The 115,343-nt window shown below is 70.4% G+C and carries 99 protein-coding genes (1 of these 99 running past the window's edge); 68 read left to right on the top strand and 31 right to left on the bottom strand.

The annotated features are described in order from the left end of the window. Positions 1–415, bottom strand: partial view of a M23 family metallopeptidase gene (locus tag EOT10_RS21605; RefSeq protein WP_127829930.1) — the 5' portion only. 173 nt of this gene lie to the left of the window's left edge; only the first 415 of its 588 coding nucleotides appear in the window; its start codon is at positions 413–415; its stop codon lies beyond the left edge, outside the window. A gap of 275 nt (positions 416–690) precedes the next feature. On the opposite strand from EOT10_RS21605, the gene rpsB reads away from it, so the two are divergent. The 9 genes from rpsB to EOT10_RS21560 all read left to right on the top strand — a co-directional run bounded on the left by rpsB (position 691) and on the right by EOT10_RS21560 (position 10,540). Further along, positions 691–1,602, top strand: coding sequence for a 30S ribosomal protein S2 (gene rpsB / locus EOT10_RS21600; RefSeq protein ID WP_127829929.1), 912 nt, complete (start codon positions 691–693; stop codon positions 1,600–1,602). A gap of 93 nt (positions 1,603–1,695) precedes the next feature. Continuing rightward, positions 1,696–2,532 carry a translation elongation factor Ts gene (gene tsf / locus EOT10_RS21595; protein WP_127829928.1) on the top strand — a complete coding sequence of 279 codons (837 nt, stop codon included), beginning with the start codon at positions 1,696–1,698 and terminating at the stop codon, positions 2,530–2,532. Positions 2,533–2,741: 209 nt separating this feature from the next. Continuing rightward, positions 2,742–3,515: a UMP kinase gene (pyrH, locus tag EOT10_RS21590; RefSeq protein WP_127829927.1), complete on the top strand. Its 774-nt coding sequence runs from the start codon at positions 2,742–2,744 to the stop codon at positions 3,513–3,515. Between the two features lie 124 nt (positions 3,516–3,639). After that, entirely contained in the window at positions 3,640–4,197 is a 558-nt protein-coding gene (frr, locus tag EOT10_RS21585; RefSeq protein WP_127829926.1) for a ribosome recycling factor, read from the top strand. A gap of 7 nt (positions 4,198–4,204) precedes the next feature. Then, positions 4,205–5,338 carry a phosphatidate cytidylyltransferase gene (locus tag EOT10_RS21580; protein WP_127829925.1) on the top strand — a complete coding sequence of 378 codons (1,134 nt, stop codon included), beginning with the start codon at positions 4,205–4,207 and terminating at the stop codon, positions 5,336–5,338. Between the two features lie 80 nt (positions 5,339–5,418). Further along, positions 5,419–6,525 carry a dual-specificity RNA methyltransferase RlmN gene (gene rlmN / locus EOT10_RS21575; protein WP_127829924.1) on the top strand — a complete coding sequence of 369 codons (1,107 nt, stop codon included), beginning with the start codon at positions 5,419–5,421 and terminating at the stop codon, positions 6,523–6,525. 219 nt (positions 6,526–6,744) lie between these two features. Next, entirely contained in the window at positions 6,745–7,821 is a 1,077-nt protein-coding gene (locus EOT10_RS21570) for a thiamine ABC transporter substrate-binding protein (protein ID WP_127830070.1), read from the top strand. A 53-nt stretch (positions 7,822–7,874) separates the two neighbouring features. Further along, positions 7,875–9,485 (top strand): ABC transporter permease, encoded by a 1,611-nt coding sequence (locus EOT10_RS21565; RefSeq protein ID WP_127829923.1) that lies wholly within the window; start codon positions 7,875–7,877, stop codon positions 9,483–9,485. Continuing rightward, a complete protein-coding gene (locus EOT10_RS21560; protein ID WP_127829922.1) occupies positions 9,485–10,540 on the top strand; it encodes an ABC transporter ATP-binding protein in 1,056 nt (351 codons plus the stop codon). The genes EOT10_RS21565 and EOT10_RS21560 overlap by 1 nt, the downstream gene beginning before the upstream one ends. Positions 10,541–10,556: 16 nt before the next feature. On the opposite strand, the gene EOT10_RS21555 is transcribed toward EOT10_RS21560, so the two are convergent. The 5 genes from EOT10_RS21555 to EOT10_RS21535 form a co-directional block, all read right to left on the bottom strand. Beyond that, positions 10,557–10,964, bottom strand: coding sequence for a VOC family protein (locus EOT10_RS21555; protein WP_127829921.1), 408 nt, complete (start codon positions 10,962–10,964; stop codon positions 10,557–10,559). Positions 10,965–11,104: 140 nt separating this feature from the next. After that, positions 11,105–12,268 carry a hypothetical protein gene (locus tag EOT10_RS21550; protein WP_127829920.1) on the bottom strand — a complete coding sequence of 388 codons (1,164 nt, stop codon included), beginning with the start codon at positions 12,266–12,268 and terminating at the stop codon, positions 11,105–11,107. Further along, the gene (locus EOT10_RS21545) at positions 12,250–12,999 is read right to left on the bottom strand and encodes an ABC transporter ATP-binding protein (RefSeq protein WP_127829919.1); all 750 of its coding nucleotides are present in this window, start codon (positions 12,997–12,999) and stop codon (positions 12,250–12,252) included. The genes EOT10_RS21550 and EOT10_RS21545 overlap by 19 nt, the downstream gene beginning before the upstream one ends. A gap of 198 nt (positions 13,000–13,197) precedes the next feature. Then, positions 13,198–14,577 carry an aspartate aminotransferase family protein gene (locus EOT10_RS21540; protein ID WP_127829918.1) on the bottom strand — a complete coding sequence of 460 codons (1,380 nt, stop codon included), beginning with the start codon at positions 14,575–14,577 and terminating at the stop codon, positions 13,198–13,200. Next, a complete protein-coding gene (locus tag EOT10_RS21535) occupies positions 14,562–15,059 on the bottom strand; it encodes an Lrp/AsnC family transcriptional regulator (RefSeq protein WP_127829917.1) in 498 nt (165 codons plus the stop codon). The genes EOT10_RS21540 and EOT10_RS21535 overlap by 16 nt, the downstream gene beginning before the upstream one ends. 197 nt (positions 15,060–15,256) lie before the next feature. Here EOT10_RS21535 and EOT10_RS21530 point away from each other — a divergent pair, with 197 nt between their 5' ends. Further along, positions 15,257–16,696: a gamma-aminobutyraldehyde dehydrogenase gene (locus EOT10_RS21530; RefSeq protein ID WP_127829916.1), complete on the top strand. Its 1,440-nt coding sequence runs from the start codon at positions 15,257–15,259 to the stop codon at positions 16,694–16,696. A gap of 292 nt (positions 16,697–16,988) precedes the next feature. Further along, positions 16,989–18,122, top strand: a complete 1,134-nt coding sequence (locus EOT10_RS21525) for a polyamine ABC transporter substrate-binding protein (protein ID WP_189491921.1) — start codon at positions 16,989–16,991, stop codon at positions 18,120–18,122. On the opposite strand, the gene EOT10_RS21520 is transcribed toward EOT10_RS21525, so the two are convergent. The 3 genes from EOT10_RS21520 to EOT10_RS21510 form a co-directional block, all read right to left on the bottom strand. Further along, complete coding sequence (locus EOT10_RS21520) at positions 18,123–18,581, bottom strand: hypothetical protein (RefSeq protein ID WP_127829914.1); 459 nt, start codon at positions 18,579–18,581, stop codon at positions 18,123–18,125. A 178-nt stretch (positions 18,582–18,759) separates the two neighbouring features. Then, entirely contained in the window at positions 18,760–19,440 is a 681-nt protein-coding gene (locus EOT10_RS21515) for a glycerophosphodiester phosphodiesterase (protein ID WP_127829913.1), read from the bottom strand. A 39-nt stretch (positions 19,441–19,479) separates the two neighbouring features. Next, entirely contained in the window at positions 19,480–20,514 is a 1,035-nt protein-coding gene (locus EOT10_RS21510; protein WP_127829912.1) for an adenosine deaminase, read from the bottom strand. A gap of 413 nt (positions 20,515–20,927) precedes the next feature. On the opposite strand from EOT10_RS21510, the gene EOT10_RS42065 reads away from it, so the two are divergent. Beyond that, positions 20,928–21,680, top strand: a complete 753-nt coding sequence (locus EOT10_RS42065; protein ID WP_223281128.1) for a DUF4190 domain-containing protein — start codon at positions 20,928–20,930, stop codon at positions 21,678–21,680. Positions 21,681–21,726: 46 nt separating this feature from the next. Here the strand turns inward: EOT10_RS42065 and ybiA are convergent, their stop codons facing one another. Then, on the bottom strand, positions 21,727–22,320 hold the full coding sequence (ybiA, locus tag EOT10_RS21500) for a riboflavin biosynthesis intermediates N-glycosidase (RefSeq protein WP_189491899.1): 594 nt from the start codon (positions 22,318–22,320) through the stop codon (positions 21,727–21,729). A gap of 208 nt (positions 22,321–22,528) precedes the next feature. Here ybiA and EOT10_RS21495 point away from each other — a divergent pair, with 208 nt between their 5' ends. From EOT10_RS21495 to EOT10_RS21465, 7 genes are all read left to right on the top strand, one after another. Further along, positions 22,529–24,055 carry a gamma-aminobutyraldehyde dehydrogenase gene (locus EOT10_RS21495; protein ID WP_127829910.1) on the top strand — a complete coding sequence of 509 codons (1,527 nt, stop codon included), beginning with the start codon at positions 22,529–22,531 and terminating at the stop codon, positions 24,053–24,055. A 65-nt stretch (positions 24,056–24,120) separates the two neighbouring features. Next, positions 24,121–25,368: a polyamine ABC transporter substrate-binding protein gene (locus tag EOT10_RS21490; protein WP_127829909.1), complete on the top strand. Its 1,248-nt coding sequence runs from the start codon at positions 24,121–24,123 to the stop codon at positions 25,366–25,368. 100 nt (positions 25,369–25,468) lie between these two features. Continuing rightward, positions 25,469–26,623, top strand: coding sequence for an ABC transporter ATP-binding protein (locus EOT10_RS21485; RefSeq protein WP_127829908.1), 1,155 nt, complete (start codon positions 25,469–25,471; stop codon positions 26,621–26,623). After that, the gene (locus tag EOT10_RS21480) at positions 26,620–27,549 is read left to right on the top strand and encodes an ABC transporter permease (protein WP_127829907.1); all 930 of its coding nucleotides are present in this window, start codon (positions 26,620–26,622) and stop codon (positions 27,547–27,549) included. The genes EOT10_RS21485 and EOT10_RS21480 overlap by 4 nt, the downstream gene beginning before the upstream one ends. Beyond that, the gene (locus EOT10_RS21475) at positions 27,549–28,346 is read left to right on the top strand and encodes an ABC transporter permease (protein ID WP_127829906.1); all 798 of its coding nucleotides are present in this window, start codon (positions 27,549–27,551) and stop codon (positions 28,344–28,346) included. The genes EOT10_RS21480 and EOT10_RS21475 overlap by 1 nt, the downstream gene beginning before the upstream one ends. A 32-nt stretch (positions 28,347–28,378) precedes the next feature. Beyond that, entirely contained in the window at positions 28,379–29,806 is a 1,428-nt protein-coding gene (locus tag EOT10_RS21470; protein WP_127829905.1) for an NAD(P)/FAD-dependent oxidoreductase, read from the top strand. A gap of 125 nt (positions 29,807–29,931) precedes the next feature. Next, complete coding sequence (locus EOT10_RS21465) at positions 29,932–30,393, top strand: hypothetical protein (protein ID WP_127829904.1); 462 nt, start codon at positions 29,932–29,934, stop codon at positions 30,391–30,393. Between the two features lie 15 nt (positions 30,394–30,408). Here EOT10_RS21465 and EOT10_RS21460 read toward each other — a convergent pair whose 3' ends face one another. Both EOT10_RS21460 and gabT read right to left on the bottom strand, forming a co-directional pair. Next, a complete protein-coding gene (locus EOT10_RS21460) occupies positions 30,409–31,014 on the bottom strand; it encodes a phosphatase PAP2 family protein (RefSeq protein WP_223281127.1) in 606 nt (201 codons plus the stop codon). Positions 31,015–31,371: 357 nt separating this feature from the next. Then, positions 31,372–32,706 (bottom strand): 4-aminobutyrate--2-oxoglutarate transaminase, encoded by a 1,335-nt coding sequence (gabT, locus tag EOT10_RS21455; protein WP_127829902.1) that lies wholly within the window; start codon positions 32,704–32,706, stop codon positions 31,372–31,374. A gap of 229 nt (positions 32,707–32,935) precedes the next feature. Between gabT and EOT10_RS21450 the strand changes: the two genes are divergently transcribed. From EOT10_RS21450 to EOT10_RS21370, 17 genes are all read left to right on the top strand, one after another. Then, positions 32,936–35,476 (top strand): ATP/GTP-binding protein, encoded by a 2,541-nt coding sequence (locus EOT10_RS21450; protein ID WP_127829901.1) that lies wholly within the window; start codon positions 32,936–32,938, stop codon positions 35,474–35,476. A 96-nt stretch (positions 35,477–35,572) separates the two neighbouring features. After that, the gene (locus EOT10_RS21445) at positions 35,573–37,279 is read left to right on the top strand and encodes a PucR family transcriptional regulator (RefSeq protein ID WP_127829900.1); all 1,707 of its coding nucleotides are present in this window, start codon (positions 35,573–35,575) and stop codon (positions 37,277–37,279) included. Positions 37,280–37,429: 150 nt separating this feature from the next. Continuing rightward, positions 37,430–38,875: an aldehyde dehydrogenase family protein gene (locus EOT10_RS21440; RefSeq protein ID WP_127829899.1), complete on the top strand. Its 1,446-nt coding sequence runs from the start codon at positions 37,430–37,432 to the stop codon at positions 38,873–38,875. 238 nt (positions 38,876–39,113) lie between these two features. After that, the gene (locus EOT10_RS21435; RefSeq protein ID WP_127829898.1) at positions 39,114–41,054 is read left to right on the top strand and encodes an acyl-CoA dehydrogenase family protein; all 1,941 of its coding nucleotides are present in this window, start codon (positions 39,114–39,116) and stop codon (positions 41,052–41,054) included. 69 nt (positions 41,055–41,123) lie between these two features. Beyond that, positions 41,124–41,510, top strand: coding sequence for a hypothetical protein (locus EOT10_RS21430; RefSeq protein ID WP_127829897.1), 387 nt, complete (start codon positions 41,124–41,126; stop codon positions 41,508–41,510). 60 nt (positions 41,511–41,570) lie between these two features. Further along, entirely contained in the window at positions 41,571–42,836 is a 1,266-nt protein-coding gene (gene dxr, locus EOT10_RS21425; protein WP_127829896.1) for a 1-deoxy-D-xylulose-5-phosphate reductoisomerase, read from the top strand. Between the two features lie 8 nt (positions 42,837–42,844). After that, positions 42,845–44,137, top strand: coding sequence for a M50 family metallopeptidase (locus tag EOT10_RS21420; RefSeq protein ID WP_127830068.1), 1,293 nt, complete (start codon positions 42,845–42,847; stop codon positions 44,135–44,137). A gap of 189 nt (positions 44,138–44,326) precedes the next feature. Then, the gene (gene ispG, locus EOT10_RS21415) at positions 44,327–45,484 is read left to right on the top strand and encodes a flavodoxin-dependent (E)-4-hydroxy-3-methylbut-2-enyl-diphosphate synthase (RefSeq protein WP_127829895.1); all 1,158 of its coding nucleotides are present in this window, start codon (positions 44,327–44,329) and stop codon (positions 45,482–45,484) included. A 328-nt stretch (positions 45,485–45,812) separates the two neighbouring features. Further along, positions 45,813–46,661, top strand: a complete 849-nt coding sequence (locus EOT10_RS21410) for a GNAT family N-acetyltransferase (protein ID WP_127829894.1) — start codon at positions 45,813–45,815, stop codon at positions 46,659–46,661. A 152-nt stretch (positions 46,662–46,813) separates the two neighbouring features. Continuing rightward, entirely contained in the window at positions 46,814–47,527 is a 714-nt protein-coding gene (locus EOT10_RS21405; RefSeq protein ID WP_127829893.1) for a DUF1684 domain-containing protein, read from the top strand. A 46-nt stretch (positions 47,528–47,573) separates the two neighbouring features. After that, positions 47,574–49,094: an ABC transporter substrate-binding protein gene (locus EOT10_RS21400; protein WP_127829892.1), complete on the top strand. Its 1,521-nt coding sequence runs from the start codon at positions 47,574–47,576 to the stop codon at positions 49,092–49,094. Then, positions 49,094–50,059 carry an ABC transporter permease gene (locus EOT10_RS21395; protein ID WP_127829891.1) on the top strand — a complete coding sequence of 322 codons (966 nt, stop codon included), beginning with the start codon at positions 49,094–49,096 and terminating at the stop codon, positions 50,057–50,059. The genes EOT10_RS21400 and EOT10_RS21395 overlap by 1 nt, the downstream gene beginning before the upstream one ends. Further along, entirely contained in the window at positions 50,056–50,874 is an 819-nt protein-coding gene (locus tag EOT10_RS21390) for an ABC transporter permease (protein WP_127829890.1), read from the top strand. The genes EOT10_RS21395 and EOT10_RS21390 overlap by 4 nt, the downstream gene beginning before the upstream one ends. Next, positions 50,871–51,671 (top strand): ABC transporter ATP-binding protein, encoded by an 801-nt coding sequence (locus tag EOT10_RS21385; protein ID WP_127829889.1) that lies wholly within the window; start codon positions 50,871–50,873, stop codon positions 51,669–51,671. Before EOT10_RS21390 ends, EOT10_RS21385 begins: the two co-directional genes overlap by 4 nt. Then, positions 51,668–52,432 (top strand): ABC transporter ATP-binding protein, encoded by a 765-nt coding sequence (locus EOT10_RS21380; protein ID WP_127829888.1) that lies wholly within the window; start codon positions 51,668–51,670, stop codon positions 52,430–52,432. The genes EOT10_RS21385 and EOT10_RS21380 overlap by 4 nt, the downstream gene beginning before the upstream one ends. 40 nt (positions 52,433–52,472) lie before the next feature. Next, on the top strand, positions 52,473–53,015 hold the full coding sequence (locus tag EOT10_RS21375) for a GNAT family N-acetyltransferase (RefSeq protein WP_127829887.1): 543 nt from the start codon (positions 52,473–52,475) through the stop codon (positions 53,013–53,015). Positions 53,016–53,094: 79 nt separating this feature from the next. Continuing rightward, positions 53,095–54,789, top strand: a complete 1,695-nt coding sequence (locus EOT10_RS21370) for a proline--tRNA ligase (protein ID WP_127829886.1) — start codon at positions 53,095–53,097, stop codon at positions 54,787–54,789. A gap of 182 nt (positions 54,790–54,971) precedes the next feature. Here the strand turns inward: EOT10_RS21370 and EOT10_RS21365 are convergent, their stop codons facing one another. From EOT10_RS21365 to EOT10_RS21355, 3 genes are all read right to left on the bottom strand, one after another. Then, positions 54,972–55,865, bottom strand: coding sequence for an aminoglycoside phosphotransferase family protein (locus EOT10_RS21365; protein ID WP_127829885.1), 894 nt, complete (start codon positions 55,863–55,865; stop codon positions 54,972–54,974). Between the two features lie 67 nt (positions 55,866–55,932). Further along, on the bottom strand, positions 55,933–56,415 hold the full coding sequence (locus EOT10_RS21360; protein ID WP_127829884.1) for a ferritin-like domain-containing protein: 483 nt from the start codon (positions 56,413–56,415) through the stop codon (positions 55,933–55,935). Position 56,416: 1 nt separating this feature from the next. Beyond that, positions 56,417–56,926 (bottom strand): hypothetical protein, encoded by a 510-nt coding sequence (locus EOT10_RS21355; protein ID WP_127829883.1) that lies wholly within the window; start codon positions 56,924–56,926, stop codon positions 56,417–56,419. Positions 56,927–57,119: 193 nt separating this feature from the next. On the opposite strand from EOT10_RS21355, the gene rimP reads away from it, so the two are divergent. The 10 genes from rimP to EOT10_RS21305 all read left to right on the top strand — a co-directional run bounded on the left by rimP (position 57,120) and on the right by EOT10_RS21305 (position 69,467). Further along, on the top strand, positions 57,120–57,629 hold the full coding sequence (gene rimP, locus EOT10_RS21350) for a ribosome maturation factor RimP (protein ID WP_127829882.1): 510 nt from the start codon (positions 57,120–57,122) through the stop codon (positions 57,627–57,629). A gap of 2 nt (positions 57,630–57,631) precedes the next feature. Next, positions 57,632–58,621 carry a transcription termination factor NusA gene (gene nusA, locus EOT10_RS21345; RefSeq protein ID WP_127829881.1) on the top strand — a complete coding sequence of 330 codons (990 nt, stop codon included), beginning with the start codon at positions 57,632–57,634 and terminating at the stop codon, positions 58,619–58,621. Between the two features lie 99 nt (positions 58,622–58,720). Further along, complete coding sequence (locus EOT10_RS21340; protein WP_127829880.1) at positions 58,721–58,999, top strand: YlxR family protein; 279 nt, start codon at positions 58,721–58,723, stop codon at positions 58,997–58,999. 146 nt (positions 59,000–59,145) lie between these two features. Further along, the gene (gene infB, locus EOT10_RS21335) at positions 59,146–62,250 is read left to right on the top strand and encodes a translation initiation factor IF-2 (RefSeq protein ID WP_127829879.1); all 3,105 of its coding nucleotides are present in this window, start codon (positions 59,146–59,148) and stop codon (positions 62,248–62,250) included. A gap of 142 nt (positions 62,251–62,392) precedes the next feature. Further along, the gene (locus EOT10_RS21330; RefSeq protein WP_127829878.1) at positions 62,393–62,686 is read left to right on the top strand and encodes a DUF503 domain-containing protein; all 294 of its coding nucleotides are present in this window, start codon (positions 62,393–62,395) and stop codon (positions 62,684–62,686) included. Positions 62,687–62,719: 33 nt separating this feature from the next. Further along, the gene (gene rbfA, locus EOT10_RS21325; protein ID WP_127829877.1) at positions 62,720–63,169 is read left to right on the top strand and encodes a 30S ribosome-binding factor RbfA; all 450 of its coding nucleotides are present in this window, start codon (positions 62,720–62,722) and stop codon (positions 63,167–63,169) included. Then, entirely contained in the window at positions 63,166–64,074 is a 909-nt protein-coding gene (gene truB / locus EOT10_RS21320) for a tRNA pseudouridine(55) synthase TruB (RefSeq protein ID WP_127829876.1), read from the top strand. Before rbfA ends, truB begins: the two co-directional genes overlap by 4 nt. Before the next feature lie 225 nt (positions 64,075–64,299). Next, positions 64,300–67,806, top strand: coding sequence for a trypsin-like peptidase domain-containing protein (locus EOT10_RS21315; RefSeq protein ID WP_127829875.1), 3,507 nt, complete (start codon positions 64,300–64,302; stop codon positions 67,804–67,806). Positions 67,807–67,929: 123 nt separating this feature from the next. Beyond that, positions 67,930–68,880 carry a bifunctional riboflavin kinase/FAD synthetase gene (locus tag EOT10_RS21310; protein ID WP_127829874.1) on the top strand — a complete coding sequence of 317 codons (951 nt, stop codon included), beginning with the start codon at positions 67,930–67,932 and terminating at the stop codon, positions 68,878–68,880. 107 nt (positions 68,881–68,987) lie between these two features. Beyond that, a complete protein-coding gene (locus tag EOT10_RS21305; RefSeq protein ID WP_127829873.1) occupies positions 68,988–69,467 on the top strand; it encodes a carboxymuconolactone decarboxylase family protein in 480 nt (159 codons plus the stop codon). Between the two features lie 146 nt (positions 69,468–69,613). On the opposite strand, the gene EOT10_RS21300 is transcribed toward EOT10_RS21305, so the two are convergent. The 8 genes from EOT10_RS21300 to eccE form a co-directional block, all read right to left on the bottom strand. Next, positions 69,614–70,606, bottom strand: a complete 993-nt coding sequence (locus tag EOT10_RS21300; protein ID WP_127829872.1) for an ABC transporter ATP-binding protein — start codon at positions 70,604–70,606, stop codon at positions 69,614–69,616. Next, a complete protein-coding gene (locus EOT10_RS21295; RefSeq protein ID WP_127829871.1) occupies positions 70,603–71,583 on the bottom strand; it encodes an ABC transporter ATP-binding protein in 981 nt (326 codons plus the stop codon). Before EOT10_RS21295 ends, EOT10_RS21300 begins: the two co-directional genes overlap by 4 nt. Further along, complete coding sequence (locus EOT10_RS21290; protein WP_127829870.1) at positions 71,580–72,539, bottom strand: ABC transporter permease; 960 nt, start codon at positions 72,537–72,539, stop codon at positions 71,580–71,582. The genes EOT10_RS21295 and EOT10_RS21290 overlap by 4 nt, the downstream gene beginning before the upstream one ends. Further along, complete coding sequence (locus EOT10_RS21285; protein WP_127829869.1) at positions 72,536–73,612, bottom strand: ABC transporter permease; 1,077 nt, start codon at positions 73,610–73,612, stop codon at positions 72,536–72,538. Before EOT10_RS21285 ends, EOT10_RS21290 begins: the two co-directional genes overlap by 4 nt. A 36-nt stretch (positions 73,613–73,648) precedes the next feature. Then, a complete protein-coding gene (locus EOT10_RS21280; protein ID WP_127829868.1) occupies positions 73,649–75,559 on the bottom strand; it encodes an ABC transporter substrate-binding protein in 1,911 nt (636 codons plus the stop codon). A gap of 358 nt (positions 75,560–75,917) precedes the next feature. After that, positions 75,918–78,746: an SCO5717 family growth-regulating ATPase gene (locus tag EOT10_RS21275; protein ID WP_127829867.1), complete on the bottom strand. Its 2,829-nt coding sequence runs from the start codon at positions 78,744–78,746 to the stop codon at positions 75,918–75,920. 336 nt (positions 78,747–79,082) lie between these two features. Continuing rightward, entirely contained in the window at positions 79,083–79,913 is an 831-nt protein-coding gene (locus tag EOT10_RS21270) for a hypothetical protein (protein WP_223281126.1), read from the bottom strand. Next, on the bottom strand, positions 79,913–81,274 hold the full coding sequence (gene eccE, locus EOT10_RS21265; protein WP_127829866.1) for a type VII secretion protein EccE: 1,362 nt from the start codon (positions 81,272–81,274) through the stop codon (positions 79,913–79,915). The genes EOT10_RS21270 and eccE overlap by 1 nt, the downstream gene beginning before the upstream one ends. A gap of 179 nt (positions 81,275–81,453) precedes the next feature. Here eccE and eccB point away from each other — a divergent pair, with 179 nt between their 5' ends. From eccB to EOT10_RS21240, 5 genes are all read left to right on the top strand, one after another. After that, complete coding sequence (eccB, locus tag EOT10_RS21260) at positions 81,454–82,983, top strand: type VII secretion protein EccB (protein ID WP_127829865.1); 1,530 nt, start codon at positions 81,454–81,456, stop codon at positions 82,981–82,983. A 13-nt stretch (positions 82,984–82,996) separates the two neighbouring features. Continuing rightward, positions 82,997–84,277 (top strand): type VII secretion-associated serine protease mycosin, encoded by a 1,281-nt coding sequence (gene mycP / locus EOT10_RS21255; RefSeq protein WP_127829864.1) that lies wholly within the window; start codon positions 82,997–82,999, stop codon positions 84,275–84,277. 345 nt (positions 84,278–84,622) lie between these two features. Beyond that, positions 84,623–84,928 (top strand): hypothetical protein, encoded by a 306-nt coding sequence (locus EOT10_RS21250; protein WP_127829863.1) that lies wholly within the window; start codon positions 84,623–84,625, stop codon positions 84,926–84,928. 75 nt (positions 84,929–85,003) lie between these two features. After that, positions 85,004–86,302: a putative T7SS-secreted protein gene (locus EOT10_RS21245; RefSeq protein ID WP_127829862.1), complete on the top strand. Its 1,299-nt coding sequence runs from the start codon at positions 85,004–85,006 to the stop codon at positions 86,300–86,302. A 49-nt stretch (positions 86,303–86,351) separates the two neighbouring features. Next, complete coding sequence (locus tag EOT10_RS21240) at positions 86,352–86,876, top strand: hypothetical protein (protein WP_189491895.1); 525 nt, start codon at positions 86,352–86,354, stop codon at positions 86,874–86,876. Between the two features lie 73 nt (positions 86,877–86,949). On the opposite strand, the gene EOT10_RS21235 is transcribed toward EOT10_RS21240, so the two are convergent. After that, entirely contained in the window at positions 86,950–87,666 is a 717-nt protein-coding gene (locus EOT10_RS21235) for a hypothetical protein (RefSeq protein ID WP_127829861.1), read from the bottom strand. 258 nt (positions 87,667–87,924) lie between these two features. Here EOT10_RS21235 and EOT10_RS21230 point away from each other — a divergent pair, with 258 nt between their 5' ends. From EOT10_RS21230 to EOT10_RS21195, 8 genes are all read left to right on the top strand, one after another. Next, entirely contained in the window at positions 87,925–88,278 is a 354-nt protein-coding gene (locus tag EOT10_RS21230) for a DUF4333 domain-containing protein (RefSeq protein ID WP_127829860.1), read from the top strand. 375 nt (positions 88,279–88,653) lie between these two features. Then, positions 88,654–89,130, top strand: a complete 477-nt coding sequence (locus tag EOT10_RS21225; RefSeq protein ID WP_223281125.1) for a DUF2563 family protein — start codon at positions 88,654–88,656, stop codon at positions 89,128–89,130. Continuing rightward, positions 89,127–90,881, top strand: coding sequence for a WXG100 family type VII secretion target (locus EOT10_RS21220; RefSeq protein WP_127829859.1), 1,755 nt, complete (start codon positions 89,127–89,129; stop codon positions 90,879–90,881). Before EOT10_RS21225 ends, EOT10_RS21220 begins: the two co-directional genes overlap by 4 nt. A gap of 140 nt (positions 90,882–91,021) precedes the next feature. Continuing rightward, on the top strand, positions 91,022–92,185 hold the full coding sequence (locus EOT10_RS21215) for a S8 family serine peptidase (RefSeq protein ID WP_223281124.1): 1,164 nt from the start codon (positions 91,022–91,024) through the stop codon (positions 92,183–92,185). Positions 92,186–92,325: 140 nt separating this feature from the next. Further along, positions 92,326–92,631 carry a WXG100 family type VII secretion target gene (locus tag EOT10_RS21210; RefSeq protein WP_317617357.1) on the top strand — a complete coding sequence of 102 codons (306 nt, stop codon included), beginning with the start codon at positions 92,326–92,328 and terminating at the stop codon, positions 92,629–92,631. A gap of 59 nt (positions 92,632–92,690) precedes the next feature. Continuing rightward, the gene (locus tag EOT10_RS21205) at positions 92,691–92,990 is read left to right on the top strand and encodes a WXG100 family type VII secretion target (protein WP_127829856.1); all 300 of its coding nucleotides are present in this window, start codon (positions 92,691–92,693) and stop codon (positions 92,988–92,990) included. 143 nt (positions 92,991–93,133) lie between these two features. Next, a complete protein-coding gene (locus tag EOT10_RS21200; RefSeq protein ID WP_189491893.1) occupies positions 93,134–94,558 on the top strand; it encodes an outer membrane protein assembly factor BamB family protein in 1,425 nt (474 codons plus the stop codon). Between the two features lie 44 nt (positions 94,559–94,602). Next, positions 94,603–94,842 carry a hypothetical protein gene (locus EOT10_RS21195; RefSeq protein WP_127829854.1) on the top strand — a complete coding sequence of 80 codons (240 nt, stop codon included), beginning with the start codon at positions 94,603–94,605 and terminating at the stop codon, positions 94,840–94,842. A 30-nt stretch (positions 94,843–94,872) separates the two neighbouring features. On the opposite strand, the gene EOT10_RS21190 is transcribed toward EOT10_RS21195, so the two are convergent. The 5 genes from EOT10_RS21190 to eccCa all read right to left on the bottom strand — a co-directional run bounded on the left by EOT10_RS21190 (position 94,873) and on the right by eccCa (position 102,634). Further along, on the bottom strand, positions 94,873–95,196 hold the full coding sequence (locus EOT10_RS21190; RefSeq protein WP_127829853.1) for a DUF397 domain-containing protein: 324 nt from the start codon (positions 95,194–95,196) through the stop codon (positions 94,873–94,875). Positions 95,197–95,334: 138 nt separating this feature from the next. After that, on the bottom strand, positions 95,335–95,868 hold the full coding sequence (locus tag EOT10_RS21185) for a hypothetical protein (RefSeq protein ID WP_223281123.1): 534 nt from the start codon (positions 95,866–95,868) through the stop codon (positions 95,335–95,337). Positions 95,869–95,885: 17 nt separating this feature from the next. Beyond that, entirely contained in the window at positions 95,886–97,955 is a 2,070-nt protein-coding gene (locus EOT10_RS21180) for a hypothetical protein (RefSeq protein WP_127829852.1), read from the bottom strand. A 3-nt stretch (positions 97,956–97,958) separates the two neighbouring features. Beyond that, positions 97,959–98,411, bottom strand: a complete 453-nt coding sequence (locus EOT10_RS21175; protein WP_127829851.1) for a hypothetical protein — start codon at positions 98,409–98,411, stop codon at positions 97,959–97,961. 245 nt (positions 98,412–98,656) lie between these two features. After that, positions 98,657–102,634, bottom strand: coding sequence for a type VII secretion protein EccCa (gene eccCa, locus EOT10_RS21170; RefSeq protein ID WP_127829850.1), 3,978 nt, complete (start codon positions 102,632–102,634; stop codon positions 98,657–98,659). Between the two features lie 331 nt (positions 102,635–102,965). Between eccCa and eccD the strand changes: the two genes are divergently transcribed. The 6 genes from eccD to EOT10_RS21140 all read left to right on the top strand — a co-directional run bounded on the left by eccD (position 102,966) and on the right by EOT10_RS21140 (position 110,121). After that, positions 102,966–104,480, top strand: coding sequence for a type VII secretion integral membrane protein EccD (gene eccD / locus EOT10_RS21165; RefSeq protein WP_127829849.1), 1,515 nt, complete (start codon positions 102,966–102,968; stop codon positions 104,478–104,480). Between the two features lie 190 nt (positions 104,481–104,670). After that, on the top strand, positions 104,671–104,958 hold the full coding sequence (gene rpsO, locus EOT10_RS21160; protein ID WP_127829848.1) for a 30S ribosomal protein S15: 288 nt from the start codon (positions 104,671–104,673) through the stop codon (positions 104,956–104,958). 308 nt (positions 104,959–105,266) lie between these two features. Beyond that, a complete protein-coding gene (locus EOT10_RS21155) occupies positions 105,267–107,480 on the top strand; it encodes a polyribonucleotide nucleotidyltransferase (protein ID WP_127829847.1) in 2,214 nt (737 codons plus the stop codon). Continuing rightward, positions 107,477–108,856 carry a M16 family metallopeptidase gene (locus EOT10_RS21150; protein WP_127829846.1) on the top strand — a complete coding sequence of 460 codons (1,380 nt, stop codon included), beginning with the start codon at positions 107,477–107,479 and terminating at the stop codon, positions 108,854–108,856. The genes EOT10_RS21155 and EOT10_RS21150 overlap by 4 nt, the downstream gene beginning before the upstream one ends. Positions 108,857–108,904: 48 nt before the next feature. Then, the gene (dapB, locus tag EOT10_RS21145; RefSeq protein ID WP_127829845.1) at positions 108,905–109,660 is read left to right on the top strand and encodes a 4-hydroxy-tetrahydrodipicolinate reductase; all 756 of its coding nucleotides are present in this window, start codon (positions 108,905–108,907) and stop codon (positions 109,658–109,660) included. Positions 109,661–109,668: 8 nt separating this feature from the next. Then, positions 109,669–110,121, top strand: a complete 453-nt coding sequence (locus EOT10_RS21140; RefSeq protein WP_127829844.1) for a hypothetical protein — start codon at positions 109,669–109,671, stop codon at positions 110,119–110,121. Positions 110,122–110,182: 61 nt separating this feature from the next. Here the strand turns inward: EOT10_RS21140 and EOT10_RS21135 are convergent, their stop codons facing one another. Together EOT10_RS21135 and EOT10_RS21130 are read right to left on the bottom strand one after the other, a co-directional pair. Continuing rightward, a complete protein-coding gene (locus tag EOT10_RS21135; protein ID WP_127829843.1) occupies positions 110,183–110,743 on the bottom strand; it encodes a hypothetical protein in 561 nt (186 codons plus the stop codon). 107 nt (positions 110,744–110,850) lie between these two features. Next, on the bottom strand, positions 110,851–111,114 hold the full coding sequence (locus EOT10_RS21130) for a hypothetical protein (RefSeq protein WP_127829842.1): 264 nt from the start codon (positions 111,112–111,114) through the stop codon (positions 110,851–110,853). Positions 111,115–111,334: 220 nt separating this feature from the next. On the opposite strand from EOT10_RS21130, the gene thyX reads away from it, so the two are divergent. From thyX to EOT10_RS21115, 3 genes are all read left to right on the top strand, one after another. Then, positions 111,335–112,075, top strand: coding sequence for an FAD-dependent thymidylate synthase (thyX, locus tag EOT10_RS21125; protein WP_127829841.1), 741 nt, complete (start codon positions 111,335–111,337; stop codon positions 112,073–112,075). A gap of 208 nt (positions 112,076–112,283) precedes the next feature. Then, entirely contained in the window at positions 112,284–113,183 is a 900-nt protein-coding gene (gene dapA / locus EOT10_RS21120; protein WP_127829840.1) for a 4-hydroxy-tetrahydrodipicolinate synthase, read from the top strand. Positions 113,184–113,319: 136 nt separating this feature from the next. Then, positions 113,320–115,005, top strand: a complete 1,686-nt coding sequence (locus EOT10_RS21115) for a ribonuclease J (RefSeq protein WP_127829839.1) — start codon at positions 113,320–113,322, stop codon at positions 115,003–115,005. The last annotated feature ends 338 nt before the right edge of the window (positions 115,006–115,343 follow it).

Genomic DNA, 115,343 nt, shown 5'->3' with positions numbered 1-115,343 from the left:
CGGGCCCGCAGTGGCCCGTCGTGGGCTCAAGGGTCCCCACCGCCTCGCCCGACGTCACCGTCTCGCCCTCCTTCACGGAAGCCGTCACCGGTTCGTACGTCGTCCGCAGGGGTGGTTCGCCGGTGTCCGACAGTTCCACGGCCACGACTCCTCTGCCCGCCACCCGGCCGGCGAAGGACACCCGGCCGGGGGCCACCGCTCTGACGGGGGAACCGACGGGCGCGGCCAGATCCACCCCGCGGTGGCCCGCCCCGTACTCCGTCGCCGGCGGGACCCAGCCGCGTACGATCGGGGGCCTTGTCCTCACCGGCCAGGCTCCGCCCACGGCGGGCACCGGGAGTACGGCGGGCACCGGGAGTGGCGCCCCAAGGCCCGTGAGTGCCGCGGTCATCGTCAGCATCAGCATCAGTCGCATGCACCGAACGGTCCTCTTCCGGCGCGCTGCGCGGGGATCATGGACCGGAACTGTGGACTACCGACCGGTTGTGGACAGCGGCGTCACCCGGCACCCCGTGGGTCCCGTACACTTCTGATGGCGATCCGGGTCACCGGATCGACTTCGCACGCCCCAACACCAGTTCATTCGTGACGGTGTCCGCGCTCCTCGGTCCCTCGTGGCACAGCGCGCGGGGCGTCAGGCGCGACAGCAATCCTGCGGTCGCGGCAACCGAGAACCCAAGGAGTACGGCCATGGCCGTCGTCACGATGCGGGAGCTGCTGGAGAGCGGCGTCCACTTCGGTCACCAGACCCGTCGCTGGAACCCGAAGATGAAGCGCTTCATCTTCACCGAGCGCAACGGCATCTACATCATCGACCTGCTCCAGTCGCTGTCGTACATCGACCGCGCCTACGAGTTCGTCAAGGAGACCGTCGCCCACGGCGGCACGGTCATGTTCGTCGGCACGAAGAAGCAGGCGCAGGAGGCGATCGCCGAGCAGGCGACCCGCGTCGGCATGCCCTACGTCAACCAGCGCTGGCTGGGCGGCATGCTCACCAACTTCTCGACCGTCTACAAGCGTCTGCAGCGCCTCAAGGAGCTCGAGCAGATCGACTTCGAGGATGTGGCCGCGTCCGGCCTCACCAAGAAGGAGCTGCTCGTCCTCTCCCGCGAGAAGGCCAAGCTGGAGAAGACCCTCGGCGGTATCCGCGAGATGTCCAAGGTGCCCAGCGCCGTCTGGATCGTGGACACCAAGAAGGAGCACATCGCGGTCGGTGAGGCCCGGAAGCTCAACATCCCGGTCGTCGCCATCCTCGACACCAACTGCGACCCCGACGAGGTCGACTACAAGATCCCGGGCAACGACGACGCGATCCGCTCCGTCACCCTGCTCACCCGCGTGATCGCCGACGCCGTCGCCGAGGGCCTCATCGCCCGCTCCGGTGCCGCCACGGGCGACCAGAAGCCGGGCGAGAAGGCCGCGGGCGAGCCGCTCGCCGAGTGGGAGCGCGACCTGCTCGAGGGTGACAAGAAGGACGAGAAGGCCGCCGAGGCCGAGGTCCAGACCTCTGCCGAGACGGAGAAGGTCGCCGACGCCGAGGCCGAGGTTGCCGCCGAGGCTCCGGCCACCGAGGCTCCGGCCGCGGACGCCGAGCAGGCCTGACCCTCACAGGTTCGGTAGTTGACGGCGGGGGCCGGGTCGGCCCCCGCCGTTCACCCGTAGATCTTCCAGACTTCGAGAGAGAATTTCAGGATCATGGCGAACTACACCGCCGCTGACGTCAAGAAGCTCCGCGAGCTCACGGGCGCCGGCATGATGGACTGCAAGAAGGCGCTCGACGAGGCCGACGGCAGCGTCGACAAGGCCGTCGAGGCCCTGCGCATCAAGGGCCAGAAGGGCGTCGCCAAGCGCGAGGGCCGCTCCGCCGAGAACGGCGCCGTGGTCTCCCTCATCGCCGACGACAACACCTCCGGTGTCATCCTCGAGCTGAAGTGCGAGACGGACTTCGTCGCCAAGGGTGAGAAGTTCCAGGCCGTCGCGAACTCCCTCGCCGCCCACGCCGCCAAGACGAACCCGGCCGACATCGCGGCGCTCCTCGCGTCCGAGATCGAGCCCGGCAAGACCGTCCAGGCTTACGTCGACGAGGCCAACGCCAACCTCGGCGAGAAGATCGTCCTCGACCGCTTCGCGCAGTTCTCCGGCGCGTTCGTCACCGCGTACATGCACCGCACCATGCCCGACCTGCCCCCGCAGATCGGTGTTCTGGTCGAGCTGGACAAGGCCGACGCCGACCTCGCCAAGGGCATCGCGCAGCACATCGCCGCCTTCGCGCCGAAGTACCTCTCCAAGGAGGACGTCCCGGCCGAGGTCGTCGAGTCCGAGCGCCGCGTCGCCGAGGAGACCACCCGCGCCGAGGGCAAGCCGGAGGCCGCGCTCCCGAAGATCGTCGAGGGTCGCGTCAACGGCTTCTTCAAGGAGGCCACCCTCCTCGGCCAGCCGTACGCGCTGGACAACAAGAAGTCCGTGCAGAAGGTCCTGGACGAGGCCGGTGTCACCCTGAAGCGCTTCTCGCGCATCAAGGTCGGCATCTGAGTCCGTACCGCGACAGCCGGAAGACACCGCTAGGGTCGACGAGATCCCAGTAGGGTCGAAGCAGTCGCCCGCGTACGCCGCCACCGCGCGCGTGCGCGACCGGCGACCGCAGATGTGACGAGGAGGCCATTGCCGAGCATGGGATGCGAACACACCCCACCGGCAATGGCCTTCTTTGTATGTGTGCCAAGTAAAGAGGCGAGAACACCATGACCACCACCACCAAGGCCGACAAGGGCGAGAAGAGCGACGACGGCAAAGGCGCGGGGCGCTTTCTGCTGAAGCTGTCCGGCGAGGCGTTCGCCGGTGGCGGGGGGCTGGGTGTCGACCCCGACGTGGTGCACAAGATCGCCCGTGAGATCGCCGCCGTCGTACGGGACGGCGCGCAGATCGCCGTCGTCATCGGCGGCGGCAACTTCTTCCGTGGCGCCGAGCTCCAGCAGCGCGGCATGGACCGGGCCCGCTCCGACTACATGGGCATGCTCGGCACCGTCATGAACTGCCTCGCCCTCCAGGACTTCCTGGAGAAGGAGGGCATCGACTCCCGCGTGCAGACCGCCATCACCATGGGCCAGGTCGCCGAGCCGTACATCCCGCTGCGCGCCGTGCGCCACCTGGAGAAGGGCCGCGTCGTCATCTTCGGCGCCGGCATGGGCATGCCGTACTTCTCCACTGACACGACCGCCGCCCAGCGCGCCCTCGAGATCGACGCCGAGGCGCTGCTCATGGGTAAGAACGGGGTGGACGGGGTCTACGACTCCGACCCGAAGACCAACCCCGAGGCGGTGAAGTTCGACGCGCTCAGCTACGGCGAGGTCATCACCCGCGACCTCAAGGTCGCCGACATGACCGCGATCACCCTGTGCCGCGACAACAAGCTGCCCATCCTCGTCTTCGAACTGCTCGCCGAGGGCAATATCGCGCGAGCCGTCAAGGGTGAGAAGATCGGCACGCTCGTGGGCGACCACGGAACGCGGGCCTGACCCCTCCCCCCGCCAGGGGATGGACAATGTCCTGCCGGTCGGACACCGTGCAGGAAAGACACACGACGCAGCCGGCCGCCCAGGGCGCATGCCGGGCCTCACTCAAGACACGCAGGAGCAAGTGGTGATCGAAGAGACCCTCCTCGAGGCCGAGGAGAAGATGGAGAAGGCCGTCGTGGTCGCCAAGGAGGACTTCGCCGCGATCCGCACCGGCCGTGCGCACCCGGCGATGTTCAACAAGATCGTGGCGGACTACTACGGCGCGCTGACCCCGATCAACCAGCTGGCCTCGTTCTCGGTGCCCGAGCCGCGGATGGCCGTGGTGACCCCGTTCGACAAGAGCGCGCTGCGCAACATCGAGCAGGCGATCCGCGACTCCGACCTCGGCGTCAACCCGAGCAACGACGGCAACATCATCCGAGTGACGTTCCCGGAGCTGACCCAGGACCGCCGCAAGGAGTACATCAAGGTCGCCAAGACCAAGGCCGAGGACTCCAAGATCTCGATCCGCTCCATCCGCCGCAAGGCCAAGGAAGCGATCGACAAGGCGATCAAGGACGGCGACATCGGCGAGGACGAGGGCCGTCGCGCCGAGAAGGAGCTCGACGACACCACCGCGAAGTACGTCGCGCAGGTGGACGAGCTGCTCAAGCACAAGGAAGCCGAGCTTCTCGAGGTCTGAGGAATCCGTGAACGACTCTTCCTGGGGAGCGCCGACCGGAGCCGGGTACTGGGGGCCGCCCGACCAGGGGCCTTCCCAGGGGGCTTCCCCGGCGGGTCCCGCGTACGAACAGCATGCGGTTGAGGAGACTCGGCCCATGCCCATCGTGCCCGAAATGCCCGACGTACCCGCCGGTGGCGGTGGCCAGGACGACGATCGGGGGGCTGCTCGGCCGAGCGGTCCCCTCTTCAGCGAGACGCACGAGACGCCGCACGAGGCGCAGCAGCACGAGAGTCGGCAGGAGCCCATGCCAAGCGCCGCACAGCCCGCCCCCGCACAGCCGAAGAAGAGTGCGGGCCGTGACCTCGGGGCAGCCATAGGAGTCGGCGTCGGACTCGGGGCGGTGATCGTCGCCTCGCTGTTCATCGTCAAGGCCGTGTTCATCGGCGTGATAGCGGTGGCCGTCGTCGTCGGCCTGTGGGAGCTCACCTCGCGGCTCGAGGAGCGCAAGGGCATCAAGGCGCCGCTCGTGCCGCTCGCGGTCGGCGGCGCGGCGATGGTCGTCGCCGGTTACGTCCGCGGCACCGAGGGCGCCTGGGTGGCGATGGCGCTCACCGCGCTCGCGGTCATGGTCTGGCGCATGACGGAGCCCCCGGAGGGCTACCTCAGGGACGTCACGGCCGGTGTCTTCGCCGCGTTCTACGTGCCGTTCCTCGCGACGTTCGTGGCGCTGATGCTCACCGCGGACGACGGGCCGCAGCGCGTCCTGACGTTCCTGCTCCTGACGGTCGTCAGCGACACCGGCGCGTACGCGATCGGCTGGCGCTTCGGCAAGCACAAGCTCGCCCCGCGCATCAGCCCCGGCAAGACCCGCGAGGGCCTGGTCGGCGCGGTGACGTTCGCGATGGCGGCGGGCGCGCTGTGCATGCAGTTCCTCATCGACGGCGGCGCCTGGTGGCAGGGCCTGGTGCTCGGCCTCGTGGTCGCGGCCAGTGCCACGCTCGGCGACCTCGGCGAGTCGATGATCAAGCGCGACCTCGGCATCAAGGACATGGGCACGCTGCTCCCGGGCCACGGGGGCATCATGGACCGCCTGGACTCGCTGCTGCCGACGGCGCCGGTGGTGTGGCTGCTGCTGGTGATCTTCGTCGGGGCCGGCTGACCTGCGCGGATGTATGTGACGGGCTCGTTGTCCACAGGGCGGCGGGCCCGTCGTCGTATGTCTGCGACACTTGAGGAGTTATGCCTAAGCCCGGAGAACTCACTTTCGTCGCCCCGCGCGGAGCCAAGAAGCCGCCGCGGCACCTCGCCGACCTCTCGCCCGCCGAGCGTAAGGAGGCCGTCGCCGCGATCGGTGAGAAGCCGTTCCGCGCCAAGCAGCTGTCGCAGCACTACTTCTCGCGGTTCGCGCACGACCCCGCGGAGTGGACCGACATCCCCGCCGCCTCGCGCGGCAAGCTGCAGGAGGCGCTGCTTCCCGAGCTGATGACGGTCGTCCGGCATCTGTCGACGGACCAGGACACCACCCGCAAGACGCTGTGGCGGCTCTTCGACGGCACGCTCGTCGAGTCCGTCCTGATGCGCTACCCGGACCGGGTCACCATGTGCATCAGCTCGCAGGCGGGCTGCGGGATGAACTGCCCGTTCTGCGCCACGGGACAGGCCGGCCTCGACCGGAACCTGTCGACGGGCGAGATCGTGCACCAGATCGTCGACGGCATGCGCGCGCTGCGCGACGGCGAGATCCCGGGCGGGCCCGCCCGCCTGAGCAACATCGTGTTCATGGGCATGGGCGAGCCCCTGGCCAACTACAAGCGGGTCGTCGGCGCCATCCGCGCGCTCACCGACCCCGAGCCCGACGGCGTCGGCCTCTCGCAGCGCGGGATCACCGTCTCGACCGTCGGACTCGTGCCGGCCATGCACCGCCTCGCCGACGAGGGCCTCAAGTGCCGTCTCGCCGTCTCGCTGCACGCGCCCGACGACGAGCTGCGCGACACCCTCGTCCCGGTCAACACGCGCTGGAAGGTCCGCGAGGTCCTCGACGCGGCGTGGGAGTACTCCGAGAAGTCGGGCCGCCGCATCTCCATCGAGTACGCGCTCATCCGGGACATCAACGACCAGGCGTGGCGCGGTGACCGGCTGGGCCGCCTCCTCAAGGGCAAGCGCGTCCACGTCAACCTGATCCCGCTGAACCCGACACCGGGCTCGAAGTGGACGGCCTCGCGCCCCGAGGACGAGAAGGCCTTCGTCGAGGCCATCGCGGCCCACGGCGTGCCGGTCACCGTCCGCGACACCCGTGGCCAGGAGATCGACGGGGCGTGCGGTCAGCTCGCCGCCACCGAGCGGTAACCTGGCTGCCGTACGTACATCTTCATATTCCGACAGGGGAGCGCCACAGCGCTGAGAGTGCGGCATCGGCCGCAGACCCTCTGAACCTCGCCCAGGTCATTCTGGGTAGGAAGTTCGGTCGCCGCTCAAGCTGTTGTGCCCTGCCCGGGAGGCCTCGAAGGTCCCCGGGCAGGGCCGCGTCTCTTCCTGGTCACCCAGGAGGGAACCTAAGTGAGCACCATCAGCAGGGCCACGGCCGTCGCCGTGGCGGCCGGCCTCGGCCTCGTCACGCTCTCGGCGTGCGGCGGATCCGGTTCCGGTTCCGCGAAGGCGGACTCCAAGACGGTCACGCTCGTCAGCCACGACTCGTGGGCCGTCTCCAAGAGCGTGCTCAAGGACTTCGAGAAGAGCTCCGGCTACAAGGTCACGGTCCTCAAGGACGGTGACGCGGGCGAGGCCGTCAACAAGGCGATCCTGTCCAAGGACAACCCGCAGGGCGACGTCTTCTTCGGCGTCGACAACACGCTGCTCTCGCGCGCCCTCGACAACGGCCTCTTCCAGCCGTACGAGGCCAAGGGTCTCGGCCAGGTCCGGGCGGAGTACCAGCTCGACAAGGACAAGCACCGGGTCACCCCGATCGACACCGGCAACATCTGCGTCAACTACGACAAGAAGTACTTCGCCGACCACAAGCTGACGCCGCCCGCCTCCTTCGCGGACCTGGCCAAGCCGGCGTACAAGAACCTCCTCGTCACGGAGAACGTGGCGACGTCGTCGCCCGGCCTCGGCTTCCTGCTCGGCAGCGCCGCGCAGTACGGCGACAACGGCTGGCAGGGTTACTGGAAGAAGCTCAAGGCCAACGGCGTGAAGGTCGTCGACGGCTGGGAGCAGGCGTACAACGAGGAGTTCTCCGGCAGCGCCGGCGGCAAGAAGGCGGGCGGCGACCGGCCGCTCGTCGTGTCGTACGCGTCCTCCCCGCCGGCCGAGGCGATCTACTCGGACCCGCAGCCGAAGACCGCGCCGACCGGGGTGGCCGCCGGAACCTGCTTCCGCCAGACCGAGTTCGCGGGCCTGCTGAGCAACGCGAAGAACACGAAGGGCGGCAAGGCGTTCCTCGACTTCCTGCTCACCAGGGAGTTCCAGCAGGACATGCCGCTGAACATGTTCGTGGACCCGGTGACCAAGGACGCGGCGCTGCCCGCCTCCTACGCCAAGTACGCGGTGAAGGTGGACAAGCCGGAGACCATGGCGCCGAAGAAGATCGCCGGCAACCGTGACGCGTGGGTCAAGACGTGGACCTCACTCGTACTGAAGTAGCGCCCCGGAAGCGGGACTTCCGAGGCGGCGGGAGCGCGGCGCGGCTCGGTCTGATGACCCTGCCCGCCGTGTTCTTCGCGCTCTTCTTCGCCTACCCGGTCGTGGCGATCGTCGCCCGCGGCCTGAAGACGGGCGGCCACTGGCAGTTCGGGCGGATCACCGACGTGCTCGGGCAGTCCGACATCCGGCACGTCCTGTGGTTCACGACCTGGCAGGCGTTCGCCTCGACGGCGCTCACGCTGCTGATCGCGCTCCCCGGCGCGTACGTCTTCGCGCGCTTCGATTTCAGGGGCAAGCAGGTGCTGCGGGCGGTCGTCACCGTGCCGTTCGTGCTGCCGACCGTCGTCGTCGGCACGGCGTTCCTGGCGCTCGTCGGCCGCGGGGGACTGCTCGACCAGCTGTGGGGCGTGCGCCTCGACACCACCGTGTGGGCGATCCTGCTCGCCCATGTCTTCTTCAACTACGCCGTCGTCGTGCGCACCGTCGGCGGCCTCTGGTCCCAGCTCGATCCGCGGCAGGAGGAGGCCGCGCGCATGCTCGGCGCCTCCCGCTGGACCGCCTGGCGCACGGTGACGCTGCCCGCGCTCGGGCCCGCCGTCGCGGCCGCCGCGCTGATGGTCTTCCTCTTCACCTTCACGTCGTTCGGCGTGGTCCAGATCCTCGGCGGTCCGACGTTCTCCACTCTCGAAGTGGAGATCTACCGGCAGACCGCGCAGATCTTCGACCTCTCCACGGCCGCCGTCCTCACGATCGTGCAGTTCGCCGCGGTCGGGGTCATCCTCGCCGTGCACGCGTGGAGCGTGCGGCGCCGGGAGAGCGCGCTGCGCCTCGTCGACGCCGCGCACACCGCCCGGCGCCCGCGCGGCGCGGGCCAGTGGGCGCTCCTCGGCGGGGTCGTCGCCACGGTCGCGGTGCTGATCCTGCTGCCGCTCGGCGTGCTGATCCAGCGGTCCTTCCAGGGGCCCGACGGCTTCGGGTTCGCCTACTACAAGGCGCTGACCTCGTCCGACAGCGGCGCGTTCCTGGTGCCCCCGATCCAGGCGATCGGGAACTCCCTCCAGTACGCGCTCGCCGCGACCGCCATCGCCGTCGTGATCGGCGGCCTCGCAGCCGCTGCCCTCACCCGGAGATCTGGCCGTCTCGTACGCGGCTTCGACGCGCTCCTCATGCTCCCGCTCGGCGTCTCGGCCGTCACCGTCGGCTTCGGATTCCTGATCACCCTGGACAAGCCGCCCCTCGACCTGCGCGGCACCTGGATCCTGGTCCCGCTCGCCCAGGCCCTGGTCGGCGTGCCCTTCGTCGTACGGACCATGCTGCCGGTCCTGCGCGCGGTCGACGGACGCCTGCGCGAGGCCGCCGCCGTCCTGGGCGCCTCGCCGCTGCGGGCCTGGCGCGAGGTGGATCTGCCGATGGTGCGCAGGGCGCTGCTGATCGCGGCCGGGTTCGCCTTCGCCGTGTCGCTCGGCGAGTTCGGCGCGACCGTCTTCATCGCCCGCCCGGACAACCCGACCCTGCCGGTCGCCGTGGCGCGGCTCCTCGGTCGCGCCGGCGACCTCAACTACGGCCAGGCGATGGCCCTTTCGACGATTCTCATGGTGGTGTGCGCGGTGTCGCTGCTGCTGCTCGAACGCATCCGCACGGACCGCACGACGGGGGAGTTCTGATGGCCCTGCTGACCCTGGACGACGCGACCGTACGCTTCGGCGGCCCGTCAAGGAACGCGCACGCGGCGCTCGACCGGGTCGGTCTGGAGGTCGCCGAACACGAGATCGTGTGCGTGCTCGGCCCCAGCGGCAGCGGCAAGTCGACCCTGCTGAGGGTCGTGGCCGGGCTCCAGGGGCTCGACGGGGGCCGCGTGTTCCTCGACGGCCGCGATCAGGCGGGCGTGCCCGCGCACCGGCGAGGCGTCGGCCTCATGTTCCAGGACCACCAGCTGTTCCCGCAGCGCGACGTGGGCGCCAACGTCGCCTTCGGGCTGCGCATGCACGGCGCCGCCCGCTCCGAACAGCAGGGCAGCGTACGGGAGTTGCTGGAGCTCGTCGGGCTGCCGGGGGCCGAGCGGCGCGCCGTCGCCTCGCTGTCCGGAGGTGAGCAGCAGCGCGTCGCCCTCGCCAGAGCCCTCGCGCCGCGCCCCCGCCTCCTCATGCTCGACGAGCCGCTCGGCCAGCTGGACCGCTCGCTGCGGGAGCGGCTCGTCGTCGAACTGAGGGAACTCTTCGGCGAGTTGGGTACGACCGTGCTCGCCGTGACGCACGACCAGGGCGAGGCCTTCGCGCTCGCCGACCGGGTCGTGGTGATGCGGGACGGCCGGATCGCCCAGTCCGGCACGCCACTTGACGTGTGGCGGTACCCGGCCGACGAGTTCGTGGCCCGCTTCCTCGGCTTCGACAACGTGGTCGACGCCACGGTCGCCGGCGAGGCCGCCGACACGCCCTGGGGCAAGGTTCCCGTCCCCGCGGGGTCCCCGCAGGGCCGCGCCAAGATCCTCGTCAGGCCGGCGGGCGTACGCCTCGTGCCGCCCGCCGACGCGCAGCTGACCTGCACGGTCACCACGCGCACCTTCCGCGGCACCCATGTCGCCGTGCACCTCCAGGCGACGGAGGCTCCCCGGCTCGAGGCGGCGTGCGCGCTGCGGGACGCGCCGGAGCCCGGGGAGGAGGTCGGCGTGGCGTTCGACGCGGCGGAGATCGTGGTGCTGGACGGCGCGTCGCCCGCGTAGACGGCCTCCGTGCGGATCAGCCCTGGACCGCCGCCGGGTCCATCCACATGATCTCGAAGGTGTGGCCGTCCGGGTCGTCGAAGGCGCGGCCGTACATGAAGCCGTAGTCCTGCGTCTCGCCGGTCTCGGTGCCGCCCGCCGCGATCGCCTTGCCGACGAGCTCGTCGACCTTCTCGCGGCTCTCGGCGCTCAGACACAGCAGGACCTCGCTGCCCTTCGTCGAGTCGATGATCGGCTTCTTCGTGAAGCCGGCGTACTTCTCCTTGGTGAGCAGCATGACCACGATGTGCTCGCTGATCACCACGGAGGCGGCGGTCTCGTCGGAGAACTGCGGGTTGATCGTGTAGCCGAGCTCGGTGAAGAACTTCTTCGACGCGTCGAGGTCGTTCACGGCGAGGTTCGCGAAGATCATCTGCTGGTACATGACGGGTTCGTCTCTTTCGCTCGCTGGTGTCGGGTGCGGTGTCGCTGTTCCGTACGCAGGGTTAGACGGACGGCATGCCCGTAACTCATCGCCCGTCGCGAACTTTCTTTCGATCTTCTCTACGGGGCTTTCGATCTTCTCTACGGGGCCAGCGGGAGCGCGGCCAGTTCCGCGACGGCCCAGGTCAGCGACCCGAACACGGCGAGCAGGGCCGCCGCCCGCAGTCCCGCCGCGCTGCGCAGGAGCCCCGCGGGGGCGCCGAGCCGGAGCAGGGCGGCCGTGGTGTCGGACCGGGCCTGCTTGGCCTCGATCGCGGCGGTCAGAAGCGTGGCGACGGTGCAGCCGACGACGAGGACGGCGCCGAGCGTGGACAGCGGACCCAGGCCGGGATGGCGCCCCGACCAGAGAGTGATCCCCGCGTACGCGCCGGAGGCCACGGCGCAGACCACGCCCAGCGGGCGGCCGATACGGCGGGCCTCCTCCTGGAGCACCCGGCCCGCAAGCAGCCGCGCCGCGCCGGGCCGCACCGCCTGGAGTGCCCTGCCGCACTGGTACGTGAGCCCGGGCCCCGCGAGCGCGAGGCCGAGGGCCGTCACCGTCCACCCGGCGAGCACACCGCTCGGGCTGCCGCCGAGGCCGCCCGGCATCGGGAAGCCCGCAGTGCCGTGCGCGCGGGAGGCGTAGGTCTCCACGGCGAGGCCCACGGCCAGCAGCGCGACACCCCAGGGCAGGCCGGTCGGGGCGGGTACGGGGGCCGCCGGTGCGGCCGGTTCCTGGCTCTCGCCCGGCTTGGCGGCGCGCGGGCGCAGTACGGCGGCGGAGGCGGCCGACGCGGCGAGCGGGACCACGGCGAGCAGGGTCAGGACGGCGGCCAGCGGCAGGGGCCGGTCGGCGGCGAGGAGACCGCGGGCCGCGCCGTCGAACGGCAGCCCGGTCAGGTCGCCGCGCAGATGAAGGAAGAACAGCAGCGCAAGCAGCGAGCCGAGCGTGCAGGCCACCGCCGTGGAGACGGCCGCGATGAGCGTGAGCCGCGCCGGACCGAGGCCCACCGCGGACAGGCCGGGGCGCGGCTTGGTCGCCGGGTCGGTACGGGCGACCGCGATGGCGAGATGGACGGTCGCGGCGAGCGGCACCACGCACCAGGCGAGACGCAGCAGCGATCCGGTGGAGGCGTCCGGGTGGCCCATCGCGTAGCCGAGCGTGCACAGCAGCAGGAATCCGCTGCCGGCCGAGGCGGCGGCGACCAGGAGCCTGCGGAGCTGGACGACGGGCTGTCCGCCGCGGGCTAGACGGAGAGCGAGCACGCGGCGCGGCCTTCCGTGTCGCTGCCGCCGTCGGACGCACCCGGCAGGTGGACCGTGTTCACCCGGCGCCCGTCGAGGAGCGCCACCGTGCGGTCGGCGAGGGCGGCGACCTCGGTGTCGTGCGTGGCGAGGACGACCGTGATGCCGTGCGAGCGGGCCGCGGCCATCAGGGTGCGCAGGACGTGGGCGCGGTCGGCGCGGTGCAGGGGCGCGGTCGGTTCGTCGGCGAAGAGCACCGAGGGGGCGGTGACCAGGGCGCGGGCGATGGCGACGCGCTGGCGCTCCGACTGGAGCAGGGCGTGCGGGCGCTTGCGGGCGCACATGCCGATGTCGAGGCGCTCCAGCCACTCCAGGGCGGCGGCCTTGGCGGCGCGGCGGCCGCCGCCGCGCATCATGACGGCGAGCGCGGTGTTCTCCCACGCGTTCAGCTCGGGCACGAGGTGCGGCTCGGGGTCGATCCAGGCGAAGCGGTCGCGGCGCAGCCGTTCCCGTACGAGGGGGCCCATGGTGTGCACGGGGGTGCTGTTGAACCAGACCTCGCCCTGCGCGGGCAGGAGTTGTCCGGAGAGGCACTGCAGGAGCGTCGTCTTGCCGCTGCCGCGCGGCCCGGTGACGGCGAGGATCTCGCTCTCGCGGACACCGAGCGAGACGCCGGTGAGGGCGGGCGAGCCGTTGTGGGAGAAGTGCAGGGCGCGTGCCCAGAGCACGTCGTTGTCCGGCGGGGCCACCATGGCTAACACCTCGTTCAGAGACTGCAGATCAGAATTGCCGTAAGACGAGTCGTCCCCCGTACGGGGGAACGAAGGCAGGGCCGATCGGTCACTGGCACGCTAGGTATTCAGGCGGCGCGGGTCGGGAAAGGACGCGGCCCGGCCGCTCCCATCTCACTCGGATGGGCGCAGCCGGGCCGGTTCTCGCAGCCGGGTGGCTCAGATCTTCGTCCAGGCCTCGGTGAGGACCTGGCGGATGATCCCCTCGATCTCGTCGAAGGTGGACTGGTCCGAGATCAGCGGCGGCGACAGCTGGATGACCGGGTCACCACGGTCGTCGGCGCGGCAGTACAGGCCGTACTCGTAGAGCTTCTTGGAGACGAAGCCGTAGAGCACGCGCTCCGACTCCTCGTCCGTGAAGGACTCCTTGGTGGCCTTGTCCTTGACGAGCTCGATGCCGTAGAAGAAGCCGTTGCCGCGGACGTCGCCGACGATCGGCAGGTCGTGCAGCTTCTGCAGCGTCTTGAGGAAGTTGGCCTCGTTGTCGAGGACGTGCTGGTTGAGGCCCTCGCGCTCGAACAGGTCGAGGTTCGCCAGCGCCACGGCCGAGGAGACCGGGTGGCCACCGAAGGTGTAGCCGTGCAGGAACGTGTTGTCACCCTTGTAGAAGGGCGCCGCGACGCGGTCCGACACGATGGTCGCGCCGATCGGGGAGTAGCCCGAGGTCATGCCCTTGGCGCAGGTGATGATGTCCGGGATGTAGCCGAACTTGTCACAGGCGAACATCGTGCCGAGACGGCCGAAGGCGCAGATGACCTCGTCGGAGACGAGCAGCACGTCGTACTGGTCGCAGATCTCGCGCACGCGCTGGAAGTACCCGGGCGGCGGCGGGAAGCAGCCACCGGCGTTCTGTACCGGCTCGAGGAAGACGGCGGCGACGGTCTCGGGGCCCTCGAACAGGATCTCCTGCTCGATCTGGTCGGCGGCCCAGCGGCCGAAGGCCTCCGGGTCGTCGCCGTGGATCGGCGCGCGGTAGATGTTGGTGTTCGGGACCTTGTGCGCGCCCGGCACCAGCGGCTCGAACGGGGCCTTCAGGCCCGGCAGGCCGGTGATGGACAGCGCGCCCTGCGGGGTGCCGTGGTAGGCCACCGCGCGGGAGATCACCTTGTACTTGGTGTGGTTGCCGTTGAGCTTGTGGTACTGCTTCGCAAGCTTCCAGGCGGTCTCGACGGCCTCGCCACCACCGGTGGAGAAGAAGACCTTGTTGAGGTCACCCGGGGCGTAGTGGGCCAGGCGCTCGGCCAGCTCCACCGCCTTCGGGTGGGCGTACGACCACACAGGGAAGAAGGCCAGCTCGGACGCCTGCTTGGCGGCGACCTCGGCAAGCTCCCTGCGACCGTGGCCGGCCTGCACCACGAACAGGCCGGCGAGCCCGTCGAGGTACTTCTTGCCCTTGTCGTCGTAGATGTAGGTGCCCTCGCCACGCACGATGGTGGGAACGGGCGCGTTCTCGTACGACGACATGCGGGTGAAGTGCATCCACAGGTGGTCGTATGCGGTTCGGCTCAGGTCCTTGCTCACGGCTATCGGGTTCCCCACATATAGGTCTGCTTCTTGAGCTTGAGGTAGACGAAGCTCTCGGTGGAGCGCACGCCGGGAATGGCCCGGATGCGTTTGTTGATGACGTCCAACAGTTGGTCGTCGTCCTCACACACGACCTCCGCGAGGAGGTCGAACGAGCCCGCGGTCATGACCACGTACTCGACTTCCGGCATGGCCGTCAGCGCGTTCGCGACGGGATCGAGGTCGCCCTCCGCGTTGATGCCGACCATCGCCTGCCGGCGGAAGCCCACGGTGAGTGGGTCCGTGACGGCGACGATCTGCATCACGCCCTGGTCGAGCAGCTTCTGGACGCGCTGTCGCACGGCCGCTTCGGAGAGGCCCACGGCCTTGCCGATGGCGGCGTACGGCCTACGACCGTCCTGCTGGAGCTGCTCGATGATGGCGAGGGAAACGGCGTCCAGCTGCGGAGCGCCGTTGCCGTTCCTGGATCCCTTTGGGTCTGCGCTGCGACTGGCCACGTCCCTCACTGTGCACGAGGAGTCGACAGTTCCGCAAGCCCAGATCGATGAAATTCGTTGTTTGAGGGTTCGAAGTTCACGGATTTCGCAGATCTGGCGGGTCGAGGGGTGTTGAAACCGTGGGGCTACGGATTAGGGTGGTATCTCATCCCCATTGGACATCCATGGACATCCATCCGACCAGGAGGGCCGCCCCAGTGACCAGCGAGCTGCGTCGTCTGCGCAATTACATCGACGGTGAGTTCCGGGACGCCGCCGACGGACGGACCACCGAGGTGGTCAACCCCGCCACCGGTGAGGCGTACGCGACCGCCCCGCTCTCCGGCCAGGCCGACGTCGACGCGGCGATGGCCGCCGCCGAGGCCGCGTTCCCGGCCTGGCGTGACCTCACGCCCAGCGAGCGCCAGAAGGCCCTCCTCAAGATCGCGGACGCGTTCGAGGAGCGGGCCGAGGAGCTCATCGCCGCCGAGGTCGAGAACACCGGCAAGCCGACCGGCCTGACCCGGTCCGAGGAAGTCCCGCCCATGGTCGACCAGATCCGCTTCTTCGCGGGCGCGGCGCGCATGCTCGAGGGCCGCTCGGCCGGCGAGTACATGGAGGGCCTGACCTCGATCATCCGCCGCGAGCCCATCGGCGTATGCGCCCAGGTCGCGCCGTGGAACTACCCGATGATGATGGCCGTCTGGAAGTTCGCCCCGGCGCTCGCCGCGGGCAACACCGTCGTCCTGAAGCCCTCGGACACCACCCCGGCGTCCACCGTCCTGATCGCCGAGATCATCGGTTCGATCGTCCCCAAGGGCGTCTTCAACGTCATCTGCGGTGACCGCGAGACCGGCCGCGCCATGGTCGAGCACAAGACCCCGGCGATGGCCTCCATCACCGGCTCCGTGCGCGCCGGCATCTCGGTCGCCGAGTCCGCCGCCAAGGACGTCAAGCGCGTCCACCTGGAGCTGGGCGGCAAGGCCCCGGTCGTCGTGTTCGAGGACACCGACATCGCCAAGGCCGTCGAGGACATCTCGGTCGCGGGCTTCTTCAACGCCGGCCAGGACTGTACGGCCGCCACCCGCGTCCTCGTCCAGGAGTCCATCCACGACGAGTTCGTGCAGGCCCTCGCCAAGGCGGCGGCCGACACGAAGACCGGCCAGCCGGACGACGAGGACGTGCTCTACGGGCCGCTCAACAACCCGAACCAGCTCGCCCAGGTTACCGGCTTCATCGAGCGCCTTCCCGCGCACGCGAAGGTCGAGGCCGGCGGCCACCGCGTCGGCGACAAGGGCTACTTCTACGCCCCGACCGTCGTCTCGGGCCTCAAGCAGGACGACGAGATCATCCAGAACGAGGTCTTCGGCCCGGTCATCACCGTCCAGTCCTTCGCGGACGAGGCGCAGGCCGTCGAGTGGGCGAACGGCGTGGAGTACGCGCTCGCCTCCTCGGTCTGGACGAAGGACCACGCGCGCGCGATGCGCATGTCCAAGATCCTCGACTTCGGCTGCGTGTGGATCAACACCCACATCCCGCTGGTCGCCGAGATGCCGCACGGCGGCTTCAAGAAGTCCGGCTACGGCAAGGACCTGTCGGCGTACGGCTTCGACGACTACACGCGCATCAAGCACGTCATGACGTCGATCGAGGGCTGAGCCCCGACTCGCCCGATCTGATGGCCGGATGAACCTGTCCGGCCCCGCCCCCGCGTGGCTACGGCCGCGCGGGGGCGTCTGCGTGCCGGGGCCGTTCACCAGGGGTGACGCGGGCGTGACGGGTGTCCCGGGTGATCGACAGTGTGTCGGCTCTCACCCCTTCGGCTTGACGCAGCGTCCATTGTCCGGTCGTGCCGGACGCGGGCATCCTGCGGTCGTGCGAGCGACTCCGATCAACCCCACGCGTCCCCCGTCCCGCCGTTCCCTGATCCGTGCCCTTGGCGGTGGTGCCATGGCCACGGCGGTCGGCGCGCTCGCCTCCGGATGCGGGGTGCCCGCCGCCTACGTCGCGCCGGGGGAGCGGGCCGCGGACGACCGGTCCGCCGGCGACAAGCGGGTGGTCTTCGCCAACTGGCCGCTCTACGTGGACGTCGACGACGACGATCCGTCGAAGCGCCCCACCCTCGACACGTTCGCGAAGCGGACCGGGATCGGCATCAAGTACACCGAGGAGATCAACGACAACGACGAGTTCTTCGGCAAGATCAGCCCGTCCCTGATGAACCACCAGTCGACCGGCCGCGACCTGATCGTCATCAGCGACTGGATGTGCGCCCGCTTCGTGAGGCTCGGCTGGGTGCAGGAGATGGACCGCGCCCGCCAGCCGCACGTCACCAAGTACCTTGATCCGCTGCTGCGTTCGCCGCACTTCGACCCCGGGCGCAAGTTCACCGTGCCCTGGCAGTCAGGCATCACCGGCATCGCGTACAACCGGCGCAAGGTCGGGCGCGAGATCAAGCACGTGTCCGACCTGTGGGCCGACGATCTCAAGGGCCGGGTCACCCTGCTGTCCGGGCTCGACGAGTCGTTCGCGCTGCTCATGCAGGGCAACGGCGTCGACATCACGAAGTGGACCGCCGACGACTTCCACCACGTGTGCGACCAGGTCGAGAAGCTCGTGCACACGAAGCACCTCCGGCGCTTCACCGGCAACGACTACATCAAGGACCTCTCCAGCGGCGACGTCCTCGCCTGCCAGGCCTACAGCGGTGACGTCATCCAGCTCCAGGCCGACGACCCCGACATCGAGTTCGTCGTGCCCGAGGAGGGCGCCGAGCTGTGGGCGGAGTCCCTGATGATCCCCAACCTCGCCGCGCACAAGCGCAACGCGGAACGCCTCGTCGACTACTACTACGAGCCCGCGGTCGCCGCGAAGCTCGCCGCGTGGGTCAACTACGTGTGCCCCGTGCCGGCCGCCCGCGAGGTCCTCGCCGACTCCAAGGACAAGGACACGGCGGCCCTCGCCGAGGACCCGCTGATCTTCCCCGACGACGCGATGCGCGGCCGTCTCGCGATCGCCCGCGACATCACGTCGAAGGAGCGCACGGAGTTCTCGAAGCGGTGGAACGCGATCGCGGGGCTGTAGTCAGTTCCACAGGGGCCAGGTCGTCACGCGGGTGGAGGGGTCCGGGGTGCCGTCCGTGTAGGTCAGCGTGATCCGGGTGTAGTGCTGCCGGTCGGGATGCTTGGTCCACGCGTGCGGGTGGTCGAGCCGCACCGCGACCTTGTACGCGTGGAACTTGCCCGCCGCGCAGTACGGCTTGCAGTCGTTGACCCAGTTCGTGCCCGTCGCCACCGCCTTGGCCGGTCCCCACTGCGACCAGTGGAGCGAGGCCAGGCGGCTGTTGCCGTCCCCGCAGGCGAGGATGAAGTCGGTGGGGCGCACCTGTGGCGCGAAGGTGCAGTCGACCAGCACAGGAACCTCGGCCCGCCGGGACGCCGCCGCCGGTGGCGCGGTGCCGGTGGCTGAGGCGGGTGCCATGGCTGCCGCGAGGGACGCGGCGGCACAGAGTGTGATCGCCGCCCTCAGTGTGTTGCTCCGCAAGATTGCGCTCCCGGCCGTCTGCGGGACCGTGCGTCCCGCGCTGCTCGTTCCACAGGGGCTGCGACGGGGCCTGTCGGTCGTCCCCCGCGGGTGGTCGCCTCCGACGCTACGACCGCCCGGTGACGCACGCCACTCGAACGGTCGAACGCCACTCGACCGGGTAGAACCGGGCGTACGTTCACCCGTCGCGCAGCCCGCACAGGACGTCGACGCGGTTCGTCGTGATCGAGTCGGCGCCGATGCCGAGGAGACGGCGCATCGACGCCTTGGTGTCCGGGGTCCAGGCGGAGATCAGCAGGCCCTGGCGGTGCACATGCGCCGCCAGGGCCCGGTCGACCAGCGGGAAGCGGTAGTTGAGCCAGGCCGGCCTGACCGCTTCGAGCAGCGCGGGCCGGGGCGGGGCGAGCGTCGTCCAGGTCAGCGCGATCTCGGCCGCCGGGTCCGCGGCCCGTACCGCCAGCATCGTCTCCGCGCCCGCGCAGTAGTAGGCACGCTCGTCGGCGCCGCAGTCACGGATGACGCCGAGGACCGTGCGCACCGCACGCGCGTCCGCGCCCGGCAGGTCCACCATCACGCGCCGCTCGCCCAGCACCTCCAGGGCCTGCGCGAGCGTCGGCACGCCGCCCGCCGTGACCCCGCGGACCTCGTCGGCCGAGAGCGCGGACAGCGGGCGGTCGTGCTCCCACAGCCGTTTGAGCGTGGCGTCGTGCAGCAGTACGGGCACGCCGTCGCGGGTCAGGCGGACGTCGATCTCGACCGCGTCGGCCCCCCGCTCCAGCGCCGAGCGCAGGGAGGGGAGGGTGTTCTCACGGACGCGGTAGGGGTCGCCCCGGTGGGCCACGGCAGTCACGGTACGCATGGCCCCATTGTGGTCAGCCGGGCGCCCGCGGCACACCGGTCACGCTCCGGCGAGCCACGCCTCGGTGTACGTGTCGATCTCCGTCGCGATACGGGTCTTCCCCGGCTCGTCGAGGAAGGACGCGTGCACCGCGTTCTTGGCGAGCGCGGCCAGGCCCCGCTCGTCGAGGTCGAGGAGACGGGCGGCGACGGCGTACTCGTTGTTGAGGTCCGTGCCGAACATCGGCGGGTCGTCGGAGTTGATCGTGACGATGACACCGGCGTCGACGAACTGCTTGATCGGGTGCTCGTCGAGGGTGGCCACGGCGCGCGTCGCGATGTTCGACGTCGGGCAGACCTCGAGCGGGATGCGGTGCTCGGCGAGGTGGGCCAGGAGCTTCGGGTCCTGGGCGGACGTCGTGCCGTGTCCGATGCGCTCGGCGCCGAGGTGCACGAGGGCGTCCCAGACGGTGCCGGGTCCGGTGGTCTCGCCGGCGTGCGGCACGGAGTGCAGGCCGGCGGCGATCGCCCGGTCGAAGTACGGCTTGAACTGAGGCCGCGGTACGCCGATCTCGGGCCCGCCGAGCCCGAACGACACCAGGCCCTCCGGGCGGATCGTGTCGGTGGTCGCGAGCCGCACGGTCTCCTCGGCGGATTCGAGTCCCGCCTCGCCGGGGATGTCGAAGCACCAGCGCAGCACGGTCCCGAACTCGGCCTCGGCGGCCTTGCGGGCGTCCTCGATCGCCGCCATGAAGCCGTACTCGTCGATACCGCGGCGCACGGAGGAGTACGGGGTGATGGTCAGCTCGGCGTAGCGCACGTTCTGCCGGGCCATGTCCCGCGCGATCTCGAACGTGAGGAGCCGGACGTCCTCGGGGGTGCGCACCAGGTCGACGACCGAGAGGTACACGTCGATGAAGTGCGCGAAGTCCGTGAACGTGAAGTAGTCGGCCAGCGCCTCGGGGTCCGTCGGGACCTTGGAGTCGGGGTGGCGGGCCGCGAGCGTGGAGACGATCCGGGGGGACGCCGAGCCGACGTGGTGCACATGCAGCTCTGCCTTTGGCAGTCCGGCGATGAAGGCCTGCAGATCGGTCACGGATTCCTCCCCAGGAACTTGGTTGATCGGCTGATCGACGGGTCGCAGCCATCGTAGGCGGGCCCCCGCCCTGACCTGGCGGCGGCCGTAGCATGACGGGACGTCCGGGTGGGCTGATGAAGGGGGACGAGCGAGCGATGACCGAGGATCGGAACATGGGGGAGCGGAACATGGGGGAGCAGGGCGTGGGGGACCAGAGCACGGGGGACCAGGGCGCCGGGGACCGGAGTGCGGGGGATCCGCTCCGGGACGATCCGTCCCGGGACGGGGTGTCTCTGGGGAAGCCGGATTTGTCCGCGCCGTGGCCCCCGCCTGCGGAGACGACGGTTTCGCCGTCACAGGGGGAGACGCTGCTGGACGTACCGGGCCCTGTGGTTCAGGGGGAGGCCCTGGCGGACACGCCTGTGCCGCCGGTGCAGGATCAGTCGCCCGCCGGCGCGCAGGCCCCGCACACCGCCGCTACCCAGGCCGCCCCCACTCGGGGCGAGGCCCCCGCGAACCCGTTCGCCCCGCCCTCCCCGCCCGCCGAGCAGTACAACCCGTTCGCCCCGCCGTCCCCCGCCACCACCGGCACACCCGGCCCCTGGTCACCGCAGCCGCAGCCGCAGCCACAGCCGCAGCAGTGGCAAGCCCCCGGGCAAGGGCAGGCCCCCTCGCCGGGTGCCCCCTACGGTTGGGCGCCGCAGGCCAACCCCTTCGCGCCGCCCGGTGAGCCCGTGCCCCCGCCGCCCGTCTCGCCCGACGGGCCCGGGCAGCTGGACCACGGCTACCCGGCCGCCCCGTACGGCTATGGCCGGCACGCCGCGACCGGCCCGGGCGGTATGCCCTACGGCGGCCCCGGCTACGGCTGGCCGGGGATGCCGGCGGCGCCAAGCAACGGCATGGGCGTCGCCGCCCTCACCCTCGGGATCATCTCGGCCGTGGGCTTCGTCCTGTGGCCGATAGCGATCGTGGTCGGGATCCTCGCCATCATCTTCGGCGGCATCGGCCGGGCCCGGGCCACCAAGGGCGGGGCGACGAACGGCGGCCAGGCCCTGGCCGGCCTGATCTGCGGCATCGGCGGACTGATCCTCGCCGTGCTCATGATGGCCTTCGTCATCTCCCAGGCGAGCTCCGCCGGCGACAGCAACAGCCACGACGGCAGCGGCTACTCCGCGGCGGCGTAAGGAAGCCGGTGCCGGCCGGGGGACCGGGGCGCCCGGCCCCCTGCGCCTACGCCCGCCCCGGCCCCCGCAGCCGCTCCCGCGCCTCCATCAGCGCGAACCCCAGCAGATTGGGCCCGCGCCACCGTCTCGGATCGTCGGCGCCCGCCGCGTCCGCCGCGAGGCCGATGCCCCACACCCGGTCGAGCGGGCTGGCCTCGACCAGCACGCGGGTGCCCGTCCCGAGCAGGAACGCCCGCAGATCCGGGTGCGCCGCGAACTTGTGCACGCTGCCCTCGACGACGATCCCGTACCGCTCGCGCGCCCAGACGTCCTCGTCGAAACCGCGCACGATCCGCCCCGCCTTCTTGGCCTGCGAGGGATGGGCCGCCCCGACGGCGATGCGCTCGGCGTCCACGTCCCCGAACAGCCGGGCCTTCGAGGCCATCATCCAGTGCTCGGCCGTCGCGTACTCGACACCGTCCACCGTGAACGGCGCGGGCCACCACTGGCTGAGGCAACTCGCCCCCAGCGTGCCGTCCGCCCGTGGCGCGTGCCCCCAGAAGTGCAGGTACTTGACCCGTACACCCGCTTCCACCGCTCTGACCAGCGCGTCCTGGTCGCGCGGCCGACCGGGTTCCGTCACCTCGTCGATCTTCCCCATGCACGCGAGTCTGGCAGGCACCACTGACACTCCGTCCCTGGTTTTTCTGGGCGACTCGACACCTGGTCGACAGATTCCGTCGCGTAACCAAAAGGCAACAACGGAATCACTTGTTGCAGTACATCGCCTCTGTCAGGATCGGCACTCAAATCGAGCTGGAGCTACGCCGGTCACCCGTGGGACGGGTCGCCGACGGAGGAGAGCGATAATGCACAACCCTGGCAACAGCACCCGCTTCCAGGCCCAGGACCGGTTCGCCGAAGGCGCCCAGTACATCGCGGGCCGCCTCACCAAGGGCACGTCCGGTCGCACCCACGCAGTCGTCGATCCGGCCACCGGCCAGGACGTCTACACCTACGAGCTCGCCGGCACCCAGGACGTCGACGCCGCCGTGGCCGCGGCCCGCGAGGCCTTCCCCGGCTGGGCCGGCGCGACCCCGGGCGAGCGCTCCGACGCGATGCACCGCTTCGCGGGCGTCCTGGCCGAGCGCGCCGAGGAGCTCGCGCAGGCCGAGTCCCTCCAGTGCGGCAAGCCGCTCAAGCTGAGCCGCGAGTTCGACGTCCCCGGGACCGTCGACAACACCGCGTTCTTCGCGGGCGCGGCCCGTCACCTCCAGGGCCAGTCCGCAGGCGAGTACAGCGCGGACCACACCTCGTACGTGCGACGCGAGCCGATCGGTGTGGTCGGCTCCATCGCCCCCTGGAACTACCCGCTCCAGATGGCCGCCTGGAAGGTCCTGCCGGCGATCGCGGCCGGAAACACCATCGTTCTCAAGCCCGCCGAGCTCACCCCGCTCACCTCCCTCCTGTTCGCGCAGGCCGCGACCGAGGCGGGCATCCCCGACGGTGTCGTCAATATCGTCACGGGCGCGGGCCGGGACGCGGGGGAGCACCTGGTCGGGCACCCCGACGTCGCCATGACCTCCTTCACCGGGTCGACGGGTGTCGGCAAGCGCGTCGCCGAGATCGCCACCTCCACCGTGAAGCGGCTCCACCTGGAGCTCGGCGGCAAGGCGCCGTTCGTCGTGTTCGACGACGCCGACCTGGAGGCCGCCGTGCACGGCGCGGTCGCGGGGGCGCTCATCAACACGGGCCAGGACTGCACGGCCGCCACGCGCGCGTACGTCCAGCGCCCGCTGTACGACGCCTTCGTGCAGGGCGTCGCGGACCTCATGGCGAGCCTCCGGGTCGGCGACCCGTTCGCGCCGGACACCGACCTCGGCCCGCTGATCTCGCACGCCCAGCGCGACCGCGTCGCCGCCTTCGTCGACCGGGCCCGCTCCTACGCGCGCGTGGTCACCGGCGGCGTCATCCCGCAGGGTGACCTGAAGGCGGGCGCGTACTACCGTCCGACGCTCGTCGCGGACGCCGCCCAGGACAGCGAGATTGTCCAGGCCGAGATCTTCGGCCCGGTGCTCGTCGTGCTGCCCTTCGACAGCGACGACGAGGGCATCCGCCTCGCCAACGACACCCCCTACGGCCTGGCCGCCTCGGCCTGGACCAGGGACGTGTTCCGGGCGAACCGCGCCACCCGCGACATCAAGGCGGGCTGCGTCTGGGTCAACGACCACATCCCGATCCTCAGCGAGATGCCGCACGGCGGCTACAAGGCGTCCGGCTTCGGCAAGGACATGTCTGCCTACTCCTTCGAGGAGTACACGCAGATCAAGCACGTCATGTTCGACAACACCGCGGTCGCCAGGAAGCCCTGGCACCGCACGATCTTCGGGGACTGATACCTAGCCGGCGGCCGCCCCCGACGAGGGGCGGCCATCTCCCTCCCGAAAGGGCACCCACGCGCATGGAGCAGTACGAGCCCGACAGCCTCTCCCCGGCACAACTCGCCGCCATGCGGCGCAGTCTCAGCAACGGCAGGGCGGCCCTCAGCCGCCGTTCCCTGCTACGCGCGTCCACGGGCGGCGCGCTCGCCGTCGGCGGCTTCGGGACCCTGAGCGCCTGCGGCATTCCCGCGGCGAGCCAGGGCCAGGGCGGCGTCTCGTCCGAGGACCACTCGGCCAAGGAGAAGGTGATCAACTTCTCCAACTGGACCGAGTACATCGACCTCAGCGCCGATGAGAAGCACCGGCCCACCCTGGACGCGTTCACGAAGCGCACCGGGATCCGGGTCAACTACACCGAGGACGTCAACGACAACGTCGAGTTCTTCGGCAAGATCAAGCCGCAGCTCGCGGCGGGCCAGGACACCGGCCGCGACGTCATGGTCCTCACCGACTGGCTGGCCGCCCGGCTGATCCGTTTCGGCTGGGTCCAGAAGCTCGACCCGGCCAACCTGCCCCACGCGTACGCGAACCTGTCCTCCCAGTTCCGCAGCCCCGACTGGGACCCGGGCCGCGCCTACTCGTACCCGTGGCAGGGCATCGCCGTCGTCATCGCGTACAACACCAAGGCCACGAACGGGCGGGAGATCACCTCGGTCTCGCAGCTCCTCGACGACCCCAAGCTCAAGGGCCGGGTCGGGCTGCTGTCCGAGATGCGCGACACCGTCGGCATGGTGATGCTCGACATGGGCAAGGACCCGGGCACCTTCACGGCCGACGACTTCGACGCGGCGATAGCCCGGATGCAGAAGGCCGTCGACAAGAAGCAGATCCGCCGCTTCACCGGCAACGACTACATCTCCGACCTGAGCAAGGGCGACCTCGCGGCCTGTCTCGCCTGGTCGGGCGACATCGTGCAGCTCCAGGTGGACAACCCGGACGTCAAGTTCCACATCCCCGACTCCGGTTACCTGGCCGGCACGGACGTCATGCTGATCCCCAACAAGGCCCGGCACAAGACGAACGCCGAGAAGCTCATCGACTACTACTACGAGCCTCCGGTCGCCGCCCAGCTGGCCGCCTGGATCAATTACGTCTCGCCGGTCGAGGGCGTGAAGGCCGAACTCGCCAAGATCGACAAGAAGATCGCGAACGACCCGCTGATCGTTCCCGACAAGGCCATGAGTGCCAAGGCGCACCTCTTCCGCTCGCTCAGCTCCAAGGAAGACAAGGCGTTCGAGGAGAAGTTCGCCCAGCTGACCGGCGCGTGAGACGCCTGGCTGCGTGAGAACCCCGGCCGCGTACGAACCGCGGCCGCGTGAGCACCGCAGCACCGAGCCCCCCAGACCCCACGACTCCCTGGACTGCACCATGACGACAGACCACGGCGGCGACGTCCGCCTCACCGGGATCAGCAAGACCTACGGCTCCTTCACGGCCGTCCAGCCGCTGGACCTCACCGTCCCCGAGGGCTCCTTCTTCGCTCTCCTCGGCGCCTCGGGCTGCGGCAAGACCACAACTCTGCGCATGATCGCGGGACTTGAGGAGCCCAGCTCCGGCACGGTCATGCTCGGCGACCAGGACGTCACCGCGCTGCCCCCCTACAAGCGCCCGGTGAACACCGTCTTCCAGTCGTACGCGCTCTTCCCGCACCTCGACATCTTCGAGAATGTCGCCTTCGGCCTGCGCCGCCGCGGCGTCAAGTCCGTGAAGAAGCAGGTCGGCGAGATGCTCGACCTGGTCCAGCTCGGTGAGCAGGCCCGCAAGAAGCCGCACCAGCTCTCCGGCGGCCAGCAGCAGCGCGTCGCCGTGGCCCGCGCCCTGATCAACCACCCCAAGGTGCTGCTCCTCGACGAGCCGCTCGGCGCCCTCGACCTCAAGCTGCGCCGCCAGATGCAGCTCGAACTCAAGCGCATCCAGACCGAGGTGGGCATCACGTTCATCCACGTCACCCACGACCAGGAGGAGGCCATGACCATGGCCGACACGGTCGCGGTGATGAACGCGGGCCGCGTCGAACAGCTGGGCGCGCCGGCCGACCTCTACGAGAACCCGGCCTCCACCTTCGTCGCCAACTTCCTCGGCACGTCCAACTTCATCGAGGCCGAGGTCGCGGGCCGCAGCGGCGACGACCTCACCCTGAAGGCCGGCGGCGGCAAGCTCGTCCTGCCCGTCTCCCGCTGTACGGCATCGGCCGCGACGGGCGAGAAGGTCCTCGTGGGCATCCGCCCCGAGAAGATCTCCCTCACCCACGCCGACGACGCGGGCACGATCCCCGACGGCCGCAACCGCATCACCGGCCGCGTCGCCGACAGCAGCTTCATCGGCGTCTCCACGCAGTACGTCATCGAGAGCCCGCTCTGCGACGCCTTCGAGGTCTACGCCCAGAACATCGAGCGCGACAGCCGGCTCGCCCCCGGGGCCGAGGTCGTCCTGCACTGGAACCCCGCGCACACCTTCGGCCTCGACGCCGCCCAGGACATCGAGGCGGGCGCCGCGAAGGTCGAGGAGGACGCAGCCGCATGACGACGACCGTCACCGAAGAACCCGCGGCGCCACCGGTCGCCAAGACCGCCCGCCCGCCCCGTAAGCGCGGCCGCCTCGTCCCCTACTGGCTGCTCCTGCCGGGACTGCTCTGGCTGGTCGTCTTCTTCGCCCTGCCGATGGTCTACCAGGCGTCGACGTCGATCCAGACGGGCTCCCTGGAGGACGGCTTCAAGGTCACCTGGCACTTCGCGACCTACTGGCAGGCGCTCGCCGACTACTGGCCGCAGTTCCTGCGCTCGGTGCTGTACGCGGGCGCCGCCACGATCCTGTGCCTGGCGCTCGGCTATCCGCTCGCCTACCTCATCGCGTTCCGCGCGGGCCGCTGGCGCAACCTCGTCCTCATCCTCGTCATCGCGCCGTTCTTCACCAGCTTCCTGATCCGCACGCTGGCCTGGAAGACGATCCTGTCCGACGGCGGCCCGGTCGTCAGCGCCCTGAACGCGCTGCACGTCCTCGACGTCACGAGCTGGCTCGGCATGACCGACGGCAACCGCGTCCTCGCGACCCCGCTCGCCGTGATCTGCGGACTCACGTACAACTTCCTGCCGTTCATGATCCTGCCGCTCTACACCTCCCTCGAGCGCATCGACGGCCGGCTGCACGAGGCGGCGGGCGACCTGTACGCCACCCCCGCCACCACCTTCCGCAAGGTGACGTTCCCGCTCTCCATGCCGGGTGTCGTCTCCGGCACGCTGCTCACCTTCATCCCCGCCGCCGGCGACTACGTCAACGCGGACCTGCTCGGCTCCACCGACACCCGCATGGTCGGCAACGTCATCCAGACGCAGTTCCTGCGCATCCTGGACTACCCGACCGCGGCGGCGCTCTCGTTCATCCTGATGGCCGCGATCCTGATCATGGTCACCGTCTATATCCGCCGGTCCGGAACGGAGGACTTGGTCTGATGCCCTTCGTACGCTGGCTGCGCCGCAATCTCGTCGTCATCGCGGGTCTCGTCACCCTCGGCTATCTGCTCCTGCCCAACGTCGTCGTGACGGTGTTCTCCTTCAACAAGCCGAAGGGACGCTTCAACTACGAGTGGCAGGCGTTCTCGCTCGACGCCTGGAAGAACCCCTGCGGCGTCGCCGACATGTGCGGCTCGCTGTCGCTGAGCCTCCAGATCGCGCTGTGGGCGACGATCGGCGCCACGGTCCTCGGCACGATGATCGCCTTCGCCCTCGTGCGCTACCGCTTCCGGGCCCGCGGCGCCGTGAACTCGCTGATCTTCCTGCCGATGGCGATGCCCGAGGTCGTCATGGCCGCCTCGCTGCTCACGCTCTTCCTCAACATGGGCGCGCAGCTGGGCTTCTGGACGATTCTCATCGCTCACATCATGTTCTGCCTCAGCTTCGTCGTGACGGCGGTCAAGGCGCGCGTCATGTCGATGGATCCGCGCCTCGAACAGGCCGCCCAGGACCTCTACGCCGGTCCCGTCCAGACCTTCGTACGGGTCACGCTGCCGATCGCCGCCCCCGGCATCGCGGCGGGCGCGCTGCTCGCCTTCGCGCTCTCCTTCGACGACTTCATCATCACCAACTTCAACGCGGGCTCGACCGTGACCTTCCCCATGTTCGTCTGGGGCTCGGCGCAGCGCGGCACGCCCGTGCAGATCAACGTCATCGGCACGACGATGTTCATCGTCGCCGTGCTCTTCGTCCTTGCCGCGATGCTGCTCGGCAAGCGGAAGAACAAGGCAGTCTGACAAGTACAAGGCAGTCTGAGGGAGTTGAAATCATGGCCGCACGCGCCATGAACCGTAATGCCGACTGGATCAAGTCGCTGGCGGACGCCAAGCCGGGGTCGTACTGGCTGGACGACCCCGGCAGGCCCGAGGCCCGGCCGGCGCTCACCGGCGACGAGCGGTGCGACCTGCTCGTCGTCGGCGGGGGCTACAGCGGCCTGTGGACCGCGCTCCTCGCCAAGGAGCGCGACCCCGGCCGCGACGTGGTCCTGCTCGAGGGGCAGGAGGTGGGCTGGGCGGCGTCCGGCCGCAACGGAGGCTTCTGCGCCGCATCCCTCACCCACGGCACCGCGAACGGACTGGCCCGCTGGCCCGGCGAGATCGCGAAGCTGGAGGAGCTCGGCGCCCGGAACCTCGACGCGATCGAGGAGGCCGTCGCCCGCTACTCCATCGACTGCGACTTCGAGCGCACCGGCGAACTGGACGTGGCGACCGAGCCCCACCAGGTCGCCGAACTCCGGGAATTCCACGAGGAGTTGACGGAGGCCGGGCTCGCGGACGGCACCGAACTCCTCGACGCCGAAGCCATCCGCGAGCAGGTCGACTCACCCACCTTCCTGGGCGCCCTGTACGACCGGCGCGGGGTCGCGATGCTGCACCCCGCCAAGCTCGCCTGGGGCCTCAAGCAGGCCTGCCTGGACGCGGGTGTGCGCGTCTACGAGCACACCCCCGGGCTCGACCTGTCCTCGTCGGGCTCCGGGACGGCCGTCCGCACCCCGTACGGCCGCGTCTTCGCCGAGGCCGTCGCGCTCGGCACGAACGTCTTCCCGTCCCTGGTCAAGCGCGTGCGCTCGTACACCGTCCCGGTCTACGACTACGCGCTGATGACAGAGCCGCTGACCGACGAGCAGCTGGCGTCCATCGGCTGGAAGAACCGCCAGGGCATCGGCGACTCGGCCAACCAGTTCCACTACTTCCGGCTGTCCGCGGACAACCGCATCCTGTGGGGCGGCTACGACGCGATCTATCCCTATGGCGGCCGGGTGCGCGCCGAGTACGACCACCGGCCCGAGACGTACGCGAAGCTCGCCGGGCACTTCTTCACCTGCTTCCCGCAGCTGGAAGGGGTGCGCTTCAGCCACGCCTGGGGCGGGGCCATCGACACCTGCTCCCGCTTCTCCGCGTTCTTCGGCACGGCCCACAAGGGCCGCGTCGCGTACGCCGCCGGGTACACCGGACTCGGCGTCGGCGCGACCCGCTTCGGCGCGGACGTCATGCTCGACCTGCTCTCCGGCGAGCGCACGGAACGTACCGAGCTCGAGATGGTCCGCACGAAGCCGCTGCCGTTCCCGCCCGAGCCGTTCGCGTACACCGGGATCACGCTCACCAAGTGGTCCCTGGCGCGCGCCGACGACAACGGCGGGCGGCGCAACCTGTGGCTGAAGGCCATGGACAAGGCGGGCCTCGGCTTCGACAGCTGATCCCGTCAGGGAGGCCCGCCCGTAATTGGTGGGCACAACCCGCGTAATGATCGCTTCCCGGCCTCCTCTCCCTGGTGACACGCACCGACTTTCAGCGGCGCGTACCAGGAAGAGGAGGTCCCGCCATGACTGGCTCGGGGGCGAAGTCGGCGGTCGAGTGGCTGGCGTCCGTGACACCTGATCCTGATGCCTGCCGCTGGGAATGGGAGCGCAATCCCCTCGGGGTCGCGCTCCTGCCCGCGGGCAGGCTCTGGGACGTACTGATCCTCCCCGGCGAGCTGGGGTATCCGACGCTCGACGTGCTCACCCGCGTCATCGACCGGCCGGGCCCCGTGCTCGCCGACTTCGGTGACGCCCGGATGGGCTTCTTCGTGCCGGCGGGCACGGCCACGCGCTGGCTCGGTACAGGAGTGCGGGGCGCGGGCCGCGGCACCTGGATCGTCGTGCCCTATCCGGGGCGCGGCGCCGGCGGGGTCCGCTGGCTGATCCCGCCCGACGGCTCGGGCACCCTCACTGATCCGACCGTGCTGGAACTGGCGATGCACGAGGCGGCGGCGCAGCTCGCCCGGGACGACACACCGCGGTAGGTGCCGCGGGCCGGGTCAGTCCCGCGGGGCCCGGCCCGCCCACGCCGCGCACATCGCGCACATCGCGTACAGGAGGACCACCGAAAGGCACCAGGCACCGACGACGTCCAGCGGCCAGTGATAGCCGCGCCGCACCAGACCGAGGCCGACGCCGGCGTTCACGATGATGTAGCCGATGGTGAGTTCCCGACGCGCGTAGGCGCCGCGCACGTACGGCAGCAGGAGGAGCAGACAGGCCCCGTACGCGACCGCCGCCGTCGTCGTGTGTCCGGACGGGTAGTAGCCGGTACTGGGGCCCATCGCGGCCGGGCCCGTCCGGGCGATGACCTTCTTGAGGGGGACGACCAGCGCCGGGACGGCGGTCATGGTGAGCGCGGCGACAAGGGGCCGCAGCCACCACTGGGGCAGGCCGTCGCGGTGGCCGCGCCAGGCGGTGTGGGCGAGGGCGACGGCGAGGACCGGGAGCGCGACGTCGACGCTGCCGAGGTCGGAGAGGAGCTGCGCCACCCCACCCGGCAGATTTCCGCTGCTCATCGCGTTGCCGAGGCGTTCGTCCACGCGGAGCAATGGTCCGCCGACGGAGATCTGCCAGGCGATGAAGAGGAAGAGCAGGGCGCTCACCACGGCGGCCCAGTGATGAAAAACGGTCGGCCGCCCCGGAACAGGGGGGGTAGTTCCGAGGCGGCCGACCTGATCGGCTCGCCGCACGCCCCGGGGGGTTTGGGGCGGGCGGCCATCCGATCGGTGAGGAGTTCCGGAGCCGGAAGCTCCGGGCTTGTGCGCGAGGGCACGACCAGGGCGGGGCTGGGGAGGCTCCGACCCGGTTTCGCCCACAGTCCCCTGTGGGCGGGGTGTTTCTCTCATCTGCAGAAACCGTACGGCAGGGTGTGGACGTCTGACAGTCGGAACGGTAACCCGTCATGGGCCCCGCACACGTTCTTCACACGCCCTGACCGTTACCTGAAGTCACGCAAGCGATCAGACACCCGCGAAGGCGGTCTCGATGATGTCGAGGCCCTCGTTGAGGAGGTCGTCACCGATGACCAGCGGGGGCAGGAAGCGCAGCACGTTGCCGTAGGTGCCGCAGGTGAGGACCAGCAGGCCTTCCTGGTGGCAGGCCTTGGCGAGCGCGGCGGCGGCCTCCGGGTGCGGCTCCTTGGTGGCGCGGTCCTTGACCAGCTCGATGGCGATCATCGCGCCACGGCCACGGATGTCGCCGATGATGTCGAACTTCTCGGCCATGGTGCCCAGGCGGGCCTTCATGATGGCCTCGATGTTCTTCGCCTTGGCGTTGAGGTCGAGCTCCTTCATGGTCTCGATGGAGCCGAGCGCACCGGCGCAGGCCACCGGGTTACCGCCGTAGGTGCCGCCCAGGCCGCCCGCGTGCGCGGCGTCCATGATCTCGGCGCGGCCCGTCACGGCGGCGAGCGGGAGACCGCCCGCGATGCCCTTGGCGGTCGTGATCAGGTCGGGGACGATGCCCTCGTCCTCACAGGCGAACCACTGGCCGGTGCGGCAGAAGCCGGACTGGATCTCGTCCGCGACGAAGACGATGCCGTTGTCCGCGGCGAACTTGCGGATCGCGGGCAGGAAGCCCTTCGCCGGCTCGATGAAGCCGCCCTCGCCGAGGACCGGCTCGATGATGATCGCGGCGACGTTGTCGGCGCCGATCTGCTTGGTGATCTGGTCGATCGCCTGGGCCGAGGCCTCGGCGCCGGCGTTCTCGGCACCGGTCAGCCAGCGGTAGCCGTAGGCCACCGGCACGCGGTAGACCTCGGGCGCGAACGGACCGAAGCCGTTCTTGTACGGCATGTTCTTGCTGGTCAGCGCCATCGTCAGGTTCGTACGGCCGTGGTAGCCGTGGTCGAAGACGACGACGGCCTGGCGCTTGGTGTACGCGCGGGCGATCTTGACGGCGTTCTCGACGGCCTCGGCGCCCGAGTTGAACAGCGCGGACTTCTTGGCGTGGTCACCCGGCGTGAGCTCGGCCAGCGCCTCGGCGACGGCCACGTAGCCCTCGTACGGCGTGACCATGAAACAGGTGTGCGTGAAGTCCTGCAGCTGGGCGGACGCGCGGCGCACGACGGCCTCGGCGGAGGCGCCGACGGAGGTCACGGCGATGCCGGAACCGAAGTCGATGAGGCGGTTGCCGTCGACGTCCTCGATGATGCCGCCGCCCGCGCGGGCGGTGAAGACCGGAAGCGTGGAGCCCACGCCGGCCGCGACCACGGCGGTACGTCGGGCCTGCAGCTCCTGCGACTTCGGACCGGGGATGGCGGTGACGACGCGGCGCTCCTGCGGGACTGCGCTCATGCGGGGCTCCTGGGGGTGTTTCGGTTGCTTTCTTCGCAGGTTAGGGGCGAGGGGCGGGGTGGAGCATGCTCCATCGGGGCGCGGTTCGCGCCGCGCGTTGTCCGTCGTGGACATAGGCCCGCGCGAGGCGGTTCGCACCGGGTCCGGGCGCGTAACCGGTGAACTCCCCAGTCAGGGGCACTAGATTGGCCCGCGGACACAAGGACCGGCAGGTCAGGGGGCAAGGGCCATGGACACCGACGGCACGCACGGCGCCGGCGACACGCACGACGCTCGTGGCACACACGCCACACCGGTGCCGCGCCCGGCGGGGCCGCCGACGCCACCGGCCGGACCGCCCTCGTCCGCGTCCGGGACGCCGAACGGGGGAACAGGCCCCGGCGCACCTGTCCGCTCCGGCACGGCTGCCCGCCTCGGCGCACCCGCTCGCCCCGCCGCCCCGCCGCCCCGCCCCGCACACGCACCCGGCGCCCCCGGGGCGTCCGCCGGAGGCGCCGGCCGTGCCGCCTCCGTCGCCGAGTGGCTGGCCGCCCCCCGCCCCGAGGCGGCGCCGGGCATCTGGCGCCTCGGCCACCGGCCGCCGGAGCCCGAGCCGGACGTCGAGGCCGCCCGGCGCAGGCGCGTGCTCGGCCTCGTCGTCTCGACCCTGCTCGGCCTGGTGTTCTGGTCGATGTGGCGGCACGGCACCGTCCCGTACCAGTGGGCCCTGCTGAAGCTGTTCACCCCGGGCGACTGGTGGTGGGGCGGCAGTAGCCAGCCCAAGCAGTGGCAGGGCTCCGACGCCCTCGTCGTCTACGACGGTGTGGTCTTCGCCGCCCTCGTCTACACGGTCGGCAGGCTCGGCTCCTGGCCCGAGAGCATCCGGCACTTCGTGGTGCGCCGCCGGCAGCCGTCCCGTGCCCTGCTCGCCTCGCTCGGCGCCGTCGCCGCCCTCGTCTTCGTCTGGCCGGGCGCCCTCGGGCTCGACTGGCGGCCGCTGCCCGTCGTCGGCCCCGTCCTTTCCCTGGTCGCCCTCGTCGCGGGCGGCTACGAGGTGTTCGCCTCCCCGGTCGTCACCGACGTCATCTACACCGCGATCACGCTCGCCGTGCTGTGGCCCTTCGCCCGTGCGGGCGGTTGGTGGGCGGCGCTGCGTGCCGGCCGCGGCCCGGCGCCCGACCGTCCGTCCCGCGAGCCCGCCGCCGCGCCCCCGCCCGCCGGGACGACCGGCCGCGCGCACTGGCCCGCCCTGCGCGCCGCGGGCCAGGACGAGGCCGCCGACCTGCTCTCCGCCGAACTGCTCGGCGGGCGTATGAACGACGTCGACTGCGCCCGGGTCAGCCATGTCTGGCAGACCGTCACCGGACCGGCCGGCCGCGCCTCGTTCGCCGAAACCGTCGCCCGGCACGGCGCCGCGGCCTGGGCCCACCCCTCCGGACGGCGCGACCTGCCGGTCCGCACCGCCACCCACGACCTGCTCGTCGGCCAGTTCAGGATCGGCCGGTACGCCGAGGACAAGCGCAACCCGTATCCGGTCCGCGGCGCCCACGCCGCCCTCGACCCTTCCCTGCTCGGCACGTCTCTGCTCGCCGTCGGCCCTTCCGGATCCGGCAAGACCGGCCGCCTGATGCGCCCCGTCGTCGAGGCGCTCACCCTGCAGTCGCTGACCGGGCAGGCAGCGGTCGTCGCCGTGTGCGCGGCCGGCACGGACCTCGGGCCCGACGCCGCGTACGACGTCGTGATCAGGCCGGGCGACCCGGCCTCCGCGTACGACCTGGACCTGTACGCGGGCTGCGCCGACCCGGACGAGGCGGCCGCCTTCCTCGCCGAGGGCCTGATCGGTGACCTCGAAGCCGTCGACACCCGGCGCGGGGCCACCGCCCTCGCCCAACTTCTCGGCCCCTACCGCAGCGTGCACGGATGTTTCCCGTCCGTCCCCGTGCTGCGCGAACTGCTCGAGGGCGAGCCGGCCGCCGTCGACGCACTCAGGGAGCGGCTGGAAGCGGCGGAAGGACAGGCGGCCATGCGCCGCGAACTCGATGCCAGAACACGGCAGACCGGCACCGCGGGGGACCCCGGTCCGGCGCTCGCCGACCGGCTTGCCGTGCTCGACCGACCGGCCTTCGCCGACTTCTTCGACACCGGCGGCGAGGGGCGCGCCTTCTCGCTGCGGGCGGTCGCCCATCATCCGGTCAGCGTCCGCGTCGACCTGCCCGAGCAGGGCCACGAGGAGGCGTCGCGGCTCCTGGCCCGACTGCTGCTCGCCCAGTTCTCGTACGTCGCGCGCGGCGGTTCTCGTACGCACTTCGCCTGTCTCGTCCTCGACGACGCCGCACGCACCCTCAGCGCCGAGAGCGTGCGCGCCGTGCAGCGGCTGCGGTCCCTGAACGCGGGCGTCGTCCTCGGCCTGCGGACGATCGGCGAGGTGCCGGAGGCGCTGCAGGGGCCGCTGTACGCGGCGGCCGGCTGCCGGATGGCGTTCGCGGGCGTCACCACGTGGGACGGGCGGCGGTTCGCCGAGGCGTGGGGGACCGAGTGGGTGGAGACCACCGAGGTCGCCCAGCACACCGTGTTCGCCGCCCAGCCGATGACCCGCGCCCTGCACGCGCTGCGCAAGTTCGTCACGGGGAAGGCCGTCACGACGGACGCCGTCACCGTCCGCCAGGTCGAACGCGAGCGCTGGTCCGCCTCGGAACTGGCGCACGGCGTACCGCCCGGCCACGCCGTCCTGTCCCTGACGACGGTCCGGGGTGAGCACGCGCCGCCGCTCCTGGTGGACCTGCGCGACTGAGCGCGAGGCTCCATACGGTGAGGCAGAATTGGCACAGGATGTTCATACGCGCCGTCCAAAAGCCGCCCGCGATCTCCCAGCTCACCTGAAGGCCTCATGCCGCCCACGCTCGCCTCCCTCGTCCACCACTCCGCGCTCAAACTGACCGTGCGCGCCGGGGAGGAGCGCCTGGACACCGCCGTGCGCTGGGCCCACGTCAGCGAGCTCGCCGACCCCGTGCCGTACATGGAGGGCGGCGAGCTGCTCCTGATCACCGCGCTCAAACTGGACGCGGAGGACCCGGCCGCGATGCGCCGCTATGTGAAGAGGCTCGCGGGCGCCGGGGTCGTCGGACTCGGCTTCGCCATCGGCGTCAACTACGAGGAGATCCCGCAAGCCCTCGTCGACGCCGCCCGCGACGAAGGGTTCCCGCTCCTCGAAGTGCCCCGCCGCACCCCCTTCATCGCCATCAGCAAGGCCGTCTCCGCCGCCATCGCCGCCGACCAGTACCGCGCCGTCACCGCCGGGTTCGCCGCCCAGCGCGAGCTGACCAAGCAGGCGCTGAACGAAGGCCCCGAGGGGCTGCTCGGCGCACTCGCCGGACAGATCGCCGGCTGGGCCGCGCTGTACGACGCCTCGGGCGCCGTCGTCGCGGCCGCGCCCGAGTGGGCCGGGCGCCGCGCCGCCCGGCTCGTCGCCGACGTCGAGCGGCTGCGCGAGCGGCCCGCCCCGGCCAGCGCCGTCGTGGGCGGGGGCGGGGGCGACCAGCAGGGCGACGGCGACGAGGACCGTGTCGAACTGCACTCGCTCGGTACCGGGCGCAGGCCGCGCGCCGCCCTCGCCGTGGGCACCGCGTCCGCCCTCGGCACGGCCGAGCGTTACGCGCTCCACTCCGCCATCGCCCTGCTCACCCTCACCACCGAGCGCTCCCGTTCGCTGCAGGCCGCCGAGCAGCGCATCGGCGCCGCGGTCCTGCGGATGCTCCTCGCGGGCGAGCCCGAGCACGCCAGGACCGTCGCCGGAGACCTTTACGGCGGGTTGCTCGACGCGCCGTTCCGGGTGATCGTCGCCGAGGTCGCCTCCGCGTCGGCGGGCCGCGCGCACGCCGAGGGGCACGCGCGCGTGGCGCCCGAGAAGCCGGAGCGGCCCGCCGCGAGCAGCGGGACGGCGGCCGCCCCGGCGTCCGGCGGCGACCCGCTCACCGGGCTCGCCGACGTCGTGGACGCGGCGGCGGCCCGCTCCGGTGAGGCCGTCCTCGTGGTGCCCGACGGGGAGCGCCTCGTCCTGCTCGCCGCCGACGGCGGCGCGGCGACGGACGCCTGCACCCAGTACGCCGACGTCCTGGAGACCGCCCGCCTGACCCAGCGCGAACAGGGCGGCGGGAGCGAGGACGACGAACTCGTCGTGGGTCTGTCCGCCCCGGCAGGGCCGATCGCCGCCGCCACCGCGTACAAGCAGGCCGAGCAGGCGCTTTCGGTGGCCAGGCGGCGCGGGCGCGCCCTCGTCGAGCACGAGGAGGTCGCCGCGGGCTCCGTCGTGCCGCTGCTCGCCGACGACGCCGTACGCGCCTTCGCCGACGGCCTCCTGCGCGCCCTCAAGGACCACGACGCGACCGGCCGCGGTGACCTGGTGGCGTCGCTGCGGGCCTGGCTCTCCCGGCACGGCCAGTGGGACGCGGCCGCCGCCGACCTCGGCGTCCACCGGCACACGCTGCGGTACCGGATGCGCCGGGTCGAGGAGATCCTCGGCCGCTCCCTGGACGACCCAGACGTCCGCATGGAGCTGTGGCTGGCCCTGAAGGCGACGAGCGCGAGCGGGGAGTAGACACCCCGCCCCGACCCCGCCCCTGCCAAAGCGGCGCGCCGCCCGGCCGGACTCCGCCACCCCGGACAAACACGTACGCGCCCCCGCCCGCCTACCGTTGGTCCGGAAAGACCTCAGTACACACCCACTGCGGAAGGGCCGGGACCGACTATGACCGCCACTCACGCCTTCTGGCTCGCGGGCCGCGAGGCCACCGGCGACGTCACCTTCGACGTCACCAACTCCTACGACGGTCGGCTGGTCGGCAAGGTCAGCGTGCCCACCGAGGCCCAGGTCGAGGAGGCCGTCGCCGCCGCGCACGCCGTCGTCGACGAGTTCGCCGCGACCCCGTCGCACGTACGGGCCACGGCCCTGAACCACGTCGCCGACCGGCTCGCCGAGCGCACCGAGGAGATCGCCCAGCTGATCTCCGCCGAGAACGGCAAGCCCATCAAGTGGGCCCGCGGCGAGGTCGGCCGCGCCGTCTCCGTCTTCCGCTTCGCCGCCGAGGAGGCCCGCCGCTGGAACGCCGGCGAGGCCCAGCGCCTGGACACCGAGGCCGGCGGCGTGGGCCGGCTCGCCCTGACCCGCCGCATCCCCAAGGGCGTCGTCCTCGGCATCGCGCCGTTCAACTTCCCGCTGAACCTCAGCGCCCACAAGGTCGCCCCGGCCATCGCCGTCGGCGCCCCGATCATCCTCAAGCCGGCCCCGTCGACGCCGATCTCCTCCCTGATCCTGGGCGAGATCCTGGCCGAGACCGACCTGCCGGCCGGCTCCTGGTCGATCCTGACCGTGCCGAACGACCGCATGCCCGCCCTCGTCCAGGACGAGCGCCTCCCGGTCATCTCCTTCACCGGCTCCGACAAGGTCGGCTACGCCATCCAGGAGTCGGTGCCGCACAAGCACTGCACCCTGGAGCTCGGCGGCAACGCCGCGGCCGTCGTCCTGCCCGACTGGTCCTCCGAGGCCGACCTGGACTGGGCGGCGACCCGCATCGCCACCTTCTCCAACTACCAGGGCGGCCAGTCCTGCATCTCCGTGCAGCGCGTGATCGCCGACGCGTCGGTCTACGACCGTCTCGTGCCGAAGATCGTCGCCGCCGTGGAGGCCCAGGTCACCGGTGACCCGGCCGACGCCGGCACCGACGTCGGCCCGCTGGTCGACGAGAACGCCGCCAAGCGCGTCGAGTCCTGGGTCGACGAGGCCGTCGCCGCCGGAGCCACGCTCCTCGCCGGTGGCAAGCGCGAGGGCGCCACCTACGCCCCGACCGTCCTCACCGACCTCCCGGCCGGCGTCACCCTGGCCCGCGCCGAGGTCTTCGGCCCGGTCCTGACCATCGCCAAGGTCGACGGCGAGGCCGAGGCCTTCGCCGCGGTCAACGACTCGGACTTCGGCCTCCAGGCGGGTGTCTTCACCCACGACCTGCAGACCGCCTTCCGCGCCCACCGCGCCCTGGAGGTCGGCGGCGTGATCGTCGGCGACGTCCCGTCCTACCGCGCCGACCAGATGCCGTACGGCGGCGCCAAGCGCTCCGGCGTGGGCCGCGAGGGCGTCAAGTTCGCGATGGACGACTACACCTACGAGCGCGTGCTCGTCCTGACGGGCCTGGCCCTGTAAGCACGACCACCAAGACACCGGCGTACGCCTGATCCGTACGCCGGCCCAGAACGGCCGGAGCCCACTGTGCGGGGGCTCCGGCCGTTCGTGTGTCCGGGGTCCCCCGGATGCGGGCGCACCCGACCCGATCGGTGCGCGAGGGGTGGCCGGGTTGCCGGTTTTCGGGTACATACGACCGAGTAGCACCGATCGGTAACCGATGGCGCACGGACCCCTACTCGCGACGAGGTGAGCCCTCATGGCGGCCACGACTCCCCAGCAGCCCTCCGTATCCGAACGCGAGGCCCGGCAGGTCGCCGAGGCCGCGCGCGAACAGGACTGGCGCAAGCCGAGCTTCGCCAAGGAGCTGTTCCTCGGCCGCTTCCGGCTGGACCTGATCCACCCCCACCCGATGCCCGCGGACGAGGACGTGCGCCGCGGCGAGGCGTTCCTCGCCAAGCTGCGCGACTTCTGCGAGACGCGGATCGACGGGGCCCGCATCGAGCGCGAGTCGAAGATCCCCGACGAGGTGATCAACGGGCTCAAGGAGCTCGGCGCGCTCGGCATGAAGATCGACACCAAGTACGGCGGCCTCGGCCTCACGCAGGTCTACTACAACAAGGCCCTCGCCCTGGTCGGCTCCGTGAACCCCGCGCTCGGCGCGCTCCTGTCGGCCCACCAGTCCATCGGCGTACCGCAGCCGCTGAAGATCTTCGGCACGCAGGAGCAGAAGGACACGTTCCTGCCGCGCTGCGCCCGCACCGACATCACGGCGTTCCTGCTGACCGAGCCCGACGTCGGCTCCGACCCGGCCCGCCTCGCCACGACCGCCGTGCCCGACGGGGACTCGTACGTCCTCGACGGCGTGAAGCTGTGGACGACGAACGGCGTCGTCGCCGACCTGCTCGTCGTGATGGCGCGTGTGCCGAAGGGGGAGGGGCGCAAGGGCGGCATCACCGCGTTCGTCGTCGAGGCGGACTCCGAGGGCATCACCGTCGAGAACCGCAACGCGTTCATGGGCCTGCGCGGCCTCGAGAACGGCGTCACCCGCTTCCACCAGGTCCGCGTCCCGGCCGCCAACCGCATCGGACCCGAGGGCGCGGGCCTCAAGATCGCCCTCACCACCCTCAACACGGGACGGCTCTCCCTGCCCGCGATGTGCGTCGGCGCGGGCAAGTGGTGCCTGAAGATCGCCCGCGAATGGTCGGCCGCCCGCGAACAGTGGGGCAAGCCCGTCGCGTTCCACGAGGCGGTCGGCCAGAAGATCTCGTTCATCGCCGCCACGACCTTCGCGCTCGAAGCCGTCGTCGACCTGTCCTCACAGATGGCCGACGAGAACCGCAACGACATCCGCATCGAGGCCGCCCTCGCCAAGCTCTACGGCTCCGAGATGGGCTGCCTGATGGCCGACGAGCTGGTCCAGATCCGCGGCGGCCGCGGCTTCGAGACCGCCGAGTCCCTCGCCGCCCGCGGCGAACGCGCCGTCCCCGCCGAGCAGTTGCTCCGCGACCTGCGCATCAACCGCATCTTCGAGGGCTCGACGGAGATCATGCACCTCCTCATCGCCCGCGAGGCAGTCGACGCGCACCTCTCCGTCGCCGGCGACCTCATCGACCCCGACAAGTCCCTGTCCGACAAGGCGAAAGCGGGCGCCAAGGCAGGCGGCTTCTACGCGCGCTGGCTGCCCAAACTCGTCGCGGGCCCCGGCCAACTCCCCACCTCGTACAGCGAGTTCCACCCCGAGGGGCACGCGGACCTGTCCGGCCATCTGCGCTTCGTGGAACGCTCCGCCCGCAAGCTGGCCCGCTCGACCTTCTACGCCATGTCCCGCTGGCAGGGAAAGATGGAGACCAAGCAGGGCTTCCTCGGCCGGATCGTCGACATCGGCGCCGAACTCTTCGCGATGAGCGCGGCCTGCGTACGGGCCGAGCACCTGCGCGCCACCGGCGAACACGGCCGCGAGGCCTACCGGCTCGCCGACGCGTTCTGCCGCCAGTCCCGCATCCGCGTCGACGAACTCTTCGGCCGCCTGTGGACCAACACCGACGACCTCGACCGCGCCGTCACCAAGGGCGTGCTCGGCGGCACGTACACCTGGCTGGAAGAGGGCGTCATCGACCCGAGCGGCGAAGGACCGTGGATCGCGGACGCGACCCCCGGACCCTCGCAGCGCAAGAACGTCCACCGCCCCATCCGCTGAGCCCTGCCCCGGGGCCTGCGGGTACCGTGCGCATCTGACCGCTCACGGGCCTCGGGGGAGACTGCAGCCATGCGAGACGACCGCACGTACCGCAACGACCTGGAACGGCGGTTCCTCGCCGGCGCGCTGAAGACGCGTACACGAGGCTTCTGGCTGCTCGTCGCAGCCGCGCTGATGTGGCTGTTCCTGCTGGCCAGGCTCCTGCTGCCGCCGGGCATCTTCCTCGCGTCCGGCGGCCACGGGGGCTCCGGCTGTGACGGCCCGCTCCTCTTCGAGACGGTGAGGGGCAGCTACGACGGCCGCGTCTACGACAGCTGCGTCCTCGACGCCTGGCCGCCCCTGTTCGCCGTCCTCGCCCTCTCCGTCCCGATCGGCCTGGTGGGCGCGGTCTTCTACGTACGGGGCGTCATCACCGCGAATCTCAGCCACTACGTCCGCTCCATGACGGGGCACTGAGCCGAACCGCCGGGGGACGCGCTGTCCGTCGGCCCCCGCGGCCACGACACAATGGGGGGTATGAGCGACAGCGCAACCCCCCTCGCGGACCCGCACCTCGTCTACGATCCCGCCGGCGCGGACGGCCCGCGCGAGATCGTCATCCTCGGCTCCACGGGCTCGATCGGCACCCAGGCCATCGACCTGGTGCTGCGCAACCCCGACCGCTTCACGGTCACGGCGCTGTCCGCCGCGGGCGGCCGGGTCGGCCTGCTCGCCGAACAGGCCAGGCAGCTGCGCGTACGGACCGTCGCGGTCGCCCGTGAGGACGTCGTGCCCGCCCTGCGCGAGGCCCTGCGCGCCGTCTACACCGACGGCGAGCCCCTCCCCGAGATCCTGGCGGGCCCCGACGCGGCCACTCAGGTCGCGGCCTCCCCCTGCCACACCGTCCTCAACGGCATCACCGGATCCATCGGCCTCGCCCCGACCCTCGCCGCCCTGGAGGCCGGGCGCACCCTCGCCCTCGCCAACAAGGAATCGCTCATCGTCGGCGGCCCCCTGGTCAAGGCGCTCGCGAAGCCGGGCCAGATCATCCCGGTCGACTCCGAGCACGCCGCGCTGTTCCAGGCCCTCGCGGCCGGCAAGCGCGCCGACGTGCGCAAGCTCGTCGTCACCGCGTCCGGCGGCCCCTTCAGAGGACGCACGAAGGCGGACCTCGCGAACGTCACCCCCCAGGACGCGCTCGCGCACCCGACCTGGGCGATGGGCCCGGTGATCACCGTGAACTCCGCGACCCTCGTCAACAAGGGCCTGGAGGTGATCGAGGCCCACCTCCTCTACGACATTCCGTTCGAGCGGATCGAGGTCGTGGTCCACCCGCAGTCCTACGTGCACTCCATGGTCGAGTTCACGGACGGCTCCACCCTCGCCCAGGCCACCCCTCCCGACATGCGAGGACCCATCGCGATCGGCCTCGGCTGGCCCGAGCGGATCCCCGACGCGGCACCCGCGTTCGACTGGACGAAGGCGTCCAGCTGGGAGTTCTTCCCCCTCGACACCGACGCCTTCCCCTCGGTCGGGCTCGCCCGGCACGTGGGCAAGCTCGCGGGCACGGCCCCGGCAGTGTTCAATGCGGCGAACGAGGAGTGCGTGGACGCGTTCCTGAACGGCTCACTGCCGTTCAACGGCATCATGGACACCGTCACGAGGGTCGTCGAAGAACACGGCGTTCCCGCGAAGGGAACTTCCCTGACCGTCGCGGACGTCCTCGAAGCGGAGACCTGGGCACGCGCCCGGGCCCGCGAACTGACGGCACAGGCGACATCGACCGCGGAGGCTCGTGCATGACGACCCTGATGATGATCCTCGGCATAGTCGTCTTCGCGATCGGGCTGCTCATCTCGATCGCCTGGCACGAGCTGGGACATCTGTCGACCGCGAAGCTCTTCAAGATCCGCGTGCCGCAGTACATGGTCGGCTTCGGCCCGACGATCTGGTCGCGCAAGAAGGGCGAGACGGAGTACGGCGTCAAGGCGGTCCCGCTCGGCGGCTACATCCGCATGATCGGCATGTTCCCGCCCGGCCCGGACGGACGCATCGAGTCCCGCTCGACGTCACCGCTGCGCAGCATGGTCGAGGACGCGCGCGCCGCGGCCTTCGAGGAGGTCGAACCGGGCGACGAGGACCGCCTCTTCTACACGCGCAAGCCGTGGAAGAGGGTCATCGTGATGTTCGCGGGCCCGTTCATGAACCTGATCCTCGCGTTCGGCCTGTTCCTCACGGTCCTGATGGGCTTCGGCACCACCCAGGAGACCACCACGGTCAGCGAGGTGCAGAAGTGCGTGGTCAAGCAGAGTGAGAAGCGCGACACCTGCAAGAAGTCCGACCCCGCGTCCCCGGCCGCCGCGGCAGGGCTCCGGGCCAAGGATAAGATCGTCTCGTTCGACGGCGTGAAGACCGAGCGGTGGAACACCCTCTCCGACGAGATCCGCGCCAACCCCGGCAGGACCGTCGACATCGTCGTCCTGCGCGACGGCCACGAGAAGGTCCTGCACGCCAAGATCGCCACCAACCAGGTGGCGAAGAAGGACAGCAGCGGCCAGATCGTCAAGGGCCAGTACGTCAACGCCGGCTTCCTCGGCTTCAGCGCCGCCACCGGAGTCGTACGCCTGGACTTCGGCGAGTCCGTGACCTGGATGGGCGACCGCGTCGACGACTCCGTGCACTCGCTCGCCGCGCTGCCGGGGAAGATCCCGGCCCTGTGGGACGCCGCCTTCGGCAACGGCCCCCGTGAACCGGACTCGCCCATGGGCGTGGTCGGCGCGGCCCGGGTCGGCGGGGAGATCTTCAACCTGGACATCCCGGCCACCCAGCAGCTCGGCATGTCCCTGATGCTCGTCGCGGGCTTCAACCTGTCGCTGTTCCTCTTCAACATGCTGCCGCTGCTCCCCCTGGACGGCGGCCACATCGCCGGCGCCCTGTGGGAGTCGCTCCGCCGGCACGTGGCCAAGGTCTTCAGACGCCCCGACCCCGGCCCGTTCGACGTGGCGAAGCTGATGCCGGTGGCCTATGTGGTGGCGGGGATCTTCGTCTGCTTCACCGTCCTCGTGCTGATCGCGGACGTGGTAAATCCGGTCAAAATCACATAGTTACCCATCGTTATGGGCGGCCAGGCATGGTCTGTGCCTGGCCGCCTACCTTTGGGTGGAGTTCCGGACGTGATGTGCTCCGGCCCAGGCCGGTGACGTAATCTCGAATCCTGGAGCCCGCTCACCACGGGACGCCGATCCGTGTCTCGTTCTCGGGTCTCGATTCCACACCTTGGGGTTGCACAGCAGATGACCGCGATTTCTCTCGGCATGCCGTCCGTTCCGACCAAGCTCGCCGAGCGCCGCAAGAGCCGGCAGATCCAGGTCGGCACCGTGGCGGTCGGCGGGGACGCACCCGTGTCGGTGCAGTCCATGACGACGACCCGCACGTCCGACATCGGCGCCACGCTCCAGCAGATCGCCGAGCTCACCGCGTCCGGCTGCCAGATCGTCCGGGTCGCCTGTCCCACGCAGGACGACGCCGACGCGCTCGCCGTCATCGCGAAGAAGTCGCAGATCCCCGTGATCGCGGACATCCACTTCCAGCCGAAGTACGTCTTCGCCGCCATCGACGCCGGCTGCGCCGCGGTCCGCGTGAACCCGGGCAACATCAAGCAGTTCGACGACAAGGTCAAGGAGATCGCGCGCGCCGCGAAGGACGCGGGCACCCCGATCCGCATCGGCGTGAACGCGGGCTCGCTCGACGCCCGTCTCCTGAAGAAGTACGGCAAGGCCACCCCCGAGGCGCTCGTCGAGTCCGCCCTGTGGGAGGCGTCCCTCTTCGAGGAGCACGGCTTCCGCGACATCAAGATCTCGGTCAAGCACAACGACCCGGTCGTCATGGTGAACGCGTACCGGCAGCTCGCCGCCCAGTGCGACTACCCGCTGCACCTCGGCGTCACCGAGGCGGGCCCCGCGTTCCAGGGCACGATCAAGTCCGCCGTCGCGTTCGGTGCGCTGCTCTCCGAGGGCATCGGCGACACGATCCGGGTGTCCCTGTCGGCCCCGCCCGTCGAGGAGATCAAGGTCGGCAACCAGATCCTGGAGTCGCTGAACCTCAAGCCGCGCCGCCTGGAGATCGTCTCCTGCCCGTCCTGCGGCCGCGCCCAGGTCGACGTCTACAAGCTCGCCGAAGAGGTCACCGCCGGCCTCGACGGCATGGAGGTGCCGCTGCGCGTCGCCGTCATGGGCTGCGTCGTGAACGGCCCGGGCGAGGCCCGCGAGGCCGACCTCGGCGTCGCCTCCGGCAACGGCAAGGGCCAGATCTTCGTCAAGGGCGAGGTCATCAAGACCGTCCCCGAGTCGAAGATCGTCGAGACCCTCATCGAAGAGGCGCTGAAGATCGCCGAGCAGATGGAGAAGGACGGCGTCGCCTCGGGCGAGCCGACGGTCGCGATCGCGGGCTGACGCCGCGGCGCCCGGTGCGGGGTGCCGGGTGCCTGTTCTGGGGCGGCTGCAGGTTGTGTGTGGCTGGTCGCGCAGTTCCCCGCGCCCCTGAGATGCACGCCCTGCGGGCGGCATCTCCCCGCTGGAGGCACAGCGGCGAAGCCGCATGCCTCCAGGGGCGCGGGGCTGTGACATTTTGCGGCTCCGCCGCGTGGGCGCGACCAGCCACGACGGCGCCGCAGCCTCCCCAGCAGCAAGAACCCCGCACACGGGAGCGCCCCCCGCAACCCCGCCGGGTAAAGTGCGGAGACCAGCAGACTCGTCCCGCCCCGCCGTGAGGCCCCCGCACTTGTTGACTCAGACCACCACCCGGGTCCTCGATCCGAGTGACCTCGACGCCGCGCTCGCCGTGCTCGACCGCGAGCCGGTCGCCAACGCCTTCGTGACATCCCGCGTCCAGGTCGCGGGCCTCGACCCGTGGCGCCTCGGCGGCGAGATGTGGGGCTGGTACGAGGACGGGATGCTGGAGTCCCTCTGCTACGCGGGCGCGAACCTCGTCCCGATCTGCGCCACCCCGAGGGCCGTGCGCGGGTTCGCGGACCGCGCGCGCCGGGCCGGCCGCCGCTGTTCCTCCATCGTCGGCCCCGCCGAGCCCACCGCCCAGCTGTGGCGGCTGCTCGAACCGAACTGGGGCCCCGCCCGTGAGGTCCGCGCCCAGCAGCCCCTCATGGTCACCGACCGGCTCCCTGGCGACATCGCCCCGGACCCGTACGTCCGCCGCGTCCGCAAGGACGAGATGGAGACGATCATGCCGGCGTGTGTGGCGATGTTCACCGAGGAGGTCGGCGTCTCGCCGCTCGCCGGTGACGGGGGCCTGCTGTACCAGGCGCGGGTGGCGGAACTGGTCGGTTCGGGGCGCTCGTTCGCCCGGCTCGATGAGCACGGCAAGGTCGTCTTCAAGGCCGAGATCGGCGCCGCGACGACGCGAGCCTGCCAGATCCAGGGCGTGTGGATCGCCCCCGAGTACCGCGGCCGGGGCCTCGCCGCCCCCGGCATGGCGGCCGTCCTGCGCTATGCGCTCGCGGATGTCGCGCCGCTGGTCAGCCTGTACGTGAACGACTTCAACACCCCGGCGCGGGCCGCGTACCGACGGGTCGGCTTCGAGGAAGTCGGCGCGTTCATGAGCGTCCTGTTCTGACCCGCGCCCACTCCGGTCCACTCCGGCCCGCGCCCACCTCGCCCCACGTGTCCCCCTGTCTCAGCTGTTCGACACGGTTTGACATTAGTGAGACTTATGAACCATAAAGGGGAAGCTTTGGTTCAATCTTCACTGAGTGTAGGTGCCACACGATGTCTGCTCCCGGGTCCGATTCCGGCATCGCCGCCTGGCAGGAATGGCGTGCCGACCGCCGCCGCTCCGTCACGGCCCCCACCGGAAACCTCGCGCTCGTCGAGACCCGCTGGCTGCCCGCCGGCGAGCTCCCCGACCTGGACGCCGCCCGCGCGGACCTCCCCGACGGCGTGACCGTCACCGCCCTCGAGCGCACCGACATGGTCACCGGCGAACCCGAGCACGGCCTGCGCTTCTGGGACGCGAACTCCCCGGCCCTGACGGCCTTCGAGCGCGTCGACACCTTCCCGTACGACCCGGCCTGGGTCCTCGACGCCACGTACACGCCCGTCGAGGGCGCCCGCAGCGTGGCCTTCGAGCACCTGCGCGACAACGGCGGCACCCGCGACAAGGTCGTCCCCGGCGACATCGCCGTGACCGTCGACGGCACCGAGTACACCCTCTCCGCCTTCGACGACGACGGCACGCTGCTGCTCGTCTTCGGCGACCCGACCAACGGATCGGGCACCTACGGCGCGGGCCGCTTCCTCTTCGTCGAGCACGCGGGCGAGGACCGGGTCCGCCTCGACTTCAACCGCGCGTTCGTGCCGCCGTGCGGGTTCTCCGATCAGTACAACTGTCCGATGCCGCCGCGACAGAACCGCTTCCACCTGCCCGTCGAGGCGGGCGAGAAGCTTCCGGTCTTCCGCGACGGCTTCGCCGACCAGCACTGATCCCCGCGCTCCCGTCCCCTCCCCGCGCCCGTACGAAGGCAGTCCCATGAACCTCCCCAAGAAGCCCCTGTCCGCCGGTGTGCTCACCGTCGCCCTCGCCGTGACCCTCGCCGCCTGCGGCGGATCCGGCGGCAACAACAACAGCAGCGGCGGCGGCGCGTACGACAAGAACGCCACCGTCAACATCGGTTCCCTGTACGAGCCGCAGAACCTCGACAACACCGCGGGCGGCGGCCAGGGCGTCACCGAGGCGCTCAACGGCAACGTCTACGAGGGCCTGTTCAAGCTCACCGACGACGGCAAGGTCGACAAGCTCCTCGCCCGGGACTACAAGGTCTCCCCGGACGGCCTCACCTACACCTTCACCCTGCGCGACGGCGTGAAGTTCCACAGTGGCAAGGCGCTGACCAGCAAGGACGTCAAGTACAGCCTGGAGAAGGTGATCGCGCCGGACTCGCAGTCCGCGCGCAAGTCCAACCTCGAGGTCATCAAGACGATCGACACCCCCGACGCGCAGACCGTGAAGGTCACGCTGAAGCAGAAGTCGATCTCCTTCGTCTACAACCTCTCCTACGTCTGGATCATCAACGACCAGGCGAAGAACCTGAAGACCAGCGAGGACGGCACCGGCCCGTACAAGCTGAACAAGTGGACCCGCGGCTCCGCCCTGAGCCTCGACCGCTTCGCCGGCTACTGGGGCACCGCCACCACGAACAAGCAGGCCGTCTTCCACTACTACAAGGACGCGACGGCGCTGAACAACGCGCTCCTGACGAACGCCGTCGACGTCGTGACCAGCGAGCAGTCGCCCGACGCCCTCGACCAGTTCAAGTCCAACCAGAACTACAAGGTCACCGACGGCAATTCGACGACCAAGCTGCTCCTCGCCTTCAACGACAAGGCCAAGCCGTTCACGGACGTCAAGGTCCGCCAGGCCGTCTCGTCCGCGATCGACGACAAGAAGCTCCTCGAATCCGTCTGGGGCGGCTACGGCAAGCAGATCGGGTCGATGGTGCCGCCCACCGACCCCTGGTACGAGGACCTGACCAAGGTCAACGCGTACGACACGGCGAAGGCCAAGAAGCTCCTGAAGGAGGCGGGTTACGAGAAGGGCTTCAGCTTCACGCTGGACACCCCGAACTACGACCCGCACCCCACGGCCGCCACCTTCATCAAGTCGCAGCTCGCCAAGGTCGGCATCACCGTCAAGATCAACACGATCACGCCCGACGAGTGGTACACGAAGGTCTACAAGAACCACGACTTCACGGCCACGCTCCAGGAGCACGTCAACGACCGCGACGTCGTCTGGTACGGCAACCCCGACTTCTACTGGGGCTACGACAACAAGCAGGTCACCCAGTGGGTCGCGGACGCCGAGAAGGCGTCGACCACGCAGGCGCAGACCGAGCTCCTCAAGAAGGTCAACCGAAAGACCGCCGAGGACGCCGCCAGCGACTGGCTCTACCTGTACCCGCAGATCGTCGTCGCGAGCAGCAAGGTGTCCGGCTACCCGCTCAACGGCCTCAACTCGCAGTTCTTCGCGTACGACATCAAGAAGGGCTGATGACCGGCTACCTCCTGCGCCGCCTCGCCTTCCTCGTCGTCTCCCTCGTCCTCGCGAGCATCGTCCTCTTCGTGCTCCTGAGGATGCTGCCCGGCGACCCGGCGAACGCGCTCACCTCCGTGGGCGCGTCGCCGGAGCAGATCGCGGCGGCGCGGCACTCCATCGGCTCCGACCGGCCGCTGCCCGAACAGTTCACCCACTGGATCGGGCAGCTCGCCACCGGCGACCTCGGCACGTCCTTCGTCAGCTCGCTGCCGGTCGGCCCCGAGGTCGTACAGCGCCTGAGCGTCACCGTGCCGCTGACCCTGTCCGCGTTCGTGCTCGCCGTGCTGATCGCGGTCCCGGCCGGTTTCGTCGCCGCGCACAAGCGCCGGACCTGGTACGGCGCCCTGCTCAGCGGGGTGTCCCAACTGGGCATCGCTGTCCCGGTGTTCTGGCTCGGCATGATCCTCGTCGTCGTGTTCGCGCTGAACGCGGGCTGGCTGCCGTCCGGCGGGTTCCCGCAGGACGGCTGGTCCGACCCGGCCCAGGCGATCCGCTCGCTCGTCCTGCCCGTCGTCACCATCGCCCTCGTCATGTCGGCGTCCCTGATCCGCTACGTACGGTCCGCGACCCTCGACGTCCTCGACAGCGACTACCTGCGCACCTCGCGCGCCCTCGGCTCGTCCTTCGGCCAGGCCATGTGGCGCCACGGACTGCGCAACGCCTCCGTGCCGGTCATCTCGATCCTCGGCATCGAACTGGCGTCGACCCTCCTCGGCGCCGTCGTCGTCGAGTCCGTGTTCGCGCTGCCGGGGCTCGGCTCCCTCCTCGCCACCGGCATCGCCCAGCACGACTACCCCGTCATCCAGGGCGTCCTGTTCGTCTCCACCCTGGCCGTGCTGCTCATCGGCTTCGCCGCCGACCTCGTGCAGCGCGCCATCGACCCGCGCCTGCGCGGCCGGCTCTCGGGAGGTGCCCGATGAAGCGCTCCGCGACCCTGTGGACGGGATGCGTCCTCGCCGGACTCATCGCCCTCGTCGCGCTCGTCTCCCTGTTCTGGCTGCCGTACGACGCCTCGGACACCTCCGGCACGCGGCTCGCCGGGCCGGGCGGCTCTCATCTGCTCGGCACCGACAAGCTCGGTCGTGACCTGCTGACGCAGCTCATGACCGGGTCCCGGATCGCGCTCGCCGCCGGCCTCGGATCCGTCGCCATCGCGGCCCTCGTCGGCATCACGCTCGGCCTGGTCGCGGCGTTCGCCCAGGGCTGGTTCGACGACACCGTCTCCGCGTTCCTCGACATCCTCATCGCGTTCCCGACGCTGCTGCTCGCCATGCTGATCGTCTCCGCCCGCTCGGCGACCCTCACCTCGGCGATCATCGCGATCGGTCTCGCCCAGAGCGCGATCGTCGCGCGGCTGACCCGGATCCTCGTCAAGCGCGTCCTCGCGCAGGACTACATCACCGCGTCCCGCACCTCCGGCACGTCCTGGCCCCGCATCGTCGGCGCCCACGTCCTGCCCAACATCTGGCCGACCCTGGCGGTCAACCTGGCGCTCCAGTTCGGCCTCGCCGTCCTCGCCGAGGCCAGCCTGTCCTACCTCGGCCTCGGCGCCCCGCCGCCCAACGCCTCGTGGGGACGCATGCTCCAGGAGGCACAGGCGACGTTCACCACGGCACCGGCCGGCGCCCTCGCGCCCGGCATCCTCCTCGTCCTGCTCGTCATCGGCGTCAACCTCGTCGCCGACGGCCTGCGCGACACCCTCGACCCGGCCCGGCGCAGGAGGACGACGGCATGAGCCTGCTCGACGTACGCGACCTCACCATCCGCACCAGTGACGGCCGCGCCCTCGTCTCGGACCTCACCTTCTCCGTCGACCGGGGCGAACGCCTCGGCCTGATCGGCGAGTCCGGGTCCGGCAAGTCCCTCACCACCCTCGCCACGCTCGGCCTCCTCCCCGACGGCATGACCACCACCGGCAGCGTCGAACTCGACGGCACCCAGATCGTCGGCGCGAGCGAGAAGAGTCTCGTCGAGGTCCGGGGCCGCGCCGCCGCGATCGTCTTCCAGGAGCCGCTGACCGCGCTCGACCCGCTGATGCGGGTGGGCCGGCAGCTCGCCGAACCCCTGCGCCGCCGCCGCGGCCTCAAGGGCGACGCGCTCCGCAAGGCCGTCGCCGAAGCCCTCGAACAGGTCAGGCTGCCCGAACCCGGGCGCATCGCCCGCGCGTTCCCGCACGAGATCTCCGGCGGCCAGCGCCAGCGCGTCGCCCTCGCCATGGCCCTCGCCTGCGAGCCCGACCTGCTCATCGCCGACGAGCCGACCACCGCGCTCGACGTCACCGTGCAGTCCGAGATGCTCGTCCTGCTCGACACCCTCGTCGGGGAGCGCGGCATGGCCGTCCTCTTCGTCAGCCACGACCTGGCCGTCGTCTCCCGCGTCACCGACCGCGTCCTCGTGATGAAGGACGGGCGCGCGGTCGAGGACGGCACCGTGCGCGACCTGGTGCGCGCGCCCCGGCAGCCGTACACCGAGGCGCTCGTCGACAGCGCCCGGCGGCTCGAATCCGCCCTGGACCTGGAAGGGCCCCGATGACCGCCGTACTCGCACTCGACTCCGTCGGGCACACCTACCGCGGAAGCGCCGCTCCCGTGGTCGCGGACGTCTCCCTCGGCGTCGAGGCCGGGCACAGCCTCGCGCTCGTCGGCGAGTCCGGCGCCGGCAAGACGACCCTGCTCCGGCTGCTCCTCGGGCTCGCCCGCCCCACCACCGGAACCGTCCGCTTCGACGGGGACCCGCTCGCCCTCGGCGACCGCGCGCAGATGCGCCGCTTCCGCCGCTCCGTGCAGTGCGTCTTCCAGGACCCGTACGCCTCCCTCGACCCCCGCCAGCGCGTCAGCCGCATCGTCGCCGAGCCGCTGCGCTCGCTCGGCGTCGCCACCGTCGCCGAGGCACGGGCGAAGGTGGCCGAGGCGCTGGAACAGGTCGGGCTCCCGGCGGACGCCGCGTCCCGCTACCCGCACGAGTTCTCCGGCGGCCAGCGCCAGCGCATCGCCATCGCCCGCGCCATCGTCTGCGACCCGCGCGTCCTGCTCGCCGACGAGCCCGTCAGCGCCCTCGACGTGACCACCCGGGTCAAGGTCGTCGACCTCCTCGCCGAACTGAAGCGCGAGCGTGGCCTGACGATCGTCATGGTCTCCCACGACCTGTCCGTCGTGGCTGCCCTCTGCGAGGGGACCGCCGTCCTCGAACGGGGACGCGTCGTCGAGCAGGGCGAGACCCGCGACGTGCTCGGATCGCCCGGACACCCCTACACCCGGCGGCTGCTCGACAGCGTTCCCCGCCTGCCCGTTTGATCAGCTGAGGGCCGCCGGACGGCCCTGTAGTCTCCCCGTCATGACCCAGGACGACGTCGTCACCATCGGGCCTCTCGACCTCGCGGCACACGTGGACGAGGCACTCGCCGTGCAGGCGTACGCCTTCGGTCTGAGCGACGACGAGGTCGCCGTGCGCCGCCAGATCGTGCTGCGGCACCTCACGTACCCGGGAGCGCGCGCCCTCGGCGCCTACACGGGGAGCGGCCGCCTCGTCGGCTTCGTCTACGGCATGCCGAACGACCGCGCCCACTGGTGGTCCACCGTCGTCGAGCCGTATCTGCGCACCCGCGACCTCGACTGGTGGCTCGACGACTCCTTCGTGATCACCGAACTGCACGTCCACCCCCGCTACCAGAACCGCGGCGTCGGACGGTCCCTCATCACCGCCATCACGGACAGCGCCGACGAGCCCCGCTCGATCCTGTCCGCCATCGACTTCGACAGCCCGGCCCGCGGCCTGTACCGCTCGCTCGGCTACCAGGACCTCGCCCGGCAGGTCCTCTTCCCCAGCGCTTCCCGGCCCTACGCGGTCATGGGCGCAGCGCTTCCGCTGCGTCGCTGACCGCAGCCGATTTCCGGGCGCGGCCCGCGCCCGGCTAACCTCCTGGGCATCCCTACCTTTCGCAGCAGGAGTCAAAATCATGGCCCAGGTCCAGCGCATGTCCCGGTTGATGGTCAAGACACTGCGTGACGACCCGGCCGACGCCGAGACGCTCAACCACAAGCTGCTCGTCCGGGCCGGGTACGTGCGCCGTACGGCGGCGGGCATCTGGTCGTGGCTCCCGCTCGGCAAGAAGGTCCTGGAGAACGTCGCCCGCGTCGTCCGCGAGGAGATGGACGAGATGGGCGGCCAGGAGGTCCTGCTCCCGGCCCTGCTGCCCAAGGAGCCCTACGAGGCGACCGGACGCTGGGAGGAGTACGGCCCCGAGCTGTTCCGCCTCAAGGACCGCAAGGGCGCCGAGTACCTCCTCGGCCCCACCCACGAGGAGATCTTCACGCAGCTGGTCAAGGACCAGTGCTCGTCCTACAAGGACCTGCCCGTGATCCTCTACCAGATCCAGGCCAAGTACCGCGACGAGGCCCGCCCGCGCGCCGGCATCCTGCGCGGCCGCGAGTTCCTGATGAAGGACTCCTACTCCTTCGACACCACGGACGAGGGTCTCGCCGAGTCGTACGCCCTGCACCGCGAGGCGTACATCAAGATCTTCGAGCGCCTCGGCCTCGACCACCGCATCGTCTCCGCCGTCTCCGGCGCGATGGGCGGCTCGGCCTCCGAGGAGTTCCTCGCCCCGGCCCCCGCCGGCGAGGACACCTTCGTGGACTGCCCCGCGTGCGACTACGCCGCCAACACCGAGGCCGTCACCTTCGCCGCCACGGCCGTCGAGACCGCCGAGCACCCGGCCGTCGAGGAGCTGGACACCCCCGACACCCCGACCATCGAGACCCTCGCGGCCCACCTCGGCGTCGAGGCCTCCGCGACCCTCAAGAACCTCCTCGTCAAGGTCGACGGCGAGATCGTCGCCGTGGGCGTCCCCGGCGACCGCGAGGTCGACCTCGGCAAGCTCGGCGAGCACCTCGCCCCGGCCGTCGTCGAGCTCGTCACCGCCGAGGACTTCGAGGGCCGCGACGACCTCGTACGCGGCTACGTGGGTCCGCAGGGCCTGGAGAAGGTCCGCTACATCGCCGACCCGCGCATCGCCTCCGGCACGGCCTGGATCACCGGCGCCAACAAGCCGGGCAAGCACGCGAAGAACGTCGTCGCGGGCCGCGACTTCGAGGTCGACGACTACCTCGACGTCGTCGTGGTCGAGGCGGGCGACCCCTGCCCCAAGTGCGGCACCGGCCTGCGCCTGGACCGCGCCATCGAGATCGGCCACATCTTCCAGCTGGGCCGCAAGTACGCCGACGCCTTCCAGCTCGACGTCCTCGGCAACCAGGGCAAGCCGGTCCGCGTGACCATGGGCTCCTACGGCATCGGCGTCTCCCGCGCGGTGGCCGCCCTCGCCGAGCAGACCGCCGACGACAAGGGCCTGTGCTGGCCCAAGGAGATCGCCCCGGCCGACGTCCACGTGGTCGCCGCCGGCAAGGCGCTCCAGACGGAACTGGCCCTCGAGGTCTCCCAGAAGCTGGCCGACGCCGGCGTCCGCGTCCTCGTCGATGACCGCGCCGGCGTCTCCCCGGGCGTGAAGTTCACCGACGCGGAACTGATCGGCGTCCCGCAGATCCTCGTCGCCGGCCGCCGCTCGGCCGACGGCATCGTGGAACTCAAGGACCGCAAGACGGGCGAGCGAGAGGAACTGACGGTCGAGGAGGCCATCGCCCGCCTGACGGCATAACCAGAAACTGAGAACGCCGGACGGGCTGGATCACTCCAGCCCGTCCGGCGTTTCTTTTCAGCCCGTTGGGGGTCCCCCCGGACGGAGTCTGGGGGAGTTTGAGGACCGGGGCCCGGGGCGGAGCCCCGAAACTTCGGGAAGGGGCGGGCTGGGGGAGAAGAAAACGCCCCGACAGCCACCCCCTACAACCACCCCGCGAACTCCAGCAACAACTCCGCATCCCGCTCACGCCCCACGCGCAGTGCCCGCACACCGGACTCCACCGCCCGGAACAGCGTCCACCCCCGCAACCGCTCCTGGTCCACGTCCAGCGACTCAGCGAGCCGCTTCACCCGCCGCCGAGTCGTCGCCGCCCCGGACGGCGACGCGATCAGGTCCTCCACCCGGTCCCGGACGAGCCGCGCCAGATCGAAGGCGCACTCACCGACGACCGGGTCCGGCCCCACCGCGAGCCACGGCGTCCGCTCCCCGGCAAGGACCTTGCTCTGCCGGAACGTCCCGTGCAGCAACCGCACCTCCGGCGGCGCCACGAGCAGTTCGTCCCGCGCCGTGAGCGCCGCGTCGACCAGCGGTACGACCTCCGGCTCCGTGGCGGCCGTCGCCCGCATGGCCTCCGCCTGCCTGCCTGTCCGGTCGGCGACCGTCTCGCAGGACCGCCACGACGGCGGGTCCACCCACAGCCTGCGCAGCGTGCCCGCGGCCTCGAGGAGCGCCTTCGCCTCGGGCAGCGAACGCACGGACACATCGGGGTGCAGCCGTTCGAGGAGCAGGTCCCCGCCGTCGCCGACGAGCTGCACCGCCCCCAGCCCGTTCCAGTGCGTGAGTGCCGCGTGCTCGGCCTCCGGACGGAAGCGCTCCGGGGCCAGCTTCAGGACGGCGGGGGTGCCGTCGGCCCGCCGCACCAGCACGACGAGGCTGCTGCGCCCACCCGGCACATGCACCCGCTCGACCGTCAACTCAAGCCGTTCCACGGCCTCTTGGAGGATCTCCGGCAGCCTCGCCAGCCAACCGGACGCCCCGTCGTCACGCACCTCGCCGAGCGCGTTGACCAGCCGCTTCGGCGGTTCGAAAGACATGCGCGAGCAACTCCCTTCCCCGTGACCGTCCCCGTGACCCGCGGACCGTCGGTGTGACCGTGACCGGCTACGCCTTGGGTGTCGCGGACGCTTCGGGCGCCGCGGACCGCTCGGCGAGACCAGGGAAGGCTACGCTGCCGCCGCGCCACCGCACCGCCCGCACCGCCGCCTCCCGCAGCGCGTCCGCCGCCCCCCGCCGCCGCGCCCCCTCGGAGGCCCGCACCAGGTCCGAGTAGACCCCGGCGACCCGGTCCTCGATGTCCGCCGCGAGCCGCGCCGCCGCCGCCGAGTCCGGCACGGGGAAGGGCAGCGCGTAGGCGCCCGCGGACGGCTCGGGCTCGCCGCCGAGGTCACGGACCGTGCGCCGCAGGCCGTCCCGGCGGGAACGGTGCGCGTCGTACGCGGTACGCGCCTCCGCCCTGCGGTCCTCACGGATCCGGCCGCCGACCACGCCGTACCCGTACACGGCCGCGTGCTCGGCGGCCAGCGCCGCCTGGACCGCGGCCAGGAGCTTCTTGTCGCCGTCGTCGCGGCGGCTCGTGCCGGCCATGTCAGTCCTCCGTCAGCAGGTACGCGTGGCCGGCGCCCGCGGCGGCCACCGAGGCGAGCAGGCGGGCCAGTTCGGCGGGGGCGTCGACCAGGGCGGCGGCCCGGCGCCCGGCGAGGTCCCGTTCGGCCGCCGCGAGGGCCCGCACGGTGTCCTTCTCGGAGGCCGGAGCCGTGGCGGACGCCGTCGGGGTGGGCGAGGCGGGCGCCGACGGACGCGCCGGGGCCCCGAAGGCCTTCGCGTGCCGGGCCACCTCGTCCCGCAGCGGGCCGAGCCGGGCGGCCAGGGCCGGATGGGCCGCGAGAGCGGCGTCGTACCGGTCGAGCAGGCCCTCGCTGTCGCGGGCCGCACGCGCCGTGATCCGCTGCGCGGCCGAGGCGCTGCGCGTGCCCCGCGCGCCGCCCGGGGTGGGCTCCCCGGCGTCGGAACAGCCCGTCAGGAGCGCGGCCCCGGCCACCCCGGCCAGCAGGCTCCTTCTTCGCGGCCCGGAGAGGGCCCCAGTGGTCAAAGGCACGGCAGACGTCCTCGGGCAGGTAAGGATGGCAGGAAGGATTCAGCAGGATCGGCGGGAGTAGTGGGCGCAGGCCCGGTGATCACCGTACCTGCGGCCCGCGCCGGGTGGACGGCAACACCCCCCTGGACCGGATACCCTTTGACCTGACACACGACGAGACCACAACAGCACACGCGGCCGAGGAGTCACCCGGATGAGCACCACCCAGAGCGAGAGGCTGCGGTCACTACTGGAACCGCTCGTGAGCTCCCAGGGCCTCGATCTCGAAGAGATCGAAGTGGCATCGGTCGGACGTAAGCGAGTGCTGAGGGTCGTCGTCGACTCCGACACCGGAGCGGATCTGGACCAGGTCGCCGATGTGAGCCGCGCGCTCTCGGCGAAGCTGGACGAGACGGACGCCATGGGCGAGGGCGAGTACGACCTCGAGGTCGGCACCCCCGGCGCCGAGCGCGCCCTGACCGAGCACCGCCACTACGTGCGAGCCGAAGGCCGCCTGGTGAAGTTCCAGCTGGCCGACGAGAGCGAGCTCGTCGCGCGGATCCTGACCGTGGACGACGAGGGCCTGGACCTCGAGGTGCCCGGCGTGAAGGGGCGCAAGCCCACCGCCCGCAGGATCGCCTTCGACGGCATCGCCAAGGCGCGTGTCCAGGTCGAGTTCAACCGTAAGAACAAGAACGACGAAGAGAATGCGGAGGAGGCGTAGCCGTGGACATCGACATGAGTGCCCTGCGGGGTCTGGTGCGGGAGAAGGAGATCTCCTTCGACCTGCTGGTCGAGGCGATCGAGTCGGCCCTCCTCATCGCGTACCACCGCACCGAGGGAAGCCGCCGCCACGCGCGCGTGCGCCTCGACCGCGAGAGCGGCCATGTGACGGTGTGGGCGAAGGAGGACCCGTCCGACCTCGAAGAGGGCCAGGAGGCCCGGGAGTTCGACGACACCCCGTCCGACTTCGGCCGGATCGCCGCCAGCACCGCGAAGCAGGTCATCCTGCAGCGGCTGCGCGACGCCGAGGACGACGCGACGCTCGGTGAGTACGCCGGGCGCGAGGGCGACATCGTGACGGGCGTGGTCCAGCAGGGCCGCGATCCGAAGAACGTGCTGGTCGACATCGGCAAGCTCGAGGCCATCCTGCCGGTGCAGGAGCAGGTCCCCGGCGAGGAGTACGTGCACGGCACGCGGCTTCGCTCGTACGTGGTGCGCGTGGCGAAGGGTGTGCGCGGCCCGTCCGTGACCCTGTCGCGCACGCACCCGAACCTGGTGAAGAAGCTGTTCGCGCTCGAGGTCCCCGAGATCGCCGACGGTTCCGTGGAGATCTCCGCCATCGCGCGCGAGGCCGGGCACCGCACGAAGATCGCGGTCCGCTCGACCCGCTCGGGCCTGAACGCCAAGGGTGCCTGCATCGGCCCGATGGGCGGCCGTGTGCGCAACGTCATGGCGGAGCTGAACGGCGAGAAGATCGACATCGTCGACTGGTCCGACGACCCGGCGGACATGGTGGCCAACGCCCTGTCGCCGGCCCGCGTGACCAAGGTCGAGGTCGTGGACATGGCGGCCCGCTCCGCGCGCGTGATCGTGCCGGACTACCAGCTGTCGCTCGCCATCGGCAAGGAGGGCCAGAACGCCCGCCTCGCCGCGCGTCTCACCGGCTGGCGGATCGACATCCGTCCGGACACGGAGCAGCAGCCGGCCGAATAATCGGTGGCGGTTGCGCGTGGCGACCACAAAGATCACGACAACAACCGTTCGATTTTTGCCCCAAAGGGGTGAGGTCGATACGGGGAGGTAGACTTAACCGTGTCTGGCCGGACGCATGCCCGTGCATGCCCAGAGCGCACGTGTGTGGGCTGCCGGGAGCGAGCGGCCAAGAGCGATCTGCTGCGCATCGTGGTGATCGAGGGCGAATGTGTCCCCGATCCTCGCGGTACGCTGCCCGGCCGGGGTGCGTATGTGCACCCCGCCCTGGTCTGTCTCGACCTGGCGGTCCGCCGCCGGGCGTTCCAGCGGGCGTTCAAAGCCCCTGGCCCGTTCGATACGGAGGCCTTGCGCCACCGCGTCGAGCAGGTAACACCGTAGAACGTGCCGTACGGGACCCCGTGCGGTCCTGGTACCCCCGCGAGTTGGAAGTAGGTCGAGATTGCGATGAGCACTCGATGAGCACGCGATGAGTACGCCCATGAAGTAGCGACGGTCCGGCGTAACCCGGACCTAAAAGGAGCGAAGTGGCTAAGGTCCGGGTATACGAACTCGCCAAGGAGTTCGGGGTGGAGAGCAAGGTCGTCATGGCCAAGCTCCAAGAACTCGGTGAATTTGTCCGTTCGGCGTCCTCGACGATCGAGGCGCCTGTAGTACGCAAGCTGACTGACGCCCTCCAGCAGGGCAGCGGCGGCGGCAAGCCCGCCCCGCGCAAGGCCGCGCCCGCGAAGCCCTCGCCGGCCCGTCCGACCCCGTCTCCGGCGCAGGCCGCCAAGCCTGCTGCTCCGCGCCCGCCGGCTCCCAAGCCTGCCGCCGCGGAGAAGCCCGCTGCCGCCGCCCCGGTGACCCCGGCCGCCGGTCAGCGTCCGACGCCCGGCCCGAAGCCGGCTCCGCGTCCCGCGGCCCCGGCCCCGGCCGTGCCCGAGTTCACGGCTCCGCCCGCGGCTCCGGCCCCCGCTGCCCAGGCCCCCGCGGCCTCCCCGGCAGCCGGTCCGCGCCCGGGTGCCCGTCCCGGCGCCCCGAAGCCCGGCGGTGCCCGTCCGGCCGCTCCCGGCCAGGGTGCTCAGGGTCAGGGCCGTGGCGACCGCGGCGACCGTCAGGGTGCCCCGCGCCCCGGCGGCCAGGGTGGTCAGGGTCAGCGCCCCGGCGCTCGTCCCGCCGGCCCGCGTCCCGGTAACAACCCGTTCACCTCTGGTGGCTCCACCGGCATGGCGCGCCCGCAGGCGCCCCGTCCGGGCGGTGCCCCGCGTCCCGGTGGCGGCCAGGCCGGCCCCGGTGGCCCGCGTCCGCAGGGTGGCCCCGGTGGCGCCCCGCGTCCGCAGGGTCAGGGCGGCGCCCGTCCGACCCCGGGCGGCATGCCTCGTCCGCAGGGCGGTGCCCCGCGTCCCGGTGGTGCCCCCGGTGGTAACCGTCCGAACCCGGGCATGATGCCGCAGCGTCCCGCTGCCGGCAGCCCGCGTCCCGGTGGTGGCCCCGGCGGTGGCCGTGGTCCCGGTGGCGGCGGCGGTCGTCCGGGTGGCGGCGGCGGTCGTCCCGGTGGCGGCGGCTTCGCCGGTCGTCCCGGTGGTGGCGGCGGCGGCTTCGCCGGCCGTCCGGCAGGTCCGGGTGGCGGCGGTGGCGGTTTCGCCGGTCGTCCCGGTGGCGGTGGCGGTTTCGCCGGTCGTCCCGGTGGTGGCCGTCCCGGCGGTCCCGGTGCCCGTGGTGGCACGCAGGGTGCGTTCGGCCGTCCCGGCGGGCCCGCCCGTCGTGGCCGCAAGTCGAAGCGGCAGAGGCGCCAGGAGTACGAGGCCATGCAGGCCCCGTCGGTGGGCGGCGTCATGCTGCCTCGCGGCAACGGACAGTCCGTCCGTCTGTCGCGCGGTGCCTCCCTCACCGACTTCGCGGAGAAGATCGGCGCCAACCCGGCCTCGCTCGTCGCCGTGATGATGAACCTCGGCGAGATGGTCACTGCCACGCAGTCCGTCTCCGACGAGACGCTGAAGCTCCTCGCGGATGAGATGAACTACATCCTCGAGATCGTCAGCCCCGAGGAGGAGGACCGCGAGCTGCTCGAGTCCTTCGACATCGAGTTCGGCGAGGACGAGGGTGGCGAGGAGTTCCTCGTCGCGCGTCCGCCGGTCGTGACCGTCATGGGTCACGTCGACCACGGTAAGACCCGACTGCTCGACACCATCCGCAAGACGAACGTCGTCGCGGGCGAGGCCGGCGGTATCACGCAGCACATCGGTGCGTACCAGGTCTCCACCGAGGTCAACGACGAAGAGCGTCGCATCACCTTCATCGACACCCCGGGTCACGAGGCGTTCACCGCCATGCGTGCCCGTGGTGCGAAGTCGACCGACATCGCGATCCTCGTGGTGGCGGCCAACGACGGCGTCATGCCGCAGACGATCGAGGCGCTGAACCACGCGAAGGCGGCCAACGTGCCGATCGTCGTCGCGGTCAACAAGATCGACGTCGAGGGTGCCGACCCGACCAAGGTGCGCGGTCAGCTCACCGAGTTCGGTCTGGTGGCCGAGGAGTACGGCGGCGACACGATGTTCGTCGACATCTCCGCCAAGCAGGGTCTGAACATCGACTCCCTGCTCGAGGCCGTGGTCCTGACCGCGGACGCCTCGCTCGACCTGCGGGCCAACCCGGAGCAGGACGCGCAGGGTATTGCGATCGAGTCCCACCTCGACCGTGGCCGCGGTGCCGTCTCGACGGTCCTGGTCCAGCGCGGAACGCTGCGCATCGGCGACACGATGGTGGTCGGCGACGCGTACGGCCGTGTCCGGGCGATGCTCGACGACAACGGCAACAACGTCGAGGAAGCGGGTCCGTCGACCCCCGTCCTCGTCCTGGGTCTCACCAACGTCCCGGGTGCCGGCGACAACTTCCTGGTGGTCGACGAGGACCGTACGGCCCGTCAGATCGCCGAGAAGCGTGCCGCTCGCGAGCGCAACGCCAACTTTGCGCGACGCGGCGTCCGGTTCTCCCTGGAGAACCTGGACGAGGCCCTCAAGGCCGGTCTGGTGCAGGAACTCAACCTCATCATCAAGGGCGACGCGTCCGGTTCGGTGGAGGCTCTCGAGTCCTCGCTGCTCCAGCTCGACGTCGGCGAAGAGGTCGACATCCGCGTCCTGCACCGCGGCGTGGGTGCGGTCACCGAGTCGGACATCGACCTGGCGACCGGCTCCGACGCGATCGTCATCGGCTTCAACGTCCGCGCTGCGGGCCGCGCGGCCCAGATGGCGGACCGCGAGGGCGTCGACGTCCGCTACTACTCGGTGATCTACCAGGCCATCGAGGAGATCGAGGCGGCCCTCAAGGGCATGCTCAAGCCGGAGTACGAAGAGGTCGAGCTCGGTACGGCGGAGATCCGCGAGATCTTCCGCTCGTCCAAGCTGGGCAACATCGCCGGTGTGCTCGTCCGGTCCGGCGAGGTCAAGCGCAACACCAAGGCGCGCCTGCTGCGCGATGGCAAGGTCATCGCGGAGAACCTCAACATCTCCGGTCTGCGTCGCTTCAAGGACGACGTCACTGAGATCCGCGAAGGCTTCGAGGGCGGTATCAACCTCGGAAACTTCAACGACATCAAGATCGACGACGTCATCGCGACGTACGAGATGCGCGAGAAGCCGCGCGCCTGATCCGCGCACGGCTCAAGGTCGGGGCCGGTCGGCGGGACGAAATCCCGTCGATCGGCCCCGGCCGTTCCGTGTACGGTTCTGGTGTCCCCGCCAAGTGGTTGGCGGGGCCACGAACCCGAACCGGCGGGACATCCGGACACACATGTATGTGGGGACTCTGTCCTTTGATCTGCTCCTCGGCGACGTTCGCTCGCTGAAGGAGAAACGCTCCGTGGTCCGCCCGATCGTCGCCGAACTCCAGCGCAAGTACGCAGTGAGTGCGGCGGAGACCGGGAACCAGGACCTACACCGCAGGGCCGAGATCGGCCTGGCGATGGTCTCCGCGGACACGGGGCACCTCACCGACGTACTGGACCGGTGCGAGCGTCTGATCGCCGCCCGTCCGGAGGTGGAGCTGCTCTCCGTTCGACGCAGGCTCCACAGCGACGAAGACTGACCGCAAGAGCAAGGCGAAGAAGGAGACGGCGCAGTGGCCGACAACGCGCGGGCGAAAAGGCTGGCGGACCTCATCCGAGAGGTGGTGGCCCAGAAGCTCCAGCGCGGGATCAAGGACCCGCGGCTCGGTACGCATGTGACCATCACGGACACCCGGGTGACGGGTGACCTGCGGGAGGCGACGGTCTTCTACACGGTCTACGGCGACGACGAGGAGCGTGCCGCTGCCGCGGCCGGCCTCGAGAGCGCCAAGGGCGTACTCCGTTCGGCGGTGGGTCAGGCGGCCGGTGTGAAGTTCACGCCGACCCTGGCCTTCGTGGCGGACGCCCTGCCGGACAACGCCAAGGCCATCGACGACCTCCTCGACAAGGCCAGGATCTCGGACGCGAAGGTCCGGGAGGCGTCCGCCGGCGCCGAGTTCGCCGGGGGCGCGGACCCGTACCGCAAGCCCGAGGACGACGAGGACGGCGAAGCCTCGGAATGACGCAGAAGAACACCCCGACGCCCGACGGTCTTGTCATTGTCGACAAGCCGTCGGGCTTCACTTCGCACGACGTGGTGGCCAAGATGCGCGGGATCGCCAAGACCCGCCGCGTCGGCCACGCGGGCACGCTCGACCCCATGGCGACCGGTGTCCTGGTCCTCGGCGTGGAGCGGGCGACCAAGCTGCTCGGCCATCTCGCGCTGACCGAGAAGGAGTACCTGGGCACGATCCGGCTCGGCCAGAACACGCTGACCGACGACGCGGAGGGCGACCTCACGTCGTCCACCGACGCGTCCGGCGTGCGCCGCGAGGCGATCGACGCCGGGGTCGCCAAGCTGACCGGCGCCATCATGCAGGTGCCGTCCAAGGTCAGCGCCATCAAGATCAACGGCGTGCGCTCGTACAAGCGGGCGCGTGAGGGTGAGGAGTTCGAGATCCCGGCGCGGCCGGTCACCGTCTCGTCCTTCACCGTCTACGACATCCGGGACGCGGTCGCCGAGGACGGCACGCCGGTCCTCGACCTGGTCGTCTCGGTGGTCTGCTCGTCGGGTACGTACATCAGGGCCCTCGCCCGGGACCTGGGCGCCGGTCTGGGCGTCGGCGGGCACCTCACCGCGCTGCGCCGCACGCGGGTCGGCCCGTACAAGCTGGACTCCGCGCGGACGCTCGACCAGCTCCAGGAGGAGCTGACCGTGATGCCCGTCGCGGACGCCGCGACCGCCGCGTTCACCCGCTGGGACGTGGACGCCAAGCGCGCGGGGCTCCTGCTCAACGGGGTCCGGCTCGACATGCCCGCGGAGTACGCGGGCGCCGGGCCCGTCGCCGTGTTCGATCCCGCGGGCGTGTTCCTCGCGCTCGTGGAGGAGTCGAAGGGCAAGGCCAAGAGCCTCGCCGTCTTCGGCTGACCCGAAGTGCCCCCACCGTGGAGCGGCCCGCGCCCGTCGGTCGCGGGCCGCTCCACGATCCCCCTCTCCAAGGGTGTATCCATCACCCCCGATCCGTTCACCCCTTCGGGCGGGCGCTCGGAGTGAACCGAGGGAGTGGAAGGGGGCGCGTTCGCCCGGGCGCCTGTCCCACTGATCACCACGCGCCTACCGTCGGTCCTACGGGGCATGGCGGGAGGTTCGACGATGGCGGGACGGGGCCCCCGGGCCGGAGACGGGGACGCGACGGGTCCCGAGGCCGGTCCGCCCCTCGTCCGTGTCCTCGATCTCGCCGGGCGCCTTCGCGGTACCGGTTTCGTCGCGGACGACCGCGGCACCGTCGTCACCAGCCATGAAGCGGTCGACGGCCTCGCCCGCCTCGTGCTGCGGGCCCCCGCCGGTACCACCTGCGTCGCGGGCACCGCCGACATCACCCCGCTGCCCCGCTCCGCGCTCGCGCTCATCCGCACCGACGGGACCGAGGGCCTCGGCCTGCGCCCGCTGCCGGTCGCCGTCCGGGCCCCCGCCCCGGCCGGTTCATATGTGCGGATCGCCGCCGGGGGCTGGCGCGAGGCGCGCGTCCTCGGACACGTCGACGCCACCTACGCCGCGAGCGACCGCGGCCACACGATTTCCGGAGCGATGGAGCTGGCGATCGGCACGGACGGCCGTGACGCGCTGCGGCCCGGCGGCGGTGCCGCCGGAGGACCCGTCCTCGACGCCGCGTCGGGTGCCGTCCTGGCCGTACTGAGCCCGGCCCTCCAGGCGGGTCACCGCGCCGCCGGTCTCGCCGTACCGCTGCGCGAAGCCGCCGCCACTGACCCCGCGGGCCCGCTCGCCGCGCTCCTCGCGCGGAACGCCGCCACCGTGCCGGTCTACGGGGACGAACTCAACCTGGCGGGCGCCCTCCAGCTGACGGCCACATCGGTCGGCTCCGACGGACCGGCCGGCGTCCTCGACCCCGAACCGGTCGAACGGCCCGATGTGGCACGGGAGTTCACTGCCTTCGAGGGGTCGGACGCGGCGGTGCTCGCCCTCGTGGGGGCCCCGGGCAGCGGCCGGACGACGGAGCTCGCCGCGTACGCCGCGCGCCGCGGCCGGGGTGCCCATCCCGCCCCCACCCTCTGGCTGCGCGGCGCCGACCTGCACGGCGACGACCGGAGCGTGGCGGACGCCGCGCGGCGCGCCCTGGTCAGAGCGGGGCGGATCGTCGCGGCGTCGCTGCCGGGAGCCGTGCCCGGAGCGGAGCCTGGGGCCGTGCCCGGAGCCGTGCCCGGACGCACCGGCGCGTCCGGGGGGGCCGAAGGGTGCGGTGGCGCGTGCGGCGGCGGGATCGGTGACGTGTCGCCGGAGCGGATCGCCGCGCCCGCCCGCGCCGCCGGCCGGCCCCTCGTCCTGCTGCTCGACGGGCCTGAGGAGATGCCGCCCGTCCTGGCGCACCGGCTCGCCGAGTGGACCGACGGCACGGCCCGCTGGCTGCGGGACACCGGCGTGCGGCTCGTCGTGGCGTGCCGGGGGGAGTACTGGGAGCGCGCGGGCGAGCTGTTTCCCGCCCGCGCGCTGTACGGGAGGGCCGGGCGGCTGCCCGCGTGTGTGCCGCTGGGGGAGCTGACCGCGGACCAGGCACGCCTGGCGCACGTACGGTACGGGCTGCCCGAGGACGCGCTCGCCGCCCGCGACGCCCGCCACCCCCTCGCGCTGCGGCTCCTCGCCGAGGTGCGGGCCGCGCTGGGCGGGCCTGTGCCGGGCAGCGCCGACCGGGACGCCGTCTTCGCCGCGTACCTCGACCTGATGTGCCTGCGTGTGGCGGTGCGCCTCGCGGCGGTGAACGGGCTGCGGGGGACCGCAGTCCGCAGGCTCGCCGCGCGGGTGTCCGGGCAGGTCCACGAGGCGGCGCGGCGCTGTCTCGGTCCCGGGCAGGGCGAGCTGGACCGGGAGGCGTTCCAGGAGGTGTTCCCGTGGGGCGCGCTGCCGGGGCGCCGCGGCGGGGGCGTCACGGCCTGGGCCCCGGCCGTCCTCGCCGAGGGTGTACTGGTCCCGGCGGGCCGCGGCTACCGGTTCGCGCACGAGGAGGTCGCCGACTGGATCCAGGGCATGCACCTGGACCTGGACGAGGCGCTGCGCGCGCTCGTGCACCGCGAGCGCCAGGCCGGACGGGCGGCGCCCACCGTGCCCGTGCCCCGGCACCGCGCGGGCCCCGTCGTCCAGGCCCTCCTCCTCGTGGAGCGGCAGCGCGGCCTGGCCCAACTCGGCGCGTATCTCACGGAGTTGGCGTTGCGGTCGCTCACGCCGGGCGACGGTGAAGCCTCCTGGTGGGCGGGGCACCTCGTAGAGGAGGCGCTGCTGCGGGTGCCCGACGCCACTCCCTATCTGGACGTCCTCGAGCCGCTCGCCGACCGAGGGTGCCTCGACCCCTCGTTCTGGCGGCGCCTCCCCGTCACGGACGCCGACCGCCTCGCCCTCCTGCGCCGACTCGTCGTGCACGATCCGCCGCCCGGGGACCACGCCCGCCACCTGGACACCGTCGCCGAAATGCTCGCCGCCGACCCGGCCCGCGTCCAGGCCCACCTCACGAGTTGGTTCGACGACGAGCGGCCGCTGCCCGCCCTGCCCGACGCGACCGTCGCCACCGCCGCCCAGGCCCTCCTGCACACCCACCGCCACCGGGGCGTCGACGACCTCACCGAGGCGCTCGCCGACTGCGCGCACCCGCGCGGCGACGAACTCCTCGCCGTGCTCGCCGACGAGGAGCCCTCCGCGCTGTGCCGCGCCGTCGACCGCTGGTCCCACGACGAGCGCCCCGCCCGCCGGGCCGCCGCCGTCACCTACGCCCTGCGCGTCGCCCCGCACGTCACCACGGACGCCGACCGGCGCCTGCTGCGCTACGCCGCGCTCGCCCTGCTCGCCCGCACCACCGACGGCGTCGCGCACGGGGCGGCGCTCTCCCTCCTCGTACGCGACCCGGCGACGCGTGACACGTATCTGGCGCGGGCCCTCGCGCGGTTCGCGGACGGCGATCCCCTGCTGCCCGCGAGCGCGTTCGCGGGCGCTCTGGCCACCCACCCCGAGGCCGTGTTCCGCGCCTTCCACGCGCGCGTGCGGGAGCCCGGGGGCGCGGCCGGCGTGCTGCGCACCCTCGCCGATGTGACCGCGCCCGCCCTCACCCGGCGCGCGGCCGCCCTCGTGCGGGACCTGCCGGCGGACCGGCCCGAGGCGGCGCGGGACGTGGCGGACTACGTCGACCGGTGTCTGGAGCACGGACCGGCCGGCCGGGCGGTGCTCTTCCCGCTCGTCACCGGCCTTCTGCGCACCTGCCCGGCCCCGGTGCGCGCCGCCCTCGCGCCCGTACTGGCGCTGCCCGGCACCGGTGCGTCACGGGCCCTGCGCGCCGAACTCGTCGACGTGCTGCTCGCCCACGAGGACGACCCGGACGTGCTCGACGCCGTCCTGCGGACCGCCGCCCGCAACGCCCCGGACGCCGGCGAGGCCCGCACCCGCGACCTGCTGCGGCGCACCGGACTCCGGCTCGTCCGCACCCCCGAGGGCGCCGCGCGCTTCGACCGCGGGCTCGTCGGGAGCGCCGACGCCGTGCCCGGGTTCGCCGCCCTCGTCGTCCGGTGCCTCGCTCAGGCGCCGGGGGAGTGGGCCGTGCTCGTCGGGCCGAGCGCCCGCCGGGTCATCGAGCGCCTGGCCGGGGTGCGGGTGCCCGCCTGACCTGCTCAGGCCGCTGCGGCGCCTCCCGATGCGGGGCGCGGGCACTCGGCATGGCACTCTTAGACCTGCGTATTCGGCAAAGAGACGTAACGGTCGTACACAGGTTCGCGAGGAGCAATCACCGTGCAGCGCTGGCGTGGCTTGGAGGACATCCCCCAGGACTGGGGGCGCAGCGTCGTCACCATCGGCTCCTACGACGGGGTGCACCGCGGCCACCAGCTGATCATCGGCCGCGCCGTCGAACGGGCCCGTGAACTCGGTGTGCCCGCCGTCGTGGTCACCTTCGACCCGCACCCCAGCGAGGTCGTACGCCCCGGCAGCCACCCCCCGCTGCTCGCCCCGCACCACCGGCGCGCGGAGCTGATGGCCGAGCTCGGCGTGGACGCCCTGCTGATCCTCCCCTTCACCGCCGAGTTCTCGAAGCTGTCGCCGGCCGAGTTCGTCGCGAAGGTCCTCGTCGACAAGCTGCACGCCCGACTCGTCGTCGAGGGCCCCAACTTCCGCTTCGGCCACAAGGCCGCGGGCACCGTCGCGTTCCTCACCGAGCAGGGGGCGACGTACGACTTCGAGGTCGAGGTCGTCGACCTGTACGTGTCCGGCTCGGCCGGCGGCGGCGAGCCCTTCTCGTCGACCCTGACCCGGCGGCTCGTCGCCGAGGGGGACGTGGAGGGGGCGCGCGAGATCCTCGGCCGCCCGCACCGCGTCGAGGGCGTCGTCGTGCGCGGCGCCCAGCGCGGCCGCGAACTCGGCTTCCCGACCGCCAACGTCGAGACGCTCCCGCACACCGCGATCCCCGCCGACGGCGTGTACGCGGGCTGGCTGCACGTCGAGGGCGAGGCGATGCCCGCCGCGATCTCGGTCGGCACCAACCTGCAGTTCGACGCCACCGAGCGCACCGTCGAGGCGTACGCCATCGACCGGGTGGGCCTCGACCTGTACGGCCTGCACGTGGCGGTGGACTTCCTCGCCTATGTGCGCGGGATGGCCAAGTTCGACTCGATCGACGCGCTGCTGGTCGCCATCGCGGACGACGTGAAGCGCTCGCGCGAGCTCATCGAGGCGTACGAGGGCTAGCCGCCGCACACATGTGCCCCAGGTCACATCCTGGGATGTCACATGGGGGCCGCCCTGTCTCGTCAGGTAAGTGTCAGCGCACTTCACGACGGAACAGGGAGCTTGTCATGGAACCCCGTCTCAACATGTTCGCCAGCAAGGCCGCGGTCGGTTTCGTGAAGCGGCTCGTCGCGGCGCACGCACCGCTCGCCGACGCGGGCCTGCCCGCCGCGACACAGGAACTGGTGAAGATCCGGGCCAGCCAGATCAACGGCTGCTCGGGCTGCCTCGACATGCACACCAAGGAAGCCGTCGCCGCGGGGGAGACGCCGCAGCGGCTGATGCTCGTCGCGGCCTGGCGCGAGGCCAAGGTCTTCACGGAGGCGGAGCGCGCCGCGCTGGAACTCACCGAGCAGGGGACGCGTCTCGCCGACGGCGCCGGGGTCTCCGACGAGGCCTGGGCGAACGCGGCCAAGCACTTCGACGAGGATCAACTGGCCGCGCTGGTCTGCCTGATCGCGGGCATCAACGCGTTCAACCGCCTGAACGCGATCGTGCGGCAGCCCGGCGGGGACTACGAGGTGGGGATGGCGTCGCCCCTGGAGTGAGGGGCGGGCCGGGTCCGGTGCGTTGCCGGGTGCGGACCGTCGGTGGCCGCTCGCGCAGTTCCCCGCGCCCCTTAAGGGGCTCAGGTCTTGCGCCCCTGAAAGGGGCGCGGGGAACTGCGCGACCAGCCCACCACAACCCGCAGACGCTAATCCACCCCCCGGGCGAGAGCCCAATGGCAGGCCACCTGTGACCCGCCACCCCCCGAAAGCACCGGCAGATCCACCGTCCGGCAGGACTCCGCGACGCCGGCCCGCTCCGCCTCGCCTCCGGCCAGGACCTGGCACCGCGCGTGGAAGCGGCAGCCGCCGGGGATGCGGGACGGGTCAGGGGGCTCGCCCGTGAGGACCACCGGGTCGCCGGGCGCCTCCGGCAGGACCGACAACAGCGCCTGTGTGTACGGATGCTGAGGTGCCGTCAGGACATCCTCCACCGTTCCCGTCTCCACGATCCGGCCCAGGTACATCACCGCCACCCGGTCCGCGATGTTCCAGGCCAGGCCGAGGTCGTGCGTCACCACCAGCGCGGCCAGGCCGAGTTCGTCCCGCAGGCGGAGCAGCAGGGCCAGGATCTCGCCCCGCACGGACGCGTCCAGGGAGGCCACCGGCTCGTCGGCGACGATCAGTTCGGGCTCCAGGACCAGCGCGCCCGCGATGACCACGCGCTGGCGCTGGCCGCCCGATAGTTCGTGCGGGTAGCGCAGGAAGAAGCGCTCCGGGGGGCGAAGTCCCGCCCGGGACAGGGCATGTGACACCGCCTCGCGCTCGTCTCCGGCGTACCCGTGGATCCGCAGGCCCTCGGCCACGGCCTCGTACACGGTGTGCCGCGGGTTCAGGGAGCCGCTGGGGTCCTGGAGGACCAGCTGGGCGCGCTTGCGGTACGCCTTGAGGGCGCGCGAGGAGTAGTCGAGGGGCTTCCCGTCGAACGTGACCCGGCCGGACGTCGGCGGGACCAGGCCGAGCAGGGACCTGGCGAGCGTCGTCTTGCCGCAGCCCGACTCGCCGACGAGCGCCACGATCTCGCCCGGCGCGATGTCCAGGTCGACGCCGTCCACGGCCCGCGCGGGGTCCGCGCCCCGGCGGCCCGGGAAGGTCACGTGCAGGGCGCCGGCGGTCAGCAGGGGGGACGTACTGCTCGTCATGCTGTGGTGCTCCTTGCGTCGGTGACGGCGGCGCCCACGTGCACGCAGGCCGCCCGCCGTCCGGGCTCCGCGTTCCGCAGCTCCTGGTCCTCGGTGGCGCACACGTCGAGCGCCACCGGGCAGCGCGGGTGGAACGTGCAGCCCGTGGGCAGGGCCGACGGGTCGGGCGGGTCGCCGGGCAGACCGCGCGGCGCGAACCGGGACGCCACGTCGCCGATGCGCGGGAACGCCGCCGACAGGGCTTTCCCGTACGGGTGCCGGGCGTTCTCGTAGACCTGGGAGGCCGGGCCCTCCTCGACGACGCGGCCCGCGTACATCACCGCGAGCCGGTCGCAGGTGTCCGAGAGGACGGCCAGGTCGTGGCTGATCATGACGAGGCCGAGGTCCTGGTCGGAGACGAGCTGTTCGATCAGGCGCAGGATCTGCGCCTGGATCATCACGTCGAGGGCGGTCGTCGGCTCGTCCGCGATGATCAGGCCCGGGTCGCAGGCGAGCGCCATCGCGATCATCACGCGCTGGCGCTGCCCGCCGGACAGCTCGTGCGGATACGCGTCCGCGCGGGCCGCGGGCAGGCCGACGTGCTCAAGGAGCTCGCCGACCCTCTTCTTCGCGCCCGACGGCGTCGCCTTCTTGTGCAGCAGGATCGGCTCGGCGATCTGGTCGCCGATGCGGTGCACCGCGTTCAGCGAGTGCATGGCGCCCTGGAACACGATCGAGGCGCCGGCCCAGCGCACCGCCCTGACCTGCCCCCACTTCATGGTGAGGACGTCCTCGCCGTTCAGCAGGATCTCGCCGGAGACCTTCGTCCCGGCGGGCAGCAGACGCAGCAGCGCGAGCGCGAGCGTCGACTTGCCGCAGCCGGACTCGCCGGCGATGCCGAGCTTCTGGCCGGCCTCGACACTGAGGTCCACACCGCGCACGGCCCGCGCCCCGCCCGCGTACGTCACTTCGAGGTTTCTGACGTCGAGAAGGCTCACCTGGCCACCCTCAGCTTCGGATTGAGGACGGCTTCGACGGCGCGGCCGCACAGCGTGAACGCGAGCGCGACGAGGGCGATGGCGAGCCCGGGCGGCGCCAGGTACCACCAGTCGCCCGCGCTGACCGCGCCCGCCTCGCGCGCGTCCTGGAGCATGCCGCCCCACGACGTGATCGTCGGGTCGCCGAGGCCGAGGAACGCGAGCGTCGCCTCCGTCAGGATCGCGCTGGAGATCACGAGGGTGGTCTGAGCGAGGACGAGCGGCATCACGTTCGGCAGGACGTGCCGCTGCATGATGTGCCCGTGCCCGCCGCCGAGCGCGCGGGCGCGTTCGATGTACGGCCGTGACTCCACGGCCAGGGTCTGGGCGCGGACCAGGCGTGCCGTCGTGGGCCAGGTCGTCACGCCGATCGCCAGGATGACCGTCCAGAGGGAGCGGGACATCACGGTCGCGAGCGCGATGGCGAGGACCAGCGTCGGCATCACCAGGAACCAGTCGGTGACCCGCATCAGGACCGTCGAGTACCAGCCACGGAAGTGGCCCGCGACGATCCCGACGACCGTGCCGATCGCCACGCACAGGAACGCGGCGAGCAGCCCGACGGTGAGGGACACGCGCGCTCCCCACACCAGGAGGGCGAGCACGCTGCGGCCGAACTGGTCGGTGCCGAGCGGGAATTCACCGCTGGGAGCTTCGAGCGCGCCGCCCGGTGCGTCGGTGACCGACTGGGAGTCCGCGCCGACGAGCAGGGGCGCGCACAGTGCGACGAGGGCGATGACGACAAGCCCGGCGAGACCCCACAGGCCGCTCCTGTGCGTGCGGTACTCGCGCCAGAAGCGGGCGGCGGACCGGCGCTTACGGGCGCGCGCCAGGGCCCGCGCGCTCTTGGCGGCCGGCGGCGGCACCGGCGTGTTGTCGAGGTCGGTGTCGAGGTCGGTGTTCGTGTCGGCAGTCATCGGCCCACCCGGGGATCGAGCAGCGGATACAGCACGTCGGCGAGGGTGTTCGCGAGGATCACCGCGGTGGCGAAGACGAAGAACAGGCCCTGGACGAGCGGCAGGTCGGGCACGCTGAGTGCCGAGTAGAAAAGCCCGCCGAGGCCCGGCCAGGAGAAGACCGTCTCGACGAGGATCTGCCCGGCGACGACATGCCCGAGGTTCACGAACATCAGCGTGAAGGTGGGCAGCATCGCGTTCGGGACGGCGTGCTTGCGGCGTACGACGTCGTCGCGCAGGCCCTTCGCGCGCGCCGTCGTCAGATAGTCGCTGCCCATCTCGTCGAGCAGCGAGGAGCGCATCACCAGGAGCGTCTGCGCGTAGCCGACCGCCACCAGTGTGATCACCGGCAGGACGAGATGGTGCGCGACGTCGACGACGTACGCGAAGCCGGTCTCGCCGCCCGACTCCAGGCCGCCCGTCGGGAACAGGCCCGGGATCGGGCCGAGGCCCACTGAGAACACGATGATGAGGAGCAGGCCCAGCCAGAACGACGGGACCGAGTAGAGCGTGAGCGCGAACGCGGTGTTGAAGCGGTCGCTGCGCGATCCGTTGCGCCAGGCGGTGCGGGTGCCCAGCCAGATGCCGAGCGCGGTGTAGAGGACGTACGCCGTGCCGGTGAGCAGCAGCGTCGCCGGGAGCGCCTCGGAGATCTTGTCGATGACCGGGGCGTGGAACTGGTACGACGTGCCGAAGTCGCCGGTCAGCGCGTCCCCGATGTAGTTCGTGAACTGCTGCCACATCGGCAGGTCGAGGCCGAACTGGTGCCGCAGCGACTCCAGTTGCTGCGCGGAGACGCGGCGGCCGCCGGTCATCTGCTTCACCGGGTCGCTGGGGATCAGCCGGAACAGGAAGAAGCTGGTGACCAGGACCGCGAAGAGCGAGACGACCGCCCCCGCGATCTTGCCCGCCACGTACTGGAGATAGGCCTTGGTGTTGCGCGCCCGTGGACCGCGGGCCGCCGACGGCCCGGCCTGAGCCGGGCCGTCGGTGTCCGCACTCTGCACGAGCGCCGGAGTGCTCTCTGCTGTCATGGGGAACTCTCGTTACTCGTGCGGTACCGGGTGCCGCTATTCGCGCTCGTCCGCAGTGGTGCGCCGGCGCCTCGCGAGGAGCAGCCCGCCGCCGCCGAGGACGACCACGGCCGCGACGATACCGATGATCACGCCGGTCGAGCCGGAACCGCCGCCGGTGCCGTTCGAGTCGCTCGTGCTGTCCGCGGGAACGGCCGACCACCAGCTCCAGTACCCGTCCTGGCCGTAGATGTTGCCGGCCGCGGTGGGCATGGTCCGGATCGACTTGATCTGGTCCGTGCGGTAGGCCTCGACGGCGTTCGGGTACGCGATGACGTTCATGTAGCCCGAGTCGTACAGCCACGACTCCATCTGCTTGACGATGCCGGCGCGCTTGGCCGGGTCGTACTCGGCGAGCTGCTTCTTGTACAGGCCGTCGAACGTCTTGTCGCAGATGAAGTTGTCCGTCTGCGCGGTCTCCTTGGCCTTGACGGGCAGGGCCGCGCAGGTGTGGATGCCGAGGACGAAGTCCGGGTCGGGGTTGACCGACCAGCCGTCGAACGCGAGGTCGTACTCACCGGCGTACCAGGGCACCGACACGTCGTCGAGGCAGTCGACCTTCAGGCCGATGCCGAGCTTGCCCCACCACTCCTTGAGGTACTTGCCGATCGCCTTGTCGTTCGGGTCCGTGGCGTGGCACAGGATGCGGAGGTTGAGCGGCTTGCCGTCCTTGCCGACGCGCTCGCTGCCCTTCATCCGGTAACCGGCCTCGTCGAGCAGCTTCCCCGCCCGCGTGGGGTCGTAGCCGAGGGCCTGGCTGCCGGACGGCTTCCAGAAGTAGTCGCCGAAGCGCGGCGGGATGTACCCCTCGCCCTCGACGGCGTGGCCCTGGAAGACCTTGTCGACGATCGTCTTGCGGTCGACCGCCATGAACAGCGCCTGGCGCACCTTCTGGTCGAGAAGGGCCTTGTTGCCGTTGCCGAACTTCTTGCCGTCCTTGGTCTGCGCGCCCGGATTGGTGGCGAGCGCGAAGAAGCGGCGGCCCGGGCCCTCGTTGACCTTGATGTTCTTCTCGCCCTGGAGCGAGGCCGCCTGAGCGGGCGTCAGGGCGGGAGAGCCGGCCACGAAGGAGACCTCGCCCTTGCGCAGGGCGGCGACCGCGGCGTCCTGGTCCTTGTACGTCTTGAAGACGACCTCGTCGAACTTGGGCGCCCCGCGCCAGAAGCTCTTGTTGGCCTTCAGCTTCACGTACTGGTCGACCTTGTAGTCGGTCAGGACGAACGGGCCGTTGCCGACGACGGGGAAAGTCTTGTCGTTGTTGAACTTCGAGAAGTCCTTGACGTCCTTCCAGATGTGCTCGGGCACGATCGGGACGTCGAGCGCGGCCATGGTGGCCTGCGGCTTCTTCAGCTCGATGACCAGCTGGGTGGGGCTCGGAGCGGTGACCTTCTTGAAGTTGGAGACGAAGCTGCCGTTCGCCGTCGCGGCGCCCTCGTCCGTCATGATCTTGTTGAAGGTGAAGGCGGCGTCGGCCGCCGTGGCCTGCTGCCCGTCCGACCACTTCGAGTCGGACCGGATGGTGTAGGTCCAGGTGAGCTTGTCCGCCGACGGCTTCCAGGCGGTGGCGAAGCCCGGGACCGCGTGGTTGTCGTTCGGGTCGTAGTTGGTCAGGTACTCGTACATCATCCGGTGGATGCTCGTACTGACCAGTCGCTGGGCGAGGAACGGGCTCAGAGAGTCGACGCTCTGGGCGAGCGCGACGGTGAGGACCTTCTTGCCGCCGTCGGCCGCCTTGGCCTCTTGGGGCGCGGGGTTGAGCGGCGTGGCGAGGCCGGCCGTCAGGGTGAACGCCGCGGCGCCGGCCGCCAGCAGGACCCGCGGGGTCCGGCGGGGCGCGCGACGGGGGGAACGGGAGAAGAGCGGAGCGTGTGCTCTCTGTGCCTTCTTGGGCTGATCTTGTGTGTCCATGGCTCGATGACCTCGCGTCGTTGCTCGCGCAGGAGTGGCAGGTTGATCATGGGACGCCAGCTGGTTGATGTGTGTGTCTATCAGCGGCGGTCTGCGCACGTCAACGGCGCATGAACCCCATGTGGCCTGCGGAAATAACGAGTTGACCCGCATTTCACGCACATTGGTCGAGACCTCTGACGCCTGGCAGGCCAGGGCGTGATGCCCTTGGCGCACCTTATGCGTTTTTGATGGGGTGTTATGTGTTTATGGGGCGAGCTCCGTCGAGTGTGTCGGAGAACGCCCAGGGCCCGCACCTGTGGTGACGGTGCGGGCCCTGGGCGCTCGGAGTCGTGCTGCGTGGCGTTGCTTTGCGGTGTTACTGCTGAGGCGGCTGCGGCTGCGGCTGTTGCTGCTGTGGCTGCGCGCCGTACGGGGGTGCGGGCTGCTGCTGCCAGCCCTGCGGGGGGCCGGGCTGCGGCTGCGCGGGGGCGCCGGGCTGCGGCTGGGCCTGCTGGGGCGGGTACGGCTGCGGCTGGGCGGGGGCGCCGGGCTGGTTGGGCTGCTGCGGGTACGGCTGACCGGGCTGACCGGGGTACGGCTGGCCGGGCTGACCCGGGAACTGCTGGCCCGGGGCGGGCTGTTGACCCGGAACGGGCTGCTGGCCCGGGTACGGCTGCTGCCCGGGGTACGGCTGCTGCTGGTGACCCGGCACCGGCGGAGCCATGGTGGGCGGCGGGTTCCCGTCCGACGTCCACAGGCCCTGCTGCTGCTGGGCCCGCGCGAAGTCCTCCGCGACCATCGCCGAGAGGTTGAAGTACGCCTCGCGCACCTTCGGCCGCATCATGTCGAGGTCGACCTCGGCGCCGGCCGCCAGGTGTTCGTCGAACGGCACCACCACGACGCCGCGGCAGCGCGTCTCGAAGTGGGACACGATGTCGTCCACCTTGATCATCTTGCCGGTCTCGCGGACCCCGGAGATGACCGTGATGGAACGCGACACCAGGTCCGCGTACCCGTGCGCCGACAGCCAGTCGAGCGTCGTACTGGCGCTGCTCGCACCGTCCACGGACGGCGTCGAGATGATGATCAACTGGTCGGCGAGGTCGAGGACTCCACGCATCGCGGAGTACAGCAGACCGGTGCCGGAGTCGGTCAGGATGATCGGGTACTGCTTGCCGAGCACGTCGATCGCGCTGCGGTAGTCGGTGTCGTTGAACGTCGTCGAGACCGCCGGGTCCACGTCGTTCGCGATGATCTCCAGGCCGGACGGCGCCTGCGAGGTGAACCGCCGGATGTCCATGTACGAGTTCAGGTGCGGGATCGCCTGCACCAGGTCGCGGATGGTCGCCCCGGTCTCACGGCGCACCCGGCGGCCTAGCGTGCCGGCGTCCGGGTTGGCGTCGATGGCGAGGATCTTGTCCTGGCGCTCCGTGGCGAGCGTCGAACCGAGCGCGGTCGTCGTGGTCGTCTTGCCCACGCCGCCCTTGAGGCTGATGACGGCGATCCGGTAGCAGGACAGGACCGGCGTGCGGATCAGGTCGAGCTTGCGCTGCCGCTCGGCCTCCTCCTTCTTGCCGCCGAGCTTGAAGCGCGCGTTGCCACCGCCGGGGCGGGTGCTCTTCGCCTTCTGCTTCTTGTTGTTGAGCAGTCGGTCGGCCGACAGCTCCACGGCCGCCGTGTAACCGAGCGGCGCGCCACCGACGTTCGTGGGCGTGCGCTGGTCGTGCTGCACGGGCTGCGGCCAGGCGCCACCGGTACGGGGGTCGGCGGCGGGCATGGGCTGACCCTGCTGACCGGGGTACGGCTGACCGGGCTGGTCGGGCTGACCCTGCTGGGCGTACGGCGGCTGAGCGTGCTGGCCGGGCTGGGATTCGGGGTGCTGGGCCTGGGCCTGGGCGTGGGGCTGTGGCGCGGGCTGCTGCGGGTGCGGCTGCTGGCCTGCGACGGGCTGCTGCGGGTTCTGCTGCGCCGGGAGCTGCGGGGCGGGCTGGCCGGGAACGGGCGCGCCGGGCTGCGGCTGCGGGAAGCCGTAACCCGCACCGGGCTGGGCCTGGGGCTGCGCTTGCGGTTGCGGGAACCCGTAACCGCCCTGCGGGGCCTGCTGGTTGGGGGCGACCGGTGCCGGTGGCGTCGGCTGGGGGAAGCCGTAGCCCTGCTGCGGGGCGCCGGGCGCGGGCTGCTGCGGGAAGCCGTAACCGCTCTGCGGCGCGGGCGGGGTGTTCTGCCCGGGCCAGCCCTGCGGCGCGGGCGCCCCCTGGGCCGGAACCGGTGCGGCCGGCTGGGCCTGCGGCTGCTCCGGCGTCGCGGTGGGCGTCGGCGCGGGCCACTGCGGGGCGGCGGTGGGGGCCGCGGGCTGGAACGCCGGGGGCAGCGGAGGGACGCCCTCCTGCGGCACGGGCGGCGGGGCCCACGCGGCGGGGGCACCCTGCGCTTCCTCGGGGGTGCCGGGGGCGGGGGAGTTGACGTCGGCGCCTTCGCCCGCGTCCGCGCTGACGTCGGCAGCGGTGTCGGCGTCGGGGGCGGCCTCGCTGTCGGTGCCGGTCTCGGCGTCCTCGTCGGCGTCGGCATCGGAATCGGCGGAGGAGCCCGTACCGGCGTCGTCCGAAGCGTCGCCCGTCACCGCGTCGTCCCCGGCGCCGTCCACGCTCTCGTCCGCGTCGGGCGCGGCAGGGGCGATGGCGACCACGGCGAAGTCACCGGAGTCGTCGGAGCCACCCGAACCACTAGAGCCAGAGCCAGAGCCAGAGCCAGATCCAGAGTCAGAGCCGCCGGCGGCCGAGCCGTCGACATCGGCGCCGCCCGCCTGCTCCTCCGTCGTCGCTTCAGCCTTCTGCTCGTCCTTCGCGGCCAGCTCGGCGAACTCCCGCTTCAACGCGGCCGCGGAGAACCGCATCGTCGCGCCGCTCTCCAGATCCCCGGTCCCGGAACCCGCCTCGGGCCCGGGGTTCGCGGCGGCGGCCGCGTAGGGCGTGTACGGCGCGGGAGGCGCCGGGGGCGCGACGGGCGTAGGAGCGGGAGGCGCCGGAGGCGGAGGCGTGGCCGAGGGAGTCTCGCCCGTGCCGGACGACGCGTTCTGCGTGTACCAGGCCGGTGGGGCGTAGTCGATGGTGAACTCGCCCGTCGTCTCAGTGGCGGACTCCGCGTCGGAGTGATCATCCCCGGGTGTGTCCCAGCCCCCGCGGACTCCGTTCCGATCGCTGTTCACAATGCCTCCTGGTGTGGTCGAGCACCCTCGTGCCGTGGTGGGGGGCGACCGTTCCTGTCGTCCGATCCGCCGCGCTCTTCCCCTGGGACGCGTACGAGCCGCTCATGGGTTCACGCGCGCGTCTTGTCCCAGCCTAATCACCAAATCCACGAGCACGGCAGGCCCGTCCGTCTCTCCGGAGCCGCCTGCCAGGTCACACGCGGCCAACAAGTGATGCCCAAGCGATACGGAAGTGACGAACACCCCGCAGTCCGGCGCACGCAAACTGCCCGAATAGGCCGCAAAGGGGAACGAGTTCGATCGCCGAAGGCGCCCGGGGCGGGCCCCGGGCCGGCCTCAGTCCATCCGGCGTGCGTTACCCAACAATCCGGTCTCGGCGTCGGTCGCCTGGGTCATCACGTACTGGCGGTCGCGATCGGTACACCACAGAGTGACGCCGTCGGCGAGCGTGGGCAGGGACTCCCACTCCGCGCGCGGCAGGCCGATGACACGGCCGATCTCCGCCGCCTCGTCCGGCGACACCCGCTGGACCCCGACGAGCCGCGCCTGCCGCATCAACCGCGGCGCCACCGGGCTCAGATAGGGCAGCAGCGTCAGCACGGACTGCCACGGCGCCGAGGCCACCCGCCCGCGCGGCGGACGCATACCGCAGTCCCGCACCACGAGCACCGGACCGCCCGCCGACGCGCCCTGCGGCGGCACCCGGCCGACGTCGTGCACCGTCATGCCGGACTGGCCGCCACCGACCGCCTGCACCATCTGGGCCCAGGCCTGCGCCCGCCCGGTCTCCACCGCGACCCGCGCCCCGGTCGCCGCGGCCCGCAGCGCGAGCACCTGCGCCGTCCACAGACCGCCGATGAGCACCATGTCGTACGGCGTCGGCCTGTTCACCCCGAGCACGGCGGGCTGGCCGTCCGCGTCCACACCGACGACGACTCCGTCGTCACCGATGGGCAGCGCGAGCGTGTCCAGCTGCTCGACGGACAGGGTGTGCCGCTGGTGACGCGGCCCGAAGAGGCCGAAGCCGGTGCGGGCGCGGTCACCGGCGGCGGGCGTGGCAGGCGCACCCGCGTTGCCGCTCCCGATCCCGTTACCGTTCCCGTTTCGGTTCCAGGAACTGCCGTCCCAGGCTCCTGCTCCGGCCGGGGGAGATGACGTCATGGCCATCAGCGCGCACCTCCGAGGGGCAACGTGGCGAGAACTCCGGGCAGTTGTTCGCGGTCGAGCCGCACAAGGCCCGTTCTCGCCTGCCGGGCCGCGGTCTCCAGGGAGCGCCGGGCCGTGGTCAGCTCGCTGTCGCTGCGTCCCGTGATCCGCATGTGGCCCGCGAGCCGAATGTCCCGCTGGTCACCGCGGGACAGCGTCAGGCTGAACGTCGTGGCCAGCGCGGGCACCGTCGTGAGCAGCGCGACCAGCTGGTGCAGCGCGGGCCCGGAGCCACCGAGCTGGGGCCAGCGCCGCACCCAGTACGTGGTGTGCCTGCGGTTGTCGCAGCGCCAGCTGCGGCCCGACTCCTCGGTCCTGCGCTGCGGCGCCTCGCTCCGCCCGGCCTGCGCCGTCACCATCGGGTTGGCGCACGCCGACGTCGCGACGGCGGCCGTCAGCTCCTCCTCCGTCAGCACGCTGGCGCGGAACCCCGCGCCGGTCAGCCGGCTCGCGAGATGCTGCGCCGCGCGGGCCACGCACTTCTGCGCCCCCAGGGTGCCGCCGCCGCGCGCGGCCACCGCCTCCGGGCACAGCTCGGGGTCGAGCTTCAGGGCGATCCACGTGATGCGGACCGCGGGGGAACCGGTCTGGGCCTGCAGCGGCGCGTAGTTGCTCACCGCCACGGACTGTTGCGGCAGGTGCAGCGCGGGCGCGGGCTGCGTGTGCAGCACGATCTGTGCCGATTCCAGGTGGATTCCGTCGACTTCGAGGGCGTCCCGCACGATCCCGATGGGCAGCGGTCGCCGGGAACGCTCGGCCCGCAGGGCGGTGGCGTCCGACTCGACCTGGAGCACGGCCGTCAGGAAGCCGCCGTCGCCCACCATGCCGATGGGGCGCTGGTCGCGGTCGTCCCCCCGGCTGTAGCTGTACGTCCGCAGCGCGGGGTCGCACTCGACGGCGGGCGCGAGACCGGGCTCCGTGCCGGGCGGGACCGGCGTGCTCGCCGCACGGCGCCTGCGCGCACGCAGGGCCAGGACGGTGCCGAGCCACTCCGGCAGCGACCGCCCCCGGCGGCGTACCACCGCGAAGAGGACGAGGATCGCGGCGACGACGCCCGCGGGCACCAGGGCCAGCGGGCCGGCGACCCAGCCGCCGACGAGCAGCGCCGCGGCGAGCTCGATCATCACCATCTGCTGAAGCCGGAACGATCCCGTCCGTCCGGAACGCGACTTCAGATGCAGCGACACCGGACCACCGGTCGCCACCGGAGGGCCGGCGGGCCCGCCGGCCCGCGTCGCCGGCGCACCGTCTCCCCGTCCCGGCCGGCCTGCCGACCGCGACCGGGATTGCGACCGTGACCGGGTCCGCGTTGCGGAAGCCATCACTCCAAACCCCCCGAACTCTCCCGAAAATCCCTGACGCACAGGGTCTTTGAAGGCCCCAGCACCCTACCCGTCCCACACGCACAAGCACGCAACAGGCATAGTAGGGGCCGGGTCTGACAACGGAGGGCGGGGGACGCAGGTACCCCCGAGCGCTGCACGGGGAGAAGCGGACACAGATGGCATCACGGCGGGACGAACTCAACGCCTACACCTTCGCGAAGCGTCGTACGCTCGCGTCCTTTCTCCAGCCCTCACCCTCCGGATCGGAGGAAGGGGCCCCGAAACCGCTGCGTGCGGTGATGCCCGGCGTGATCGTCGGCGTCGTCGTCCTCGCCGTGTTCGGGGCGTGGGGGATGTTCAAGCCGACAGCGCCGCCCAAATGGGATGAACTCCACAAGAACGTGATCGTCGCGAGCAAGTCGACGACGCGGTACGTGGTTCTGATGACGGACGGCAAGAAGCAGCTGCACCCCGTCCTCAACATGGCCTCGGCCAAGCTCCTCGTGGACCCGAGCAACAACCCCCCGGTGACGGTGTCCGAGGACGTGCTCGACAGCGGCAAGATCCCGCACGGCGCCACGATCGGCATCCCGTACGCCCCCGACCGTCTGCCGGCGGACTCCGAGGCGGAGTCCGCGAAGCGCTGGGCCGTCTGCGAGCGCCCGGGCGAGGGCGGCCGCGCCATCCAGAAGGCGGCGTTCGTCCTCGCGAAGCGTGACCTGGGCAAGACCGAAGGCCCCGAGTCGAAGCTGCGCGGCGGCGACCTCATGTACGTCGTCGGCCCGGACAAGGCCAAGACCGAGTACGTCGTCGACGCCCACGGCACCGCCTACTCCATCGAACAGGGCACCGACAAGGAACAGCTCCTGCGCGCCCTGGGCATCAACCTCCCCGCCGGCCAGAAGCCGGAGCGCGTCTCCAGGGACTGGCTGGACACCCTCAACAAGGGAACGCAGATCTCGTTCCCGAAGCTCGACGGCACCCCCGGCGCCGCCGCCCGGACGAACAGCACGCTGGACGGCACCGCGAACCGCGTCGGCATGGTCCTCAAGACGCCGAGCCAGTACTACGTCGTCCTGCCCCACACGGTCGCCCCGGTCACGGACTTCACCGCCCACCTGCTCCTGGGCAGCCCTGGTGACCCCCTCGGCCAGAACGGCGAGCCGCTCAAGGTGGGCCCCGGCGCCATCGTCGCCGGCCAGAGCTTCGGGCCCGCCGACTGGCCGAAGTACGAGCCGAAGACGGTCAACGAGGCCACCACCGCAGCCGGTAGCCGCAACACCGTCTGCAACGTCCTCGACAAGGTCGACCCCGGCAGCGGCGCCACCACCCTCAGCACGTGGGCCGGCAAGCACTTCCCCGCCCCCCTGCCCGTCGGCTCCTCCAGCGCCTACGTCACGGCCGGTTCGGGCCAGCTCTACCGTCAGTTCACGGGCACCGAGACCAGCGTGGGCCCCGTGTTCCTCGTCACCGACACGGGCCTGCGTTACGCGATGCAGTCCAACAGCGACAGCGGCGCCGACGACTCGGGCATCGGCACCACGGAGAAGGAGCGCAAGGACCTGCGTTCGGAGGCCAAGTTGGCGGTGACGAGGCTCGGCTACGACAAGGTCGACCCGGCGCCGATCCCGCTCGCCTGGTCGCAGTTCCTGCCCACGGGCCCGCGCCTGTCCACCACTGCGGCCAGCCAGCCGCAGGGCTCCTAGGGCGGGGGACACGATGGCGTACGCATCAGCGTCAGGAAAGTCCGCGCCGGCGTGGACGCGTAAGGCGGCGCTCGTCGGCGCGCTGGCAGTGACGGTGACCACCACCGTGATCCTGCCCGCGGGCCCGGCGGCGGCCGACGGCGAGCAGTGCACCTTCGGCCCGAAGAACCCGAAGTACGCGGGCCGCCCCTGGTCGCTCCAGCGCGTCCTCCTGGACGACCTGTGGAGCGAGACCAAGGGCAAGGGCGTCAAGGTCGCCGTCATCGACACGGGCGTCGACGTCAAGAACCCACAGCTCAGGGGAGCCGTCGACACGTCGCTCGGCAAGAACGAGATGCTCCCGAACCTCAAGGACGCCGACGGCAACAAGATCGCGCGCGGCAAGGAGGACGGCACCACCGACACCGTGGGCCACGGCACGCGCGTCGCCGGCATCATCGCCGCACGCCCGGCCAAGGGCACCGGCTTCGTCGGCCTCGCCCCCAAGGCCACGATCATCCCGATCCAGCAGAACGACGCCGACGGCCACGGCACGGCCGAGACCCTCGCGAAGTCCATCCGCTACGCGATGTCCGTCGGCGCCCAGGTCATCAACATCTCCCAGGACACGGCGAACGCGGTCAGGCCTGCCCAGGCGCTGCAGGACGCGGTCAACGCGGCCCTCGACGCCAAGATCGTGGTCGTCGCCTCGGCGGGCAACGACGGCCTTGACGGCAAGGTGCAGACGACGTACCCGGCCTCGTTCCCCGGCGTCCTCGCGGTCGCCGCGTCGGACCGCAACAACGAACGCGCCGCGTTCTCCCAGTCCGGCGACTTCGTGGGAGTGGCGGCGCCGGGCGTCGACATGGTCTCCACGGTCCCGGGCGGCGGCCACTGCTCCGACAACGGCACCAGTTTCTCCGCCCCGTACGTGGCCGGGGTCGCCGCCCTCGTCAAGGCGAAGCACCCCGACTGGACGGCGGCCGAGGTCGTCGCCCAGATCGAACAGACCGCGGAACGCTCGATCGCCGGCCACGACCGCCTCGTCGGCTGGGGCGTCGTCGACCCGCTCCGCGCGGTCACGGAGGACCCGGACCACCCGATCGAGACCCCGTCGGCCCACGAGGGGGTCACCCGGGCGAAGGCTCCCGAAGTGGCGAAACTCCACTTCGGCGAGACGGCGGACCAGCGCGACACCCGCCTCGCCACGTACACGGTCGTCGGAGCCGCCGTGCTCGTGGCGGGCCTGGGCGGCGCGTCCGTGGCGGTACGGGACGCACGACGCCGGAGCCGGAAGGCGGCCGGCGGGGCGTGACGGTGATGCTCACTTCGCGGCGGGGCGGGTGCTGAAGTGCTGTTGAGGGTGCTGTGGTTGCTGAGGTCCCTGAGATCCCTGAGGCCCCTGAGGTCCGGGGCCTTCGGCAACCGCGGCCTTGGGTAACGGAGTTCGCGAACTGGCGAATTCTCCCCTTGTGTTCACCCTGGTGCCGTCTTTTCGGCGCGGCGTGGACGGGCGATCTCTCGATGCCGAAGGGGTCCGTGAGCCCGACTGTGAAGGGCCGGTGAGGGCGCGCTGTGAGGCGTATTTCCGGTGGTAGCGTGCCTTTGCCCACCGCTGTCGGGCGTGTGTGCAGGTGGAGTTGAAAGAGGGGGAGCCGCCGTGGCTAAGGATCTCGGAGTCGGCCCGGGCGAGTTGAAGCAGGGCGGGAAGGACATCGTCGAGGTCCTCAAACCGGTCAAGAAGGTAGACCTCGGGGACGCGGCGGATGTGGCCACCAAGGTGGGCGACGACGACGCGGCCGCCGCCCTGGTGACGTTCTGCGCGACGTGGGAGGCGGGGGGCGCGTTCCTGGCCGACTGCGCGGCGACGCTGGCAGACGGGCTGGACGCGGCGGACGGCAACTACCAGGACACGGACGAGGCCATCCGCGACGCTGTGAAGTCCGTCAAGTCCGCGCTGGCCTAACGGTGTTGAGCCAGACGCAGTCGTAGACGTAGACGCACGCACAAACTCAAGAAGAAGAGCAGGGATTCCGCACTCATGGCAGCGACGCTCGGGTCGACCGACGACCCGAAGGATCTCATTCCGGGGGACGCCGGCAAGCTCGGCGACATCGAGACCACCTTCAACAGCTGGTCCGACAAGTTCGAGAAGGTCGGCGACGGCCTGCGCGATCTGCGCATCAAGGGCTGGGTCGGTGAGGCCAGCGACGCCTTCTGGCCCACCTTGGCCAAGGAGAAGACCAACTGGTACTCCGCCGGCGATGCGTTGGACGGGGCTTCCAAGGCCGTCCACTCGTACGTCTCCATGTTGACCTGGGCGCAGGGGCAGGCCGGAAACGCGATCGACAAGTGGAAGGCCGGCGACCACGCGGGCGCCGAAACGATCCTGAGCGAAGCGCGCAAGCAGCTCAAGACAGAGGCCGAGAAGCTCATCAAAAAGCTTCATGACCTCGCGGGCGACTCCAAGGACAGCCCTGGCTGGCTTCAGGCGGTCCGAAGCGGCGTGGACGCCGACAAGTGGTTGGAGGACCACGGCGTCGGCAAGAGCGCCATCGCGCCGGAGGCGTGGCAAAGGGAGAAGCAGTCGTGGTTCGGCGACGAGACCAACCCGCGCCGCAAGGACAAGGTGTGGGGCAAGGACGAGGACGGTAAGTGGTACTTCCGGGACAAGCCCGATCCGGCCGCTGGCGACGATGAGGCCGCACCAGGTAAGAAGAAGGTGCCGGTAGAGATCAAACTCGCCGAGTGGTCGGGCAAGGCCAGCGTGTGGTCGGCCGGCGTCGAGGACGACGGGAAGTGGGGCGACGCCAAGTACAAGTACGGGGCAGGCGTCCAGGCGCTGGGTGTGGACGGTTCGGCCGGTTTCAGTGCCACCGACGGAAGACTCAAGGCCGGTGTCTCGGGAACCGCGTATCTCGCCCAGGCTTCCGCGAACGGCAGCGTGGAGTACGGCGTCGCCGCAGTACAGGGTGAGGCGAAAGCCTTCGTGGGTGCCGATGCGTCGGCGAACGTCTCCGTCGGGAAAGACGGAGTGCACGCCGGCGCCGAGGCGTTCGCCGGAGCCAAGGCGACAGGATCCGCCTCCGCCGACGTCGGTGGTGTCGGCGCTGGTGTGAACGCCGAGGGCTGGGCCGGCGTGGGTGCCGAAGCGCATGGCGATCTCGGAATGAAGGACGGCAAGTTCACCATCGGCGGCGATGTCGGCGTGGGTTTGGGTCTGGGCGGCAAGGTCGGATTCAATGTCACCGTCGATACCCACAAGTTGACCGGCGCGCTCAGCGATGGTGCCGACGCCGTGGGCGACGCCTGGGACAGCACAGTCGGCAGCTGGTTCTGACCCGCCGTTTCTAGCCCGCGCTGAAGTTCACCGAAGGATTGGATCCACCATGGCAGCCACGTTGCCGGTCAAGATTTCCTTTTCGCTGCCGGACGGCTGGGTGGCGGCACCGCCGGACGAGGTCGGCGCGCCGAACGTCGCGTTCGTCGCGCTCCACCCGGCCTCCGTCGACGGCGGATTCACAGCGAACATCACCATTTCCGGTGAGATGCGCAACGACGGCGCCACCATCTCGCAGATCGCCGACGAATCGATCCCGCGGCTTGAGCAGGGCGGGCCCGTGCGCGTCCTCAAGAAGACCGAGATCGGTACGCCGGACCTCCCCGGGCTCACGGATTCTCCGGGAATCGTGCAGAACGTCGTCCTCTCCACGACGCTGCGAGGGGAGCCCATCGAGCTGTGCCAGAGCCAGGTGTTCCTCGGCATGGAGGACGTACGGAACCCCGCTCAGCGCGCGGTGATCGAAATCGTCCTCACCGCGACGCGGGACCAACTCGGCGAAGTCATCGAGGACTACAAGAAATTCCTGCGTACGGTGCAGCAGGCCGATGACTCCGCTGCCGGGGCCAACTAGCCGTCGATACACGTGAAAAGCCCCTTGTCCCGGCGCATTCTTGATCCGGGCCAAGGGGCTTCTTTGATTCTTCTCAGGCGGATGTCCACGCCTGCGCGGGAATCCGGTCCATCACGTCGCACAGGTAGTTCAACTGGTCCTCGATCGCCTGCTGCGACAGATAACCGGTGTACCACGTGAAGAGTTCATCGTCGCGTACGCGAAGGGGTCTCCTCGCTGCACGCGGATCCGAGAGGAGAAAGGCCCTCACGTCGTCGGTGAGCACGTTCCGGACGAAACCTTCATCATCCGTGGCAACTCGGAACTTCTCATCGAATTCCGGTACGCCGAGCAGTGTCCTGGGCCTTCGGCCCATCAACCTGTCCAGCTTGTTCGGTCGCCCCACCTGCATGAATGGTCCCGAGCCGGGCGCAGCGATGAGGAACATTGACTCGTGCGTAAGCTTTTTGCTCCCGGTCTGAGTCGTGCTCGACATGGGATTCACGTAGCGGTACTCGAAGCATTTGAAGGAGCGGCCGCGGAACTCCCCTGTGATGTGGTGCCACGCGGTCAGGTTCGATCCCTTGCCCGGCATCGGGCCCACGCCGCAATACTGGGTGGCCCGTCCGGGCGCCTGCCGCTCATAGGTCCAGCCACGCGAGGCGGCGACCCCTTCGAGTTCCGCCCACTCTTTCTGGATCTGATCGCCCGCTCGGTTAAGGCGCAGGATCCCCCGGATCGCGAGCACGACCAATCCCGAAATAAGTACGTACACGAGGCCCTTCAACAGGATCCCACTCAGCTGTTCCATGGGCCGGATTATTGCCGACGTCGTGTGCTCCTGTGAACCGAGGCCGACGTCGTGACCGCCAACCCGTGATGACGCGAGTGAAGATCGTTTGCCGTTGGGGCGAAGAGTCGGTGAAGTGGTCCGATTTGCCCTAGTTTAAAGGAAGTGTGCCAAGTGGGTGTCTCCTATGCGCCATATGCTGGGCGCGCCGACGGGGCGGCCAGCCCTTCCGGCTGTCTGTGACCAGCTGCCGACGACCACCGGAATGGACTCCACCCCATGATCAAGTCCCGCCTCTCCGCCGCAACGTGGGCCCTGTCGGTCGTAGCTGCAGGTGCGATGCTTGTCGGCTGCTCGGCGTCGGTGAGCGCGGGGAAGTCCGACCCGGAGCTGTCCAAGGCCAAGCTGGCCGACACGGTCGCCGAGAAGCTCGCCGCCACCACGGGCCAGCCGAAGCCGGACGTCACCTGCCCCGAGGACCTCGTGGGCAAGGTCGGCAACACCGGCCGCTGCACGCTCACGGCGAGCGACGGCAGCACGCTCGGCGTGACGGTCAAGGTTTCCTCGGTCCAGGGAAGCAACATCAACTTCGGCATCAAGGCCGACGAGAAGCCCACCCCGGCCGCCAGCTGACCCTTTCGGCTGCACCGCGCCTCCCGACAGGCGAAATCAGACTGATTGTTCGGCAGGTCCCCATGTGACCACTCTTCCCTTCCGTAACGAAGGTGAAGATTTCATGGGGGCCTGTTCACCGTGTATCCCCTGAGGTCCCGTACACCTAAAGTGCCCCAGCCGCCCTGGCCTTCTGGAAGGGGCGCAAGATGGGAAGTTTGCCCCCGAAAGCCCGGTGAGAGCGGCACGTTTCGTAACTGACTTAGCACATAGCTCAGTTGGTTCGGTTGTTCGCGGTAGCTAGAGTGGTAAAGGCGCGATGAGGGACCCTCGCGCCACCGCGCTGCGGGTGGCGGGGGCTGATGGACTTACGGGGAACGGGGAAGGGGACACGTCGTGCTTCCTGCTGACATGGGTATGGGCGGTGTCTCCGCGGCGACGGCCGCCGACCTGAAGGTCGGCGCGGGTGTCCTCAAGTCCTTCAAGCAGCGCGTCGACAAGCTGCTCACCGAGTTCGAAGGCTCGGACGGCTCGTCGTCCAAGGTGGGCAACCAGGTCATCCAGCCGACCTCGTTGCGGGGCGCGGGGACGTCGTTCCCCGAAGCCGACGGCCTGTACCAGCAGTACAACGTCGTACACGAGCGCCTCACCTCCCTGTCGAAGACGCTCAGCCTGCAGATCGAGGCGATGGGTATCGCCGCGCATGGCGCCGAGGTCGGCTACGACAAGCTCGAGGACGAGCAGCGACGTCGCTTCTGGGCCATCCAGGCCAAGATCCAGCACGACGAGCAGGCCGCGGAGCGCGAGAAGGCCGGCAAGCCCGCGCCGCCGCGCAACGACAAGAAGCACGCGGGTGGGGGGTTCGGGCTGTGACCGGCAAAGACAACTCGGCCAAGGGCGACTCGGCCAAGGACGACTACGAAAAGCTGACGGGCCAGCAGCAGAGCGATCTGCAGGTCGGCGTGACCGACATGACCAACCGGATGTCCGAGGTCATGCACGACGCGTTCGGCTTCGGCAGGCTCCGCGTCCCCGGTCAGAAGACGAACTTCGAGGACCACGAGCTCAACGACATGCTCGACATCGTCGAGCACACGAACCCCGCCGATCTGGAGAGCGCCGGCGAGGCCCTCTGGAAGGCGCAGAAGGCGATCTCCGACGCCGCGACTGAACTCCGCGGTCACCTGAAGGCCGCGGAGGACGACTGGCAGGGCGAGGCGGGCAAGGCGTTCCAGATCTGGGGAACCGGCCTGGCCGGCCACGCCGACGACCTGGCGGAGTACGCGAAGGCCGCCGGCGTGCAGATCACCTCCGCCGGGACGGGCCTGGCGTCGGTACGCAGCGCGATGCCGCCGCGCGACACCCGGATGGTCCGGACGTCGGTGAAGGACATCCCTGTCGTCGCCCGCATCGACACGAACCACGATTACGTGGCGGCCACGAAGGTCGAGGGCCATCGCCAAGAGGCGATCAACCAGATGAACAGGCTGTCGTCCTTCTACGTGGTCTCCGAACAGTCCCTGAAGGGCCTGAAACCACCCACGTTCGAGGCGATGCCGAATGTGGGGGTGCCGAAGCCCACTGGCGGCAGCTGGAGCAGCGTTCCGACCGGCCGTGAGTCAGGAACGTTCCAACATCATGCGCCGCCCACCGACCACACGACAGTGCAGCCTCACCCGACCGATGTCCGGCACGCGAACGTCGGCCTGGATCCGATCAAGTACATCCCTGACTCGACCGGCCACCCGGTCCGAGACATCGGAACGGCGATCGACAGCGTCGAGACGCTTCCTCAGCACACGCCGACCTCCGTGACCAACACCACCACCCCGACGACGCCGACAACCGGCCCGCAGGGACTCCCACTTCCTCCCTATGTCCAGGGCGGTCCCAACCCCCTGGCCAAGGGGCAGGTCGGACGTCCCTTTGGTCCGAACGGTATGCCGAGGACTCAAGCGAGCGCACAGGGGCGAGCCGGAACGGGACCTGTCACGGCCCGAGGACTGGGCCAGACCGGAACGAACCCGATGGGCCGCCCCAGCGCGACCGGCCAGGCCGGCGTCAAGGGCGGAATGCCCGGAGGCCGGCCGACCGCCATGGGACACGGAGTCACCGGCGGAACCGCCAAGCCCGCAGGAACGCCGTCCGGGCGCCAAGGCATGGGGCCGAGGGGTACAGGCCGTGGTGACAGTGGCGTCATAGGCGGAAAGCCCACCACGACGGGTGCGTCCGCGAAGCCGGGCTCCAAGGTGCCGAAGGGCACGGTCATCGGGGGCGAGGGCGCTACCGGTTCAGGGACTTCCAGGGGCGGTATCAGCCAGCGAGGAGTCATGGGGGCGCCGAGCGCGACGAACAGTGCCGCCAGGAACCAGATGCCGGGGCGCGGTTCCCTCGGCGGCTCCGACGGTGTGACCGGCACTCCCGCAGGACGTAATCCCGGCTCCCGCGCAGGCAGGAACGGCTTCACCGCCGGCGGGTCCGGCCTCGTACGAGGGTCCGAAGTTAACCGGAGTGCTGACCAGGAGACGGGCGACGGTGTGCAGCGGCCCGACCACCTGGTCGAGGACGAGCAGACCCATGTCCCCAAGAAGCCGCAGCGCGATGTGCCGCCGGTGATCGACTAAGCACGAGCGAGGACGTAGAGAGCATGAATTCAGGGACCAACCGTCGTGGCAGATGGGCGACGCCGCTCGGGGGACGCGCAGGGAAGGTTGCGTCCGGCGCGGCGGCGATGCTCGGTGCTCTTGCCGTTCTGTCCACGGGTATGGCTCCCAGCGCAGTCGCCGACGATGTCCGGCCGCAGCAGTGGTACTTGGACAAGATGCTGGCCGACAGGCTCTGGAAGGTGAGCACCGGTAAGGGCATCAAGGTCGCGGTCGTCGACAGTGGCGTCAACCCTTCCACGCCGTCCTTGAGGGGGAAGGTGCTGGAGAACGACGTCCCCGCCGCAGCGGCGTACGGAGCGACCAAGGACTACGGCGGTCACGGCACGAGCATGGCGGAACTCATCGCGGGCTCCGGGGCCGGTGGCGGTCTGCAAGGCCTCGCACCCGGGGCTCGGATCATTCCGGTGCGCGTCAAGCTCGACCAGCTCAAGGACAAGGCCGAGCGCAAGAAGACCGCTTCGATTCCACAGGGGATCAGGGCTGCCGCAGACTCGGACGCACAGATCATCAGCATGTCGTTCGGTGCCGAGTACCCGAATGCCGAAGAGACGAGTGCGATCGAGTACGCGGCGAAGAAGGGCAAGCTGATGTTTGCCGCGGTCGGGAACTCCGGAGACAAGGACAATTTTATCGGCTTCCCGGCGGCGCTTCCCGAAGTCGTCGGTGTCGGCGCCTCTGATGAGACCGGCACGGTCGGCAAGTTCTCCCAGTCCGGCGACTACATCGATCTCGCCGCCCCCGGCGTGAACGTGCCCACCTGGTGCGACGCGACCTTCCAGCAGTACTGCCCGGGTAAGGGCACGAGCCAGGCCACCGCCATCGCCTCGGCCTCCGCCGCCCTCATCTGGTCCGCGCACCCCAAGTGGACCGCCAGCCAGGTACTCCGGGTCATGATCGACACCGCCGCCCGCGACTGGCCGAAGAACAAGCCGAGCAAGTACCTCGGCTACGGGCTGATCAGGCCCGCCCAGAACCTGATCGCCGGCAGGGGGAACCCCGGGGCTCCCGACGTCGATCCGATCACCAACGAGAAGACGTCAGTTGCCGGTTCCCCCACCGGCGACAGCCCCTCCGCTTCCGTACCAGCCTCGTCACAGCCCGCGAAATCCACTTCAGGCGGCGAGACCGCGGCGGCAGGATCGACTTCGAAGTCTTCTTCGAACGGCAACGACCAGTTGTGGCTCGCCCTCGGAGTCGCGGCCGCGGTCGTGGTCATCGGGGGCGGGGCGTTCGCGGTGGTGCGGGCTCGACGCTCCGGCTGAGTCCGGTTCATCGTCCAGCGCCCGTCGAGCGGGGGACCAGTTCCTTACCCCGGCCCCGTCGGGAATCCGGAAAGTTCCATCAGTAATTCACGAGAGGAAGGCCGAACATGGCACAGGGTCAGCGGCTCTCAGATTCCGAGATGGTTGCGCTCGAGCGCAAGATCGCGGACAAGTTCGACAACATCAAGTCGACGGTGCACCGACTTCAGGGAACGATCGACAGCCTGGAAGGTAACTGGAAGGGCATCGGCGCCAACGCCTTCAACACGAAGCAGCACGAGATCAACACGTCGCTGAAGAACATCGGCGGCATCCTCGTGAAGTTCCTCGACGCGATGAGCGGCACCCGGAAGATCAAGGACGACTCCGAGGACCAGGTGCTCCAGGCGGTCAAGAAGATCGACGTGTACGACGGCGCCCCGAAGTCCACGCTCAGCGGCTACTAAACACCCGCGTTCTCGCGCGTCAATAGTCAGCGAATCCACGGGAGATGGAGAAGTAGATCATGGGTATGAACCACGACGAGATGGTCGTCAAGTACGGCTCTCTCGACACGGCGGCCACCGAGATCGGAAACATGGCCAAGCAGCTCGACTCCGACCTGGAGGAGATCAAGCAACTGGTCGCCGGCACGGTCGCCTACTGGGAAGGCGAGGCGCAGAACGCCTACGGTCGCGAGCAGCAGAGGTGGGACAAGGAAGCCCGCGACATCCACAACGCCCTTCAGCAGATCGGCCACGTGGTGCACCAGGCCGGCGGTGACTACATGGGTGGCGACAAGAAGGCCGCCAGCTTCTTCCTCTAAAGGGACAGCACAGAACGCGGGGTGGGCGCGCGCGGGAGGCGCCCACCCCGTTGTCATGCCGGTGCGCAACAAGCGCTTCATGGAAACGGAAGAACGCAATGAGCTTCGGACCACCACCATCACCTTTCACACAGTCGACGCGTGTGGCAGAAGAGCGTCGCAGCCGACGCGTGAAGGTGTGGGGTTCCGCTGTTCTGGCCCTGGTGGCGGTGGTCTGCGTGGGCGGTTGGTTTCTGATTGCCGGGTTGCCGGGGAGCGGCGGGTCGGGAACGGAGAACAAAGCAGCAGCTGTTCAGCAGGCGCCCGATGACATCCGGGAGACCGTAGAGAAGCGTCCACGTGGCGCAGCAGGTCATCTGGTGGCGTCGGTGCAGGACCGTGGCGTCAAGCCGAATCAGAACCAGGAGACGCCTGGAACCTGGGCGACGGACAAGGTGCTGGTCAAGGGCAACGACGACGTCCTGCAAGCAGCCGAGACCGGTTCGGGTCACGCGGCGTGGAGACGTAACCTCTCCGGATCCATCTGTGCCTGGACGAAGCACGTGACGGTCGATGGCCGTACAGCCATCGCCTTCAAGGACAAAAAGAAGGACGGTGGCTGCAATCGGCTCGCGCTGTTTGATCTGGATTCGGGAAGGAAGGTTTGGCAGGTAGTAATTCCGTGGAAAGATTCCGGCTTTGGTGAGCTCCCGAATGTGACGATGACCCGTGGCGTTGTGGAATCTTCTTGGAAAACCGGATCTGCTGGCTATGACATGAATTCAGGGAAGCGTCTCTGGGAGCGAAAGGCGACCGCCAAATGTCGCGAAGGTGGTTTTTCCGGGGGCAAGACGCTGCTGCTTCGAATGGATTGCACGACATCGATCTATGAGCCGACGCGCAAAGTTATCGCCAAAATCGATCCGCGCACAGGTGCGGAAAAGTGGCGCTACAACGTTGCGAAGAAGATTGCTCTCACGTTTATTGTCTCTTCCGAACCGCCTGTCCTGGCTGTCGCAGCCGGTGAGGACAGTATTTCTGACCTCATCTCACTTGACGAGAGAGGGAAGTACAGGGCAACCGTCCGTTTGGACGGTGGCCATTACGAAGTAGATTGTGACGATGCTGTCGTTTATTCGGCCGTCGACGACTGCAGCGACATCGCTGTCGGCGACGGTCAAGTTTTCATCAACAGTAGCGAAGAGGTCGGCGGGTCCAATCACCAGACGAACCGCATCGTTTCCTTCGATCTAGGAACCGGGAAGCCTGTAGTGAAGTTCGAGGCGGGTCCGGACCAGATGATTTATCCCATCCGGATGAGCGGTGACCGGCTTCTCGCGTTCAGGCGCGGCACTGACAACTACGCGCCATTCTCGCTGGTGAGCCTCGATCCGAGTACCGGAAACGAGACGGTCTACTTCTACTTCACTGTTCTCAGCCAGGCCATGGATCTGACGTACACGAAATTCAGTGACGTAGTAGTTGAGGACGGGCGCATCTTCTTCGGTAGCAACATGGTGCGCGGAGAAGTGATCAAGGGACAGCCTGTGCCTGAATGGCTGGCCTTCGGCGTGGGCAGCGCGGGTTGATGAACGAGATGACCAACGGGGGCCGTACTGGCCCCCACACCCCCATGACCCGTCTCGACAGTCGTGCAGTCCACGCCGTCACTGTCCCCGAGACCCGCTACATCGCCCGCAGTCCCGACCGCGCCGTGCTTCTGGGTGTGCCTCTGCCCGGAGCGGACCCGCAACGCTTCGTGGTCGAGGCCTCGCCGTCCACGACGCCGTCAGCCGAGAGGTCTTCGCCAGTGACAGGCAACCGGGTGTTCGTCACGGTCGACAACCGGCTGTACGCGCTGCCGGTCTTCTGAAGTGAATCTCGCTCGACCGGCCCGCCGCCCCTACTCGCCCGCCGCATCCTCCAGGTCGAACTCCCCGTCCCGAGCCCCCAGCACGAACGCCGTCCACTCCGCCTCCGTGTAGCGCAGCACCGTCTCCGGTTCCATCGATGACCGCATGGCCACGGCGCCGGCCGGCAGGTAGGCGATTTCGACGCGTTCCTCGTGGGTCTCGGTGCCGGGGGCGCTGTGCCAGGTGGCGTCGGAGATGTCGAGGGCGTAAAGCTCGTTCTTCTCCCGCTCCTTGCGTGCCGCGACGTCCTCGGGGGACTCCCCGGCCGCGTTGGTTCCCGCATTCTGCTCGGCGTCCTGCGCTGCCTCGGCCATGATCCGGGGCCCCTTCCCGCTCTGCGTACCTGACGTGCGGCAAGCCTACTTGGGGCAGCCGGGGGTGCGCGGCGCGTCGCGCGACTTGCACCCCCCGGTGCACCCGGTGCACCCCGGTACACCCAGAAGTACCCGGCGTCAGCCGCAGCCCACGTCCTTCATCGCCGCCGGAAGATACGCCTTCAGGAGGGCGCGGAGCGCGTCACGTCGCTTGGGTACGTCATCGGTCGCCTGCTGCTTCAGCTCGATGTTCGCGACGAATTGTTGACGCTTCCCGCCGTATACGCACGCGTCCACGGCCAGCGCTCCGCGGTCCGCGACGCGCGCGGCCCGGCCGATGTCCGCGGCGGCCGGGTGGCCCAGAGCTCGCATGTCCCGCTCGTTCACCGCGATGACATCAGTACCGGCCGGAACCACGTCGCCGGAGAAGTACACGACGAGGTTCCTGTCGACCTTCAGCTGGCAACGGGGCTGCGTGGGACCGAAGTCGTAATCCCGTTCGGTGAGTTTGTTGCCGTCGGGGAGGAGTGGGGACAGCAGGCTGGACTTCACAGGGACTCCGCACACGGCCTTGGGCACCGCGTAGTCCTTCCCGGACGAACCCGTGCACGCCGCGGCCGTGGACATCGCCAGGGCCGCGACGGCGACGGCTCGCAACGGTGTGGACAGCACCCTCCGCACCCTCCGCCTCACTGATCGCCCGCCAGTCCTCGCGCCCGCGCGTTGCCGTCGAAGGCAGCCGCGTTGATCTCGTTGGTCAAGGTGTAGGAGTTGTTCTCGGTCTGGCCGGGGTTGGCCTCGGCCCAGATCTTCGCCAGGGACTCCAGCTGGCCCTCACGGCCGGTGAAGGTCTTGCCGTTCTGCTGGTGGTTCTCGTCGTCGATGCGGCCCTGCTCGTCCTGCTGCCACTGGTAGGTCAGCGCGTCGACGCCACGCTGCGCGGCGTCGCCGACCACCGGGATGAAGTTCACCGCGCCACCGATGCCGTGGTAGGCCCACTTCGCCTTCCAGGACGGGTCTTCCTTGTCGGTGTCGAGCGCCTGGTAGCGCGCCTCCTCCAGGAAGCCGACCGTCGCGCCGGCCCGCTGCAGTGTCTCCTTGGGATCGCTCGGGTGATCGGTGTTGATGTCGTGGACGATCTCGCGGTTGAGCCCGTCGTTCAGCAGCCCGTACGAGTCCTGGTCGCGGGAGATCTGCTTGGTCACTTCGAGGAGCTGGTGCCGGTCGAGCTGGCGGGGGTCGTCGGGGTGGTCCGCCTGGGAACTCATCGTGTTGTGCGTCTCGTCCCCGTAGTTCACCAGGGCCTTCGCCATGTCGTCGCGCATCTCGCGCGGGAAGTCGTCCCCGGTCTCGGAGAGATACTTGAGCGACCGGTCCAGGGCCTGGCGGTTCTCCGGGGTGTGCTCGACGTACGTGGCGTTGGGGTCGTTCGGGTTCATGCCGCTGGTGGCCGCCAGGAGCGCCTTGCCGGTCGCGTCCCGCGACTGGTTCCCGTCCCCGTCGTCGAGCGGGGTGTCGTCGAACGGGTGGCGTTCCTTCAGCACCCACTCCGCGTTGTCCTGCGGATGCGTCTCGTTGAAGAACGCGGTCGCGGCGTCCGGGCTGTTGGAGAGGCCGGTCATGAAGCCCGTCATCGGGTCACGGCCGAAGTCGTCACCGATGAAGTTCATCTTCGGCATCGGCGGTCCGCCGGCCCCCTGCCAGTAGTGGTCGGGGAGCTTCATCTTCTTCTCGGTCTCGACCAGCGCGTTGCCGTACCTGTTCATGAAATCGTCGTTGTAGTTGCCGGTCCGCATGAGGTTGCTCATCAGCTGGAACCCGTAGACGTTGCTGCCCCGCGTCTGGACCGTCTTCCCGCCGAGGTCGATCATGCTGTCCTTCCAGGACCGCATGTCGGCCGAGTCGGACTGCGTCGCGCCGGCGAGCGTCATGCCGAGGTTCTTCTGGAAGTCGCCGAGCTGGTCGTGGCGGGCCCGCTGCAGAGAGCCGCCGTCCGAGGGGTCGGAGAGGTCGGCCCAGAAGTCGAGGGTGCCCTTGGGGCCGAGCGTCTTGGCGAACTCCTCCTGGAACAGCGGGTCGTCCTTGTAATGGGCCAGAGAGGCGTTGAGCCGGTCGAACTCCTCGGGGGACATGTCGTCCCCCTTGTTCTTCATCAGGTTGGCCAGGTCATCGGCCTCCTTGATGGCCTTCGCGGCCGCGTCCCGGTCGCCGTAGTCGGCCCCGGAGAAGCCGTACGTGGCCTGGTCAACGATGAGATTGAGCGCTCTGGCGGCCGTGTTGTCGCTCTCCGTGGCGCCGCCCAGGATCCGCTGCACCTCGTCGCGCAGGTCTGTCTCGTCCTGCACGGTGTGCTCGGGCAGCGTCGTGCCCTTGCCGGCGCGGTCGGGATGGATGTTCATCGTGACGGTGAACCCGCCGTTGCCGGTGTCCACCACCGTGAGGTTCTTCTTCATCCCGCGGTCGATCGCGTCGTTCAGCTGCTGCCGGTAGTCGATCAGCTCGCTGCGGGTGTCGCCGAGGATCTTGGCGATCGAGTTGGCCTGCGTGTGCGCGTCGGCGAACTCTCCCGCCGTCTTGTCCACGAACTCGCGCGACACCGTGGCGTTCGCGCCGTGCCAGTTCGCCCGGTCGGCCTTGACCTTGAGATCACGCTCGGCGTCGTCCTGGAGGGACTTGAGGTTGACGACCATCTCCTCCCAGTCGCCGACGGCTTCGCCAAGCGCCGCGAAGTTGCCGTAACGCAGTGCGTCGAGGTCCATCGGTCAGTTCCCCCGCTTCTCGTCGAAGCCCTTGTCCAGGGTGGAGATACTGCTGATGACGCCGTAGATGTGCTCCTCGTCGCCCTTGTGCGCGCCCTTGGTGTAGTCGAGGTGGTTCGAGATGTGGGCGCAGGCGTCGAGGAGGGACTGCACCTGGTCCACCCACCGCACGGCCACATGGTCCAGGGCCTTGCCGATGGCGAACTCCGCCTTGAGCCCGCCGGCGGCGTTCATCGAGGAGATCCGCGCGTGGTCGCTCTCGCGGTCCATACGGGTGCGCAGCCGGTAGGCCGCGTCGCCGATGGCCGCCAGGTCGGGGAAGTCGACCGTCAGGTCGCCCTGGGTGTTCTCACCGCCACCGCCGCCGCCCGGATCGGCAAGCTGGTTCAACTGCATCTTGGCGTCCCCCCTCTGCTGGGCGTTCGCCTTGAGCTGCTCCCACTCGTCCCAGGCCATCGACTGACACCTTCCCCGTGTCGCGGACGTGCTCCCGTGCTGTCCGCCCCGCCCTCGCGGAGGTCGCGGAGGGCGGGGCGGGCGCTTCACATCGCACCCAACTGACCAGAGCGATCCAGTCAGTTCAAGCCGCCTTACGGAACTGTGACGGTCTGGATACGCCACAGTTCCGTCAGACGGGTCACTGCTCAAAACGGGGCACCGCCCGGACGGGCAGTGAACGGACGGGGCACTGCCCGGACGGGTCAGTGATCAGACGGCATGAGTCCCGTCTGGACCAGCGGCTTCCCGCGCTTGCGGGAGACGAAGACACCCCGGCCCGCCGGCATCGGCCGCGGCCGCACCCCGCCGAGGAGCTCGCCCTCGCCCGGGTCGCCCGCGAGGACGAGGCCCTGGGCGCCGAGCTCCTTCATGCGCTGGATGAACGGCTCGTACGCGGCCCGGCCACCGCCCGCGGAGGAGCGGGCGATGATGAAGCGGACGCCGACGTCCCGCGCGAACGGGAGCAGTTCCGTCAGGCCCGAGAGCGGGTTGCCGCTCGACGTGGAGACCAGGTCGTAGTCGTCGATGATCACGAAGACGTTCGGCCCGCGCCACCAGCTGCGGTCGCGCAACTGCTGCGCCGTCACCTCGGCCGTCGGCGTACGCCGCTGCATCAGGTCGGCGAGCGCGTCCATGTGGTGCCCCATCGAGTTCGACATGGGGATGTACTCCGCCAGGTGCGACGCCGGGGTCACGTCCAGGAGGGCGCGACGGTTGTCGACCACGAAGAGCTTGCACGAGTTGCCGTCGTAGCGCTCGGTGAGGCGCTTGATGAGCAGGCGCAGCAGGTTCGACTTGCCGGACTCGCTCTCTCCGAAGATGAGGAAGAACGGGTCCTGCTCGAAGTCGAGGAACACCGGCTCCAGGTTGTCCTCGTCGAGCGCGAAGGAGATACCGCGGTCCGGGAACAGGTTGCCCGGGGGCAGCCGGTCCGCCGCGAACTCGCGCGGGAGCAGCCGCACTTCGGGGGCGCCGGGCGCCGTCCAGTGCCGCGTCACCTCGGCGGTCAGCGCCGCCGTGGCCTCGGCGAGGTCCGTGTCCGACGTGAGGCCGTCGATACGGGGGACCGCCGCCATGAAGTGCTGCTTCTGCGGCGACTGGCCACGCCCTGGCACGCCCGTCGGCACGTTCGCCGCGACCTTGCGGTCGAACTCGGAGTCCATGGTGTCGCCGAGCCGCAGCTCGAGGCGGTTCATGAGGTGGTCCTTCATGTTCGCCCTGACCTCCATGGACCGCGAGGCCGTGAGCACCAGGTGGATGCCGTAGCCCAGGCCGCGGGCCGCGATGTCGAGCACCGCGGGCTCCAGGCCCTCGTAGTCCGTACGGAAGTTGCCCCAGCCGTCGATGAGGAGGAACACGTCACCCCACGGCTGGTCGGTGACCGAGATGTCACCGCGGGCCCTGCGCGCGCGGAAGTCGGCGATCGAGGCGATGCCCGCCGAGCGGAAGTACTCCTCGCGGCGCATCATCACGCCGTAGACCTCGGAGACCGTGCGGCGCACCTTCTCGGGGTCGAGGCGCGAGGCCACCCCGCCGACGTGCGGAAGCCCGGAGACGGCCGCCAGACCGCCACCACCGAAGTCGAGCCCGTAGAACTGCACTTCGTACGGGGTGTGCGTCAGCGCGAACGAGGCGATGAGCGAACGCAGCAGCGTCGACTTACCGGACTGCGGGCCACCCAGGATCTGCATATGGCCGGCGGCACCGGAGAAGTCGACCCACAGCGGGTCGCGCCGCTGCTCGTACGGCTTGTCGACGAGGCCGACGGGAACGACCAGGCGCCCCGCGCCCTCGTAGCCCGGCTGCGTGAGGCCGCGGCCCTGTACGGGGGCCAGACCGGGCAGGAGGCTGTCGAGCGACGGCGGGCTGTCCAGGGGCGGCAGCCACACCTGGTGGGCCGCCGGACCCTGCGCCTCAAGCCGGCGCACGATCACGTCGAGGACGGTGTCCGCCAGCGCGTCGTCGGTCTTGGCCGCTGCCGTCTCGGGGCGCTGCTGGGGCACCGCCACGTACTGCACCGGCACCTCGGCCGCCGTGAACAGCACCGGACGACGGTCCACCGGCAGCGTTCCGCCCGGCACCGCGGCCTGCGCGGGACCGGTGCGGTACGTCCCGGACACGTACGCAGCCTTGAAGCGGACCATCTCGTCCGTGCCGTACTTCAGGAAGCCGGAACCCGGCACGTTCGGCAGCTCGTACGCGTCCGGCACACCGAGCGCGGCGCGCGACTCGGCGGCGGAGAACGTCCGCAGACCGATCCGGTACGAGAGGTAGGTCTCGAGGCCGCGCAGCCGGCCCTCTTCGAGGCGCTGCGAGGCGAGGAGCAGATGCACGCCGAGGGAACGGCCGATGCGGCCGATCTGCACGAACATCTCGATGAAGTCCGGCTTCGCCGTCAACAGCTCGCTGAACTCGTCGATCACCAGAACGAGGGACGGGATCGGCTGGAGCGGGGCGCCGGCCGCGCGCGCCTTCTCGTAGTCGTGGATGTTCGCGTAGTTGCCCGCGTCGCGGAGCATCTCCTGGCGGCGGTTGAGCTCACCGCGGATGGAGTCGCCCATGCGGTCGACGAGGGTCAGGTCGTCCGCGAGGTTCGTGATGACCGCCGCGACGTGCGGCATCTGGGCCATGCCCGCGAACGTCGCACCACCCTTGAAGTCGGCGAGTACGAAGTTCAGCGTCTCCGAGGAGTGCGTGACCGCGAGGCCGAGCACCAGGGTGCGCAGGAGCTCCGACTTACCGGAACCCGTCGCACCGACACACAGACCGTGCGGGCCCATGCCCTCCTGCGCCGCCTCCTTGAGGTCCAGCATCACGGGCCGGCCGTCGTCACCGACACCGATCGGCACGCGCAGCCGCTCGGACTGCGAGCGCGGCCGCCAGGTGCGCTTGGTGTCGACGGTGGCCGCGTCGCCCAGGTTCATCAGATCGGTGAACTCGAGGTTGGCCAGCAGCGGTTCGTCGTCGCTGTCGCCGCCCGTGGCCATGCGCAGCGGCGCCAACTGCCGCGCCAGCGCGTCCGCGGCCTCGTAGGACAGCAGGTCGGGCGTGCCCTCGTAGACCACACCGTGCGTCGACTCCAGCGTCAGGTAGCGGGGCTGCACGACGATGGAGAGGTCGCCGCGGCCCGTCGTCAGGTCGCCCGGTACGACCTCGACGACCGACACACCCTGCAGGCCCTCCGGGCTGGCGAGCATCGACACCGGCGGCAGGGACACCCCGTCGAGGACGACGACGAGATGCGGCTGCTCGGGGACGGGCGCACCGCCGGGGTGGAAGCGCGGACGGCCCTGGAGGCGCGTGGTCAGCATCGCCTCCAGCTCCATCGGGTCGGTGGTGATGAGCCGGCGGCTGCCGGCGCCGTCCGTCTGGCCCGGGGCCTGGCTGTGCGGCAGCCACTTGGCCCACTCCCACTGCGGCGCGGCCTCCCGGCCCGTCGCCACGGCGATCACCAGGTCCTCGGGGGAGTGCAGCGACGCCAGCGAGCTGACAAGGGCGCGGGCCGTGCCGCGTACCGTCTGCGGCTCACCGCTGACCGTCACGTGGTAGAAGGCGCGCAGCGAGACCGCCATGGGCAGGTCCTCGAGCGTGCCGTGCGCGGCGAGGAAGCGCTGCATGGCGCCCGCCGTGAGCGGCTCCAGCTCGTCCACGGGCGCGGTCTGCGGCGGGATCAGCGGCGTGGCGAGCCCCTGCGGGCCGAGTCCGACGCGCACCTGTCCGAAGTCCTCGTCGCCCGTGCGCCGCTCCCAGACGCGGCTGCCCTCGGCGACCAGCGCCCACAACTGCTCGGGGGAGGGGTGCAGGTAGTACTGCGCGTCGCGCTGCGCCTTCGCGGTCTTCGTGGCCTCGCGCCGGGTTTGCGACAGATAACGGAGGTAATCGCGACGCATGTCCGACATCTGGCCCTGAGTGCCGCGCCGGTAGCGCACCAGCATCGAGATGCCCATGGCGAGCGTCGACGCGATCATCACCATGCCCATGATCTTCATGAACGGATGACCGTTGGGGTTGCTGAAGAAGAACACGACGGATCCGCCCATGCCGAGCATCGGCAGGAGCTGCATCATCGCGCCTTCCTGCTGCCCGCGCGGCAGCTCGGGCGGAGGCTGCAGGACCACCTCTTCTGTGGGCACTTCGGACGGCAGCGCCCGAGGCGGGCGCTTCACGACGATGTGACTCACTTCGCACCAATTCCCTTGCCGGACCGAGGTGTTCCGTCCGCCGCCCCGTGTCAGGCGGACGTCGATCGTGATTTGCGATCCTACTGACGGTCACTGACAACGGTGGGCGGTAGGGTGCCGGAGGTGCAGTCGAGCACCGTGGATCCGCCCGGGGAATCAGGGCATTTCACGCGGTCGGGGGCGAGCGCGGACCGTGAACGCCGGTCCTGGAAGCCCTGTTGACGGGCGGCGGGAACGCGCGCAAGCGACGTACACAACACCTCCACATACGGCTGCACGCACCACGGCTGCACGGCCGGACACACCAACCGAGGGGGAACAGCAGGTGAGCATGACGGCTTCCGCTTCCGCGACGGCCGGCGCGACCGGCGCAGCGGGTACCGGAGCCCCTTCGGGGGCCGGAACGGGCCTCGGCTTCTGCCGCGTCACCATCGTCGCGCCCGACAGCCGGATCGACGTGGCACTGCCCGACGACGTACCCGTCGCCGACCTCTACCCGGAGATCCTGCGGCTCTCCCAGCAGAGCCCCGCCGAGGGCGCTCCGGTCGGCTACCACCTCGTACGCCGTGACGGCACCGTCCTCGACAGCGCCCGCTCGTTCGCCGCGCAGCGCATCCTCGACGGCGAGCTGCTCACCCTGCGCCCGTTCTCCGAGTCGCTGCCGCCGGCCGTCTTCGACGACGTCTCCGAAGCGGTCGCCTCGGCCGTCACGCGCGACCGCACCCTGTGGAGCGGCGAGCTGACCCGCGGCGCGGGCCTCATCGGCGCGGGCGTCCTGCCCGCCCTCCTGGCCTTCGTCACCTGGACGGCCCAGCCGCACCACGACATGAACACCCTCCAGGGCGTCCTCGCCGCGGTGGCCGGCCTGCTCCTGGTCGTCCTCGCCGGCATCCGCGCCCGGGTCTACGACGACCACGGCTCGGCCATCGCCCTCGGCCTCGGCGCCCTGCCGAACGTGGGGGTGGCGGGCTCCGGCCTGCTGCCCCTGGCCGACCACCAGGGGATCGGCCGCCTTCAGTTCCTCCTGGCCTGCACCGCCGTGCTGATCGCCTCCGTGATCCTCACCCTCGTCTCACCGCGCGGCGACGGCCCCTTCGTGGCCTTCGTCTTCGCGTCGGCCGTCGGGGTGCTCACGACCTTCATCGCCATCCTCACGGACCTGACGGCCGTCGAGACGGCCGCCCTGTGCGCGCCCCTCTCCGTAGGAGCCCTCGCGTTCCTGCCGGGCCTCTCCATGCGCTTCGCCCGCCTCCCCATCGGCTTCGAGCCCCCGAGCATGGCCCGCGGCGAGTACGGCGCCGACCCCGCACATCAGGAGCCCGTCGAGGCCGACCGGATCGCGGCCCAGGCCCGCCGCGGCCACGAGCTGCTCGTCGGTCTCGTCGGCGGCTGCGCCCTGGTGGCCGTCGGTGCCGCGGCCGTCCTCGGCTTCTCGCACGACGTGTGGGGCCAGCTCCTCGCCTTCGCCACCGGCGTCGCGATGCTGATGCGCGCCCAGATCTTCCGCTACACCGCGCAGGTCGCCTCCCTTCTCGCCGCCGGCCTGGCCGCCCTCGTCCTGCTCGGGATCGGCCTCTCGCTCCACCCGCCGCTGGACTACCTGACCGACTTCTTCATGAAGCACGACTCCACGGCCCTCAACATCCGCACGGTCTGGCTCGTCGCGGTGATCGCGGCGGCCACGGCACTGATCACCTCGATCGGCCTGATCACGCCCCGCCGCGGGGTCTCCCCCTTCTGGGGACGCTTCATGGAGATCGCGGAGACGTTCGTCCTGCTCACCCTGGTACCGCTGACGCTCGCCGTGTTCGACGTGTACGCACAGGCCCGCGCGATGACCGGCTGACCGTACGGTCGGGTGCACACGCAGCGGCTGGTACGCTGTGTGACGGCCGTTTGTGTACGCGCCCTCGGATCCCGGTTCTCCGGAATCTGAAGACTGCGCCCAGCGGACCCCGCCTCCCGAGTAACGGAAGCTCCCCTGAGATGTGGACCAGGGGCACTCGGTGGCCACGAAAAGACTACGAGGAGTACGCGTGTCGCTCGACGCCGCTACGAAGAAGCAGATCATCAGCGAGTTCGGCCAGAAGGAGGGCGACACCGGCTCCCCCGAGGTCCAGGTCGCCATGCTTTCCCGCCGGATCTCGGACCTGACCGAGCACCTCAAGGCGCACAAGCACGACCACCACTCCCGTCGTGGTCTGCTGATCCTGGTCGGCCAGCGTCGCCGCCTGCTGCAGTACCTGGCCAAGAAGGACATCCAGCGCTTCCGTGTGCTGGTCGAGCGCCTCGGCATCCGCCGCGGTGCGGCCGGCGCCCGATAAGACGCCGTGAAGGGAGCGGTTCCCACCGAGTAGGGGGGCCGCTCCCTTTGCTGTACGTGCGCGCTGTCACAGACGCTTTGTAGTCTGGACGCACGACAAAAGCTCCACCCCAGCACCACCCAGGCATTACCGAACGAGGAGAAGCGCACTCTCGCCGCCGCCGGTCCTCGGTAGTGGCCCCCGGGAGACGCGTTCCGTCCGCACCGGGTGCTTCGATCGAAGACCGGCCCGCACGCGCGCTTCTCCGCCCCCGTCCCCCGCCACACGGGCGAAGGGACAAAAGACGAAAAGTAACGGAGAAAACGCTAGTGGAGAACGAGACCCACTACGCCGAGGCCGTCATCGACAACGGCACCTTCGGCACCCGCACCATCCGCTTCGAGACGGGCCGTCTGGCCCGCCAGGCCGCCGGCTCCGCCGTCGCGTACCTGGACGACGACACCATGGTGCTGTCGGCCACGAGCGCCTCGAAGAAGCCCAAGGACCAGCTCGACTTCTTCCCCCTGACGGTGGACGTCGAGGAGCGGCAGTACGCCGCGGGCAAGATCCCCGGCTCCTTCTTCCGCCGTGAGGGCCGCCCCTCCGAGGACGCGATCCTCACCTGCCGCCTGATCGACCGCCCGCTGCGCCCTTCCTTCAAGAAGGGCCTGCGTAACGAGATCCAGGTCGTCGCCACGATCATGGCGCTCAACCCCGACCACCTGTACGACGTCGTGGCGATCAACGCCGCCTCCGCGTCCACGCAGCTGGCCGGTCTGCCCTTCTCCGGCCCGGTCGGCGGCGTCCGCGTCGCGCTGATCGACGGCCAGTGGGTCGCCTTCCCGACGCACACCGAGCTCGAGAGCGCCGTCTTCGACATGGTCGTCGCCGGTCGCGTCCTCGAGGACGGCGACGTCGCGATCATGATGGTCGAGGCCGAGGCCACCGACAAGACCATCCAGCTCGTCAAGGACGGCGCCGAGGCCCCCACCGAGGAGGTCGTCGCCGCCGGTCTCGAGGCCGCGAAGCCCTTCATCAAGGTCCTCTGCAAGGCCCAGTCGGACCTCGCCGCGAAGGCCGCCAAGCCGACCGCCGAGTTCCCGATCTTCCTCGACTACCAGGACGACGTCCTGGAGGCCCTCTCGGCCGCCGTCACCTCCGAGCTCTCGCAGGCGCTGACCATCGCCGGCAAGCAGGAGCGCGAGGCCGAGCTCGACCGCGTCAAGGAGATCGCCGCCGAGAAGCTCCTCCCGGCCTTCGAAGGCCGCGAGAAGGAGATCTCCGCCGCGTACCGCGCGCTGACGAAGAAGCTCGTCCGCGAGCGCGTCATCAAGGACAAGGTCCGCATCGACGGCCGTGGCGTGACGGACATCCGTACGCTCGCCGCCGAGGTCGAGGCCATCCCGCGCGTGCACGGCTCGGCGCTGTTCGAGCGTGGCGAGACCCAGATCCTGGGCGTCACCACCCTCAACATGCTCCGTATGGAGCAGCAGCTGGACACCCTCTCCCCGGTGACCCGCAAGCGCTACATGCACAACTACAACTTCCCGCCGTACTCCGTGGGTGAGACCGGCCGCGTGGGCTCGCCCAAGCGCCGCGAGATCGGCCACGGAGCGCTCGCCGAGCGCGCCATCGTGCCGGTGCTGCCGACGCGCGAGGAGTTCCCCTACGCGATCCGTCAGGTCTCCGAGGCCCTCGGGTCCAACGGCTCGACGTCCATGGGTTCCGTCTGCGCCTCCACCATGTCGCTGCTGAACGCCGGTGTGCCGCTGAAGGCTGCCGTCGCCGGTATCGCCATGGGTCTCATCTCCCAGGAGATCGACGGCCAGACGCACTACGTCGCCCTCACCGACATCCTCGGTGCGGAGGACGCGTTCGGTGACATGGACTTCAAGGTCGCCGGTACGAAGCAGTTCGTGACCGCGCTCCAGCTCGACACCAAGCTCGACGGCATCCCCGCCTCGGTCCTGGCCGCCGCGCTGAAGCAGGCCCGTGACGCGCGTCTGCACATCCTGGACGTCATGAACGAGGCCATCGACGTCCCGGACGAGATGTCCCCGAACGCCCCGCGGATCATCACGGTCAAGATCCCCGTGGACAAGATCGGTGAGGTCATCGGCCCGAAGGGCAAGATGATCAACCAGATCCAGGAGGACACCGGCGCCGACATCACGATCGAGGACGACGGCACCATCTACATCGGTGCCCAGCAGGGCTCGCAGGCCGAGGCCGCGCGCGCCACGATCAACTCGATCGCCAACCCGACCATGCCGGAGGTCGGCGAGCGCTACCTGGGCACCGTCGTGAAGACGACGACCTTCGGTGCGTTCGTGTCCCTGCTCCCGGGCAAGGACGGCCTGCTGCACATCTCGCAGATCCGCAAGCTGGCCGGCGGCAAGCGCGTGGAGAACGTCGAGGACGTCCTCGGCGTGGGTGCCAAGGTCCAGGTCGAGATCGCCGAGATCGACTCCCGCGGCAAGCTCTCCCTCATCCCCGTCGTCGAGGGTGAAGAGGGCGACGAGAAGGACGACACCGACAAGTGACGTCCCGTAGCTCCAAGGCGACGGCCCGCACCTCCTCGGAGGCGCGGGCCGTCGCCCGTACCCAAACCCTGATCAAGGGCGAGAACGGCATCGGTACGGTCCGCAAGACCACCCTCCCCGGGGGCCTGCGCATCGTCACCGAGACCCTGCCCTCCGTACGCTCCGCGACCTTCGGTATCTGGGCGAACGTCGGCTCCCGTGACGAGACGCCCACGCTCAACGGCGCGACGCACTACCTGGAGCACCTCCTCTTCAAGGGCACGTCCCGCAGGAGCGCCCTCGACATCTCCGCCGCGATCGACGCGGTCGGCGGCGAGATGAACGCCTTCACGGCGAAGGAGTACACGTGCTACTACGCGCGCGTGCTCGACACCGACCTCCCCCTCGCGATCGACGTCGTCTGCGACATGCTGACCGGCTCAGTCATCGAGGCGACGGACGTCGACGCGGAGCGCGGCGTCATCCTCGAAGAGATCGCGATGACGGAGGACGACCCGGGCGACTGCGTGCACGACCTGTTCTCGCACACCATGCTCGGCGACACCCCGCTGGGCCGCCCGGTCCTCGGCACGGTCGACACGATCAACGCGCTGGACCGCGGCCAGATCGCCCGCTTCTACAAGAAGCACTACGACCCGACCCACCTCGTCGTCGCCGCCGCGGGGAACGTCGACCACAACAAGGTCGTACGCCAGGTCCGCGCCGCCTTCGACAAGGCCGGTGCCCTCACGCGCACCGACGCCGTCCCCATGGCCCCGCGCGACGGCCGCAAGGCCGTGCGCGCAGCGGGCCGCGTGGAGCTCCTCGGCCGCAAGACCGAGCAGGCCCACGTCATCCTCGGCATGCCGGGCCTGGCCCGCACCGACGAGCGCCGCTGGGCCATGGGCGTCCTCAACACCGCCCTGGGCGGCGGCATGTCCTCCCGCCTCTTCCAGGAGGTCAGGGAGAAGCGCGGCCTGGCCTACAGCGTGTACTCGTACACGTCCGGCTTCGCCGACTGCGGCCTCTTCGGGGTCTACGCGGGCTGCAGGCCCAGCCAGGTGCACGACGTGCTCAAGATCTGCCGCGACGAGCTCGACCACGTCGCGCAGCACGGCCTGTCCGACGACGAGATCGGCCGCGCCATCGGCCAGCTCAGGGGCTCGACCGTCCTCGGCCTCGAGGACACGGGTGCGCTCATGAACCGCATCGGCAAGAGCGAGCTCTGCTGGGGCGAGCAGATGTCGGTGAGCGACATGCTGGAGGAGATCGCCGCGGTCACCCCCGACGAGGTGCGCGCGGTGGCCCGCGACATCCTGGGGCAGCGCCCCTCCCTGTCGGTCATCGGCCCGCTCAAGGACAAGCAGGCGGCGCGCCTGCACGAAGCGGTGGCCTAGCCCACCCGCTCGCAACCGCGTACGTAACTCGCGTAAGGAATCAAGAAGATGAGCAAGCTGCGCGTGGCGGTCCTCGGCGCCGGGGGCCGGATCGGATCCGAGGCCGTACGGGCCGTCGAGGCCGCGGACGACATGGAACTGGTCGCGGCCCTCGGCCGGGGCGACAAGCTGGAGACCCTCACCGAGGCCGGCGCCCAGGTCGTGGTCGAGCTGACCACGCCCGACTCGGTCATGGGCAACCTCGACTTCTGCGTCGGCCACGGCATCCACGCCGTCGTCGGCACCACCGGCTGGACCGACGACCGCCTCGCCCAGCTCACCGCCTGGCTCGCGGACTCCCCGAAGACGGGCGTGCTCATCGCCCCGAACTTCTCGATCGGGGCCGTCCTCACCATGAAGTTCGCGGAGGCGGCGGCGCCGTACTTCGAGTCCGTCGAGGTCATCGAGCTGCACCACCCGAAGAAGGTGGACGCGCCCAGCGGCACGGCCGCCCGTACGGCGCAGCTCATCGCGGCGGCCCGCGAGAAGGCCGGCAGCGCGCCGCAGCCGGACGCCACGGCCACCGCCCTCGACGGCGCCCGTGGTGCGGACGTAGACGGCGTCCCGGTGCACTCTGTGCGCCTGCGGGGCCTCCTCGCCCACCAGGAGGTCCTCCTGGGCGGCGAGGGCGAGACCCTGACCATCCGCCACGACTCGCTGCACCACAGCAGCTTCATGCCGGGCATCCTGCTCGGTGCCCGCCGTGTCGTCTCCGCCCCCGGCCTCACCTTCGGCCTGGAGCACTTCCTCGACCTGAACGTCTGACGGTCCCCATGCGCGCAAAGCTCACCTACGTCCTCACCGCCGCCGTCCTGGTCTTCTACTTCGTCCTGGTCGGCAGCCGCGGTCTCCTGCTCATCGAGCAGGGCACCCTCCTGACGGTCACGTTCGGCGTGGCCGTGCTGATCCTGCCGGTGATCGGTCTCTGGTTCCTCTGGGCCAACACGCAGTTCGTCCGCAAGGCCAACCGCCTCGCCGACCTCCTGGAGGCCGAGGGCGGCCTGCCCGTGGACGAGCTGCGCCGCGACCAGTACGGCCGCATCGACCGTGACTCCGCCGACGAGGTCTTCGCCCGGCGCAAGGCGGAGGCGGAGGACACGCCGGGGGACTGGCGCTGCTGGTTCCGCCTCGCCGTGGCCTACCGGGACGCCCGGGACACCCCGCGCGCCCGCAAGGCGATGCAGCGCGCCATCGCCCTCCAGGAGGGGCGGACGCTCAGCGTCTGAGCACGAATGCGAAGAGGGGCCGCACCGGTGATCCGGTGCGGCCCCTCTTCGTACAGGTGGGTCAGGCGTGCTGCGGCCGGTACTCCTCCGCCCACACCTCGATGGAGTCCGCCGCCCGGTCGAACGCCTCGGTCCGCGCGAGGAAGTCCGCACTGTGGCTGGTGAGCAGCGCGCACTTCTCCGCGGGCCGGTCCCGCCGTACGAGGAGCAGCGCCTGCCCCTGGACCGTGCGGGGGAGTCCGAGCCAGCGGACGGGCTGCTGGACGGTGCGGACCGTCACGATCTGGGCCCACGGGACGGTCTGGGTCTGGAAGAAGGCCACGTGCCGCAGACCGAGCGCGCTCACCCAGGTGCCCACCCGCAGCAGCCGGAGGGCCGACGCGATGATGAGCAGGGCGATGACGCCGACCACCGAGGCGCCGCCGAGGCCGCCGGCGAAGGCGATGATCACCGCGGCGAACAGGACGTAGGAGGCGAGCAGCAGGAGCAGCGCGGCGGATGCCACGCGCCACGGCCCCGGCCGGTAGGGACGCCGCCATTGGTCACGATCGTCGAACGGGAGCGCGACGTCGTCGGCCACCTCGTCAAAAGCGCGGTCGGCCGTCAGGAAGGGCAGGGGCACGACTGGTCCTCACTCGATGCACGCTGTATTTCGGGCTGTGCCGGGTGAGGCTACCGAGGCGTCCACCCGGCTTCCACCTCCGGGGGGCCGGAGGGGGCCAGGAGTCGTCAACGACCGTCGGACGCCTCGGACTGGTGGGTGTGGGCCGGCGCCTGAGCGGGCGAGAGGGCGGGCATCCCCAGGAGCAGGCCGCCCACGAGCCCGGCGACGATGGTGAGACCGAGGAGTGAGCGAGCGGCGAGCTGTCCGGCCGACGCCCGTTCGCGCGGGGGTGGAGTGACGTTACTGCGGAACTTGTCGGCTTCGGCGACGAAGGCGAACGGGACGGGTTCGCTGGGGGTCCCACCCGGCGGTAGCTGGGGGACGAACATGGGTGCTGCTTCTCCTGATCAAGATCGAGAACTTCTTGTGGACGGGCTCTACCCGTACAGACGCACAGATGTCCCCAATGGTGCCCTGTTTCGCCGATTTCACTGAAGTTCGCAGATGTTCGGCGCGGAATGTCGCGAGGCGCGACCGAATGCCCCGTTGTCAGTGCCTGCCCGTAGAGTGGGCGCCGCCCGAGTGAAGTGATGGAAGGACCCCTCGACCGTGACCGAAACCCCTGCTGACGACCTCAAGCCGACCTTCCGCGGCGACGTGACGGTCGAGCTGGTCAAGCACACCGCGAGCGACACCGACGTACTGTTCGCCGCCCGCGTCTCCACCGCGGGAGAGCAGTCCCTCGACGAGCTGACCAAGGATCCGGAGCGTTCCAAGGGCCTGATCAACTTCCTGATGCGGGACCGTCACGGCAGCCCCTTCGAGCACAACTCGATGACGTTCTTCATCAACGCCCCGATCTTCGTCTTCCGCGAGTTCATGCGCCACCGCGCGGGCTGGTCGTACAACGAGGAATCGGGCCGCTACAGGGAGCTCCAGCCGGTGTTCTACGTGCCGGAGGCCTCCCGCAAGCTGGTGCAGCAGGGCCGCCCGGGCAAGTACCAGTTCGTCGAGGGCACCCAGGGCCAGCAGGAGCTGACCGGCCGCGTCATGGAGGACTCGTACCGCCAGTCGTACGAGGCGTACCAGGAGATGCTCGCCGCGGGCGTCGCCCGCGAGGTCGCCCGCTCGGTCCTCCCCGTCGGCCTCTTCTCCTCCATGTACGCGACGTGCAACGCACGCTCCCTGATGCACTTCCTCGGCCTGCGCACCCAGCACGAGCTGGCCAAGGTGCCGTCCTTCCCGCAGCGGGAGATCGAGATGGTCGGCGAGAAGATGGAGGCGGAGTGGGCCAAGCTCATGCCGCTCACCTACGCCGCGTTCAACGCCAACGGCCGGGTCGCCCCGTAGCGGGCGGAAGGTGGATACGGCACAGATGTACGGTTCAGCCCTGCGAAGTGTCCGTATTGCGGCATTTCGGAAAGTTCATCTAGCCTGATCAAACGGACCCGGCACTGCTTGAACCCCCGAGCAGGCAGTGCCGGGATCCATCCCCGCCACACCCCCTGGTGTCCCCCGAGGGGGGACCGCGCGCTGAGCAGCGAGTAGCGTATTACCCATGGCTCCGACCTCCACTCCGCAGACCCCCTTCGGGCGGGTCCTCACCGCAATGGTCACGCCCTTCACGGCGGACGGCGCACTTGACCTCGACGGCGCGCAGCGACTGGCCGCCCACCTGGTGGACGCAGGCAACGACGGACTCGTCGTCAACGGCACCACCGGCGAGTCCCCGACCACCAGCGACGCGGAGAAATCGGACCTCGTACGAGCCGTACGGGAGGCGGTCGGCGACCGCGCCCACGTCATCGCCGGCGTCGGCACGAACGACACCCGCCACAGCATCGAGCTCGCCCGCGCCGCCGAGAAGGCCGGCGCGCACGGCCTGCTCACGGTGACGCCGTACTACAACAAGCCCCCGCAGGAAGGCCTCCTGCGGCACTTCACCGCGATCGCCGACGCCACCGAGCTCCCCGTGATGCTGTACGACATCCCGGGCCGCAGCGGCGTACCCATCAACACCGAGACGATCGTCCGCCTCGCCGAGCACCCGCGCATCGTCGCCAACAAGGACGCCAAGGGCGACCTCGGCCGCGCCAGCTGGGCCATCGCCCGCTCCGGCCTCGCCTGGTACTCCGGCGACGACATGCTCAACCTGCCGCTGCTCTCCGTCGGAGCGGTCGGCTTCGTCTCGGTCGTCGGCCACGTCGTCACCCCGGACCTGCGCGCCATGCTCGACGCGTTCGTCAGCGGCGACGTCCAGAAGGCCACCGAGATCCACCAGAAGCTGCTCCCGGTCTTCACCGGCATGTTCCGCACGCAGGGCGTCATCACGACCAAGGCGGCACTCGCCCTCCAGGGCCAGCCCGCCGGTCCGCTGCGCCTGCCCCTCGTGGAACTGACCGCGGACGAGACCGCCCAGCTCAAGATCGATCTCGCCGCCGGCGGGGTACACCTCTGAACACAGACTTCACAACTGAATACGCATGACCCGCAGGACATCGCTCCTGCACCCACACAAGACAACTGCTACTGCACGAACGTCACGCGCGCCACGTGCCCTAGAGGTACGTGGCGCGCGTGGTGAGGAGAGTCTTTTGAGTCATCCGCATCCTGAACTCGGCGCCCCGCCGAAGCTCCCGAAGGGCGGCCTGCGCGTCACCCCGCTCGGCGGCCTCGGCGAGATCGGCCGCAACATGACGGTCTTCGAGTACGACGGCCGTCTGCTCATCGTCGACTGCGGCGTGCTCTTCCCCGAGGAGGAGCAGCCCGGCATCGACCTGATCCTGCCGGACTTCACGTCCATCAGGGACCGCCTCGACGACATCGACGGCATCGTGCTCACGCACGGCCACGAGGACCACATCGGCGGCGTCCCGTACCTCCTGCGCGAGAAGCCGGACATCCCGCTGATCGGCTCCAAGCTGACGCTCGCCCTCATCGAGGCGAAGCTCCAGGAGCACCGCATCCGCCCGTACACGCTCGAGGTCGCCGAGGGCGACCGCGAACGTCTCGGCCCCTTCGACTGCCAGTTCGTGGCGGTCAACCACTCCATCCCGGACGCGCTCGCGGTCGCCATCCGCACGCCGGCCGGCATGGTCGTCCACACCGGCGACTTCAAGATGGACCAGCTCCCGCTGGACCGGCGCCTCACCGACCTCCCCACGTTCGCCAAGCTCGGCGAGGAAGGCATCGACCTTCTCCTCACCGACTCGACGAACGCCGAGGTCCCGGGCTTCGTCCCGCCCGAGCGCGACATCTCGAACGTGATCCGCGGAGTCTTCGCGGGCGCCCAGAAGCGCATCATCGTCGCGTCCTTCGCGAGCCATGTGCACCGCATCCAGCAGATCCTGGACGCCGCGCACGAGTACGGCCGCCGGGTGGCCTTCGTCGGCCGCTCGATGGTCCGCAACATGGGCATCGCCCGCGACCTCGGCTACCTGAAGGTCCCGCCGGGCCTCGTCGTCGACGTCAAGACGCTCGACGACCTCCCGGACAGCGAGGTCGTCCTGGTCTGCACGGGTTCTCAGGGCGAGCCGATGGCCGCCCTGTCCCGGATGGCCAACCGCGACCACCAGATCCGCATCGTCTCCGGCGACACGGTGATCCTGGCGTCGTCCCTGATCCCGGGCAACGAGAACGCGGTCTACCGCGTCATCAACGGCCTGACCCGCTGGGGCGCCAACGTCGTCCACAAGGGCAACGCCAAGGTCCACGTCTCGGGCCACGCCTCGGCCGGCGAGCTGCTGTACTTCTACAACATCTGCAAGCCGAAGAACCTGATGCCGGTCCACGGTGAATGGCGCCACCTGCGCGCCAACGCCGAGCTCGGCGCCCTCACCGGCGTCCCGCACGACCGCATCGTGATCGCCGAGGACGGCGTCGTCGTCGACCTCGTCGGCGGCAAGGCCAAGATCACCGGCAAGGTCCAGGCCGGTTACGTGTACGTGGACGGCCTCTCGGTCGGCGACGTCGGCGAGCCCGCGCTCAAGGACCGGAAGATCCTCGGCGACGAGGGCATCATCTCCGTGTTCGTGGTGGTGGACTCCACCACCGGCAAGATCACCAGTGGCCCGACCATCACGGCGCGCGGCTCCGGCATCGAGGACTCGGCGTTCAGTGCCGTCATGCCACGGATCCAGGAAGCCCTGGACAAGTCCGCGCAGGACGGCGTCGTCGAGCCGCACCAGCTGCAGCAGCTGATCCGCCGCACGCTGGGCAAGTGGGTGTCCGACACCTACCGCCGGCGCCCGATGATCCTCCCGGTCGTCGTGGAGGTCTGACGCACCGGAGGAGCGGGGCGCCTCGATTTGCATCGGGGCGCCCCGCTCCAGTAGGTTTACGGCTCCGCCCAAGGGGAACCCGGCGCACTCACGTGCCCGATTCAATTCCCCGAGTGGGACGGAAATTCCGACTCAGAATCTCTGATAAAGTCGGAACCGCCGGAAAGGACAACGTGAAAGCCGAAAGGCCGGAGCGAAAACCTGAAAGGCGCCGAGGAAATCGGATCGGAAAGATCTGATAGAGTCGGAAACGCAAGACCGAAGGGAAACTGCCCGGAGGAAAGCCCGAAGAGATTCGGGTGAGTACAAAGGAAGCGTCCGTTCCTTGAGAACTCAAC

Origin of the sequence: Streptomyces antnestii (assembly GCF_004005495.1) — a bacterium.
Lineage (GTDB): Bacteria > Actinomycetota > Actinomycetes > Streptomycetales > Streptomycetaceae > Streptomyces > Streptomyces antnestii.
The sequence above is the reverse complement of the archived record's forward strand: the minus strand, read 5'-3'. Positions and strand labels throughout refer to the sequence as shown.

What these genes read in the sequence shown, in the direction of transcription:
- rpsB (WP_127829929.1), top strand. Translation starts at nt 691, where the DNA reads ATGGCCGTCGTCACGATGCGGGAGCTGCTGGAGAGCGGCGTCCACTTC.
- tsf (WP_127829928.1), top strand. Translation starts at nt 1,696, where the DNA reads ATGGCGAACTACACCGCCGCTGACGTCAAGAAGCTCCGCGAGCTCACG.
- pyrH (WP_127829927.1), top strand. Translation starts at nt 2,742, where the DNA reads ATGACCACCACCACCAAGGCCGACAAGGGCGAGAAGAGCGACGACGGC.
- rlmN (WP_127829924.1), top strand. Translation starts at nt 5,419, where the DNA reads ATGCCTAAGCCCGGAGAACTCACTTTCGTCGCCCCGCGCGGAGCCAAG.
- EOT10_RS21565 (WP_127829923.1), top strand. Translation starts at nt 7,875, where the DNA reads ATGACCCTGCCCGCCGTGTTCTTCGCGCTCTTCTTCGCCTACCCGGTC.
- EOT10_RS21560 (WP_127829922.1), top strand. Translation starts at nt 9,485, where the DNA reads ATGGCCCTGCTGACCCTGGACGACGCGACCGTACGCTTCGGCGGCCCG.
- EOT10_RS21555 (WP_127829921.1), bottom strand. Translation starts at nt 10,964, where the DNA reads ATGTACCAGCAGATGATCTTCGCGAACCTCGCCGTGAACGACCTCGAC.
- EOT10_RS21545 (WP_127829919.1), bottom strand. Translation starts at nt 12,999, where the DNA reads ATGGTGGCCCCGCCGGACAACGACGTGCTCTGGGCACGCGCCCTGCAC.
- EOT10_RS21525 (WP_189491921.1), top strand. Translation starts at nt 16,989, where the DNA reads ATGGCCACGGCGGTCGGCGCGCTCGCCTCCGGATGCGGGGTGCCCGCC.
- EOT10_RS21515 (WP_127829913.1), bottom strand. Translation starts at nt 19,440, where the DNA reads ATGCGTACCGTGACTGCCGTGGCCCACCGGGGCGACCCCTACCGCGTC.
- ybiA (WP_189491899.1), bottom strand. Translation starts at nt 22,320, where the DNA reads ATGGGGAAGATCGACGAGGTGACGGAACCCGGTCGGCCGCGCGACCAG.
- EOT10_RS21495 (WP_127829910.1), top strand. Translation starts at nt 22,529, where the DNA reads ATGCACAACCCTGGCAACAGCACCCGCTTCCAGGCCCAGGACCGGTTC.
- EOT10_RS21490 (WP_127829909.1), top strand. Translation starts at nt 24,121, where the DNA reads ATGGAGCAGTACGAGCCCGACAGCCTCTCCCCGGCACAACTCGCCGCC.
- EOT10_RS21485 (WP_127829908.1), top strand. Translation starts at nt 25,469, where the DNA reads ATGACGACAGACCACGGCGGCGACGTCCGCCTCACCGGGATCAGCAAG.
- EOT10_RS21480 (WP_127829907.1), top strand. Translation starts at nt 26,620, where the DNA reads ATGACGACGACCGTCACCGAAGAACCCGCGGCGCCACCGGTCGCCAAG.
- EOT10_RS21475 (WP_127829906.1), top strand. Translation starts at nt 27,549, where the DNA reads ATGCCCTTCGTACGCTGGCTGCGCCGCAATCTCGTCGTCATCGCGGGT.
- EOT10_RS21470 (WP_127829905.1), top strand. Translation starts at nt 28,379, where the DNA reads ATGGCCGCACGCGCCATGAACCGTAATGCCGACTGGATCAAGTCGCTG.
- EOT10_RS21465 (WP_127829904.1), top strand. Translation starts at nt 29,932, where the DNA reads ATGACTGGCTCGGGGGCGAAGTCGGCGGTCGAGTGGCTGGCGTCCGTG.
- gabT (WP_127829902.1), bottom strand. Translation starts at nt 32,706, where the DNA reads ATGAGCGCAGTCCCGCAGGAGCGCCGCGTCGTCACCGCCATCCCCGGT.
- EOT10_RS21450 (WP_127829901.1), top strand. Translation starts at nt 32,936, where the DNA reads ATGGACACCGACGGCACGCACGGCGCCGGCGACACGCACGACGCTCGT.
- EOT10_RS21445 (WP_127829900.1), top strand. Translation starts at nt 35,573, where the DNA reads ATGCCGCCCACGCTCGCCTCCCTCGTCCACCACTCCGCGCTCAAACTG.
- EOT10_RS21440 (WP_127829899.1), top strand. Translation starts at nt 37,430, where the DNA reads ATGACCGCCACTCACGCCTTCTGGCTCGCGGGCCGCGAGGCCACCGGC.
- EOT10_RS21435 (WP_127829898.1), top strand. Translation starts at nt 39,114, where the DNA reads ATGGCGGCCACGACTCCCCAGCAGCCCTCCGTATCCGAACGCGAGGCC.
- EOT10_RS21430 (WP_127829897.1), top strand. Translation starts at nt 41,124, where the DNA reads ATGCGAGACGACCGCACGTACCGCAACGACCTGGAACGGCGGTTCCTC.
- dxr (WP_127829896.1), top strand. Translation starts at nt 41,571, where the DNA reads ATGAGCGACAGCGCAACCCCCCTCGCGGACCCGCACCTCGTCTACGAT.
- EOT10_RS21420 (WP_127830068.1), top strand. Translation starts at nt 42,845, where the DNA reads ATGATGATCCTCGGCATAGTCGTCTTCGCGATCGGGCTGCTCATCTCG.
- ispG (WP_127829895.1), top strand. Translation starts at nt 44,327, where the DNA reads ATGACCGCGATTTCTCTCGGCATGCCGTCCGTTCCGACCAAGCTCGCC.
- EOT10_RS21405 (WP_127829893.1), top strand. Translation starts at nt 46,814, where the DNA reads ATGTCTGCTCCCGGGTCCGATTCCGGCATCGCCGCCTGGCAGGAATGG.
- EOT10_RS21400 (WP_127829892.1), top strand. Translation starts at nt 47,574, where the DNA reads ATGAACCTCCCCAAGAAGCCCCTGTCCGCCGGTGTGCTCACCGTCGCC.
- EOT10_RS21395 (WP_127829891.1), top strand. Translation starts at nt 49,094, where the DNA reads ATGACCGGCTACCTCCTGCGCCGCCTCGCCTTCCTCGTCGTCTCCCTC.
- EOT10_RS21390 (WP_127829890.1), top strand. Translation starts at nt 50,056, where the DNA reads ATGAAGCGCTCCGCGACCCTGTGGACGGGATGCGTCCTCGCCGGACTC.
- EOT10_RS21385 (WP_127829889.1), top strand. Translation starts at nt 50,871, where the DNA reads ATGAGCCTGCTCGACGTACGCGACCTCACCATCCGCACCAGTGACGGC.
- EOT10_RS21380 (WP_127829888.1), top strand. Translation starts at nt 51,668, where the DNA reads ATGACCGCCGTACTCGCACTCGACTCCGTCGGGCACACCTACCGCGGA.
- EOT10_RS21375 (WP_127829887.1), top strand. Translation starts at nt 52,473, where the DNA reads ATGACCCAGGACGACGTCGTCACCATCGGGCCTCTCGACCTCGCGGCA.
- EOT10_RS21370 (WP_127829886.1), top strand. Translation starts at nt 53,095, where the DNA reads ATGGCCCAGGTCCAGCGCATGTCCCGGTTGATGGTCAAGACACTGCGT.
- EOT10_RS21365 (WP_127829885.1), bottom strand. Translation starts at nt 55,865, where the DNA reads ATGTCTTTCGAACCGCCGAAGCGGCTGGTCAACGCGCTCGGCGAGGTG.
- EOT10_RS21360 (WP_127829884.1), bottom strand. Translation starts at nt 56,415, where the DNA reads ATGGCCGGCACGAGCCGCCGCGACGACGGCGACAAGAAGCTCCTGGCC.
- rimP (WP_127829882.1), top strand. Translation starts at nt 57,120, where the DNA reads ATGAGCACCACCCAGAGCGAGAGGCTGCGGTCACTACTGGAACCGCTC.
- EOT10_RS21330 (WP_127829878.1), top strand. Translation starts at nt 62,393, where the DNA reads ATGTATGTGGGGACTCTGTCCTTTGATCTGCTCCTCGGCGACGTTCGC.
- truB (WP_127829876.1), top strand. Translation starts at nt 63,166, where the DNA reads ATGACGCAGAAGAACACCCCGACGCCCGACGGTCTTGTCATTGTCGAC.
- EOT10_RS21315 (WP_127829875.1), top strand. Translation starts at nt 64,300, where the DNA reads ATGGCGGGACGGGGCCCCCGGGCCGGAGACGGGGACGCGACGGGTCCC.
- EOT10_RS21305 (WP_127829873.1), top strand. Translation starts at nt 68,988, where the DNA reads ATGGAACCCCGTCTCAACATGTTCGCCAGCAAGGCCGCGGTCGGTTTC.
- EOT10_RS21300 (WP_127829872.1), bottom strand. Translation starts at nt 70,606, where the DNA reads ATGACGAGCAGTACGTCCCCCCTGCTGACCGCCGGCGCCCTGCACGTG.
- EOT10_RS21290 (WP_127829870.1), bottom strand. Translation starts at nt 72,539, where the DNA reads ATGACTGCCGACACGAACACCGACCTCGACACCGACCTCGACAACACG.
- EOT10_RS21285 (WP_127829869.1), bottom strand. Translation starts at nt 73,612, where the DNA reads ATGACAGCAGAGAGCACTCCGGCGCTCGTGCAGAGTGCGGACACCGAC.
- EOT10_RS21280 (WP_127829868.1), bottom strand. Translation starts at nt 75,559, where the DNA reads ATGGACACACAAGATCAGCCCAAGAAGGCACAGAGAGCACACGCTCCG.
- EOT10_RS21270 (WP_223281126.1), bottom strand. Translation starts at nt 79,913, where the DNA reads ATGGCCATGACGTCATCTCCCCCGGCCGGAGCAGGAGCCTGGGACGGC.
- eccE (WP_127829866.1), bottom strand. Translation starts at nt 81,274, where the DNA reads ATGGCTTCCGCAACGCGGACCCGGTCACGGTCGCAATCCCGGTCGCGG.
- eccB (WP_127829865.1), top strand. Translation starts at nt 81,454, where the DNA reads ATGGCATCACGGCGGGACGAACTCAACGCCTACACCTTCGCGAAGCGT.
- mycP (WP_127829864.1), top strand. Translation starts at nt 82,997, where the DNA reads ATGGCGTACGCATCAGCGTCAGGAAAGTCCGCGCCGGCGTGGACGCGT.
- EOT10_RS21245 (WP_127829862.1), top strand. Translation starts at nt 85,004, where the DNA reads ATGGCAGCGACGCTCGGGTCGACCGACGACCCGAAGGATCTCATTCCG.
- EOT10_RS21240 (WP_189491895.1), top strand. Translation starts at nt 86,352, where the DNA reads ATGGCAGCCACGTTGCCGGTCAAGATTTCCTTTTCGCTGCCGGACGGC.
- EOT10_RS21235 (WP_127829861.1), bottom strand. Translation starts at nt 87,666, where the DNA reads ATGGAACAGCTGAGTGGGATCCTGTTGAAGGGCCTCGTGTACGTACTT.
- EOT10_RS21230 (WP_127829860.1), top strand. Translation starts at nt 87,925, where the DNA reads ATGATCAAGTCCCGCCTCTCCGCCGCAACGTGGGCCCTGTCGGTCGTA.
- EOT10_RS21215 (WP_223281124.1), top strand. Translation starts at nt 91,022, where the DNA reads ATGGCTCCCAGCGCAGTCGCCGACGATGTCCGGCCGCAGCAGTGGTAC.
- EOT10_RS21210 (WP_317617357.1), top strand. Translation starts at nt 92,326, where the DNA reads ATGGTTGCGCTCGAGCGCAAGATCGCGGACAAGTTCGACAACATCAAG.
- EOT10_RS21205 (WP_127829856.1), top strand. Translation starts at nt 92,691, where the DNA reads ATGGGTATGAACCACGACGAGATGGTCGTCAAGTACGGCTCTCTCGAC.
- EOT10_RS21195 (WP_127829854.1), top strand. Translation starts at nt 94,603, where the DNA reads ATGACCCGTCTCGACAGTCGTGCAGTCCACGCCGTCACTGTCCCCGAG.
- EOT10_RS21190 (WP_127829853.1), bottom strand. Translation starts at nt 95,196, where the DNA reads ATGGCCGAGGCAGCGCAGGACGCCGAGCAGAATGCGGGAACCAACGCG.
- EOT10_RS21180 (WP_127829852.1), bottom strand. Translation starts at nt 97,955, where the DNA reads ATGGACCTCGACGCACTGCGTTACGGCAACTTCGCGGCGCTTGGCGAA.
- EOT10_RS21175 (WP_127829851.1), bottom strand. Translation starts at nt 98,411, where the DNA reads ATGGCCTGGGACGAGTGGGAGCAGCTCAAGGCGAACGCCCAGCAGAGG.
- eccD (WP_127829849.1), top strand. Translation starts at nt 102,966, where the DNA reads ATGACGGCTTCCGCTTCCGCGACGGCCGGCGCGACCGGCGCAGCGGGT.
- dapB (WP_127829845.1), top strand. Translation starts at nt 108,905, where the DNA reads ATGAGCAAGCTGCGCGTGGCGGTCCTCGGCGCCGGGGGCCGGATCGGA.
- EOT10_RS21140 (WP_127829844.1), top strand. Translation starts at nt 109,669, where the DNA reads ATGCGCGCAAAGCTCACCTACGTCCTCACCGCCGCCGTCCTGGTCTTC.
- EOT10_RS21130 (WP_127829842.1), bottom strand. Translation starts at nt 111,114, where the DNA reads ATGTTCGTCCCCCAGCTACCGCCGGGTGGGACCCCCAGCGAACCCGTC.
- dapA (WP_127829840.1), top strand. Translation starts at nt 112,284, where the DNA reads ATGGCTCCGACCTCCACTCCGCAGACCCCCTTCGGGCGGGTCCTCACC.